This window comes from Pandoraea anapnoica (assembly GCF_902459765.1).
In the GTDB taxonomy this organism is placed as follows: domain Bacteria; phylum Pseudomonadota; class Gammaproteobacteria; order Burkholderiales; family Burkholderiaceae; genus Pandoraea; species Pandoraea anapnoica.
In genome coordinates this window covers 1-115,343 of the sequence record NZ_CABPSP010000005.1, presented here as the reverse complement: position 1 = coordinate 115,343, position 115,343 = coordinate 1, and the positions used below count along the sequence as shown (strand labels likewise).

Genomic DNA, 115,343 nt, shown 5'->3' with positions numbered 1-115,343 from the left:
CACGGCAGGCCGCCCACGCTTCCGGCTCGGTCTTCCACCACTTCATCGTGAGCGGGTGCCCCTTGGCGTCGGGCAGACATTCCAGATTGGCGCTGAACGTGCCGATCAGTTCCTTATCGGCCGTGTACGCAGCCGACGCAAAGCTGAGCATCGAATGTGGACCCGGGATCGGGCCATCGGCCTCGACGTCGGTACTGACGAAAATCTCCTCGTCCACAGGAATGATGCGCGACGGGGTACGGGACATCGCCTCGCTCATGAAGCGCTCCGGGCGAGCACGGCATCGGCGACATACGGATTCGTCTGACGTTCCTGACCGAACGTCGACACCGGGCCGTGACCCGGGATGAACGTGACGTCGTCGCCCAGCGGCCAGAGCTTGTCGCGAATCGAGGCGATCAGATCGGCATGGTTGCCGCGCGGAAAGTCGGTGCGGCCGATAGACCCGGCAAACAGCACGTCGCCCACGCTAGCCAGCCGTTCGTCCTTCGAGAAGAACACCACGTGACCTGGCGTGTGGCCCGGGCAATGGAAGACGTCGAGCGTGACCTCGCCGAAGGTGACGGTGTCGCCGTCGCCCAGCCAGCGGTCGGGCGTGAACGGCTCCGGCTTCGGAAAGCCGAAGCGCGCGCTTTGCGCCTCAAGCTGGTCGATCCAGAAAGCGTCGTCCGGATGCGGACCTTCGATGGGCACGTCGTATTTGGCGGCCAGTGCGCCCGAGCCGCCACAGTGATCGAGGTGGCCGTGCGTCAGGAAAATCTTTTCGAGCGTCACCCCCTGACGCTCGATCTCGCCCACGATCCGGTCGATGTCGCCGCCGGGGTCGACCACGGCAGCGCGCTTCGTGGCGTCGCAGACGAGCAGGGTGCAGTTTTGCTGGAAGGGCGTGACAGGTATCAGGGTGACGTTCATTGGGTTATCGGGGACGCAATTCGGGGGACGCAATTTTTATCTATTGTATTCGGCCACGCGTGTCGTCGCCCGCAGCCCTGTCCCGTTAGCTGTCTCATATGCGCCTCTGTACGCCACGCAATACGCGTGACAGGCCGGTGCGCAGGGCTGCAGCGTCTTGCAGGAAAGGCTTTCGGAATAGGCTCGTTGGACGTGGATGCCTAATTCGAGGTAACGCCTTGTAAACAAGTCTCAACGCGTAAGTGAACGCTCGCTGTTAGGTTGATTTTTGTGGCGTGTTAGACTTGCGGGCTATGCGAACACGCGACATGCTCACACGGTTCGCGGTCTGCTGCGCCCTCGCCCTGACGTTGACAGCCTGCACAACGCCGCTCGAACCCCCCAGCCAGACGGCTGCCGCCACTTCGGCGACAGGCGCGCGCGCCCGTGCGCGCGAAGCCAATTCACCTGTCGGGTCCAGTTTCGATTTGCAATGGCCGGGCCGGTCGTATCGCAACGAGGGTCTCAACCCCGGCGATCCCGATGCCCCCGAGCGCGATGGCGAAGCTCGCCTGCGTGCCGACGCAGGCACCTTCTTTCAGTCGGGCATGGCATCGTGGTACGGCAAGAAGTTTCATGGCCGCCGCACTGCAACCGGCGAAGCGTTCGACATGAACGAACCGACCGCAGCACATCCGACATTGCCGCTGGGCAGCTTCGCGCTGGTGCGCAACATCGCCAATAACAAGACGGTCGTCGTGAAGATCAACGACCGGGGGCCGTACACTCGCAATCGCATCATCGATCTGTCGTACGGCGCGGCAAAGCAACTCGACTTCATTCGCGCCGGACACGCCAAGGTCGAAATTCGCCGCCTCTCGCGCAGCGAAGTCGCAGCCCTCGGCCTCGACGACGCCAGCAGCGCGCAGAACAATACCCAGAGCAACACGCAGTAATTCCACCCGCTATCTCCTTCAATCCCGAACGTCATTCCGAATTCCTCTCGGACGTGTCTTAAAAAGCGGGACGTCTGCTGCGCGTTTCTTGTGCAAACGACGCACATTGCGGGCAAAACGCGCCGCATTCTTTCGATTTTCGGTGAATCCCATTGGCTGAACGCCTCGCATGAACGTGCGTGCATCGAATTGCACACGACCGAATCGGCTAATTTTTTTCCGATTGCCGCATAAAAATGCCAGTGTTTGGGCGCAATCCGATGTTCCACGGGCGTCTCGGGAAGTTGCGTTGGCAACCGTTGTTCGCTGCCGGGGATGTGGGTAGACTGTGCCCCACGCGCAGGTGCACGCTTTGTGTGCATCCGAAAGAGGCCCGCCGAGACCCGGGCACGGCGCACCTATCAAGAAGCATTCCTGGAGGAGTTTTGATGTCGACGATGGGCAAATACGCCAAGCGCACCGTGCTGTGCGCGGTGGCCGCAACGTTGTTGGGGACGACCGGCGCGGCATTCGCGGCGGAGACGAAGTCGGTGGCTGTCGTGGCGATCGTGGAGCACCCGGCACTCGACGCCATCCGTGATGGCGCGCGCGACGAACTCAAGGCCGAAGGTTACGAAGTCGGCAAGAACCTCAAGTGGGAATACCAGAGCGCACAGGGCAACACGGGTACGGCAGCACAGATCGCCCGCAAGTTCGTGGGCGACAAGCCGGACGCGATCATCGGCATTGCAACGCCGACGGCTCAGGCCGTGGCCGCTGCCACCAAGTCGGTGCCGCTCGTCTACTCGGGCGTGACCGATCCGGTCGCCGCGCAACTGGTCAAGAGCTGGGATGCTTCGGGCACCAACGTGACCGGCGTGTCGGACAAGCTGCCGCTGGACAAGCAGGTCGCGCTGATCAAGCGCGTCGTGCCGAACGCGAAGAAGGTTGGCATGGTGTACAACCCGGGCGAAGCCAACTCGGTCGTGGTCGTCAACGAGCTGAAGAAGCTGCTGCCGGCCGCCGGCCTGACACTGGTCGAAGCGGCCGCACCGCGCACCGTCGACATCAGCTCGGCAGCGAACAGCCTGGTCGGCAAGGTCGACGTGATCTATACCAACACGGACAACAACGTCGTGTCGGCATACGAGTCGCTGGTGAAGGTGGCCAACGACCGCAAGATCCCGCTGGTGGCTTCGGACACGGACAGCGTGAAGCGCGGCGCGATTGCCGCACTGGGCATCAACTACTATGACCTCGGCCGTCAGACGGGCAAGGTCGTGGGCCGTATCCTGAAGGGCGAAAAGCCGGGCGCGATTGCCTCGCAGACCAGCTCGAATCTGGAACTGTTCGTCAACACGGCGGCTGCCGAGAAGCAAGGCGTGAAGCTGTCGGACGACCTGGTGAAGGAAGCCAAGACGGTCATCAAGCAGTAAGCGACTCACCCGCGACTCACGCGCACCACGACGGTTATCCCGCTGTGGTGGTGTATGCGTGACACCGGTGCTGCGGGCTAGCGCCTGCAGCATTGGCGAGCGACAGGGCGGCGTCCGGACACGATCTGTCCCCGCCGCTCTTTTCCTATCGAACGGGCGAGATGGCTCCCCCCGAAACGCGGTCGCACAACGACCGGCTATGACCTGAACTGGCCGACTCGGCCGTGCGGGCGCCGATGCCGAGACCCGGCATGGGCCGTCTTGCGCAGTGGAATTACGAACATGTCCTTTTTCTCGATGATGGGCGCTCTGGAGATCGGTCTGATCTTCAGCCTTGTGGCGCTCGGGGTGCTGATCTCCTTCCGCATCCTCAATTTCCCCGACCTGACCGTAGACGGCAGCTTTGCGCTTGGCGGCGCAACGGCCGCCATTCTGATCGCCGGCGGGGCCAATCCGTTTGTCGCAACGCTCGTCGCCATGGTGGCCGGCGCTGTGGCGGGCTTCATCACCGGCTGGCTGAACGTGCGCCTGAAGATCATGGATCTGCTCGCCAGTATTCTGATGATGATCGCGCTGTACTCGGTCAACCTGCGTGTGATGGGCGCGCCGAACGTACCGCTGATCACGTCGCCGACGGTCTTCACGATGCTGCTGCCGGAGAACGCGCCGGACTGGCTGCCGGACTATGTGCTGCGTCCGCTGCTGCTGCTGGTGGTCGTGGTCGTGGTGAAGCTCGGTCTGGATTACTTCTTCTCATCGCAACAAGGCCTCGCGATGCGCTCTACCGGCGCGAACCCGCGCATGGCGCGTGCGCAGGGTGTGAACACCGGTCGCGAGATTCTGGCGGGCATGGCGCTGTCGAACTCCCTCGTGGCGCTCGCAGGCGCGTTGTTCGCGCAGTCGCAGGGCGGCGCTGACATCTCGATGGGGATCGGTACCATCGTGATCGGTCTGGCGGCGGTGATCATCGGCGAGACGATTCTGCCGGCGCGACGCCTCATCCTCACCACGCTGGCCGTGGTCGTCGGGGCCGTGCTGTACCGCTTCTTCATCGCACTTGCACTCAATAGCGATTTCATCGGTCTGAAGGCGCAGGACCTCAACCTGGTGACGGCCTTGCTCGTGGCGGTGGCACTCGTGTTGCCTGCGACGCGTCGCAAGCTGTTCCCGCGCAAGAATGGAGGTGCCTGATCATGCTGAGCGCAAAAGACCTCAAGATCACTTTCAACCCGGGCACGCCCATCGAAAATCGCGCGCTGCGCGGTATGTCGCTCGATATTCCGACGGGCCAGTTCGTCACCGTGATCGGCTCGAACGGTGCAGGCAAGTCGACTTTCCTGAACGCGATCAGCGGTGACCTATCGGTGGATTCGGGCACGATTTCCATCGATGGCAGCGATGTCACGAAGAAGACGGCATATCAGCGCGCGAATCAGGTGGCGCGTGTGTTCCAGGATCCTATGGCGGGCACGTGCGAAGCGTTGACCATCGAGGAAAACATGGCGCTGGCGGTGAAGCGTGGCGAGCGTCGGGGCTTTCGCATCGCCCTGAACAAGGATCTGCGCGAGCGTTTTCGCGAGAAACTCAGCCTGCTGAATCTCGGATTGGAGAATCGCTTGTCGGACCGTATCGGGTTGCTCTCGGGCGGCCAGCGTCAGGCCGTGAGTCTGTTGATGGCGTCGCTGCAACCGTCGCGCATTCTGCTGCTCGACGAGCACACGGCCGCACTCGATCCGAAGACCGCGTCGTTCGTGCTGGAACTGACGGCGCGCATCGTGCAGGAGAGCAAGCTTACGGCGATGATGGTCACGCACAGCATGCGCCAGGCCCTCGACTACGGCGAGCGGACCGTGATGCTGCATCAGGGCAAGGTCGTTCTCGATGTTTCGGGCGAAGAACGTAAGGGACTGGACGTGCCGGATCTGCTGCAGATGTTCGAACGCACGCGCGGCGAACAACTCGACGACGATGCGCTGTTGCTGAGTTGAACGGCGTCTGAGACGAGAGAAAACCCCCGGTCGAACCGGGGGTTTTTTTGCGCCTGCGCAGTTTCATATTTGCGCCAAATCCCCATTCAAATCGGGCAATTTCCGCGCGGGAGACAGATCCTGAAAGACGCGCTAACGCATTCACAAAAAAATCCTGGCTTTCGAATTTGGATTTTTAGTGTCTTATGCTTAACGTCTCAAATGGTGTTCCCAGTACGTCGGCTGCGTTGCATCAGTCACGCCTCGATGCGTCTTCGCCTGTCGTTGCAACACCTTCCGACGACCGGGCGCACTCGCTTTCGATAGCCCGTCACGATCCCTGGCCCACCATGAAGCGTGACGTACTGTCGTGCTTCGCGGTCCTTGGGGCGGCGGCGGGTCTTGCCAGCGGCGGTGCACCGATTCTTGGCGTCGGGTTGGCGCTTGGCGGTGCGTTCTCCGCGTTGCTCAAGTGGGGGCCGACGAACTCGGCTGCGCGGGAAGCGGCCTTTCAGGAACTCGTCGCGGAAATGCGCGCGGCCGGCGTTGCCAGCAACGACATCGACAAGCTCATCGGCGTGTGTCGAGACAACCTGTCGCATGGTGCGATGCTTCACGCCATCTTCCCGGAGTTGTCGGCACGGGCACTCGCTTCGTGGCTCAAAGACGTCGAACGACTCGACGCGCACCGGCTACTCGACTTCGGCAAATTGGTCTTCCAACTGCGACACGCGCTGAATCTCGCACCGCAGCGCAATCCCGACGAAGTCTTGCGGATGCTGCCCGTGGGCTACTGGGTCGGCTCGCAGGAAGTGGAAAACGCCAGACAGTTCGATCCGAGCAAAGTCGGCGTGGAAAAGCCGCTGGCGATGGCAACGCGAGAAGTGCTGTCGCACTTCTACGGCAAATTCCGTCCCACGTCGGTCGATCCACAGCTGGTTCGCGCGGCCGGGGCCGAGCGTGCGGCGGTCGAACACCGGGATGCGCGCGCATGGATCGAGAACAACGACACCCGCGGCATGGACGCCGGCCTCGCCGAACTCGCGCTTGGCAATTGGCAGGCAAACGCCGCGCAAGACGTGCTGCGGGCCAAACGCGACACGATGCTCGCACAGCAGGACATCATCAAGACCGGTACGCAAAGCCGCCAGTTGGGGCGTCAGGCGCGGGCGATCGAGCTACAGCAAGCGCTGCTGAGCGAGCACAACCCGGCGAAGCGCGATGTGCTGCGCCGCGAATTGCACGAACTAAAGCAAGCGATCGGCCTCTGGCAACTGACCAAAGGCGAGCGCACCGCCCAACACAGACAACGTGTCGGACTCGCACCGTTCGCTCCTCCAATCCTGCCGGAACCGCGCCGCTTTGACTTCGTGCAGGATGCTCTGGCGTGCGACGAAATCGGCAACGGCATATTCGTGGGCGACGGACCACTCTCGATGGCCACGTCCGCAGCCCCCCGGCATGGTGGTGCGTTGCAGTCGGTGTCGCGCGCGTTAGGTCACATCGGCCGCCCGATCGGCGCGTTCGTAGCGTCGATATTCGCGCCGGATCCGCCCGACACCCGATCCGCCGATGTGGAGCAAGGCACACCTCTTGCGGAGTTCCGCGATGGCAGGCCGATCCATGCGCCCGCCGACATCGAAGGTGCGGTGCGGGTCGTGGAGGCGCCGCAGAGCAACATCGGGACGTGGGTCGCGGGGGGATTGACGATGACGTTAGGCGGCGCCTCTCTCTACGCTGGCTATGAATGGTTGCGCAGTCGCGGCCTGTCGCGCGAACAACCGTCACCGGCTTCTCAAGCCGGTCGGCCTGCACCTGCGCTTACGTCACTGCAACGAGCGCTGATCGACACGCTGACCGGCAGCGTTCACGCGAACGGGAACGGGACGTGGGGTTCCACGCTCGACGCCATCACAGCCATCCTGCGCGGCGTGCCCGATCCTCACGCGCCGCAAGTGATCGCCAGTGTGACGGAAGTGCTGCGTCTGGATTTCAACAACGTCGCTGCGGTATACGCGAACGACTTCAATAGGCCGAACCTCATCGACGGCTTCGACGGCTTCGACGGCTTCGATAGTCTTGGCGACGCTAACGATTTCGTTGAATTCGACGTGCCGGACGACGTCGAGGTTCTGCCGCGCCGGAGATTGCGCCGCGCCGTCGACGCGAGCGGTACCGCGCAGAAGCTGGAACAGCAGCGCACCGAGCAAGCGGAAGATCGCGCGACAAAGGCGCGCGTCGTCGAGATCATCGACGCCGTCGCTCAGTACCAGCAATCGGCGTCGGCAAACGACGAGAAGCTGCTTTTCGGCGCGCTGCCCGCCCATTGGCGCACCGATCCGGCGCTGGACTGGCTATCAAGGGCGCCCGAGTCGGAGCAGAAACTCTGGGTGCACGCGGTGCAAAAGGCTAACGATCGCTTCGACAGTTTCTCGAAAGCCATCAACGACGCGCAACCGCTCGATGGCATTTACGCCGCGTTTGCGAACCTGGGGCTCGACGGCTTACCCGCCGCATGGTCGGTCACGTATCCCGTCACCATCCCCGGTATTCCGACGCCTGTCACCGCTCGCCAAACCCTCATCGAAGCTTGTCTGGCGGGCGATACGCGACGCGATCCGCAAAAGTTCGAAGGCTTCATCGACGGCGTGCCCGCGTCAGCGGACCAGACCCGACGCATGCGTGAATTGCTCGGTGCCAGTGAGTGCCGCACGTCGTCGCAAGAGCGCCTGACATCGATGACGTCCAACATTCCATCGCTGAAGATCCACCTCGCTGCGTTCCTTGAGAGCGAACTTCATCGCGATATTCTGGAAGCCAAGCTCAAAGGACATCTGACGGGAGGCAGAGACGCGTGGGTTCGCGCGCTTGACCTGATGCACAAGGCGATAAGCGATGCGCCGGACGTCAGCGTCGGGGAATTGCGCCTCGCACCGCCGGGCATGACGGAAATTGCGCTGGCCCCCTGGCTGGTCTTCACCGACAAGCCGCGTCCGGACGCTGATCCGAACAACTGTGTCGTGTTGTACCGGCCCATTGAAAAGACTTGGTCGGTATTCAACAGTCGACAAGAGCTGTTTCAGTACCTCGACGTGGCGCGCATGCGCAACGCGCTGGCCGGTGAGATGAACCCGGCGACGATCACGACCGGTGGTGACGATGCGCTGCGCTTGCTGCCGCAGGTCGCGCTCGAATCGGCTGCGCCGCGCGATCGCACCGCGTTGCGCAAGTTTTTCCAGACGCAAGCCGAAAACCCGGCGAACTGGAAGCCCGAGTACCTCCGGTTCGAGGCGTACGAGGGCGAGCGCCTCACCGTGCGCATGCAGGCGTGGGCGCAGCGGCAACTGGAGCTGCATACGCAACAGCTCGAACCGCTGGCGAAAGTGCCGGGTCTGACGTCGCAACTGGTCGATGCCGCTGCGCTTGAGCGTCACTTCAAAGCCTACGAGGACGAACATCTGCCGCCGCTGCGCGAATTTACGCGTCGCATGGAGAGTGCCAAGCTCACGCGCGGACTGCGCGGTGAGGGACTGTCCGATCTCGGTGAAATCGACGCGGACCAGGTTTTCATCGACTTCAACGGGCGCAACATGACGGTGACGGATTGGGTGCTCGAAGGCTATCGCGGGCACGGCGACAACGTGCTTGCGCACACGAACAACTTCCAGCTTGATGCGCAGATTTCGGCCGAGAACGCGGAGGTCGCGGCTCGTCTGAGCTCACCCGCGTACAAGCAAAGTCTTGAGAGCAACCTGCGCGCGACCTATGCAGGCGATGCATTCATCAGGCATCTGCGTGACTGGCTGGCATCGACCGACGCCGAGTCGCAGACATTTCGTCTCCTGACGCAAGCCGCGATTCGTACGCAATTGCGGGTGACACTCTCGCAGGAGATCGCGAACGGCCGTATCGGGCAGCAGGATGCCTCGTGGATGACGGCGCTCGTCGATGGCTTGCCGCAGCAAGTCGCGAGCGGGGATACCTTCATCAGCGAAATGTCGATCGGCGATCGCCGCATCCCAGGGCTGCTGGTGTTCACGCAGCGTAAGCGTTCGTCGAGCGATACGGCAGGTGAGGTGCTGCGCCGCGATTTCGTGTGGTTGCCGGAGGGGCCATACGGCACCGAATGGCTGCCGCTGGATGAATATCGCAAGGTCATGCATCAGTCGCCGTACGACGACGACTTGCGTGAGCGGGTGCTCCGCAGGGATCGCGTCGTGATCGACGACGCGTTGAACCACGGCCAGGGCGTCGATGCTTCCCGCGTGAAGACGCAGGCGCTGACGGATTTCGCAAGCTTGAGTGACCGGCGTCTGCTCGACCGCATCTCTAACGCGCAGGAAAGCACCACGAGCCGTGCGGAAGTGATCTGGGGCGAGGTGGTGAAGGGGCTTCGATATGCGGCGATGCCGCTTTGCGTCGCGACGACAGGCGGCGCCGGTTTTCTGCTGTGCGGGCTCGATACGGCGGTGCTCGCCGGTATCGATATCGAGAGCGCGGTATCGAACGCCCGCCGGGGCGACATGAGTGGTGCGCTGCTCGACGTGGCGTTCCTGTGGGCGGATACGCTCGATATCGGGCAGGCGCTGCGTGTGGTAAATCCGGTGCGTCTGCTCAAGTGGGCGGGGAAGGCACACTTCGCCAACGCGAGGGAAGTGAGCGATGTGCTGAATCAGGTCAAGGGCCAGCGTGCGGCGTTCGACGATGCCGGGCATTTGCGCGATACATTGGCGCGTCACGGGATCGATATCGGGGCCGCCCGCCCGACACCGATCCGCACCGGCACAGTGAGCGGCGGCGTGCGTTACGAACACGACGGGCGCGATTACATCAAGGACCGCGGCCGCGTGTTCGAAGTGTTCTCCGACAATGCGTGGTCGACAGTGCGCGTGCGTGATCCGCAGCGCTTGAACGGGCCAGGTGTGCCGGTGACGTTCAGCAACGGCCGCTGGCAGTGGGATGACGGTGGACTGCTCGGGGGCGCGCCGACGTCGGCCAAACGTCCCCGGATTGCCGACCCTGTCAATTATCTGCTCGACCTCGGCATGTCCGCCCGCGATGCACGTGTTTTCCTGGATGCCTTCGTTTTCCCTCCGGGAGTAGAGGGTTCGCGACGCCTTGCGCTCGTGCAGGAAATGCACGGCGGGCTGAAAGTCCCGGACTGGGCGCGCCGCTATGTTCGCGCGTCCGAACGCGGGCAAATCTTCGGCATCATGGGTCAGACGCCGGTCGAGGTACTGGGGAAATCGGCGGGTGCCGTTGATTCGTCATTGCGGCTGAATCGGGATCAGTTTGAATTCCCGAACGCCGCCATGTGGGACTGGTTCGATCTGGCCTTGTCCAGGCGGGAACGCCCGATGTGGGCGGCGAAGTATGCGAAGACCGTCGACGGCATGTTTGCCCCCGAGGAGGTGCTGGCCGCCAAGGGAGTCTTCGATAGTCCTGAGGCGGCGGACCGATATCTGTCCTCGTTCGACGCGCTCGATGCGTCTGCGCGCACGCGTTTGGCCAACGACCGTATGGGGCTCGGACGCACACCGGAGTGGGCTTATCCGTACCTGCGACAAACCGAGGCGATGTCGGTGCACAGGAGCGAAGGGATGACGGCGGAGCAGATGCTCGTCGCGTCCGGGGAGTTTGCGAGCGATAGGGAAGTCCGCGATTACCTAAGTCAGTTCGACATTTCGGCGATGCAGATAAACGGTGACGCACGCGAGTGGCTTGCGCAACGACGGTTGCTCTCCGGCTCGACGCCCGTCGAGCTGGGTCAGTTTCTGCGAACGCCTATCGATACCCGCAAACCGGCATCGAAGATGCTGGTCGATGCCGGGATATTCCCGACACAACGAGCGGCGAGCGAATACCTGGCGAAGTTCACGACGTACAGCCCGCTCAGGGGAAAGCTGTCGACCGATCAGGTCAAACAGATCGCATTGGCGCGCATTCTTGAGGGCGTGCCACCCGCATGGTCGTTCGAACGGGTACAAGCGGAAGACGTGCTGGCGCTGTTCGGACCGAATCGGATACCGCGCAATATCGGCAGTCTGACCATCCATGCATCGGAAGTGGGTCGTCTGGAACTGCCGACGGTGATGCCACACCTGAGAACTCTGCGCATTACTGGCCCCATCGATCTCACACTGCCCGTGGAACTGCCGAGGATCAAGTCGTTCGTCCTCAAGGGCGTACGGGTGCCGCGTGAATTCAGCATGCCTGTCGCGGGACGCGCGACCGACGTCGTCATCGATGCGACGAATGCGCACACCATCCGCATTCCCTATGGCTGCCACGGGATTCGCAATCTGGGGATGGACGGCAATTCCGCGCTGCGCTCCGTCATCGTAGAGTCTGCGCCGCCGGGCGCCGTCAATGCGCTGAATGCGCTGCCCAACGTCCTGGTGGTCGAAATTTTGAATAACCGACGGCTTCAGGAGATTGAGCTGCCGCTTGAATTGCCTGCGCTGACGACCCTGAATCTCGCGGGCAACGATCTGACGCGATTTCCGGTGACCTCCGAACATCGCATGAATACGATGCGAACCCTCAATGTGCGCAACAACCGTATCGCCACGCTCGGCGGGTTACCGCACGCGCCGAACTTGCTGACGCTTAATCTGGACCGAAACCAGTTCACCAACATTCCCGCGTCGGTGGCGGGCTGGCGTGGCGAAAACCCGACGGCGAACCTCTTCGCGCGGCGGCTCAACGTTTACCTGGAAGAGAATCCGATTCCCGAGGAACGCATCACGCAATGGGCCGCGCGTCCGCAAGTCAATAACGACGCGCGAATCTATTTCTCGATGGCGAATCCGTTTGCCGATCTGGCGGCGCGCCCGCTCGCCGATGCCGTGTTCGACTGGTTCCCGGCGCTGACACAGGACGCACATCGACAGGTATGGGAGGCCTTCGCGAAGGAGATGAATGCGAAGGACTTTTCCGCGTTCCTCGATCGGTTGCGTCGCACGGTGAATTTCAACGAGCCGACATTCCGTGCGCGGGTGCGGAAATGGCTGGAACGGTTGGAGACCGACAAGGCGCTGCGCGACGATACGTTCCCTGTCAGCTTGTGCGCGACCGCGTCGTGCGAAGACCGCGTAACGTACGCCCATGGTCAGATGAAGCAGGTGTTGCTAGCCTCCGATGCTGCAAACGGCGTGTACAACGACGATCCGAAGCTGCTGCGAGAGACCATGCGCGGCTTGTTCGACCTTGAGGTTCTCGAACGGATCGCGCGCGAGAAGTTCAGGGCGATGGGCGGTGGCGACGAAATCGACGTATATCTGGCTTATCAGGTGAAGTTGCGCGGTCCGCTGTCGTTGCCGACCGATGCGACCGACATGCGTTATTTCGCGATCTCGGGCGTGACGGAGGCGGATCTGGTGGCCGCAAAGGCGCGAGTATTGGCCGAGGAGAAGACGCATTTCGACGCTTACCTGTCGAACTCCGCCCCCATGCAGAAAGCCATCAAAAACAAATATCCGGAGGCATTTGCGAAGGCGGAGGATGCTTTGACCGACATCACAGCGGATGCCGAGGCGTTTGAGCAGCGGGTGAAGGCCCACCTGAAGGACACCGGCATGGAAGACGACGCCGATGCGATTCGCGAAGCTGGCCCGGTCGTCTTGCGGGCGTTGACGCACGAGTTCTACGGCCCGCTGGTCAGGGATCTGCTTGAGGGCTAACCGCTCATGCAAATGCCCCCGGTTCAGCCGGGGGCATTTGCGCACCGATGTCAATCGCTCGTTGGCGTTGCGGTAGACCTTATGCAGGTCATAAGTCGTCAAGCTTCGAACTCATCGGCGTTTCGCCGGCGCGTGAACGGATCATCCGCTTGCGCGCATTGGCCGAGACCCTGAGAACGAGTCAATCATAGGTCGTTTGTCGATGCCCGGCTTTGGGAGATGGCCGAGAATCCCACCAGAGATTTCCGATTTTTTCGTGCTTGAATGCGGCGGCCGGACGTGTCGCGATCAGCCGTTTTTAAGCGCCAGCGCCCGCTCGTACAGCGCGTTCTTCGGTGCGCCCGTAATCGCGGCCGCGAGCTTGGCGGCGCTCTTCGTCGGCAGTTCCGCGACCAGCAACGCGAGGACGCGCTGCGCCTCGGTATCCACGCCGTCGTCGCTCTCGCTGGCTGCTGCACCCGACACCGCCAGCACGAATTCTCCGCGCTGACGGTTCGGGTCCGCCTTCAACCACGTGACACCCTCGCTCAGCGCGCACTCGTGAATGTCTTCGAAGCGCTTGGTCAATTCGCGTCCGATCAGCAGGCGACGCTCGCCGCCCAGCCCCTCGGCCAGTGCCGCCACCGTCTCTACGATCCGGTGCGGTGCTTCGTAAAACACCTGCGCCGCCGTTGCCCCGGAGAGGGCAGTAATCGCCTGAGCGCGTTGCTGCGACTTCGACGGCAGAAAGCCCACGAACGTGAACGTTTCCACCCACGCGCCCGCCGCCGACAGCAACGTGATCACCGCGCTTGCGCCCGGCACAGGCACCACGCCGAGGCCCGCCGCGCGCACCGCATCGACCAGTCGTGCTCCCGGATCCGAGATGCCCGGTGTACCGGCGTCCGAAATGTAGGCGATGCGCTCGCCACCGCGCAAGCGCTCCACGAGCCGCGTCGCTGCTTCGTTTTCGTTGTGCTGATGGGCCGCAATCAGCGGCTTATCGATGCCGTAACGCTGCAACAACAACGCGCTGTTGCGCGTATCTTCACAGGCGATGGCGTCGACCATGCCGAGGATGTGCAGGGCCCGCACGGTGATGTCGGCAGTGTTGCCCAACGGTGTGGCCACCACATACAGGGTGCCCGGGGGATAGTGCTGACCCTCGGCCAGCGACATCAGTCGCTCATCCATTGCATCGGCCTTCCATATGTGTGGGCACCGGCATGCGGCGCATGTCGTGCATCGGAATTCGGACAGTGCCGGCCTTGCCGGTCACGGAAAACATCGGAACAACCATGTCGAATCAGCTAGGAGTTTCGTTCGAGGGGCACGCGCAGGCGCTATTGGAGCGGCGCGGCTGGCGGCTCGTCGCCCGCAATTATCAGTGCCGGGGCGGCGAAATCGACCTCATTATGCGGGATCAAACCGGTGTGCTGGTATTCGTCGAGGTGCGCGCCCGTGCGCGCAGCAACTTCGGTGACGCGGCGCAAAGCATCACGCTCGCGAAACAGCGACGCCTCACACTCGCCGCCCGGCACTACCTGCTGCGGCGTCCGGCGGCGCGATGCCGCTTCGATGTGGTGACGTTCGACGGGCGTCCGCCCGTGGTGCACTGGCTGCCCGACGCCTTTCGGACGGACGATCTCTGAGCGAGCGCGTGCCCGAACCCTTGCCCGCTGGCCCTGTTACACTTGCGAAATCGCCGCTTTTCAACCCTGACGGCATCTGAACGCCAGCCCACGCAAGGCTGGCAGCTTTTGCGACACCCTGGCAAACGACCATGTCGATCGAACGAATTCAGCAACACTTCACGGATAGCGTCGAGACCAAGCTGGCCGCGCGCGACGAACTGGCTCACCATATCGCCGCCGCGGCGGACGTCATGGTCGAGGCCCTCGCCAACGGCAACAAGATTCTCGCGTGCGGTAACGGTGGCTCGGCCGCCGACTGCCAGCACTTCGCTGCCGAACTCGTCGGCCGCTTCGAGCGCGAACGCCCCGAACTGCCGGCTATCGCCCTGACCACGGACTCGTCGATCCTGACGGCCGTCGGCAACGACTACAACTTCGACGTCATCTTCTCCAAGCAGGTCCGCGCGCTCGGCCAGGAAGGCGACGTGCTGCTGGCCATCACCACGTCGGGCAACTCCGGCAATGTGCTCAAGGCGATCGAGGCCGCGCACGAGCGCGGCATGCATGTGATCGCGCTCACGGGCAAGGGTGGCGGCAAGACTAACGACGTGCTGGGCGAACTGGATGTGCACATCTGCGTGCCGGCCCAGCGCACGGCCCGTATTCAGGAAGTGCACCTGCTCACGATTCACTGCCTGTGCGACCTGATTGACTCGATGCTGCTTGGCGACGAGTGAACCTATTGTCATCTTAAGGCGTCAAGATCATGTGACGGGCACCGGGTCGCGGGGGCGAGCGGTGCCGACCGGGCGCGGCGGGGGCCGTCCCGTCCGAACATCCTGGAAGGAGAAAGCCCGATGAGTTTCCGACGCGCCCAAAGCGTTCAAAGTCTGCAAAGTCTGATTAAGCCGCTGATCGCGGCAGCCCTGATTACCGCAACCCTCGCCGGTTGCGCCCCCATCATCCTCGGCGGCGCCGCGACAGGCGCACTCGTCGCCACCGACCGTCGCTCGGTCGGCGCGCAGACGGAAGACCGCGAGATTCAGGTCAAGGCCGAAGCCAACATCGCCAATACGCTGACCGACGATGCCGTGCATGTGAACGTGACCGTCTTCAACCGTCGCGTGCTGCTCACCGGCGAAGTGCCGAACGACGCGACCAAGCAGGCGGCCGTGAACATCGTCAAGCAGATCAGCAACGTGCGCGGCATCGTCGACGAACTGGCCATCGGGCCGAAGAGTTCGTTCGGCTCGCGCTCGAACGACGCGTGGATCACCAGCAAGGTCAAGGCGAACCTGATCAACACAAAGGAAATCTCGGCCAATGTCTTCAAGGTCGTGACGGAGCGTGGCGACGTCTATCTGATGGGGCTGGTGTCGCAGGAAGAGGGCACCATCGGCGCGAATGTGGCGAGCCGCATCGACGGCGTGCAGAAGGTCGTCAAGCTGTATGAATACGTGAAGCCGGAAGAGGCGCAACGCCTGTCGACCGAAGCCGAGAAGAACCCGGCGCCGGTGCAGGAGGACGCTAATGCGGCCACGGTCACGACCACCCCCATCGGCAACGACACCGTGACGGCCAAGCCGCTCTCGTCGCCCGCGCCGATCAGCGAAGGACCGGTCAAGCCGGGTCCGTCGAACAAGACCGGCAACTGATCGACGTAGCGCTGCGGAGCTTCTCCTTGCGCATGCTTGCCGGGCATTGCCCGGACACACGCCGCCGCAATCGTCCCCTTCGCCGCAAGGCGACCCGGACGATTGCGGCGGCGTTCGTTTTGACGGCAAGCCTTGGGTTTGCCGTATCGGGTGTTGCATCGGCGGACGAGGTGTTGCCCGCTTCGGGCGTACGTGCGGCATCTCCGGTGTACGTCGCACCTTCGGTGGCGCAGTCTTCGCGCGCCGAACCGGACTGGCAGGCGCGCGATTGGGCGATGGCTTGTATGAGTTGCCACAATGCATCGGCCCCGGTGAGCGCGGGTAAGGCGACGCTATCCGCACTGGATGGGCGCCCGTCGGCGGAACTGATGGGCTCGCTCCGGGCCATGCGTGACGGAAAGCGTCCCGCGACGCTGATGCCGCAACTGCTCAGGGGCTATCGCGAGGACGAATTGCAGCGCATCGCCGCGTACTTCGCTGCGCAGCCCAAACCCTCTCCATCGTCTCGATAGTCCGCCCGCGTATGCACCGCCGCCAATTCCTTCTCGGCCTGAGTTCGACAGCCGCGTTCGCCGGGACGGTCGGCATGTCCAGCCCTTGCACCGCATTCGCTGCGCCACTATGGCCGACGCCTGTCAAAGGCCGCGCCCGCGTGGTCGTCGTTGGCGGTGGGTTCGGCGGTGCCACGGCGGCCAAGGCGCTGCGCGTGCTCTCCGGCACCACGATCGACGTCACGCTCGTGGAACCGAATCACGCCTTCGTTTCGTCTCCGTTATCGAATCTCGTCGTCGGCGGCAACTTGCGTGTAAGCGACCTCACGGTGCCGTACGACCGGCTCGTGTCGCGGCACGGCGTGGCCTGGCGACGCACGCGTGCCACCGCCATCGACGCGGCGCGCAAGCAGGTCAAACTGGCAGACGGCGCGAGCCTCGCCTACGACAAGTTGATCGTCGCGCCCGGTGTCTCGCTTCGTCGCGACGCCATCGCCGGGCTGAACGACGCCGCGATGCGCGAGGCGCTGCCCGTCGGCTGGACGGACGCCCGCGAGAGCGCCACGCTGCACGCGCGGCTGAAGGCGATGCCCGACGGTGGCGTGTTCGCCATCACGATTCCCGAAGCGCCGTTCCGCTGCCCGCCCGCGCCGTACGAACGCGCGTGTCAGGCGGCGGCATGGCTGCGGCAGCACAATCCGCGCGCCAAAGTCATGATCTTCGACGCCAACGACGAGGTCCTAGCCGAGGCGGAGCAGTTTCATGACGTCTGGCGAACGCAATTCGCAGGCATGGTCGAGTACCACCCGCAGTTCAACTGCACGGAGGTCGTGGCCGACGGCAAGACGCCGCTGGCGCGCTTCGAATTGGGCGAGGAAATCCGCGCCGACGTGCTGAACGTCATTCCGCCGATGCGCGCGGGTGACATCGCCGTGCAAAGCGGACTGGCGACGGCCAACGGCCGCTGGTGCGACGTCGACTTCCTGACCTTTGCGTCCGCTGCGCAGCCCGACATCCATATCCTCGGCGACGCCATCCAGATCGCGCCGCAAATGCCGAAATCGGGTCACATGGCCAATCAGCACGGCAAGGTCTGCGCGGCGGCCATCGTCGCGACGCTTTCCGGTCGTCCGGTGAATCCCGAGCCGCTATACAGCAACACTTGTTATACGTTCGTTTCGTCCGCCGAAGCGATGCACGTCGCCAGCGTGCATCGCTATGACGCAGCGCAGCACACCATGATGCCGGTGCAAGGCACGGGTGGCGCATCGTCACGGGCCACGCGAGAGGAATTCGCGCTGGGACTCGCATGGGCGCAGGGCATCTGGGCAGACATGCTGGCCTGACGCCACGTTCCGGCGGGTTTTGGCGACATCCAACACGGTCGAATCGCGTTTGGAGGGGAGTCTCTAAGCGGCGCAACCTACGTCCTTACGACTTGCCCGACGCACGTGTTGTCGGCGCGCTGCAATCCCCCGGTTTCCCCCGTTGACGGGGCCTCACCCCTCGCGGTTACACTGGCTCCACGAAAAAATAAGCGTTTGGGGGGCATAGGGATGGCGTATCGCCAGGGAGAGTCCCGTCTTGCGTCACGCGTCACGCGTGAGGACTCGGTCAAGTCTGTTCGCAATCGTCATGTCGTACATCGCAATTCTGTACGCCGAAGTGCCGTACGCATTGCCGAGATTGTCGCCATATCGCTTTGCTCCCTGAGTCTGCTCGGCACGCAATACGCCTGGGCCGATGCCAGTCCGGTGCGCGGCGATCCAATGCAGAGTCTGCCGAAGATCGAAGCACCCAAGGCCGCACCGGCCACCATCCACATTCAGCCGCCGACGCAGGAAGACGCGCTCAAGTCGTTGCTCGCGCGCAAGATCACCCCTCAGCGTTTCGGTATCGAAGGCGTGAAGTCGCTGCCGTTCGATCAGATCGCGGCGCTGTTCTCGCCGATGGCCGGGAAGGAAGTCACCATCGGCGATCTGGTCGAGAAGGCCAATCAGGTCACGAAGATGTATCAGGACGCGGGCTACCTGCTGTCGTTCGCCTTCGTGCCCGCGCAGGATTTCAACGACGGTTTCGTGCGCGTGACCATCGTCGAAGGGTATATCTCCGGCACGAAGATCAGCGGCAAGCCCGGGCCGTCGGAGCCGCGGCTGCGCGACATCGCCGCGCACATCGAGGCGGAACGCCCGCTCAAGCGCGCGACGTTCGAGCGCTATCTGAATCTGCTCACGCTCGTGCCCGGCATGAAGATCAAGGCCGACGTGCAGCCGCCCACGCAGACCGATGGCGCGACCGAGCTGTCGCTCGACGTTCAGCGTCAGCCCGTCGCGCTGGGCACATCGCTCTCGTATAACAACCCGGGCATTCGCGGTGTTTTCACCGTCACGAGCAACGCGCTCACGCCGCTGGGCGAACAGATCCAACTGACGGCCATCGCTCCGAAGGGACACAACGACGAAGAGTTCTACGCGGCGTCGTACTTGCAGCCGCTGGGCTCGAACGGGCTTCAGGCGCGGGTCGATGCCTCGCACTATCGCGGTCAGCCGGACGATCAGGCGCTCGCGGGCCTCACGCGTCACCTCGACACCAAGCGCGTCGCGGTGAGTCTGTCGTACCCGATTCTGCTCAACAACCAGCGCAGCCTGACGGTCAGCGGCGGCATGTATGGCGTGAACTCACGCGACCGTTACGAAGTGCCGAACTCGCCGAACAACATCAACTCGCAGACGAACGTTCGCGCCGGGCAGGTGCAACTGGCGTACAACGAAGTGACGGAAAAGCAAACGCGCAGCGCCACGCTGGGCGTGTTCAAGGGCTTTAACGGGATGGGGGCGAGCCAGTCGTACACGACGCAGCCCGCGGGCATACAGCAGATTCTCGGGCCGTACGATCTCGCCTTTTGGCGCTTTAACCTCGACGCCAAGCAAGGGGTGGTGTTGCCGTGGGACTTCGGCGTCGTCGTCTCGGCGGGCGCGCAGTACAGCAGCAACACGTTGCCGACGTCCGAACAGGCCACGTTCGGCGGTCAGCGCTACGGTCTGGGCTATCCGGCTGGCGAAATCGCGGCGGACAAGGGCTGGGGGGCGTCCATCGAGCTGAACCGCATGTTCCGCACCGACTTCCGGTATCTGAAGACGGTTCAGCCGTATCTGTTGCTCGACACCGCCCGCGTCTATCTGAACGCCGGTCAGCTGTTCCACAACCAACTGGCGTCCGTGGGCCTCGGTGTGCGTATCTCCGACAGCAAGTACTACACGCTTGACCTGTCGGTCGCCAAGCCGATGGCAGACGCGCCGACCAACTCACCGAACCGCCCGCTGCGCTTTAACGCGAACTGGTCGTATCAGTTCGAGTAAGCGGGGGACGGCCGGGTCCGGTAGCATGCTGCGGGGCGACGCTCGTGCAATAGCTGCATGAGCGTCGCCCCGACTGTTTGTGTCGTCCCTCATCAATTTTCTTATCAGGTTTTTCCCTGATGCCGACGCTCCCTCTGTCTTCGTGTGTTCCGACGCGTCTTCCGACGCCGCTGGCGACGTGCGTCTCGCAGTCGGTTGCAGCGTCGCGCGCTATATCCCGCGGTATACACGGAAACTTCGCATTTTCGGACGCTCTCGATCATCGCGTAGCCGATAGATCGGTGTCCGATATGTTGCAGTGCAGCTTGCTTCCTTCGCCTGTTATTTTGATTATCCGTATATGCGTATGTAGGCATATACGAAATTCTATGTGCCTTCGCACGAACTTGAAGACTGACCGTCATGGAAGAACTCGATCGCGTATTCGAAAAGGTGTCGCACTACTTCAGCCTGCTGTCCGAGCCGACGCGGCTGAAGATCCTGCACGCGCTGTGCGGAGGCGAGCGCTCGGTGAACGAGGTGGTGACGGAAGTGGGTTCGTCGCAGACCAACGTGTCCCGGCATCTCGGCGCGATGTATCAGGCGGGGGTGCTCTCGCGGCGTCGCGACGGGAACCAGGTGTACTACACGATTGCGGATACCGGGGTGGTCGAGATCTGTCGCGCCGTGTGCGTGCAGGTGGCCGGCCGCATCGAGGAGGAGGCGCTGCCAGAGCGTGCCGTCGATGGCTTCATGCCACGCGGAAATTAATACATAAGCTGTAACCCGCCAGTGTCCTCGCGATGCTGGCGGATGCCACAAAACGCGAGGAGACAGGGGTGAGCAAGACAAGCGATGGTGCATCGCGAGCCGGCCGTTTGCGCCGTGCTCCGGAGAATTTCATCGACGGCACGTTCGCTGCCGACGTCACGCGCGACGGATTGAATCCCTCGCGACGTGGCTTTCTGCAACGCAGTTTCCTCGCCGCAGGCGCGGCACTCGCGGGCGGTGCGGCGTTTGCTGCCGACGCGCCCAAAGGCGTGCCGCGAGCCGGCGATCCCATGATTCTCGAGCCGCGCCCGTGGGCTACGTCGCTCGGCCAGCCGGTGGCGGCGCGTCCCTATGGCATGCCGTCGAAGTTCGAGGCGAACCTGCAACGGCGTCAGTCGCCGGGGCTTACGCAGACGGCGCAGGCCTCCGTCGCCTTCACCCCCCTTCAGGGCCTGTTCGGCATCATCACGCCCAGCGGCCTGCATTTCGAGCGTCATCATCAGGGCTGGCAGGAGATCGATCCGACGCAGCACCGGCTGATGGTGCACGGCCTCGTGCGCGAAGCGAAGGTGTACACGATGGACGACATCATGCGACTGCCGTCCGTCTCGCGCATGCACTTCATCGAATGCGGCGCGAACACCGGCATGGAGTGGGGCAACGCCGCCGTGCCGACCGTCCAGTACACGCACGGCATGCTGTCGTGCTGCGAGTTCACCGGCGTGCCGCTGTCCGTGTTGCTCGACGATGTGGGCGCCGACACGAAGAAAGGCCAGTTCGTGCTGGCCGAAGGGGGCGACGGCTCCGGTATGACCCGTACGATCTCCATGGAGGCGGCGCTCTCGGACGTGCTCGTCGCCTGGGGCATGAACGGCGAAATGCTGCGCCCGGAGAATGGCTACCCGCTGCGTCTGGTGGTGCCGGGTGTGCAGGGCGTGTCATGGGTGAAATGGCTGCGTCGCATCAAAGTCGGCGATGCGCCGTGGAATACCAAGGATGAAACCAGTCACTACGTCGATCTGATGCCGGACGGCCAGCACCGTCAGTACACGTCGATTCAGGAGTGCAAATCCGTCATCACCTCGCCCTCGGGCGGACAGGCCCTGCTCGACCGGGGCTACTTCAATGTGACGGGCCTTGCATGGTCGGGCAGAGGACGGATCAAACGCGTGGACGTCTCCACCGATGGCGGCAAGTCCTGGCGCACCGCGCGGCTCGAATCGCCGGTGCTCCCGAAATGCCTCACGCGCTTTAACTTCGACTGGCAGTGGGACGGCTCACCCGCCTTGCTGCAAAGCCGTGCCGTCGACGAGACCGGCTTTGTGCAGCCGCGCTACCGGCAGCTGCGCGAAGTGCGCGGCACCAAGTCGATCTATCACAACAATGCGATCCAGACGTGGCAAGTGGCAGCGAACGGGGAGGTGACCAATGTTCACGTCGACTGAGCGTATGCCCATGCGCGTGTCCATGAGAGCGCTGCGCCGTCGCGCGCAATCCATTGCGATTGCCGCGCTCTGGGCCGGTGCGCTGACCGTGGCGGGATTGACCGTCGCCACGTGGTTTGCAACGCCTGCACACGCCGCGAAGGCAACGCAGGCGTCGCAGGCCGCATCCGTATCGTCGGCGACGCCAGCATCCCCTACCAAGGCCCCGGGCGGTATCGGACGTGACGCCACACCCGCCGAACTCGGTGCGTGGGACATCGACGTGCGTCCCGATTTCAAGGGGCTCCCCAAGGGGCAAGGTTCGGTCGCCGACGGGCAAAAGCTGTTCGATGCGCGCTGCGCGTCGTGCCACGGCACGTTCGGTGAGAGCAACGAGGTCTTCAATCCACTGGTGGGCGGCACGACGGCCGACGATATCAAGACGGGTCACGTCGCCTCGCTGCGCGCGAACAATCAGCCGGTGCGCACCACGCTCATGAAGGTCGATACGGTCTCCACCATGTGGGACTACATCCGTCGCGCCATGCCGTGGAATGCGCCGCGCTCGCTCACGCCCGACGAGGTGTACGCGGTGACGGCCTACATCCTGAACCTCGGCGAGATCGTACCGGCGGACTTCGTGCTGTCGGATAAGAACATCGGCGACGTGCAAAAACTGATGCCCAATCGCAACGGTATGACGCGTGCGCACGGCATGTGGCGCGTGGGCGACAAACCGGATACCCATAACAAGGCGTGTATGCAGGATTGCCCTGAGGCTGGTATCGTGACGTCCGCACTCCCTGCGTACGCCCGCGACGCACATGGAGATCTGGCCGCGCAAAACCGGGTCATCGGCCCGGTGCGTGGTGTCGATACGAAGCTGCCGCCGCTGTCGGGTACCGCCGCGCAAAATGCGTCGGTGCGCAGGACTGCGGCTCTCGCCACGCTCGGTATGGCGAGTCCGGACGCGCCGGCCCAAACCGCCGCTGCGACGTCACCGGCAGCAACGCTTGCGGATAAGAACGGTTGTCTGGCCTGTCACGGCGTTACCGACAAGAAGATCGGGCCCGCCTTCTCGGAGGTCGCCGCCAAGTACCATGGGCAGTCGAATGCGACTGATGTACTGGTGGCGAAGATACGTGCCGGAGGTGCCGGTAATTGGGGCAGCATGCCTATGCCGCCGCAATCACAGGTTGCAGAGACCGATATCCGTACGATGGTCGACTGGATTCTTCGTGGTGCACATTGAGCGGGCAGGGTGTCCGACGGATGCGCCGATTCTCCAGGCCGCCGCAGGACCCCGTCCCCAACACAAACCGAAGGAGTAAGAATGAAGAAGATGCTCATCGCTGCGGCCATGCTCGCCGGTACCACGCTGGCTCATGCAGGTGTCGATGTCGCCGCTGCGACCAAGCTCGCGCAAGCCAACGCCTGTATGGGTTGCCACGCGGTCGACAAGAAGCTCGTGGGCCCGTCGTATCAGGAAGTCGCCGCCAAGTACAAGGGTGACAAGGATGCGGTGGCCAAGCTGGTCAAGAAGGTGAAGAGTGGTGGTTCGGGTGTCTGGGGTCCGATCCCGATGCCGGCACACCCGAACATGTCGGATGCTGACGCCAAGATCCTGGTGGATTGGGTTCTGGCCGGCGCCCCGGCGAAGTAAGTCAGGGGCAGGGGGCTCGCCGGAACATCGGACGAGCGAACGGCGGCCGGCGTCACGCATGAAGTGTTCAGACGTGCGCCGGCGGCCTTCAAAGAGGAAACACACAGAGATGAACCAACAGCGACGCGACATGCTGCGGTTTTCCGCGGTAATGGGACTGGCGGTGGCCGCCGGGCTGATCAAGCCCGAAGAGGCCCGCGCGGCACAGGTGGAATGGAACAAGGCGGCGTTTGCCACCAAGAGCGTGGCCGATACGGTCAAGGCGCTCGGCGGCACGAGCGCGAGCCCCAGCGACCTGGTCGTGCTGACGGCTCCCGACATCGCCGAAAACGGCGCGGTCGTGCCGGTGGCCGTCACGAGCAAGGCCCCCAATACGCAATCGATCGCCATCCTGATCGAGAAGAATCCGAACACGCTCGCCGCGTCGTTCGATATTCCCGATGGCACCGAGCCGTCGGTCACCACGCGCGTGAAGATGGGCCAGACGTCGAAGGTCTACGCGCTGGTCAAGGCAGACAACAAGTACCTCGTGGCCGAGAAGGAAATCAAGGTCACGCTGGGTGGCTGCGGCGGTTGAGCGACGCATCGTATAAGGCTAGAGGAGCACAACATGGGTAATCCGATGCGCATTCGCGCAACCGAGGCCGGCGGTGTCGTCGAAGTGAAGGCGCTGATGAGCCACATCATGGAAACCGGCCAGCGCAAGGACGCTTCCGGTAACATCGTCCCCGCACACTTCATCCAGACGGTCACGGTCACCTGCAACGGCAAGACGGTGCTGACGGCCGAATGGGGTCCCGCCGTGTCGAAGGATCCGTTCATGTCGTTCAAGTTCAAGGGCGGCAAGAAGGGCGACAAGGTCGCGGTGACGTGGACCGACAACAAGGGCGACTCGCGTACCGACGAGGCGACCGTCGCCTGAACGGCGATGCCGGGAAGCTGTGCGGTGGCGCTCACGGGAAGGCGGAACGTGTCTGCCCGTGGTGCGCCGAACAACCCACAAAAAGAGGAGAGTCAGATGCTAGAGGCGCAACATAGCGCACGGGTGAGCACCCCACGCGACGTCACATCGGCGGCACGGCTGCGCCGTACGGTGCTGGGTGGCCTGCTCGCTATCGCGGGCGTTGGCGCGCCCATCGCCGCGGTGCACGCTGCCGACAACTCGACGGCCGACGCCATCGCGCAATATCGCGAAATGCTCGCCGACGGCAACCCGGCGGAACTCATCGAAATGCGCGGCGAAGAACTCTGGAAGACGCCGCGTGGCCCGAACAACGTGTCGCTCGCGCAGTGCGACCTCGGACTCGGCGCCGGTGTAGTGAAGGACGCCTACGCGCAACTGCCGCGCTACTTCCCGGATACGAAACGCGTACTCGACGGCGAGTCGCGCATCGTCGAATGCATGGTGAATCTGCAAGGCTTCAAGCGCGCGGACGTCATCAAGCAACCGTTCTCCAAGGAAGGCCAGGATCCGACCGATCTCGAAGCGCTCACCGCTTACGTGGCGGGTCAGTCGCGTGGTGCACTCATTCGCGTGCCGCAGTCGCACAAGGAAGAGAAGGAAGCCTACGCGCGCGGCCAGAAGATTTTCTATTACCGTGCAGGTCCTTACGACTTCTCGTGCGCGTCGTGCCACGGGGCGGACGACAAGCGCATCCGCTTGCAGGATCTGCCGAACCTGACCAAACCGGCGGCCGCACGTCAGGCCTTCGCGACGTGGCCGGGCTACCGTGTCTCGCAAGGCGCGCTGCGCACGATTCAGTGGCGCATGTACGACTGCTTCCGACAGCAGCGCATGCCCGAGCTGAACTACGGTTCGCAGGCGTCGATCGATCTGATTACTTTCCTCGGTGTGATGGCCAACGGCGGCAAGATGGACGCCCCTGGCCTGAAGCGCTGACCGATTGCGAGGCACACCCATGAAATCATTCGCATTGCGCGCGACATGTGTCGCGCTGGCAGCGGCCGGGGCTCTCGTCGTCGGCGCGGCCTTCGCACAAGGTGACGGCGACAAACGCGTCACGGGCACCACCGACGCGGCCGTCGTGCAGGAACTGCGCGACTCGTTCCGTGGCTCGGGCATCGCGCAGCTCGATCGCATCGATCAGAGCGAATTGCAGAAGCTGTGCACGCAGTACGCGATCAAGCCGATGCCGGCGAAGATCGCCGAGCGTCTGCAAAAGGCCGAACTGGCGAACGTCAAGGCACCGGCGGATGGCAAGTACCTCGGCGACTGGAAGGAAGGCGAGAAGGTCGCCCAGAACGGACGCGGCATGCAATTCACCGACAAGGCCGACACCGTCAACGGCGGCAACTGCTATGCCTGCCATCAACTGACCAAGAGCGAAATCTCGTTCGGCAACATCGGTCCGTCGCTTTATAACTACGGCAAGCTGCGCGGCGATTCGCCCGAAGTGGTCAAGTACACGTGGGCGAAGGTCTACGACTCGCACAGCTACATGGCCTGCTCCAATATGCCGCGCTTCGGGGCGGCAGGCATCCTGACGGAAAAGCAGTTGAAGGATGTCATGGCACTGTTGCTCGACCCGGCTTCGCCGGTCAATCAATAAGGCGTTTGTCCTTTGCTGTTCGGGCGGAGGGGCAACCTCCGCCGACGGCTTTCGGAGTGCCGCATGACTTCCCAATCTGACGCTTTCGCCCGGTCCGAACGGCCTGGCCGTGCGCGCGCACGCATGGCACGCGCCGCTAATGGACTGGCCATCGTGTTGAGTGTGGTGGCAATGCTCACGAGCGCGCCGTCAAGGGCGGTCGAAGTCGGCGACATCGTGACACTGCCGTCGCTCACGTTGCTCGACGGCAAGACGCTGCCCGCCAGCGCATTCAAGGACCGCACGGTCATCGTCGAATACTGGGCGTCGTGGTGTCCGTTCTGTGCGCAGCAGAATCCGCACGTGCAGAAGCTGTACGAGGCGACGCGCGGCAAGCCGATCCAGATCATCACGCTATCCATCGACAAGAAGCCGACGGATGCCATCGACTACATCAAAGCGCACGGTTACACGTTCCCCGCCGGGATGGAGACGGACGCCTGGCAGGCGGCGCTGGGCAAGCGTCGCGGGTTGCCGGAGTTGTACGTGATCGGGCGCAACGGCCGCGTCTTGCGCAAGGAAGTCGGCGAGATGTTCGGCGAGGACGTGGCGGCGCTTGCGGATTACGCTGGCAAGTGAACTGGCCTCACGAACGAATCGACGCAAAAACCAACGCGTAGAAATAACAGCGGCGACGCATTGTGAGATGCGTTCGCCCCGCAGATGCAACGGAGACGAGATGAATCGACGCGAGTTCATGCAAGTACTGGCAGTGGCGGCCGCAGGTGGGATGGCGCTGTCGCATCACGAGACGGCCGCGGCCAAGGCAGCTGCGGCGTTCTACGATCTGCCGAAGTTCGGCAACGTGCATCTGCTGCACTTCACCGACTGCCACGCGCAGTTACTGCCGATCTACTTCCGTGAGCCGAGCGTCAATCTGGGCATTGGCGAGCAGGCCAACAAGGCACCGCACCTCGTGGGCGACGCTTTCCTGAAGGCCTGCGGATTGCGTCCCGGCACGCAGGATGCCTATGCCTTCACCTATCTCGATTTCGCAGCCGCTGCGCGCACCTACGGCAAGGTCGGTGGCTTTGCGCATCTGGCGACGCTGGTCAAGCGCATGAAGGCATCGCGACCCGGCGCGCTGCTGCTCGACGGTGGCGACACGTGGCAAGGCTCCGGCACCGCCATGTGGACGAAGGGTCAGGACATGGTCGACGCCACGCTGGCGCTCGGCGTCGACGTCATGACGGCGCACTGGGAATTCACCTACGGCGCGGAGCGCGTGAAGTCCGTCGTCGAAGAACAACTCAAGGGCAAGATCGACTTCGTCGCTCAGAACGTCCAGACGAACGACTTCGGCGATCCCGTCTTTGCGCCGTACACCATCAAGACGATGAACGGCGTGCCGGTGGCGATCATCGGTCAGGCGTTCCCGTACACCCCGATCGCGAATCCGCGCTACTTCGTACCCGACTGGACGTTTGGCATTCAGGAGGAGCGTTTGCAGTCGATGGTCGACGAAGTGCGCGGCAAGGGCGCGCAGGTGGTCGTGGTGCTCTCGCACAACGGCATGGACGTCGATCTGAAGCTGGCGTCGCGCGTGCGCGGCATCGACGCGATTCTCGGCGGCCACACGCATGACGGCGTGCCCAAGCCGGTCGTCGTGGAAAACGCAGGCGGCAAGACGCTCGTCACCAATGCTGGCTCGAACGGCAAGTTCCTCGCGGTGCTGGACTTCGACGTGAGGGGCGGCAAGCCTGTGGATTTCCGCTACAAGCTCTTGCCGGTGTTCGCGAACCTGCTGCCGGCGGACGCGGAAATGCAGGCGCTCATCGAGCGCGTGCGAGCACCGTTCGCGGCGAAGCTGGCCGAGCCGCTGGCGGTCACCGAAGGCACGCTGTACCGCCGGGGCAACTTCAACGGCACCTTCGACCAGTTGCTGCTCGACGCCGTGATGGCCGAGAAGGACGCCGAGATCGGCTTCTCGCCGGGCTTTCGCTGGGGGACGTCGCTGCTGCCGGGCCAGGCGATCACGATGGAGCAACTGCTCGACCAGACGGCGATTACGTATCCGTATACAACCCTTACCCCCATGACTGGCGAGACGATCAAGACGGTGCTCGAAGATGTGGCGGACAACCTGTTCAACCCGGACCCGTATTACCAGCAGGGCGGCGATATGGTGCGCGTGGGTGGCATGGACTACACCATCGATCCGATGGCGCCGATGGGGCAGAGGATTTCCGAAATGCGACTGAACGGCAAGCTCATCGAGGCGGGCAAGACCTACAAGGTGGCCGGTTGGGCGCCGGTGGCCGAAGGCGCGCAGGGTGAGCCGGTCTGGGACGTCGTGGCCCGCCATCTCAAGGCGCAAAAGACGATTGTCGCGAAAGCGCCGAAAGTCCCTGTTATCAAAGGGATGAAGGGCAATCTGGGGGCCGCTTGAAGTGTTCGCGAAAGCGCGGGGATTGCTCGCCTGACGGGCAATCCCGAGCAATTTTCTCGGCGGCTCGCCGCGTCGGGAAAAATCGCTATAATCAGAACTTCGTGTGGGGCGGTAGCTCAGCTGGGAGAGCGTCGCGTTCGCAATGCGAAGGTCGGGAGTTCGATCCTCCTCCGCTCCACCATGAATGCAAAAAAAGCACCATCTCGTCGGAGATGGTGCTTTTTTTTTCACACGATTCGGCCCGTGATCGGCCGTTCCTCAAGCGATGATCAGCGGGACTTCAGCGTCAAATCGGCAAGCATGTCTTCCAGACGCTGGATGACGGTGTCACGTTGGAAGTTGGCACGGTAATACGCGCGCCCCCGTTCACCCATGGCATCGCGTTGCGCTGCGCCATCGTCTGCGAGACGGCAAGCTAGCGTAGCGAGCGCTTCACCGTTGCCGGCACTGCAGGCATAGCCTGCCTTCGCGTCTTCGATGACCAGTGCCCCTTCACCGTCGAGCATGCCCAGGATCGGCTTTCCTGCGGCCAGATAGGATTGAACCTTCCCCGGAATCGTCATGGCGAAAATCTCGTCCGAACGAAGCGTGACAAGGAGTGCGTCGGCACCCGCGTAGAACGATGGCATCCGGTCGAGCGGGAAGCGTCCGAGCATGCTCACTGTGCTGCTCAGGCCGCGTGTTTCGATTTCACTTGCAACCCATGCGGCGTTACGCCCGTCGCCGACGATGACCCATTGAATGTCGGTACGCTCGCGAAGTGCATAAGCCGCATCCAGAATGGCGGGAAAATCCTGCGCTTCACCGATATTTCCGGCGAAGACGATCTTGAACTTGCCATCGAACGGTACGAGTTCAGGTGCGACACTCACGTTTTCGGCGTCGTCGAACAGACTTTCCGCCCAGCTCGGAAGCAGTTCCACACGGGCGCTTTCGCCGGCATGTCGACGAATTGCAGGAATGAACGAACGCGATTGCGCGAGTATCACGTCGCACCGGTTGTAGATGAATGTCACCAGTTTGCCGACCCACCCGAGCACACGCTCGGATTTGATCACGCCGACGGCACGCAACGTCTCAGGCCAGAGATCGAGCACCCAGAATGCCACCGGCGCGCGTTTGACCCAACGCAGCACAGATGAGGGCAGGCCGACCGTAATAGGTGAGGTTTCGTAGACGAAAATCCGATCGAACTTTCGTCCCCTCAGCTTGAACGGTGCGATGAACATGCCGGTGACGACGAACGATGCGTAGTTGAGCATCAATCGCAAAGCGCCATTGCCCCGCGGCAGGAGCGGCACACGAATAACCTCTGCACCTTCGTACTGGGAGAAACCGCCTGGATTGGCGCGAAACTCGTCGAAGATCTTGCCATCCGGATAGTTGGGGTAGCCTGTGAGAACCGTGACCTGATGGCCGCGCTCCACGAGCGCGGCCGTCAGATCATTGATGCGAAAGTTCTCGGGCCAGAAGTACTGACTGACGATGAGGATCTTCACGCCTACCTCAGCACTCTTTTCGCCAGACAGTTCGATTGACGTAGTCGGTGTAGCTGAGGAGGATCCGCAAGACCTTGTCCGACACGTTCGGCATAGAGTAGTCGGCGACCGGTCGGAGCAGGCGCTTCTCCCCGACAGGCTGATCGCGAAGCACGTCCAGCGCTTGCATGACACGTTCGGGATTGAGGCCAGTCATCATCACCGAGGCCTCTTCCATCGCTTCGGGGCGCTCGTGCGCCTCACGAATGTTCAGCGCACGGAAGTTGAGAATCGACGACTCTTCACTGATCGTCCCGCTATCGGACAACACCGCCCGGGAGTACTTCTGCAGCTTGTTGTAGGCGTGAAAGCCCATAGGTTTGAGCAGACGGACGTTTTCGTGAAAGCGAATGCCCATCGCGTCAATACGCTTCTGAGTGCGCGGGTGCGTCGAAACGATCACCGGCTCATTGTAAGTCTGCGCGACCGAATTCAACGTGAGCGCCAGATTGTTGAGCAAGCGGTCGGAATCGACATTCTCCTCGCGATGCGCGCTGACAACGAAATACTTGCCCGGTGTGAGGCCGAGAGAGTCCAGCGAATCGGCTTTCTCGATGTCGTCCAGATAGTGGGTCAGGACTTCGAACATCGGGCTGCCGGTCTTGATGACGCGGTCAGGCGGTAGCCCTTCGCGCAGCAGATATTCGCGCGCGATGTCACTGTAGGTCAGATTGATATCGGCCGTGTGGTCGACGATGCGGCGATTCGTTTCTTCGGGGACACGCTGATCGAAGCAGCGATTCCCGGCTTCCATATGGAAAATCGGGATCTTGCGGCGTTTCGCGGGAATTGCCGCGAGACAGCTGTTTGTGTCGCCAAGGATCAGCAACGCATCCGGTTGCGTCTGTGCAAGCACCTGGTCCACGGCAATGATCACGTTACCGATGGTCTCGGCTGCGTTACTTCCCGCTGCATTTAGAAAATGATCGGGTTTGCGAACCGCGAGATCTCGGAAAAAAATCTCGTTGAGTTCGAAATCGTAATTTTGCCCGGTATGAATCAGTACGTGCTCGCAGTACTGGTCCAGTTTGGCCATCACGCGCGAAAGACGGATGATTTCCGGTCGTGTGCCGACAACGGTGGCAACCTTGAACTTCTTCATTCAAACCTCGTGGGCAATCGTGTCGGGCACAGCGCGATCGAATATTTCGTTGGCCCAAAGCATGACGATCAATTCGTCGGCACCGATGTTGGTGATGTTGTGCGACCAGCCGGGAATGGTCTCGACGACCTGCGGCTTTTCGTCCGACGTGATCAACTCGGTCGTCTCGCCGGTCACGATGTGGCGAAAACCGAAATGGGCACGCCCTTTCAGCACCAGAAACTTCTCATTTTTCGTGTGGTGATAATGCCCGCCTCTCGTCACACCCGGGTGCGCCGTAAAAAACGAGAATTGTCCCGAGTCCTTCGTGCGCAACATTTCGACGAAGACACCGCGAGCATCGCCGTGCGGCGTGAGGTCGTAGCTAAACTGGCCGGGACGTAGCACGCTCAGATAGGTTGCGTACAGTGCCCGAACGAGCCCGGTGCCGACAGCCGGCGTGGTAATCGACAGTCGGCTAGCCTCGAATTCACGAATGTGTGCGGCCAACTCGCCGACAGTGCATTGATAAGACGGCGTTACCTCGGGCCACTGTACGCCCTGGGCCGGAGCATCGAGCAAGCCGACCAGCGCCTTGCAAACATCGTCGACGTACACGAGATGGACGACAGCCTCGGGGTCGTGAATCTGAATGGGCAGGCCGTTCGCAATGTTGTGGCAGAACGTAGCCACTGCCGAGTTGTAATTCGGCTTCGCCCATTTACCGAAGACATTGGGCAGTCGATAGATATACGCGGGCGCACCACATTGGGTTGCAAGTTTCGCGATGCTGTCTTCTGCGGCGCGCTTGCTTTGACCGTAGGGGTTGTCTCGCTCGGCTTGAATGGACGACGTATAGGCGATCGGGATCGCGCGGCCGCTGGCGAGAACCGCTTGCGTCAGCGATTCGGTCAGGCCCGCGTTGCCGGTGTCAAATTCGGCAGGATCCTGGGGGCGGTTGACGCCCGCCAGATGGAAGATGAAGTCAACGCCATCGAGCAAGGCAGGCAACTGCTCAGTGGCCGTGTCACGCGTGAAGGGGACGACTTCGATCTTGCGTTCGCGCAGGTGGACTGCCAGATTCTTGCCAATGAATCCGTTGGCACCGGTGATGAGCACGCGCATGCTTTACGCCTCCGGAATGACGTACTCGCCGCGCGCGATGGCCTGGATGAAAGGCAGCTTCATCAAGAGCGCCGTCATTCCAGCTTCGTCCAGTCGCTCGGTGTTGTGCGAGTTGTAGTCGGTCGCTTCCGAAATTCTTGTTTCACCCTGTTCGACGAACTTGCCGTAATTCAGATCGCGCAGATCGGGCGGCACGCGGTAGTAGTTGCCAAGATCCTCGGCAGCGGCCATCTCCTCACGGCTGAGCAGTGCTTCGTACAGCTTTTCGCCATGGCGCGTTCCGATGACACGAATCTCGTGGTCGGGCTTTTTCATCAGCGACACGAGCGAGCGGGCCAGATTCTCGATCGTCGAGGCCGGTGCTTTTTGAACGAAAATATCGCCGGGCGAACCGTGTTGAAATGCGTACAGCACGAGATCAACGGCGTCGTCCAGCGTCATCATGAAGCGCGTCATCGACGGGTCTGTAATCGTGATGGGTTTGCCCTCACGAACCTGTTCGACAAACAACGGAATGACGGAGCCGCGCGACGCCATCACGTTGCCGTATCGGGTCGCACATATGACGGTGCTGTCGCTGCCGCGCGATTTTGCGACGATGACTTTTTCCATCATCGCTTTCGAGATACCCATCGCGTTAATAGGATAGACGGCCTTGTCCGTACTCAGGCAGACGACTCGCTTTACATTGCAATTGATCGCTGCTTCCAGAACGTTTTCCGTCCCGAGCACATTGGTCTTGACGGCTTCCATCGGATGGAACTCGCAAGACGGCACTTGTTTGAGCGCTGCGGCGTGATAGATGAAATCTGCGCCGCGTACGGCGTTGAGCACAGATTGGTAGTCGCGCACGTCCCCGATGAAGAACTTCAGCTTCGGGTCGTTGTACTTCTTGCGCATGTCGTCCTGCTTCTTCTCGTCGCGACTCAGAATTCGGATCTCTTTGAGATCCGAATTGAGGAAGCGACGCAGGATCGCGTTGCCAAATGAACCGGTGCCGCCGGTGATCAGGAGAACTTTGCCTGCAAACATGGGGAGTCTCGTCTAATAGTGGTGATCGCGACGCGCAGCGCGCTCACGCTCGGGGCAACGCCGCGAGAATCATTTCGTCGCGCTGCGCCAGGGTCGGATAATTGATCAAGACGGCGCGATAAGCACCCTTGAAAACAAACAGACTGCCAGCGGCTGCGCCAATGACGCCACAGCGTCCGATGAGCTGTCCAAGGTCATCCAGCGATCCGGCACCACCCAGAATCGTGATGGGGATGCTCACTGTCTTGCGAAGCTTCTCGGCCAGTGCAAGATCGTAGCCCTTCATCTGGCCATCGTTATCGATCGAGTTGACGACAATCTCGCCGGCGCCATTCTTTGCCGCTTCCAGTGCAACGTCAAAGACGCTGCGCTTTGTGTTTTTTGTGCCGTTGTGCGTGTAGACGTCATAGTCGCGGCTCAGCATGCGCTTTTTCACGTCGAGCACGACGACAAGGCTTTGTCGGCCGATTTCGTCGGAGATGCGCGTGACGAGCGTCGGATCAGCCAGTGCAGCGGCGCTGATGGCAACCTTTTCGACCCCCAGACCGATAATGCGCTTGGCTTGCTCAGCCGTGCGCACACCACCGCCATAACACAACGGCATACGGCATTCGGCGGCCATGTGTGCGATGAGCTCGTAATCGGGCTCGGCACCGTTGGCAGTGGCGTCGATATCGACGACGATCAGTTCGTCCGTTTCCTTCTCATTGAAGATCTTGACGGCATTGATCGGGTCGCCGACGTACTTGGGCGATTTGAAATTGACGGTCTTGACGAGGCCGCCTTCATGAATCAGCAAGCAAGGAATGATGCGCGGGCGCAGCATTGTCAGATCTCCGCAAAATTCTTCAACAGCGCAGCACCCCAGTGGTGGCTCTTTTCGGGGTGGAACTGCACGCCGTAGACATTCTCATGACGTACGGCGCATCCGAAACGGAATCCGTAATCAGCCGTGGCGGAAACGTCTTCTGCTTGCTCGCACTCGAAATAAAAGCTGTGCAGAAAATAGAAGCGCGCGTCGCGTTCCAACCCTTTGAACAGCGGTGAGCTGGAATTGGGAGTGACATCGTTCCATCCCATATGCGGCATCGGCAAGGAGGCCGACTCGGGATTATTCGCGAAGCCTCGCACGCGGCTCTTGATCCAGCCGAGTCCTTCCCTCACGCCTTCGTCGCTTCCTTGCGCCAGAATCTGCATACCGACGCAGATACCGACAACTGGCGTTTTGTCGACCAGAACCTTGCGCTCGAGCGATTCACGCATGCCGGACGCATTGAGCAGATCCATGGCGTGATCGAACGCGCCAACGCCGGGCAGAATGATGTGCGTTGCGTCATCGAGCTCCTCGGCACGCGTCGCGCGTCGCGACTCGATACCCATGCGCTTGTACATGTTGGAGAACGCGCCGATATTGCCCAACCCGTAATCGACGATGGTAATCATCGGATGATCGCCCGTTGAATGCCCAATGCGCGAAGCACACGTGTACCAAGGTCGATGAAGCCCATGTCGTTCTTGTAGTCCTTATAGGTCTTCTTCGGTCCTTCGAGCAGATTGCGCAAATCCTGCACAGTAATGCCGAGCTTGGTCGCGATGTACTCGAAGTCCTGAGCGAGCGTCTGGTCGTCGTAAGCCGGTTTCGCGATCTTTTCGAGGGCTTCTTCGCGGGTGAGCTGACCCGTGAGAATCAGGCTGGAGAAGTGAGCGCGGCGCTTGTCATACCCGAATTTCGTAGGAAGCCAGAAGCCTTCGTAGAAGCGGGTAAAGCGCGATTCGTAATGCTTGTGGGCGTATTTTTGCCAACCATACTTGGCGACGAGTTCATCCATCGCCTCTTCCTTGATGTACGGAACACAATTCAGGGGCTTGACGACGCGAACGCCTTTCACAAATCGATAATACAGCTTGAACTTGAAAATCCCGGCGAGCGGGAACGACTTGAGCGGGCGGGTTCCAAACTTGCGGTGAATGTCCTTCAACTGGCGCAAGTCGGACGCGTGGTAGTGCCACTCCAGCGGTTCGCGGACGCACTCGGTCGAGTAATTCGCGCCGGTCAGGATGTACTTTACGTCATGCTTGGCAGCGAAGTTATAGAGGCCGGCGAAGAATGCGTGGTCCTGGGGCGTGTCCAGGTGAGGCACCTGAGCCTTGAAGAATGCCAGTTGCAGATCTCGCATTTCCGGCCAGTCAACGACTTCGGTGTACAGGTCCAGATTCAGTCCGTCGACCAGCTTCTCGATGTTGTTGACGGCCTGCTGCGAGTTCCAGCCAGCATCGACGTGGTACAGCAGCGGACGCAGGCCAAACTTTTCCTTGGCAAGGTACGTGACATAAGAACTGTCCACGCCGCCGCTAAGACCGATCAGGCAGTCGTGATCCTTCCCTTTGCCATCACGTTTGATCTGCTCGACGGTCGCCATGATTTCACGCTCGCCGCGCTCGTCGGGATGCCAGTTCGGCAGAATATTGCTGTGATAGTTATTGCAGTAATCACACCAACCGCGCTCGTCGAACGTGATGTTCGAATCCGAGGTGTCCATGATGCAGTTGGAGCAAATTTGATAGTGCTGGCTAGCCATAAATGCGGTTCCTGACTGATTCTGCAAACTTGCGTCGGCGTCGTGGTGAGGTATTCAGACCGGCGCGATCGTGCGTGCCGATGGATGGGGAAGGCGGATCTTTTTCGGGTGCAGTGGTTGCGGGCTGCGACCGAATGGCGCGTTCGACGACAAAACTGAGCGCATCGTGAATGAGCTTGACTGGCGTAAATTGCCCCTCCCGCTGTTCTCGAGGTCGAAAGGCGCGGTGCGGATCTGATCACCACGACTCAGACAACGTTTTACACAAGGGGGCAAATTGAAATTGTAAGTAATCGTCAGCCGGCTGGGCCTCTGGGCGCTTAATTAGACCAGGCGGCCCTGACGGCCTGCGTCGCCCGGCCGCTTTGCCGGGGTCACGCGATGCTCGAGGGCTTGGTCACCGTCCACTGGGCTTCAACGGCAGATTGCAAGACGCGAATTATACCAGCCGGATTATAGGCAAAGCGTGTTTGAGGGCGGCTTGCAGGGAAGGGATGTTGTGAGCGCGTGACACTTGTCTGCGGTGGTGCAAAAGTCGCGCTGGCGTCAGACGGTCGGGGAGGCACCGCTATGCGGGGGCCGCGAGTCGGATAAAGTGGTCGATATGCTACCATACCGCCCGACCGATGCGGCCACTGCAAAGCCCGGGGCCGCACGTCCGATAAGCGCCTCCGGCGATCAGTCGAGCCAAAATCAGACGCAAATCCACATACTTAAATCTCACAATCGGTGCAGCGTAATTGCGTCTCCAGATTTTTAATTTGATTTTGCGTGGCCTCACGCTGGCGAGCAAATTCCTTCTGGTGTTTGCGCTGGCCAAATTCCTTCGCCCGGTCGATGTCGGCGTCTATGGCCTCATGGTCGTCACAATTGGTTACTGTGCTTTCATTCTGGGTGGTGAGTTTTACACTTTTTCAATGCGCGAACTGGTGGTTGCGGACCAGTCGGCCAGGCGCGGGATGTTACGATCCCAAATCGGGTTTCATCTTGTCTGCTATGCGATATTCATGCCGCTGTTTATCGGCTTGTTTGTGTGGAAGAAGCTCCCGTGGGCTTATGTCGGCTGGTTTTACGCGATTCTTCTGGTCGAGCATTTCTCCCAGGAGGTAAATCGCATTCTCGTCTCACTGTCGATGCAGTTGCATGCCAGTGCCGTGCTGTTCGTTCGCAGCGGTGCCTGGTGCCTGACCGTGATCGGCGCAATGGTGGCCGCCGATTCGGCGCGTGATCTCAATTTCGTCCTTGGGGCCTGGCTATGTGGCAGCTTCCTGGCTTGCATACTCGGTGCGTACTGGGTGGGAAGTCGGCATGGGTGGCCCGGTATCGGCCAGGTGGACTGGCGCTGGGTGCGCAAGGGCGCGAAGACGGCTGCCATCCTTTTCGTCGCCGCGCTGGCACTGCAAGGCCTCACGACATTTGATCGCTACGCAGTCCAGGATTTCGGAAGTGTTAGCGATGTGGGTGCTTACTCGCTTTTCGCGGGCATTGCGACGGCGATGATCTCTTTCCTGGAAGCCGGGGTTATTGTTTTTTTCTATCCCAGCTTGATCGATGCCGCAAAGCGCAACGATCTGGCGGCTTTTGCGCAACGAATGCGCAAGCTCACCCTGAATGTCGTGGTGTGCATGCTGGTGCTGGCGATCGGCGCGTGGTGCGTTGGATTGCTGGTGGTTCAGTGGCTCGACAAGCCGGCGTACAGTGACAATTTCTATCTATTCAAGTACATACTTCTAGCTATGTTCGTGTTTGGCGTAAGTCACATTCCCCATTTGGGGCTATACGCAAGAGGGCTGGATCGTGTGCTGTTATGGAGCCAGATTGCCGCGATGCTGGCTTTTGCCGCCGTGGCGGTGCCGGCGGGGCACGTCTGGGGAGTGGTCGCTGTACCCGTCGCATTGTGCTTCGCATATACGACGCTTCTGCTGTGGAAAACAGTGTGCTATCGCCTGATGCTTCGCGAGTTTAAAAACAATCCCCATTGTTAGGTTACCTATTGTGAAAAAAGTCCTTGTTACCGGCGCAGACGGCTTTATCGGTTCCCACCTCACGGAGTTGTTGGTGCGTGAGGGATATGAAGTGAAAGCGCTCTCGCAATACAACTCGTTTAACTATTGGGGATGGCTTGAGGACGTCGCATGCCTGAAGGAAATCGAAGTTCTCAACGGCGATATCCGCGACGCTCACTATTGCAAGCACATCACTAAAGACGTCGACACGATCTTTCACCTGGCTGCGCTGATTGCGATCCCCTATTCGTATGTCGCACCGGAAAGCTATGTCGACACCAACGTGCGCGGCACGTTGAACATTTGCCAGGCGGCGCTGGAGAACAATGTCGGGCGTGTCATCCACACGTCGACGAGCGAAGTATATGGAACGGCTCAATACGTGCCGATCGACGAGAAGCATCCGCTGCAGCCGCAGTCGCCGTATAGCGCATCGAAGATCGGGGCCGACGCGATGGCAATGAGCTTTTACAACGCTTTCGATTTGCCGGTGACGACGGCTCGCCCGTTCAATACTTACGGCCCGCGTCAGTCTGCTCGCGCGGTCATTCCGACGATCATCACGCAGATTGCTGCGGGTGCGAAAGAGATCAAGCTGGGCGATGTATCGCCGACGCGCGACTTCAATTATGTCGCCGACACGTGCGAGGGATTCCTCGCGCTCGCTCGCTGCGACGCTGCGGCAGGTGAAGTCGTCAACATCGGATCGAATTACGAAATTTCGGTGGGTGACACGCTGAATCTGATTCGCGAACTGATGGGCAGTTCGGTCGAATTCCTTCACGACGAGCAGCGCGTGCGTCCGGGCAAGTCCGAAGTCTTCCGCCTCTGGTGCGATAACGCCCGAATTCGCGAGATGACCGGATTTACCCCGAAGTACGACATTCGCGCTGGCCTTCAGGCGACCATCGACTGGTTTGTTCAGCCCGGCAATCTCGCTAAGTACAAGGCAGGTATTTACAATGTCTGACGTCAAAGCCCGCTATTTGCCGCTGATCCAGGCGGTTCGCGAACGTTTCCCTGGCGACGGCTTCGTTCCGCTTCACGCGCCCGTCTTCGGAGGGAACGAGAAGGCCTATTTGAGCGAATGCATCGATAGTACTTTTGTATCGTCAGTGGGCCCCTTCGTCGACCGCTTCGAGCGGATGATGGAGGAAATCACCGGCAGCAAGTTTGCGATCGCGACGATGAACGGTACCGCGGCGCTGCATATGACGTTGATTCTCGCGGGTGTTCGCGACGGCGACGAAGTGATCACACAGCCGCTTACGTTCGTGGCCACCTGTAATGCGATTGCTTACCAACGCGCCCATCCGATTTTTCTCGACGTCGATAAAGACACGCTCGGCCTGTCGCCGGACGCCGTTGCCGACTTCCTCGAGTCGCACGCCGAAATGCGGGACGGACAATGTTTCAATCGCGGCACCGGACGGCGTATTCGCGCGATGGTGCCGATGCACACGTTCGGCCTCGCCTCGCGTATCGAAAAGCTGATCGAAATCGGCGAGCGGTGGAATATCGTCGTCATTGAAGATGCCGCTGAAGCGATCGGCTCGACCTGGAAGGGCAAGGCGCTCGGGACGTTCGCACCGCTGAGCGCTTTCAGCTTCAATGGCAACAAGATTGTGACCAGTGGGGGCGGTGGATGCGTCGTTACGGATTCTCCGGAAATCGCTCGCCTTGCCAAGCACCTCACGACGACGGCCAAGAGCCCGCACGCGTGGGAGTTTTCGCACGACCAGGTGGGCTACAACTATCGTTTGCCGAATATCAACGCTGCGCTGGCATGTGCACAGCTTGAGCAATTGCCCGGCTTTCTGGCGAAGAAGCGTGAGCTGTCGCGATTCTATGCGGATGTCTGTCAAAAAGCCGGGCTGAATTTCCTGAGTGAGCCGGTCGGCGGGGAATCGAATTTCTGGTTGAACGCGGTGCTGACCGAGGGGCGGGACGAACGAGACGCGTTGCTGGCTTATGCGGCGGATGAAAAGATCATGATGCGCCCGGTGTGGCAGCTGATGACGACCCTGCCAGCATTCCGCGACGCACAGGCGATGGCCATTCCGAATGCGCAATGGCTGCAGGACCGAATCGTCAACATTCCGAGCAGCGTGCCGGCGCAATGAGGCTCGTTTTTGTCGGTGGCGGAGGGCATTGCCGCTCGTGCATCGATGCCGCCGAGCGGGCGCAGATCGAGATCGCGGGTGTCGTCGATCCCGACGCCTGTGCCGACGTTCTGGGCTATCCGGTGCTCGGTGACGACAACTGGATCGAAGCGCATGTATCCGACGCGGAACTCGCATTCCTCGTGAGCGTAGGTACGACCGGGTCAGCGGCCATCCGACGACGCATCTTTGAGAACTTGCGTCGCTCGAACGCAACGATTGCCACGCTGGTGTCGACGACAGCCGTCGTTTCCCGGCACGCCACGGTTGAGGAAGGGACAGTCGTACTAGAGCGTGCCGTCGTCAATGCGAACGCACGGGTCGGGACGAACTGCATCATTAACACGGCCGCATTGATCGAGCACGATGCCCGCATCGGCGATCACACGCATGTATCTACCGGGGCGCTGATCAATGGGAACGTGGTTATCGGCCAGGGCTGTATGATCGGCTCTGGCGCGGTGATTCGGCATGGCGTGCGTGTTGCAGACGGTGTCATTGTGGGCGCCGGCGCAACCGTACTCGCCGATATCGACGCAGCGGGCACTTGGGTTGGTACGCCCGCGAGGAGAATGAAATGAGTCTTTGGAACGAACGTGTTTTTATCATTGCGGAAGCTGGCGTCAACCATAACGGCGACATCGGGCTGGCTCGCCAGTTAATCGATGCGGCAGCCGAGGCAGGCGCCGATGCAGTGAAGTTCCAGACATTCCGCGCCGCAGCGCTTGTATCGCGCGAAGCCCGAATGGCGGACTATCAGAAGCGCAATCTGGGTGAAGAGACGTCGCAGTACGAGATGCTCAGGCGGCTCGAACTGTCAGACGAGACGCAGCGGGAATTACGTGCATACGCGGCCTCCCGAGGCATCTTGTGGTTTTCCACGGCTTTCGACCCGGAGAGCCTGGCATTCCTGATTTCGCAGGAACTGCCGGTCTGGAAGATTCCGTCCGGCGAAATCACCAACTATCCGTATCTGCGCCGAATTGGCGCTCTCGGGCGTCCCGTGATTCTGTCGACGGGCATGAGTACGCTAAGCGACGTGGAAGCGGCGCTCGATGTCCTGCAGACGGCAGGTGCCAAGCGAGAGGACATTTGCGTGCTGCATTGCACGACGGAATATCCCGCACCCTGGCAAGACGTGAACCTGCGCGCGATGATCGCGTTGGGTAATGCCTTCGGACTGGCGTGCGGTTACTCCGACCACACCACGGGGATCGAGATTCCGATCGCCGCCGTGGCCATGGGTGCGCGCGTCATCGAGAAGCACTTTACATTGGACAGGACCCTGCCCGGCCCCGATCACGCGGCGTCATTGGAACCTGCCGAGCTGAGCGCGATGGTGACGTCGATCCGTCACGTTGAACTGGCGCTCGGCGACGGCGTCAAGCGGTTGACGCCGTCGGAGCGCAGTAACCGTCTCGTAGCCAGAAAGCAAATCGTTGCGGCACGGGCGATTCCCGCGGGTCATGTCCTGTCTGAAGAAGACCTCGCGGTGCGTCGTCCGGGCGAAGGAATATCGCCGATGGAATGGCCGCGCGTCGTAGGGCGCACGGCGGGACGCGACTACGAAGTAGGTGATGCAATCGAGTGGTAATTAGTCAGATCGACTTTCGAGTACGACGGATTTTCGAGCGATGAAGAATTGGAATGCTGTGCTTGTTGGCCCGGACGACAGTCTGGAGAAGGCGATTTCGGTGCTGGACACTGGCGCGCTGCGAATTGTGCTCGTCGTGGATGCCCAACGCCGGTTGCTCGGGACGATCACCGACGGCGACGTGCGCCGGGCCTTGTTGCGCTATCTCCCGATGAGCACGCCGGTTCGCGAAGTCATGTGCTCGACGCCGCAAACCGCCGGACCGGCCTGGCCGCGCGAGCGTGTGCTTGCGATCATGCAATCCCGCCAGTTGCTGCACATGCCGGTCGTTGACGACAGCAATGTGCTTGTCGGGCTGGAGACGATGCAGGAACTGGTGAATGGCCGACGTCTCGACAACCCTGTTTTTCTGATGGCGGGAGGGTTTGGCACCCGGCTGCATCCGCTGACCAATGACTGTCCGAAACCACTGCTGAAAGTTGGCGACAAACCGATCCTTGAACTGATCCTCGAAAGCTACATCAGCGCGGGTTTCCACAAGTTCTATATTTCGACGCACTATCTCCCCGAGATGATCCGGGCGCACTTCGGTGACGGCAGCAAGTGGGGTGTGACAATCAGTTACGTTCACGAAGAAACGCCGCTGGGCACGGGCGGGGCGTTGGGGCTGCTCCCTCGAGATGAAATCAGCCTACCGATGTTCCTCATGAACGGTGATCTACTGACCCGCCTCGATTATCGCGGCTTGCTCGATTATCACAACGAGCATGGCGGTACGGCGACGATGTGCGTGCGGGAGTATGAATTCCAGGTGCCCTACGGTGTCATTCAGAGCGATGGTCATCGTATCCAGTCCATGGTGGAGAAGCCAGTCCAGAAGTGGTTTATCAACGCGGGCATTTACGTGCTGTCTCCTGAGTTGATCCGCAGCGTACCGGCCAATCAACGCGTGGATATGCCGACGCTCCTGGAACAATCGATCGAGAAGGGCTCCGACGTCATGATGTTCCCTGTGCATGAGTATTGGCTGGACATCGGTCGCATGGAAGATTTCAAGCGAGCCCAGCAACAGTTCGGCAATCTATGACGGCGAAGGCTCTCTATTTGGTGATCGGCTCGGGCAGTATTGCTCGCCGACACATGCGTAACTTGCACGCCTTGTATCCCGACGCCGCTGTCGGGTGCGTGTCTGCGTCGGGGCGAGCTCTGTCTGCCGACGATGTCGAGCCGGATGTCGTCAGATTTCTCACGCTCGACGAAGCCCTTTCGGCGTCCCCCGTTTTTGCGGTCATCGCTTCCCCCGCACCTGCGCACGTGGCGCACGCGTGTCGGCTGCTGGAAGCGCAAATCCCCGTAATGATTGAGAAGCCGCTGTCCGACAGCATGCAGACGCTGGCGCCATCACTCGATGAATTGATGCGTCATCGGGAAAGAATCGAGGTGGCGTACAACTTGCGATTCATGCCATCCGCCATTTGCCTGAGGCAAGCTGTTACCGAAGGAAGCGTTGGCCGTGTGCTTTCGGTGAGCGCCGAGGTGGGGCAGTATTTGCCCGACTGGCGTCCTGGGTCGGACTATCGAAAGCAGGTGTCCGCACAGCGTGCGCTTGGCGGTGGGGTGCTTCGCGAGCTGAGCCACGAAATTGATTATCTGATGTGGATTTTCGGTCGTCCGGACAGTGTGTTTTGCATCGCAAACAAGGTGAGCGATCTAGAGATCGATGTGGAAGATGTGGTGGACGCTTTCCTTATCCACGACAATGGCCCTGTCATTAATTTGCACATGGACTTTCTTCAACGTTCGGTCACGCGTCGCTGCAAAGTGATCGGCGAGACGGGAACGTTGGTGTGGGACATGCTCAGGAATACGGTGACAGTGCAGCGGTCCGGCGGCGAGGAGGCAACGCTGTATAGCGATGCGGCTTATGACCGGAACGCCATGTATATCGATGAGCTTGTACATTTTGCCAATGTGGCTAGCGGTGCGAGCGCACCGTTCGTAGATATTTGTCAGGCGGCCGACGTTCTCAGGTTGATCGACGCTATGCGACAGTCGGCGGCGACGCATCAGCCGGTGGCGATTTGAAGGGGAAAGCAGTGAGCGTTTGCGCATTCATATTTGCCCGTGGCGGGTCCAAGGGACTGCCAGGCAAAAATATCCGTGAGTTGGGCGGCTTGCCGCTGATGGCTCACTCGATCCGTACTGCACAACAGGTCGCGCGGGTCGACAAGATCTACGTGTCGACCGAAGATGAAGCGATTGCACGCGTCGCACGCGAATTTGGCGCTGAAGTGATTGATCGTCCCGCAGAACTGGCGACCGACACCGCTCCGGAATGGCTCGCGTGGCGTCATGCCATTGATACCGTATTTGCGCGCGCCGGTGCGTTCGACATCTTTCTCAGTCTGCCGGCGACGAGTCCGTTGCGTTCGGTAGACGACGTGAACGCATGCCTTGATGCCCTCAATGATTCGACCGACGTGGTTGTCACGGTAACACCTGCTGCACGCAGTCCGTACTTCAATATGGTGACTCGCACGCTGGAGGGGCAGACGAATCTCGTGATTGGCGGACATGGTGCGGCGCGTCGTCAGGATGCACCGGCCGTGTACGACCTTACGACCGTCGCCTACGTTACACGCCCCGAGTTTGTTCGCACTCACGATCGTCTGTTCGACGGGCGCGTTGGATCGGTGGTCGTCCCCAAAATTCGCGCGGTGGACATCGATGACATTCACGATTTCCAATTCGCCGAAGTCCTTATTCGGGCAGAACAACAATGAACCTAAACAATAAAACGATCATTATCGTCGGTGGTGCCGGCCGTATCGGTCGGGCCATTGTCGGCGCACTGGTCCAGGCGGATGCAAACGTTGTCGTTGCGGACGTGGACGAAAGCGGTCTGAATGACGTGGCGGCGGAGTATGGGGCGCGCGTCATGTGCCAGACGCTAGACGTGAGCGACGCGACGGCGATTCGCCAGTTGTTGTCCGACGCCGAACAACGGTTCGGTGGCGTGGACGGTGCGGTAAACACCGCCTATCCGCGCAATGCCCGGTACGGTGCGAAATTCTATGAGGTGACGTACGACGATTTCTGTGAGAACGTGAGTCGGCACGTGGGTGCGTATTTCCTGTTCATGCAGCAGTGCGCTCAGTACGCGTTGCATTCGAAGCAGCCGTTCTCGCTGGTGAATTTTTCATCGATTTACGGCGTGATGGCACCGCGTTTCGATGTCTACGAAGGGCTGCCGATGACCATGCCCGTCGAGTATGCGGCGGTTAAAGCGGGATTGCAGCACCTCACGAGTTACGCGACGGCATACACGAAGGGGACCCGGTTCCGTGTCAATTGTGTGAGCCCCGGCGGGATCCTTGCCGGTCAGAATCCGGACTTCCTGGCCCGATACAACGCGCATTGCCGCGAGAAGGGAATGCTGGACGCGGAGGATATTGTCGGCTCGGTGTTGTACTTGTTGTCGTCGGACTCCGCCTATGTGTGTGGCCAAAACATCGTGATCGACGACGGTTTCTCGGTCGGCTAATTCCGCTCCACTGCCTGAATATTCCGTAGAACACTCTCAATGTCGTCGCTAATTGTCTATATCGTTGGGCTGCTGGTCATTTGGGGACGATACCTGGATCACGCGGGCAACTTCACTGCGTTCGTGTGCTTCTTCGCGGTGATGCTCGTCACAAACCTCCCGAAGCGAGCCTTTTCTCCTCTGGCCTTGTTTTACGCCTATTACGGCGCATGGTTTATCGTTGCGCCGATGTTCGCTCAGCGCTTTGACGGCATGTTGGACCGACCGGAATACCAGTTGGCTATTGCTTTGGCGTTTACGGTGTTCGGGCTCGGGGTTGTGGCAATTAAATTCGGGGAGAGGATGGGACGGGCCGGTCATCGCACCGACTATCGAGGGGGCGTCCCCGGGATTTTTGCTCTCCGCGGCACGCTGATCATTCTGTATGTCATCGCCACGGCGATGGTCGTGATGATCGTGCAATCCAGTGGAGGCTTTTCGGTTTGGGAGGCAAATCCCGGCGACGCATTCCTGAACCGAAGCGGGTCCGGCGTCTATGTCGTGCTGAGTCACTTCTCCTCGGTGGCGCTGGCGGCATTGACGGGCTATTACTGTGTGCGCAAGCACAGCAAGGTTGCGCTCTGCGTTTTTCTTGCCTGGTTGCTAGTGACCTCCCCGGTGCACGGCAGCAAGCTCCAAATTTCCTTGCTGGCCGTTGTGTCGATGTTGCCCTGGGTGCGCAACATGAAGCTTCTGACGGTCAAGACGATCCTGCTTTACGTCTCGTTCGTCATGATTTTTCTGTTGGGCCTGTATTTTCGGAACATCACGTGGGTTAGCGCGGACACGATGATTCCGTATGCGCTGAATTACTTCAATACGCTCGAGAACCTGGCCATTTCGGTGCGCGATTTCGATCCGAGCATCCTGATGACGTTCTTCCTTCCGTTTGTGAAATTTCAGACGCCTTTCGGTCTGGCGAGTCCGGACATGTATTTCGACATGAATCACCTGCTGACGGACATCTATTTCCCGAAGTCGTGGGCGATTCGTGCGACCGAGCAATGGCCGGTAGAGACCGATCTGTATCTTAATTTCATGTTCGTCGGAGGATTGCCGTTGGTTGCCCTGTATCTTGGGATCATCGGATTCATTCACGGACGGGCGATTCGAAATGATTCGCTGGGGTACTGGGCTGCGTCGATTCTCATGACGATTCTCATGATCTCGCATTTGCGCGGCAGCCTGATCAATTGGACCGATTTCTATCTGTATCCCTACATTGCAGTGATTGCGTACCTGTTCAGAAGAATGTCGTTGCGGCCGATACCCCATTACGTCGCATCGACCGCACCTGATGGTGGTGGCGACGCAGCACCTGCGATGGAACGTAATGTCTGAGTCTTCCTGGATCGAAGAGTATCTGCTCGCCACCGAGAACGAGATTGCCGTCGATGCGCATCTCTATTCGATCGGTGGGAGCAATGCAGGCGCGTTTGGACACTTACCGCGTCCGTCGCGCTGGCGCGGCATGTCGGCGAAGTTGCAGCCGGCGTTGCGTATTGTGGGTACTGTGTCTCGTGCCCTCTGGAACGTCGGCGCGGCACGCGCTTATCTGAACTACGATGCGAGCCGTCTGGATCGCTATCGCCAATCCTGCGCTCCCGCGCCGCAAGGACTGACATCGGAGTGCCGCGAACTCGCGGTCGCCTTTTCTTCCCGGGCGGCGGACGTGCTTCACATCCCAGCGCTGCCTGAAGAACCGAAGCAATGGCTCACTTTCCCGTGGGCACCGATTCACCCGCTGCCGCCTGGCCAGGCCCAGGTCGATGCGTTCTCGCTGCTAACGGCGGAGGACATCGAACTGGCGCGAAAGCTCGCGATACGGGCGTCTGCCGAATTACGCCGCAGGCCGTCAACGCGACTTTGGGCTTTGCAAAGTTACACCGCCGTGCGCTGGTTCGCCGCGCGTATCGCATTGGCCAAATTCACAGAATGCCGTTTGCTCATCGCCGAGCACTATGATCGCTGGGCCATGTTGGCTGATGCCATCGCGCGCAGCGGACGAGGCAATGCGCTAACACTGGTGCAGCATGGGGCGCTGGCGGGACTGTCGGCGAATGGGGAGGCACCGTCGGGTCGACTCCATTTCCCGCTGCCTCATCGGCTGACGTCGGTTTCACGGCTCTCGGTCTACGATGCGATTTCGCAGTCCGTCTTCCTTAGCGATGTGTTGACGCCCGAGTGCGTGGCCCGCGGGGTTGAGATGCGAACTTTCAAGCCGACCATTGAACTGACCCGAATGAATACGACGGGGCGAGCGAGTCTGCTGATCGTTGGGCACACGCTATGCGAACCGCTTCATATCGCGCTGATGAATCAGCTGTCGCGGGGTGACGTCGATGTCGAAGTCTTCTATAAGCCGCATCCGACGGCGGCACCGGGTAATCAAGTCGCACGACAACCCTGGCAAGTTATTCACGAGCGAAGTGTCTTCCCTGCCGTCGATCTTGTGGTTGCCTATCCTTCAACCCTGGTGACCGAGTACGCGAACGTTGGCATACCGGCTGTCGTTCACGCGCTCGACGCGACGCCCGACTCGGCAATTGCACTGGCCAGCGAAATTCAAGCCCGGCTGACGGGGAAGGTCGCTACCATTTCTGTCGACTGACAGCGCTTAGCGCTCGATCGGCCCGCCTGACACGTCGAGGTCGTAGAACGATTTCTTCAATATGTTGGAGAGATCGACGGACTTCAGAACCTCGACGATCTTCGCACTTGCACCACCATTGCCATACGGGTTGATCGTGCGCGCCAATGCTGCCTGAAACGCCGGAGAATAGAGCGTCGTCAGTGCCTGCTCAATGTCGGCACGTTCTGGCGCGCACTGAATGACGCTATCTGCCATCAGCCGACCGCGTTGGCGATCTCCGATGTTGATCGTGCCCTTGCCGAAGCTCGGCACCTCGGCAATGCCGCTCGACGAATTTCCCACCACGCCATCGACCTGAGCAATACACGACAGGTACCGAAGTTGTCCCAGAGAGGGGTACGCGCGGCAATGCGCACGCGTGGCAACGTAGTCGTTCACCTGACGAATGAGGGCGCGGCCGTCAGTGTCCGCGTTCGGCAGCGTGAAGATGACGTGCGTGTCGGATAGCGTGTCGAGGGCTGCGAACAGCTCGTCCATTTGACGACCTGCTGAATCTGACTCCAGCGTCACCGGGTGGAATGTCACCAGCAGATTGCGTTTGCCGAATCGGAAGTCCATCGATGCTTCCAGTTGAGCGCGGTCGAGCAACTTGACACGTTTGATCGCGTCCACGCCGAGTCCGCCAACCAGATGCACAGTCTCTGGTGACTCTCCGAGTTGAATGACGCGGTCCCGATACGGCGCTGCCGCAACGAAGTGGAGGTGTGACATTTTCGTTAGTGAGTGCCGGATACTCTCGTCAAACGCACCTTCGGTAGTTTCGCCGCCGTGAAGATGGGCAATCGGAATGCGAGCGACCATGGCCGCTGAGACGGCCGCCAGAATCTCGTAGCGATCGCCCAGCACCACAATCAGATCGGGCGAGAGATCGGCGAGCGCATCGGCGAAACCCAGGAGCGCAATACCCATCGACTTGGCGACACCAACGGGCGTGTCTGAAGCCATAAGCATGTCGACCTTACGGTCGATGGGAAAACCGTCGCGCTCAATTTCCCTGTACGTATCGCCGAACTCACGGACAAGATGACTGCCGGTGGCGATGATTTGCAGCTCAAGTTCAGGGGCGTCCTTGATGCCTTGCATGACCCAACGGAGCAAACCGTACTCGGCGCGAGTTCCGGTAATGACACAGATTTTTCGAGGGGTCGTCATGGCAGAGGAGGAAAGAGGGAGATCAGCGGAAATTCTACCAGTCACTACAAGACTCCCATACCTGGATACTTCACGACCTTATTCATCAGGGCAACGCAGCCGGGGCGGATGACGCTGCCGATATCCCTCTGGCCCAGGAAATTGCAAAGCCGGACCTTGACATGTTTCCCTTAGCGTCTAGTTTTGAAAGGCGAGCCGCGATTCGGCGTCTTTGCATGGGACTATATGGCTCTCCCGATCCTACTGATCGTCGTTGTCGTTGCGGCGCTCGCGTTTCATTTCTGGAGCCCGTGGTGGCAGACCCCGCTGGCGTCGAACTGGCGCCAGATGGACGACACCCTCACCCTTACGCTGGTGATCACCGGCGTAGCCTTCGTCGTCATCAATCTTTTCGTCGCATGGGCGATTTTTCGCTACCGTCATCGCGACGGGCACCGTGCCGCGTATCAACCTCATAACCGACGTCTCGAATTCTGGCTGATCGGCATTACGACGGTCGGGATCGTCGCCATGCTCGCGCCGGGACTGTTCGTCTACGCGAAGCTGATCGACGCACCTAAGGACGCCCATGTCGTCGAAGTCGTCGGCCAGCAGTGGCAGTGGCGCTTCCGTCTGCCGGGGCCGGACGGACGGCTCGGCACATCGGACCCGAGCTACGTCACCGCCGACAATCCGCTGGGCCTGAATCCCAAGGATCCGGCGAATCAGGACAACCGCATCGTCGACGCCCCCGAGCTGCACCTGCTCGTTGGTCAGCCGGTGAAATTGCTGCTACGCGCAAAAGACGTGCTTCACGATTTTTACGTCCCGCCGTTTCGCACGCGCATGAACATGGTCCCCGGTATGGTCACGCAGATGTGGCTCACACCGACCCGCACGGGACGCTTCGACATCCTCTGCGCGCAGCTATGCGGGGTGGGCCACGCCAACATGCGCGGCGTGGTCGTCGTGGACGACAAGCCCGCCTACGACGCCTGGGTCGCCAAACTCCCCACCTTTGCTGCACTGCAATCGCAGCACGCGGGGGCGGGCGCGCTGGACCCGCTCGCCGCGAAGGGCAAGTTGCTGGCGCAGGCCAAAGGATGCGCCGGTTGCCATTCGGTGGATGGTTCAGCAGGCGTCGGGCCGACCTGGCATGGGCTTTACGGAAAGACGGAGACGTTTCAGGATGGGAGTTCCGCGCACGTCGACGACGCCTATCTCACCGAATTCATCCGCAACCCGACGGCACGCGTGCCCAAGGGCTTCGCCCCGATCATGCCTAAACTGGAACTCAGCGACGACGATCTGAAGGCGCTCATCGCTTACATCCGGACGCTGGGCGCCCCCGCACAGTCTTCGCCCCGAACCGAAGTACCCGCGATGCAGCTCGCGCAGAACACGCTCCAGTCGCCGCGCCCGCCGGTGCAATACGGACCGCTGACGCCATCCGCACCGGTCAATCAGACGAATCAGGGAACACAGCCGCCGTCCCAACCTGCGCGTCGCCAGGGGGGCACGCCGGGGCTGCCGTTGCAGAACGATCCGAACACGTACGCCCCGCCGCTGGCGATCCCGCCGCGACAGTCCACCGGTCCGCAATCGCCGGGACCGGCGCAACCGAGTGTGCCGATGATCAGGCCGGCGCCGTAGCCAGACGCGCGTCGCACACAGACGCGCGCGGGCCGCACCGGCAACACAGGGAGACAACGTCATGACTGGCAATGCCGAGAATGCCGACGGTTCCACCCATGCCGGTGCAAACGGTACGCATCGTGGATACGGTGGGCACGACGGCCCGCAGAGTTTCTGGACGAAGTACATCTGGAGTCAGGATCACAAGGTGATCGCTGTGCAGTACGCCTGCACGGCCATTGCCGTCGGACTGGTCGGGCTCGTGCTGTCCAACCTCATGCGTCTGCAACTGGGCTTCCCCGGCAAGTTCTCGTTCATCGACGCCAGCCACTACTACCAGTACGTCACCATGCACGGCATGATCATGGTGATCTATCTGCTCACTGCGCTTTTCCTCGGTGGCTTCGGCAACTACCTGATTCCGCTGATGGTCGGCGCGCGCGACATGGTCTTCCCGTTCCTGAACATGCTCAGTTACTGGGTGTATCTGCTGGCCGTGATCGTGTTGATGGTGAGCTTCTTCGTGCCCGGCGGCCCGACCGGCGCAGGCTGGACGCTCTATCCTCCACAAGCGATCCTGCCCGGCACACCGGGCACAGAGTGGGGCATCGTGCTCATGCTCGTCTCGCTGCTGATCTTCATCGTGGCCGCGACGATGGGCGGCCTGAACTACGTCACCACCGTATTACAGGCGCGCACCGAAGGCATGACGTTGCTGCGCATGCCGCTCACCGTGTGGGGCATTGTGATGGCGACGGTGCTGGCGCTGCTCGCGTTTCCGGCGCTGTTCGTCTCCGGCGTGATGATGCTGCTCGACAAGACGCTGCACACGAGCTTCTTCATGCCTGCGGTGGTGTCGATGGGACAGCCGCTCGACTACCGCGGCGGTAGCCCGCTGCTGTTTCAGCATCTTTTCTGGTTCTTCGGGCACCCCGAGGTCTACATCGTCGCATTGCCAGCGTTCGGCATCGTGTCCGATCTCATCAGCGTTCACGCGCGCAAGAACATCTTCGGCTACCGGATGATGGTCTGGGCGATTCTCGCCATCGGCGTGCTGTCGTTCGTCGTGTGGGCGCACCATATGTTCATCAGCGGCATGAATCCGTACTTCGGATTTCTGTTTGCGACGACCACGCTCATCATCGCGATTCCGACTGCGATCAAGGTCTACAACTGGGTGCTCACGCTCTGGCGCGGTGACATCCATCTGACGGTGCCGATGCTGTTCGCCATCGGCTTCATCAGCACGTTCGTGATCGGCGGACTGACGGGGCTGTTCCTCGGCAATGTGAGTGTGGACATGCCGCTGTCGAACACCTATTTCGTCGTCGCGCACTTTCACATGGTGATGGGCGTGGCGCCCTTGCTGGTGGTCTTCGGCGGCATCTACCACTGGTATCCGCTGGTCACCGGCAGGCGGCTGAACGACAGCCTCGGTCAGTGGCACTTCTGGATCACGTTTCTCGGCACTTACGCGATCTTCTTTCCAATGCACTATCTCGGCATTCTCGGTATGCCGCGACGCTACTACGAGTTCCAGAACTACAGCTTCATTCCCGAGTCCGCACACACGATGAACACCTACATCTCGGTCGCCGCGTTCGTCGTGGCGCTGGGGCAGTTGCTGTTCCTGTTCAACCTCGCGTGGAGCGTGCGACACGGCAAACCGGCCGGTCTGAATCCGTGGCGCGCAGCGTCGCTCGAATGGCAGACACCGCACGCGCCGCCCGGCCACGGCAACTGGGGCGCGGTGTTGCCGACGACATATCGCTGGCCCTATGAGTACAGCGTACCGGGTGACATCGACGATTTCGTGCCGCAGAATCTCGCCCCCGATCCACGACGTCCCGCCACGCTGGTGGAGGGGGACTCGGCGGCGCTGCATGGCGGTGGTAGCAAAGCACCGCCTTCGCCCGATTCCCCGAAAGGAGCGACACCATGAGGCCCGTTCCGTCGTGGCCGCCGATGCCACCCGATGGCATTCCCGGCGGCGTTCCCGTGATGCAACCGCGTCGACGTGCGGCGTCGCAGGTGGCGCTCTGGTGGCTCATGGGCGTGATCGGCATGTTGTTCGCGCTGATGCTCGTGGCGTACGTCATGCGCATGAGTCTTGGCGACTGGCGTCCGTTGCCACCCGTCAATGCGCTGTGGGTCAACACGGGCGTGCTGGCAGCGGCGTGCATCGTGATGCAGTCGGCAGCATCGCAGGCAAAGCGAGGTGAACTACGACGCTCGCGGCGCGACTGGACACTCGCCGGTGCGCTAGCACTCGCTTTTGTTTCCGGACAACTCTGGGTATGGCGCGATCTCGCGCTGCGTCGCTACGGCGTGTCGGGCAACCCAGCCAACAGCTTCTTCTTCCTGCTCACCGGGCTGCACGCGCTGCATCTGCTTGGCGGCGTGGTGGCGTGGGCGTTGCTGATCCCGCGTCGCGTGACGCATGCCGCACGGGCCAGACGTCTCTCGCTCACCGCACAGTACTGGCACTTCCTGTTCGTGTTGTGGGTGGTGCTGTTCGCGGCCATCGTCAATCTCACGCCGGAAATCGCGCAGCGTCTGTGCGGCACCGGCATTGCGCCGTAAGTCCATGCATTGGCCCGGCCAGGAGGCGCCTCGTGAATACGTCATCGTCCACCCCATCCTCCGCTGTGTCCGCCGCGTCCGCCGCGTCCGCCATCACGCCGCCTGACGGCTGGCGCGGTGTCGTCACCGACTGGTCCGGCGATCGCGCCACGTTCCGCGTGCCATGGGGCAAGGCGATGATGTGGATCTTCCTGCTCTCGGACACCTTCGTGTTCAGCAGCTTCCTGATCGGCTATATGACGGTGCGCATGTCGACCACGGCGACGTGGCCGAATCCAGCGGAGATCTTCGCGCTTAATGTGGGCGGACATCCGGTGCCGCTATTGCTCATCGCGATCATGACGTTCGTGCTCATCACGAGCAGCGGCACGATGGCGATGGCGGTGAATTACGCGTACCGGCGCGACCGCGACAAGACCGCAGCGTGCATTCTCGCGACAGCGTATTTCGGCATCGCGTTCGTCGGCATGCAAGCCTTCGAATGGACGAACCTGATCGTGCACGAAGGCATTCGGCCGTGGGGCAATTCGATGGGGGCAGCGCAGTTCGGCGCGTGCTTCTTCATGATCACCGGGTTTCACGGGCTGCATGTCAGCGCGGGCGTGATCTATTTGCTGACCGTCATGCGCAAGGTACTCAACGGCACGCTGGAGCGACGCGGCAACTACGAACTGGTGGAGATCGCGGGCCTGTACTGGCACTTCGTCGATCTCGTGTGGGTGTTCATCTTTGCGCTGTTTTATCTCTGGTAGGAGGCGCGATGGAATCCTCTGCGGCAGCGACGCAAAGTGCCGGTCACACCGGACAACAACACGCGGTCGGTCTCTATCTGAAAGTGTGGGGGCTGCTGTTCGTGCTTTCGACGTTCTCGTATCTCGTCGACTACGCGAATCTGCAAGGCTATTTGCGATGGGGATTGATTCTCGCGCTGATGATCGCCAAGGCGGGCCTTATCGTTGCGGTGTTCATGCACATGCGGTGGGAGCGGCTCGCGCTTGTCTACGCCATTCTGATTCCGCCGTTGGCGCTACTCGTGCTGATGTCGCTGATGGCGTCGGAAGCGGACTTCACGTTCGTCACGCGGCTTGCGCACTTTCACTGAGTTGCCGTCGATTCGTCAGCGACGTCGGCAACGTCAGTGGCTCACAGCAATTCCACCAGCCGACGGTCGCTCTTCTGACAGTACTCGGCACACGCGGCGCGTGCGGCGGTGCCCGCACCATGCACGAACAGCGGTGCATCGGCACGGCGCGACATCGACACGACGATGGACGGCGGCGCTGGCTGCAAGGGCAACTCGACGACTTCGCCGCTGGCGATCAGCGCGTCGACGAACAGACGCGGAATCGCGGCGACGCCGAACCCGTCGCGCACCAGCTGCACGATCACGGCAATCGACGGCGAGCCGGTAATGCGCGTCTCGGAGAGCGGCACGCCGTGCACACCGGCCAGCTTGGCCACGATGTCTTCAAGCGCGCGATGCGGCGCAGTTCCGCGTCCGTAGGTCAGGATCGGATGCTGTAACACCTGCTTCGCAAGCCCGCTGCGCGTGTTCGGAAACATGCCCTTGCGTGCAATCCAGTGCACCGGATAGTTGGCCAGTGCGTTGCAAACCACGCTGCTGTCATCGCTGCCTTCCACACGAATGATGAGGTCGAGCTCGTCGGCCATGAGACGCCGCTGCAACTGCACGGAGACGTCGACCGTCAGCTCGACTTCGAGCGTTGGATAGTCGGCGGCGAGGCGTCGCAGATAGTTCGGCAGCCAGCTGTGTACGACTGTCTCGATCACACCCAGACGCAGCCGTGCGCCCAACGTGCTTTCCCCGGACGCTGCCGCCTGCAAACGACGCGCAGCCTCCACCACTGCCTTCGCATAGCCCAGCAGGTATTCCCCGTTCGGCGTGAGTCGAAACTCGCGGCTGTCACGGTCGACAAGCTCGGTCTTCAACTCCTCTTCCAGCACTTTGAGACGCTGCGAGATGGCTGCGGGCGTCGCATGCAACGCCGTGGCCGTCGCGCGGAAGTTGCGCAGCTTGGCGAGCGTGACGAAGGTTTCGAGAAAGCGCGTGTTCATGGGGCTCCGTGAGCGTCGATGGACCGGGAGAGGGGCGGGAAGCTGCCCAAAGTCTGCGACGCAAGGTGTGCAGCGTGCTGAACGGTGCAGTGAAAATAAATGCAACGAACTTCGGGAAAACCCCCGAGGTTGTTAAGAAATTCTATACACAGAGGCGAACAAAAACTCGTTAGCGGCAACTTTTTTTTCTTCCTATGCTTCTCCCATCCGATGCCGCATTGGCGTCTCCCACTCAAGCCGGATCTGCCATGAACCACCGAGCCACCCCACACGATTTCACTTCGCAACGCGACAGCATCACGCCTTACGAGTTTCGTCAGGCCGTGCGCTCGGCGCAGTTCCGTGGGCCAACCGCCGGATATTGCGGCGACTTCGCGCAGGCGAATCTCGCTATCGTGCCGGTAGCGCATGCACACGACTTCCTGCGTTTCTGTCAGAGCAACCCGAAGGCATGCCCGCTGCTGGGCGTTGGCGAGCCGGGACAGTGGCACGTGCCCGCGCTGGGACGCGAAGTCGATATCCGCACCGACGTGCCGGGCTACAACGTCTATCGCGACGGCAAGCTCGACGCGCAGGTCGATAACCTCGCGGAGTTCTGGCAGAGCGACTTCGTGGTGTTCGCCATCGGCTGCTCGTTCTCGTTCGAGGACATGCTGGCCAAAGCAGGGATTGCGCTGCGTCACGTGGAAGAGGGCCGCAATGTGCCGATGTACCGCACCAACATCGCGAATCAGCGTGCCGGTAAGTTCGGCGGCGAGCTGGTCGTGTCGATGCGCCCGATGAAAGGCGCAGACGCCATTCGCGCCGTGCAGATCACGAGCCGCTTTCCTGGCGTGCACGGCGCGCCGATCCATATCGGCGATCCGTCGGCGCTGGGCATTGCCGACTTGTCGAAGCCGGATTTCGGCGATGCAGTGACCATTCGCGACGGTGAGCTGCCCGTGTACTGGGCCTGTGGCGTCACGCCGCAAACGGCGCTTATGGGCGCGAAGCTGCCGCTCGCGATCGGGCACCGTCCCGGCTACATGCTGATGACGGACATCACGAACGCGTCGCTGGCCGTCTTCTGACGTCATTCAGAGACTGCAATACCCGCAGTACCCGCATCACTCGCACCACCCAGCATTAACGAATCAGCAAAAGAACCGCGCCATAAAGGGCTGCGGCGGGAGAGGTATTGCCCGCCGGTGACGACCTACGCCTGTCGGATGAGCGCGGCCCGAGTGCATCACACGGCAAGTCAGGACATCACCGGAGCCTTTTTCTCATGGAAAGCAAAACCCCTCTCGCGCCCCCCGTCGGGACAGATTCCTCGGCGCCCACCGAAGCGGGCGGCAGCCTGTTCGGCTGGTACGGCGACGCCACACCGCGCGAAAAGCGCGCGTTCTGGAGCTGCAAGGTCGGCTACATGCTCGACGGCATGGACACTCAGATGCTGAGCTTCGTCATCCCGACGCTGATCGCTACGTGGGGCATCAGCCTCGCCGACGCGGGCTTCATCGGCACACTCACGCTGCTTGCCTCGGCCCTCGGCGGCTGGGTCGCGGGCATCCTCTCGGATCGCATCGGCCGCGTGCGTACACTACAACTCACGGTGTTGTGGTTCGCCGTGTTCACCGGACTATGCGGTCTCGCGCAGAACTACCATCAACTGCTCGCCGCGCGTGCGCTCATGGGCTTCGGCTTCGGCGGCGAATGGACGGCGGGCGCTGTGCTCATCGGCGAAGTGATCCGCGCCCGCGATCGCGGCAAAGCCGTGGGCCTCGTGCAATCGGGCTGGGCCATCGGCTGGGGGCTGACCGCCATCCTCTACTCGGTGCTGTTCTCGCTGATGCCGGGCGAACTGGCATGGCGTGCGCTGTTCCTGATCGGGCTGCTGCCTGCGTTGCTCGTGCTGTTCATCCGCCGCTACGTGCAGGAGCCGGAGGTGTACCAGAAGGAGAAGGCCAAGCAGGCGAAGTCGGAAGATGCGCCCGGTATGGCGGCCATCTTCAGCCCGGCGCTGCTCTCCACGACAATTCGCGCCGCGTTGCTGACGACCGGCGCGCAGGGCGGCTACTACGCCATCACCACCTGGCTGCCGACGTTCCTGAAGACGGAGCGCCACCTCACCGTGATGGGAACCGGCGGCTATCTCGCGATGATCATCTTCGGCTCGTGGGTCGGCTATCTCGCGAGTTCGTATCTGACGGACCGTCTGGGCCGTAAGCCGAACTTCATTCTGTTCGCTGTGGGTTCGATGGTGATCGCGTTCTCGTACACCTCGCTGCCGCTGACCGATAGCGCGATGTTCTGGCTCGGCTTCCCGCTCGGCTTCTTCGCATCGGGCATCTTCAGCGGCATGGGCGCGTTCCTGACCGAGTTGTTCCCCACGCGGGTTCGCGGCTCCGGACAAGGGTTCTGCTACAACGTCGGCCGTGCCATCGGCGCACTGTTCCCGTTCCTGATCGGCATGCTCTCGAAGGAATACGGTCTGGGCACGACCATCGGCATCTTCGCCGGTGTGGCCTACGGTGTGCTGATCATCGCCGCACTCACGCTGCCAGAGACGCGCGGTCGCGAACTCGAATCGCTTGAACCCACCACGCACTAATTGAATGACGCAAGGCGGTGCGCCGCGCACCGCCTGTCATCGCCGCGCTATCGCTTCTCGCCTGATCCCCCGACTGATCCCCCCCTTGTTTTGCGAATGACATCATGACGAACGCTCTCACGCCCCCTGCCCAAAACCGCGCGCCCGCGCATCAGACCGCGTCGCGCTGGCAGTTCTGGATCGACCGTGGCGGCACCTTCACCGACATCGTGGCGCGCCGCCCGGACGGCACGCTCGTCACGCACAAGTTGCTCTCGGAGAACCCCGAGCAGTACCGCGACGCCGCCGTCGCAGGTATCCGTCACCTGCTCGGGCTGAGCGTCGACGAGCCGATCACGCCCGATCTCGTCGATATGGTGAAGATGGGCACGACAGTGGCCACCAACGCCTTGCTCGAACGCAAGGGCGAACCGCTGGCGCTCGTCACCACGCACGGCTTTCGCGACGCGTTGCGCATCGCGTATCAGAATCGTCCGCGACTGTTCGATCTCGACATTGCACTGCCCGAAGCGCTGTACGCCGACGTTGTGGAAATCGACGAGCGTGTCGGTGCGCACGGCGATGTCGTTCGCGAGCTGGATGTCGTTTCAGCCCGTAGCGCACTCGAAGCGCTTTACGCGAAGGGCATTCGCGCCATCGCCATCGTGCTGATGCACGGCTACCGCTATCAGGCCCACGAGAAGACGCTCGCCGCGATGGCGCGCGACATCGGCTTCGCGCAAGTCTCCGTTTCGCACGAAGTCTCGCCGCTGATGAAGCTGGTCTCGCGCGGCGACACCACCGTGGTGGACGCGTATCTGTCGCCGATCCTGCGCCGGTACGTCGAACAGGTGGCAAAGGAAATGCCGGGCGTGAACCTGCAATTCATGCAGAGCAGTGGCGGGCTGACGAGCGCCGATAACTTCCAGGGCAAGGACGCGATTCTCTCCGGCCCCGCAGGCGGCATCGTCGGCATGGTGCGCGCGTCGAGCGCCGCGGGCTTCGAGCGGGTGATCGGTTTCGACATGGGCGGTACGTCGACGGATGTCTCTCACTACAACGGCGAGTTCGAGCGTGTGTTCGAGACGCAGGTGGCCGGGGTGCGCATGCGTGCGCCGATGATGAGTATTCACACGGTGGCGGCGGGCGGTGGCTCGGTGCTGTCGTTCGACGGCACGCGCCTGCGCGTTGGCCCGGAGTCGGCGGGCGCGAACCCCGGTCCGGCGGCGTATCGTCGTGGCGGCCCGCTCGCGGTCACGGACTGCAACGTCATGCTCGGCAAGATTCAACCCGCGCACTTCCCGAAGGTCTTCGGCCCGCACGCCAACGAACCGCTCGATCGCGACGTCGTGGTCGCGAAGTTCACGGCACTGGCCGCCGAGATCGAGAAGGCGACGGGTCGCCGTCAGACCCCCGAAGCGCTCGCCGAGGGCTTCCTCGACATTGCCATCGGTGCGATGGCCAATGCCATCAAGAAAATCTCCGTGCAGCGCGGCCATGATGTGAGCCGCTATGTGTTGACGACGTTCGGTGGCGCGGGCGGCCAGCACGCGTGCGGCGTGGCCGATGCACTCGGTATGACCAAGGTCTTCGCGCATCCGCTGGCGGGCGTACTGTCGGCCTACGGTATGGGCCTGGCCGACCAGACGGCGATGCGCGAACGCATGATCGAAGCGCCGTTGGCCGACGATGGTCTTGCGGCACTCGAAGACGCCCTCGGCGCGCTGGCCGACGATGCGGTGAACGCACTCCTGTCGCAGGGCGTACCGCCGTCGCGCATTGAGACGGTGCGTCGCGTGCATGTGCGTTATGCGGGCACGGACTCGGCCATCGCTGTGCCGTTCGGCAGCGTGGCGCAGATGCGCGACGCATTCGAAACCGCGTACCGTCAGCGCTATTCGTTCCTGATGGACGGGGCGGCGCTGATCGTGGAGGTTGCGTCGGTCGAGGCCATCGGACTGTCGGACGCGCCGGTCGACATCACGCCGCTCGAGGCACGCACGTCCGGCGCGCCGCAAGCCATCGACCGGGTGAAGCTCTACGCCGCGGGTACGTGGCACGATGCGGCGCTGTTCGAGCGCGACACCTTGCTCGCGGGCGACACCCTCGACGGTCCCGCCATCGTCGCGGAGAAGAGCGGTACGACGGTCGTCGAGCCGGGCTGGCAGGCGCAGATGACCGGACAGGGCAACCTTGTCCTCACGCGCGTGGTCCCACGGGAAACACAGCGCGGGCTGGGCACGCAGGCCGATCCGGTGCGCCTCGAAATCTTCAACAATCTCTTCATGTCGATTGCCGAGCAGATGGGGCTGCGTCTGCAAAACACGGCGTACTCGGTGAACATCAAGGAGCGTTTGGACTTCTCGTGCGCGCTGTTCGACCGCGACGGCAACCTCATCGCCAACGCGCCGCACATGCCGGTGCACCTGGGATCGATGGGCGAGAGCATCAAGACGGTGATCGAGCGCAATCGCGGGCGCATGCTCGAGGGCGACGTCTTCATGCTCAACGATCCATATCACGGCGGCACGCATTTGCCGGACGTCACGGTGATCACACCGGTGTTCGTCAAAGATGAAGACGGCGCAGCCGGTACGCGCGCGGCGGAGCCGCTGTTCTATGTCGGCTCGCGCGGCCATCACGCAGATATCGGCGGGATCACGCCGGGCTCGATGCCGCCGGATTCCACCCACGTCGAAGAAGAGGGCGTGCTGATCGATAACTGGCAACTCGTGGCCGCAGGCGAACTGCGCGATCGTGAGACACGCGAGCTGCTCGCTGGCGCTCGCTATCCGGCGCGCAACATCGACCAGAACATGGCCGATCTGCGCGCGCAGGTGGCGGCGAACCAGAAGGGCGTGGACGAACTGCGCCGCATGGTGAACGACTTCGGGCGCGACGTTGTGCTCGCGTACATGGGACACGTGCAGGACAACGCCGAAGCGGCGGTACGTCGCGTGATCGGGGCGCTGGGAGATGGGCACTACCGCTATCCGCTCGACAACGGCGCGGTCATCGACGTGACGATTCGTGTCGATCGGGCATCGAGAAGCGCCACCATCGATTTCACCGGCACGTCGGCGCAACTGCCGAACAACTTCAACGCCCCGCGCGCGGTGTGCATGGCGGCGGTGCTGTACGTCTTCCGCACACTTGTGGATGACGACATTCCGCTCAACGCGGGCTGTCTGAAACCACTCACGGTGATCGTGCCGGAGGGGTCGATGCTTAACCCCGTGTATCCAGCGGCGGTGGTGTCGGGCAACGTGGAGACGTCGTCGGCGATCACCAACGCGCTTTACGGTGCGCTCGGCAGCGTGGCTTCAAGTCAGGGCACGATGAACAACTTCACCTTCGGCAACGAGACGTACCAGTATTACGAGACGATCTCGGGCGGCAGCGGGGCAGGCGATGGCTTCAATGGTGCCCATGCCGTGCAGACGCACATGACGAACTCGCGTCTGACCGATCCGGAAGTGCTGGAGTGGCGCTATCCGGTGCGTCTCGAGAGCCATCGCATTCGTATGGGGTCGGGCGGCAGCGGACGCTGGCAAGGCGGTAACGGTGCCGTGCGGCGCATTCGCTTCCTCACACCAATGACCGCGTCGATTCTTTCCAACAATCGTGTGCACGCACCGTTTGGTGCGCAGGGCGGCGGGACGGGCGCGCTGGGTGCCAACTACGTTGAGCGCGTAGATGGTTCGCGCGAGGAGTTGGCACACATCGGACGCACGCAGATGCAGCCCGGTGACATCTTTGTCGTGGAGACGCCGGGAGGCGGCGGCTTCGGGCATGCGTGAAGCCGAAGGCTCGATCGAAAGTTGCATGACCGGAACGCCCCGCCGGATAAGGGGCCGCGCATCGTGCAACGCGATGCGCGTAACCACTTCGTCACTGGGAAATGACTGAAGTGAGGCCGGTTCCCGGAAGGGATGGCGGGCTTTGCAAAGGCGCACCATGAGGACCTCCGTACGATGCCGTTGTCGTGATGACAACCGCTACGAAACGTACGGAGGTGCTCTGAAATGTCCCAGATGTGCGCAACACCCCAAGAGCCGAACGCTCTGAACACCAATGAGGCGACGTCCTCTTCCCCACTCTCCGAAAGGCACGACCCCGATGCCCTGCTTGCGCAGTACGAGCGCGCTTGCGGCGAGATCCAGATGGCCGGTCGCAAGCTGGCGCGTCAGACGCTCGACTATCAGACGGTCCTCGACGAGATCGAGCGGATGGAAAAGGCGGGTACACCGCAGGCGGCGGACAAGCTCGCCCGTCTCGACGCCCTGCTCGACAGTGAAGCGTTTCAGCGCGAAGCGCGCGAGATCGAGCGCATGGCCGTCGCTCTGGCCGGTGTGATCGAACGTCTGAACGCTGAGGTGCCCGCGACGGATGATGAAGCAGCGCGAGCCCCGGCGCGTAGCCGCGCGATGCATCGGACTTGCGCGTGACGGAGGCGACATGATCTACCGCATGATCGACACGCACAACGCGCCGCGACTGGGTGGCGCGTTTGCACAGGGTGCGAGTTCCGCATCGCAGAGCCGCGCAGGCGACAACCCGCTGTTGAGCACGATGCAGCGCGCAAGCGAGCAGATGGACGGCTTGCAGGTGCGCGTCGACGAGTGGCTGGGCAAGGCGCGCGCTCGTTCGGCTAACGCTCGCGATGCGCGTGACTGGCTGACGTCGATTGATGAGATGCAGCGGCGTTTGCGCGCAGGCGAGGCCACAGTGTCGCTGCCGGACGGACTGCGCGACTTCGCAGTGCGCCACTCGCTGATGTCGACGTCGCAGGCGTCGGGCGCGCTCGGCACCGCTACCTTGGACAGCCTCAGGGCCAGTGTGCAGTCGATGGCGTCGGGCACGAGCGAGTCGGCCACCGTCGAACAGATCGAACTCAAGCAATTTCTGTCGCGTTACGAGAATGCGTTGACGTTGAGCAACGCAGTCATCGCCAAGTTGCGCGACATCATGAGCAAGATCACCAGCAGCCTCTGACGGCTGTCTTTCAATTCACGTCTCATCTCTCCCTCCTTCATATCGAATTCAGGAACGACCCCATGACTTCAATCCAATTGAACAACGCGTATCGCTACGGCGCGTCGGCGTCGCAGCAGGCTCCGCAGGGCGTCACCCTGACGTCCGCGCGCACCGTTGACATCCACTCACTGTTGCTGGCGCACGCCGCCACGCTCATGCAAGCCAGCGGCGGCGACGCCAAGCTGAAGATCGACTCGATGCGCGCGCGTCAGGCGCACGGCCGTGAGGCGCGCGACGTGGCGAATCAGATCGAAACGCTCATCAACAAACTCGGTACCAGTACGACGGCGACGACCAAAGTCGGCGACGGCATCCGTGAATTCTTCGACAAGCACGACCTCATGATCACCATTGACGACAGCGGGACGAAGAGGACGTTGAAGGACTGGGAATCGCGCAGCAAGAAAATCGGCGAGGAGGGTTATGCCGGACCGTCGGGGGCGTCGGGCGATTACCGTGCGGATCACCTGCGCGCGCTCAAAGCGGCGGCCGACAGCCGGGGCGAAGAGGCGACCGACAGCCGCACCATCGAGAACATCGAAATCAACAAGTTCCTTCAGGAATACAACGGCGTCTCGACGCTCGCCAACACGATCATCAGTTCGCGTGGGCAGCAGCTCAATCAGATCAACGGTTCGATGCGCTCGTGAATTCACCTTCATCGACGTCGTCATCGCTGCCGCCTGAGACGCACGACGCGTCAGCCGCCGACACAGCGGCGATCTTCTCGCGTTTCTTCGAGCGAGGCGGCGCGCTGCGCATGCTTGCAGATCTCGACGAAAGCGATCTGGCATGCGTCCGTGCGTACGCGCTTGCGCGTTTCAAGGAAGGCGAGATCGCGGCCGCGCAACGTATCTACTTCATGCTCGCCACGCTCGACCAATGGTCGTTCGACGACTGGTTCGGTCTTGGCCTGTGTTACCAGCGCCTCGGCCAGCATGACGACGCGCTGCCGTGCTTCGCCAAGGCCGGTGTGATCCGCGCGGCGGACCCGCGCCCGTCGTATCTGGCGGGCATGAGTTACGAGAGCGTGGGCAATGCGTCTTACGCGACGAAGGCCTACCTTGCGACGCTGCGACTCTGCGGCGAGAACGCGCAGCATCGCAAGCTCGCACATTCGGCGCGCGCCCGGTGCGACGCCCTGTCAACTTCTCAATCGAAAGGAAACTCATGACTGTGATTGGCGCAGTAGGCGCGGCATACCGTCCGTCATCCCCAGGTGATGTTCGGGAGCCGACGAGGCAGCGCACGGACACGCCCGCGCCGCATGCCTTGCGAAACGACAAGATGTCCGACGACTGGCTCGCGTCGGAAGACTTCCTTCCTGACACGACCGACGCCGGGGCATGGCAAGACGCGGAAGGTGCGTTCGCCCGCATGCTGCAGCGCTTGTATTCGCTGGGCAGTGCGATGGCGGCAGACGGCATGCGTCCCCCGTCGCAGTTCGGGGTGACGGATCTCGCGAGTCTCGAAAAACTCGATCCGTCAACGCTCGTGATGGTCGCGTCGATGATCTCGATGCAGGCGATGGGCGACACGGCGAAGTCGACGCAAAAGGCGCTTGAGTTGCTGGCGGAGCGTCAGGACAAGCTGCGGCAGGAAGATATCCAGAAATTCCGCGAGCAGATGGACGCTGCCACGAAAGACGCCGACAAGGCGCGAAAGGGCGGCATCTTCGGTGTGATCTTCGACTGGGTCGTCGCGGCGATCGACGTCGTCGTCGGCGCCGTCAAGATCGTGACCGGCGTGTTGACGATGAACCCGCTGATGATTGCGGGCGGTATTGCGGATGTTGGCGCAGGCGTCGCGGGCATCGGTGCGGCGGTCTACAAGACGATGGCGCTCGTCGACCCGGAGAACGCCGAGAAGTACGAGGCGGAAGCCACGAAGTGGGGCTACGCGCAGATGGCGTTTCAGGCGCTCGGCATGGTCGTCGGCTTCGGTACGTCGGTGCGTGGATTCATGGCATCTCGCTCGGTGACGAAGGCCGCTACGCGCGTGATGAAGGGCGGGGCGGGCGAAGCGCTCACGAAGGCGGTGAAGGCCGGTGACGACGCAGCCATCGGCGCGATCAAACAGCGTGTCGTCTCCGAGGTCTCGTATCAGGTCGGTACGGAAGTCGGCAAACGCGTCGGAAAGTCGCTCGCGCAGAACGGCACGCGCACCGCACGCAATCTCGTCAAACGCGGCTTCAACCGCATGGCCGAGCAATTCACGCAGGAGATGGTCGAGCGGATGGTATCGCGGTCGTTCGACAGCGTCGTCAAGTCGACGGGCAAGCAAGTAGCCAAGGGCGCACGTGTAACGGCGACCGATGTGACGAAGTCGTTTAGTAAGCAGATCGGCGCGCAGGGACGTCGCGCCATCGTGCGCGGCACGTGGTCGCTCTCGGGTGTGATTCGCGGTGGCGTGGTCGGTGCGCGCGAGATCACGGCGGGCGCGATCGGCATCCAGCGCGCGAAGCTGCAACGACAGGCGCGCGACATCGGTACGGAAATGATGTGGTTGCAGTTCCTGATGGAGCTGAACGGCGACGACAAGAAGCGTGTCGCCAAACGCATGGAGACGTTGTCGGCGCAGCAGGGCGAGATCGCAGAATCGGCTAGCGACGCCGTGACCAAGACGGGCGCTGTGCGCATTCGCATCGCTGCCTCGATGGCATGAGAGGTGTGTGTTATCGATCATCGACGCGGCTTTTGCCGCGTCTTCCAAAAAGGGGTACATGAATGGCAGGCATAGCAACGACGACGTCGTGGCAGACCACGGCGCAGAGTGAGCGCGGCGCGTGGGTGTCGGATGGGCAGATGCCGGATCGTGGTGCGCGTGCCGTCGACGGACTGGTGACGCTCATGCAACTGGTGAAGCTGATGATGGAAATTCGTGTCGGCGAGCGCAACACCGATCAGTCGTATCGCACACGTCACGACGTGATGCTGTTCGCAAGAGGCGTGGCGGCGCGCGACGAGAAATACCGGGCCAACAAGAAGCACTACGAGGCCGCGATGACGTCCGCTGGCGGGTCGCTCTTCACGGGGGGCATGTCGCTTGGCGGCAGTATGATCGGCGCGCGCTACGGCATGCGCGACAAGATGGAAATCGGGCAGATGTTCGGTGGTGTGGTGAGCGGCGTCGGACAGTTCGGAAAACCGGCGTTCGAGTTCGCGGCCGCCGATCTGTCGAACCGGGGACGCGACAACGAGGTGGTCGGAGAGTTCGCCACCGGACTGACCGACGAGACGCGCAAGAGCAACGACCGTTTGCGTCAGCGTATCGATGCCGCGAGCGGCGAGTTGCGCGAGGTCACGCGTCAGTTGTACGGCCTTGCGGGGCAACATCTCACCAAGCTTTACGAAGCTATCCGCTAATTCAGCCAGTGACCCATCCATGACAGTCTGCGAGCGCGCCGTTGCGGCATTTTTCAGGACTCACCGTTTCACGGCGCGCGCGGAGGTCTGCGAGCGCATGCGCATCACCTTGGGACAACGCGTCGAGAATGGCGAGTTGTCCCTTTGTCATCGTCTCGACAAAGTCGCTGCGGGCTACGTGCTGACGATCACCGATTTCCGGCTCGACGCCGAGGCACGTTCGAGCGATCAGGCGGTGAGGCGATTCTGTCAGCTGATCCGTACATTGCTGCGAATGGTGCCGCATCTGAGCTACGTGCGCGGGATGATTCTGCCGGGCGTGAGCGACGCGCATCTGCGCGAAGTGCGGCTTCGGCTGAGAGCGATCCTGGAGCGCGAAGGCGCATTCTGGCGCGACGAGGACGGCGATCGCTGGCTGGTGTTCTGCCGCGATCACCAGGGGATTCCGACGCGTCGCATGGCGGCTTACGGCAACATGCCGAGCACACGCCACCACAAGTAATCCAACGGGAGGAGCAGCACCAGCGAGATAACCGTCATCACAACGGTCAGCCGTGTGCCGTCTCGCATGCCGACGCCGCCGAGGTGCATCGCGATCATCATCGGCGGGCTTTGATATGGCAACAGCACGGTCGAGAACACCGGCACCTGAAGCATCAGGACGGTATAGAGCGGCAGGCCGCTCGCCGTGGAGAGCTGGCCCGCGAGCGGAGTGAGTACGGCGGGCAGGCCGGGCAGCGTCGCCACAAGCCCGATGGCCGCGCCGATGGCGATGAGCCACGCCGCATTGATGACCGGCGTGCCGGGCACCATGCCCACGGCGTCCAGACATAGCCGCGCTACCTTCTCTCCCAGTCCGCTATCCGCGACGACGGCACCCACGCCGAGGAACCCCGCCACGTAGATGAGCGGTGTGATTTGCATCTGGTCGGTGAAGGTCTTCGGCGTCACGATATGAATCGCGGGCAGCAGACAAAGGATGGCAGCGGCCACCGAGATCCACGCGGGGGAAATGCCATGCCACGCGTCCGTCGCAAAGCCTGCCAGCGCGAGCGCCAGCAGAATGGACAGATGGCGGGCGTCGGTCGTCAGCGCAGGCGTGGTTGTGGTGGATGTGTTCGTGAGCGGGCCGTCGTCCGGGAACAGACGGCAGATGACCCACACGAGAATGACTGCCTTGAGCGCGCCGAGCACGGGGAAGTGCAGCAGCAGATACGGCGCGTAATGCAGCTTTACGCCGTAGAAGGAGTCGGCCGCGCCCATCAGCACGCTGTTCGGAATGTTCGCGGGGAGGATCGTCGTTGGCGGCATGTAGCTCGCGGCGGCGACCATCATCACGAGACCGGTGCGTCCGCGTCGTCCTTCGGTGAGACCGATGCGATCTGCGAGCGCGAGCACGATCGGGATGAGCAGCAGAATGCGGCCGGTGGTCGAGGGCATCACGAAGGCGAGGCCAACAGCGGCCACCATCACGGACGCGACATAGCGGGGGTACGTCGGACGCTTGAGCGCGAACACGGTGGACGCGAGTCGCGAGCCGAGTCCGGTGGTGCGCACGGCAAGCCCGGTGACGGCACCACCGAAGACGAGCCACCACGCGGCGGAATGGAACCCGGCAAAGATGACTTCCGGCTTCGCGACATGTAGCAGCGTGGCGAGCAGGAAGAAGGTCAGCGTGGTGACGGGTTCGGGGAACAGACCGAACGCCCACGCGCCGATGGTGAAGAGCACGAGGACAGCCGCTTGCGCCGCCGTGGGCGATAGCCCGAGCGTGGTGCTTCCATGACTCGCTGCCCATAGCGCTAGCGCGAGAAGCGCGAAGGCGGCGTACCCGCCGAGCGCCCGTAACCGGGCGCGCAATCGTTCGCGGCGCAAAAGATTCGAGGCGTGCAATGTCTCCGACGAAACCGTTTCGTTCATGGCGCTTGTCGTTTTGATGATGGGCCAGAACAGCGATCTTACATGGTTCGGTCTTTGGGAGGGTGCGACTACAATACGCGCATCCCTTCAGAAGTAAATCCAGACGTTGGAACCGAACGAAGTCATGACCGTCGCAGCACCGAAGCCCTGGTATCTCTATTTGCTGGAGTGCGCCGGTGGACGCATTTACACGGGGATCACGGTCGACGTGGAGGCGCGTTATGCCGCGCATGTGGCGGGGAAGGGGGCGCGCTTCACGCGGGCGTATCCGCCGTCGCGTGTGCTGCTGTCGCTGTCGTTTGCCGACCGGTCGGCGGCCTCGCGTGCCGAGTACCGCATCAAGCAACTGACCGCGTCGCAGAAACGCGGCCTGATTGCGGGGACGTACGTCTGCGACTTCTCCGATTTCACCAATCTCGCAGATCTCAGCCACGCCCCCGTCGCCGAACCCTCTCTCAAGGCACCAGACGCGCCTGTCGAATGATGCGTCGCACGTCGCGTTGCAGCGCGCCGAACTGGCCGCGCGACGGAATCGGCGAGACCACCAGCGCCCAACTGTCGCCCGGCACGGTCTTCTCCACCACGGTGTAATAGGTCGACTGCGTGCGGAAGAAGTCGGCGATGCCGTCGTGACTGATGCGATAGCTTCGATCCCCAGCCCCCGGCAGCAGGAACACGCCGAGCGTGTAATACACATCGCGATCCGAATTCACCGGCCCCGACTGCTTATCGAGCAACAACGTGCGCAGCGTCTTTTCCGTGAGCAGACTCGGGTGCCGAACATCGAACACGCGCCACACCTTGAGCAACGCGCCCGTCGACATCTGCCAGCCCGCGAACGGCGCAAGCAGACGCCAGCTTTCGGGCAGCTCCGCATCCGTCACGCCAAGCGGCGCGAAGATGTTCTTCTCGCAGAAGTCCTTGTAATCCTCGCCGGACACCGCCTCGATCACCATCCCGAGCAACAGATACGAGACGTTCGAATAAACGAAGTCGGAGCGACCCGTCGAATGGCTGGCCTCGCCCGCATCGAGATAGTTGAAGAAGTCGGCGCTGCCGCCCACGCGACGAATGGCCAGCCCGCTGAACAGACCGTTGACCGGATCGTTGAAACCGTTCGTCGCCAGCCCCGCGCGATGGGCGAGCAGGCGTCGTACCGTCAGCTCGCGCAATGACGGGTCGAGCGGCTTGCCGTGTTCCTTCGCGTAGTCGGTGAGCAGGTCGCCGAGTTTGGCGTCGAGCGACAGCTTGCCTTGCTGAACAAGCAGCGCGATCCCGATAGCCGTGACCGACTTCGACAGGCTCGCAACGGGCAGCAACTGCTGCACCTCATCGCCCGGCGTGGCGGCTTCGAGTGCGACGCCGCCGTCTGACTCGGTACGCAGCCAGACGTGCGAGAGGTTGTAGCGCTCTTTGATCTGCGCGACACCCTGCGCGATGGTCGACTGACCGATCGGCACGGCAGGCTTGATCGGCGTGACCGCACCCGATGATGGCAGGGCGACGACCGCACCGGTGGTGTTGGTCGCATCGGTGGCGGATGCGGCGGATGACGCGCTCGACGGCGTCTGGGCGAGCGCGTGGCTCGCCGTCATCAGTGTGGCAGTGCCCAGCAGGATCGTCAGGACAACACGGCGTGCAGACGCGCCGGTACGCCCCATAGCTCGTGCCATGGCATGCCAATCGCCTGGCATCGCCCATAGCTTTGTAAAACGTGCCCCTGCCGGACGGCTTTGCCGTTCGACGTTCATTACTTAACTCCCCCCGCGCACAAAACTTCGAACCGCGAATCGACTCTCTTCGGAGTCGGAATGGTTCGGAGTGCGCACGTGCCGCTTTACGGCGATGTTCGAAATCGAAGTGTAGGAAAAACTTCGGGTAAATACCCAGTAAAACCTGCGCATTTTACATTAAGTTGCATATATCGCGCATTTCTGGCGATAGGGGGATGCAATCGCCCGAGCGCAGCCCCGTGAGACGGGCACGGCGCGGCGAATGTCACCGATATTGCGCTGCCAAAACTCCCTCATAACGTGAAGCATCGACCGCAGACGCCCGTGCGGCGGCGCTTTGCGGGCATTTCGGCGCCCCAGGTGCAAGCTTTGTCAGTGGCGCACCGACAAGACCTGTTACGCATCGCGGTGTAAGCTATCTCCCAAGACTGACAGGCTCCGACTCGCCCACAGGCCTTGAGGGCGGCGTCCCGATGACGTCGTGCCGGCCGAAGGAACGACCGAAACATGACTGAACCGCCCCGTGCGCGCCCGAGCCGGCCCGCCGAACCCGCTTCTCCTGTGGCGCTTTCTCCGGCCACTGCCGGACACAGCGCTGCGGCCTCTGCCGCTGGCGGGGGTGACGGCAACCCGCCCGAATTACCCAGTTCTTCCTCCCCTTCGCCCGTTGAGGCCGCTTGGCTGGCCTTGCCCGCGCCCATCCGCCTGATCAGACGCTTTCCGTGGAGTGCCGCCCGCCCGTGGCTGATCGTCGCTGGTGTGCTGCTGCTCGGCCTGTTCGTTTTCGACGCGCTGCATCACATGTTGCGACACGTGCATTACGACAACGTGATCGCCGCCATTCACGCGACGCCGGTAACGCGCCTGGTGCTTGCCATGCTGGCAACGTTAGCGAGTTATGCCGCGCTCACCGGATACGACATCTCGGGGCTGGCGTTCGCCGGGGCGAAGGTGAAGCGCTCGACTGTCGTGCTGACGTCGTTCATCGCCTATGCGCTGGGCAACTCCGTCGGTCTCGGCGTGCTGACCGGCGGCACGGTGCGCATGCGGATGTACGCGGCGGCGGGTGTCGATGCCTCAAAGGTCGCGCAGGCGGTCGCCTTCAACGCCGGGGCGTTCGGTCTCGGGATGACGGTGTTCGGCTCGCTGGGGATGTTGTGGGGCGCGTCGCGCGTCTCGGCGCTGGTGCCGATTCCCGCGTGGGTGTTGCAGGCCTTCGCCGTGCTGCTGCTGGCGGGCGCGGCCGCGTTCTTCGTCCTGTGTGCACGCAAACAGTCGGTCGCGATCTTCGGGCGCTGGTCGATGCCGTTGCCGCCGCTGCGCCTCGCGTTGCGTCAGTTGGTGATCTCCGCCGCCGACCTGGGCATGGCCGCCGCCGCGCTCTGGTGCCTGCTGCCCGCCGGTGTGGTGGATCTGCCGACGTTCGTCGTCTTCTACGCCATCGCCATGGCGCTCGGCGTGCTCAGTCATGTACCGGGCGGCGTCGGCGTGTTCGAAGCGGTGATCCTGCTGGCGACGAACGGCCACGCACCGATCAGTCAGGTCGCGGGTGCGCTGGTGCTGTATCGCGGCATCTACTATCTGCTGCCGCTGATCTTCGCTGCGTGCCTGCTCGCGGCGTTCGAATTGCGGCAAGGACCGGCCGCCCCGATCGGCCGCGCCGCCGTACGTCTCTTCCCCGGTTTGCTCGCCGCACTCACGCTCGTGGCCGGTGTGATGCTGCTGATCTCGGGGGTGACGCCTGCAACGCGCGATGCCGAGGACTTCCTGCGACGCCACGTGCCGCTGTTCCTCGTGGAGGTGTCGCACCTGCTGGGCAGCGTGGCGGGGCTGTCGATGCTGTTCCTTGCGCGCGGTCTGCTGCACCGGCTCGACGCGGCGTGGTGGGGCTCGCTGGGCCTCACCGTCATCGCGGCGGTGCTGGCGATTCCGAAGGGCATTGCGTTGTCGGAATTCTTCGTGCTGGCCGTACTCGCGACCTTGCTGCTCGTCTCGCGCAAGCAGTTCGACCGGCGTTCATCGCTATTCACGCAGTCGTTCGAACCGGGCTGGATCATCGCCGTGCTGTCGGTGCTGGGCGCGTGTACGTGGCTGATGTTCATGTCGTACCGGCGCGTCGGCTACGCCAATCAGCTCTGGTGGCAATTCACGTTCGACGGCGATGCGCCACGATCGATGCGTGCGCTGATGGTCGTCGCTGTGATCGGGCTGGGCCTGTCGTTATGGCAACTGCTGCGGCAATCGCCCGGCGCGATGGTGCCCGCGACGGAAGACGAACTGGCGCGCGCGAAGGCCGTCATCCGCAAGCAACCTGCCGCCGACGCGTGTCTCGCGCTTATGGGCGACAAGAGCTTCCTGTTCTCGCCATCGGGTAACGCGTTCATCATGTACGCGAAGCATCGCCGCTCGTGGGTATCGCTCTCGGATCCGGTCGGCGATCAGAAGGAATGGCCAGAGCTGATCTGGCGGTTCATCGAACTGGCCGACGCGCACGGCGGTCGCGCGGCGTTCTACAAGACGCGTCCACAAGCGTTGCCGCTATACATCGACGCAGGATTGCGCGCGTACAAACTGGGTGAAGAGGCGTTCGTCTCGCTGCCGGAGTTCGGTCTGCAAGGGGCGCGTCGTGCGAATCTGCGTCATGGTGTGACGCGCGGCGAGCGCGAAGGACTGACGCTGGAGATTGTCCCGCCGGAGAACGTTGCGCCCCACCTGGCGGAGATGCGGCTTGTGTCGAATGCATGGCTTGCCCGTCAGCACACGCGCGAGAAGGGCTTCTCGCTGGGGGCGTTCGACGATGCGTACGTCGTGCGTCAGCCGGTGGCGCTCGTTCGGCGCGAAGAACGGCTCGTCGCGTTTGCCACGCTGATGTGTCCCGACGTGCAGCGCATCGAAGCGAGCATCGATCTGATGCGTCAGGTACCCGATTCGCCGCCGGGCACGATGGACTTCCTCTTCGCGAAGCTGATGCTGCATTTCAAGGAACAGGGCTATCAACGCTTCGGCCTCGGCATGGCGCCGATGTCGGGCATGGAGACGCACCAGCTTGCGCCGCGCTGGCACCGCTTCGGGCGGATGATGTTCGCGCACGGCGCGCGCTTCTATAACTTCCGGGGACTGCGCAGCTTCAAGGACAAGTTCGATCCGCAATGGGAGGCGCGCTATCTGATGACGCCGGGCGGCATTGCACCCATGCTGACACTGGCTGACGTCGCTTCGCTCGTGGGCGGCGGCTGGAAAGGGATGATTACGAAATGACAGGGAGCACGATGGCGATGGATGGCAAGCGCGACGGCAGGCGTGCGGAATCTGTGAACGACGGCGTGAAGCGAGGACAGCCCGTGCGTGCGGCGTGCTATGCAGCGGCGCTCGCATTGACGTTGACCGTGTCCGCTTTTTCCGCGATGGCGCAGACGTCGAGGACCGCTGAGCAACGCGGCAATCCATTGAACGTGCTCAAGCCCGCGCCGAAAGCCGGACCGGTAGCGCAATCGCCCGCCGCGGCGTCGAGCGTGCCCGCACCCGTGATGCCGCAGGCGGCGGCTGCGGCGGCTGGCGCGGTGGCCTTTCGTAGCGCGGGCACGGGCGGGGCTGCCCCCGAGATCATGACGCACGGCCGCTTCGAGAGCGTTCCCATCTTCCGGCCGGAAGGCGAACCCAACGCGACAGTGCTGTTCTTCTCCGACGACGACGGCTGGACGCCACGCGCCGAGCGCATGGCCCGTGCATTGGCCGACACCGGCGCGCTGGTCGCGGGCATCGACACCGCGCGGCTGATGGCGAACTACACGAAGGACGATATCGCGTGCGTCTACGCGGCGGGCGATCTCGATAACTTCGGCCGATGGGTCGAGGCCGCCGTCAAACTGCCGGGCTATACCCCGCCGATTCTCGTGGGCGATGGCGTCGGCGGCACGTTCGCGTACGCCATGCTGGCGCAGGCCGGTAGCGACACGTTCTCCGGCGCGTTGTCCGTCGACTTCTGTCCGGTGCTGCCGATGTCGCGTCCGCTGTGTCAGGGTGAAGGCGTGCATTTTGGCCGCGGCATCACCCACACGCCGGGCGGCGCACCGATGCGCTTGCTGCCTGCGCCGGTGATGAGTGCCCCGTGGCTGGCGATGGGTGGCCCGATGGGCGGTCCTGCCAGTCCGGCGCGCGCACCGCGTTGCTCGGACCATGTCGCGCAGGAGTTCGCCGCGCGCACACCGAATTCCAACTGGCTCGTGGGCGGGCTGGCGGGCAGTCTGGGGGCGATGGATACGAGCGGTACGACGTCGGCCTCGGCAGCCAGTGCTTCGTCCACGCCGGTGCTGGCCGATTGGGTGACGCAGTACAAGAATGCGTTCCGGCGTCTGAATGCGCACCACGTGGCAGGCACGGCGCGACCGCCTGCTGCCGTCGCCGATTTGCCCGTGATCGAGGTGCCTGCGACGGGCAAGCCCGCCGCAAATCTGGGCGATACCTTCGCCATCCTGATGTCGGGCGACGGCGGCTGGGCCGGGCTCGATCGCGACGTCGCCGGGGCACTTGCCGCCCATGGCATTCCCGTCGTGGGGGTCGATTCGCTGCGGTACTTCTGGTCGGCGCGCACACCAGCGTCCGGCGCACTCGACATCGACCGTCTCATGCGCTTCTATCAGACTCGCTGGAACAAGAAGCGCGCGATTCTGATCGGCTACTCGCAAGGGGCCGACGTGCTGCCGTTCATGGTCAACCGGATGCCGCCGCTGGCGCGTGAGCGTGTAGGCCTGCTGGTACTGATGGGGCTGGGTCAGAAGGCCGATTTCGAGTTCCGCATGACCAACTGGGTGATGTCGAGCCAGAACGGGCTGCCGATCCGGCCCGAGGTGGAGCGTTTGCCCGACGGCATGGCAATGTGCATCTACGGCGCGGACGAGGACGACAGCAACTGTCCGGGACTCGACCCCAAACGGGTGCAGGTCGTGAAGATGCCCGGCGGCCACCATTTCGACGGCAACTACACCGCGCTGGCAGACGTGATCTTGCAAGGACTTGCCAAGCGCTGACGGCGTCGGCTCTTGTCACGCGCCTGATGGCCCCGACCCGGGTCGCCGATCCCAGCTCGCCCGTTTGACGAGTGCCCGGACCGGCGCGTGGACGCGCCGTCTGTCGTGCCATCCCAACGTATCAGGTATCCGCGCTTTCTTGCCTTGCCTTCCGTGCGGGCGCTCCGTACACTGCGGCCAGTTTTTCCCTATCGCCTCACGCACTTAGCGTGTGATGCGCACGGTAGGGACCACACGATACGGCACGACACACAGGAGAAGATCGATATGGCCGAGGGTTACTTTCCGAAGTGGCAACCGCAGGACACCGCCTCCGGGCGCGTGATCGCCCCCGATGAGCGTCTGCCGTGGCCGCAGACCATCGCGATGGGCGTGCAGCACGTGGTCGCCATGTTCGGTTCGACCGTGCTGGCCCCGTTGCTCATGGGCTTCGATCCGAATCTCGCTATCTTCATGTCGGGCATCGGCACGTTGCTGTTCTTCGTGCTCGTTGGCGGACGCGTGCCGAGCTATCTCGGCTCCAGCTTCGCGTTCATCGGTCTGGTCATTTCGGTGACGGGCTATGCGGGCAGCGGTCCGAACCTGAACATTCCCGTCGCGCTCGGCGGGATCATTGCGTGCGGGGTGCTCTACGCCATCATCGGCCTGATCGTGATGGTCGTCGGCACGCGCTGGATCGAAGCGCTCATGCCGCCCGTCGTGACGGGCGCGGTCGTCGCGGTGATCGGCCTGAACCTGGCCCCGGTCGCTGTCAAGGGCGTCTCGGCCACCAGCTTCGACACCTGGATGGCGCTGGCGACGGTGCTATGCGTGGGTCTCGTGGCTGTGTTCGCGCGCGGCATGGTCCAGCGTTTGCTGATTCTGGTCGGCCTGCTGCTCGCCTATGTGCTCTACGCGGTACTGACGAACGGTATGGGGCTGGGCAAGCCGATCGACTTCGCCGTCGTGGCCAACGCCGCGTGGTTCGGTCTGCCGCACTTTGCCGCACCGGTGTTCAAACCTGAAGCGATGGTGCTGCTCGCACCCATCGCCATCATTCTGGTGGCTGAAAATCTGGGGCACATCAAGGCCGTGAGCGCCATGACGGGACAGAACCTCGACCGTTACATGGGACGCGCGTTCCTTGGCGACGGGCTGGCGACCATCGTGTCGGGCAGCGTCGGCGGCACGGGCGTGACGACGTATGCCGAGAACATCGGCGTGATGGCCGTGACGAAGATCTACTCGACGCTGGTGTTCGCGGTTGCGGCCGTGCTGGCGCTGGTGCTGGGCTTCTCGCCGAAGTTCGGCGCAGTGATCCAGACGATTCCGGGGCCGGTGCTGGGCGGCGTGTCGATTGTGGTGTTCGGTCTGATTACGGTGGCCGGCGCGCGCATCTGGGTGCAGAACAAGGTCGACTTCTCGGACAACCGCAACCTGATCGTCGCGGCCGTGACGCTGGTGCTGGGTGCAGGCGACTTCACGCTGAAGTTCGGCAGCTTCTCTCTGGGCGGCATCGGTTGCGCGACGTTCGGCGCGATCATTCTGTACGCCCTGCTGCGCGGACGCGGCGCGTCGCGCCCGGCGGCGATGTAACGCTGCCGCAGACGCTCTGAAGCAAGGGGGCGTCAGGCCAACACGAGCGGCACGACAATTACGTCGTGCCGTTTTTGTTTGTGTGGGTTGTCTCGACGGGCGGCGCTTGCAGGTGATCGAGCAGTTGGCGGGCATACACCGGCAGGGCGTCGCGTTCGCGCACGCACAGCACCAGCGTGCGCAACGCCCACGGGTCGACCAGCGGCACGATGCCGATGTCGAGCGTAGCGGCCGAGCGGTGGGCGGCACTCAGGGGGACGATGCCCAGCGCAGCACCCGTCGCCACCGCGCGGCACAGGCTGTCGAAGTCGCGCAACCGTAGCCGATAGTGCAGGGCGCGTCCCGCGCGTCTGGCATGACCGTCGATGTGCTCGGCCAGCGCGCTCTGCGCGGGCAGGCCGATGAACTCCGCGTCGAGCACGTCGGCAAACGCAACGCCCTCGCGTGCCGCCAGCGTGTGTCCCGGTGGCGTGACGATCACCAGACGGTCCTGCCGGAACGGCACCGTCTCTAGTCCCGTCAACTCGATCCAGTCGGATACCACGCCGATGTCCGCTGCGCCTTCGAGTACGGCTTGCACGACGGCGGGACTCGTCTGCTCGCGCAACGCGATTTCCACGTTGGGATGCTCGGTGAGGAACGCGCCAAGCAGATCGGGCAGGAGTTCGGACATGGCGACCGTGTTCGACGCGATGCGCACGTTACCCTTGAGGCCAGCGGCGTACTCGCCGAGTTCCCCGCGCATCTGCTCGATCTGAAGCAGCACGCGACGCGCGTGCGCGAGCAGGGCGCGTCCGGCGGGGGTGGGCACGACGCCCTGAGGATGGCGCATGAAGAGTGCTACGCCCAGCGTCTCTTCAAGGCCGCGAATGCGGGCGCTGGCGGAGGCCAGTGTGAGATGCGCGCGCTCGGCGCCGCCGGTGATGCTGCCGGCTTCGGCCACCAGCAGGCAAAGACGCAGATCGGTCAGGTCAAATCGCACAGGATGGGCAGGCGCTGGGCACGGATGAGGGACGGGGTGTCGTCAGTGTAGCGGTTCGTCCGGGCGCGATGTCGACTGACTTGGGCATGGGCGCATGGTAAACTACGTGCTTTCAAGACACGGCCGTACCCGCGACGGTCTCGCCCGCCAAGCCGCAGAGTTTCATTCGCCGGCGGGTCGTCTTGCTGGCGTCTTCAGACGCGTCGCCCGGATGAGCGCGATGCGTGTCGCACGCCCACGCGGGCATTCCATCAAGAACAAACAACATCGATACGCGCGGGGACACACATCGTGGAGTCCGCGCATTGGTCTTTATATGTCTTTTGAAACGCTCGGCCTGTCGGCCGACATCTTGCGCGCGGTAGCCGATCTCGGTTACACGCAGCCGACCCCGATTCAACTGCAAGCGATTCCGGCCGTTCTGCAAGGCGGCGATCTTCTCGCCGGTGCGCAGACCGGAACCGGTAAGACGGCAGGCTTCACGCTGCCTATCCTGCAAATGCTCTCTTCGCGTTCGCACCCGGCTGCCGCCAACGGCAAGCGTAAGGTGCGCGCGCTCGTGCTGACCCCCACGCGCGAGCTGGCCGCTCAGGTCGAAGAAAGTGTCACGCAATACGGTAAGTATCTGCGTCTGACCTCGATGACCGTGTTCGGCGGCGTGTCGATGGTGCCGCAGGTCAAGCAACTCGCACGCGGCGTCGATATCCTCGTTGCCACGCCGGGCCGTCTGCTCGACCACATGCAACAGAAGACGGTCGATCTGTCCGGCGTCGAAATTCTCGTGCTCGACGAAGCGGATCGCATGCTCGACATGGGCTTCATTCGCGATATCCGTCGTGTGCTGGCAGTGCTGCCCGCACAACGTCAGAACCTGCTCTTCTCGGCAACGTTCTCCGACGAAATCAAACAACTGGCCGACGGCTTGCTCAAGTCGCCTGCGCTGATCGAAGTCGCGCGTCGCAACACCACGGCCGAGACCGTCGACCAGAAGATTTATCCGGTCGACCGCGATCGCAAGCGCGAACTGCTCGAACACCTCGTTCGCGAGCACAACTGGTTTCAGGTGCTGGTCTTCACGCGCACCAAGCACGGTGCGAACCGTCTGGCGGAACAGCTGACGAAGGGTGGCATTCCGGCGCTGGCGATCCACGGCAACAAGAGTCAGGGCGCACGCACGCGTGCGCTCGCCGAGTTCAAGAGCGGCACGCTGCAGGTGCTGGTCGCGACCGATATCGCCGCGCGCGGTATCGACATCGACCAACTGCCGCACGTCGTGAACTTCGATCTGCCGGAAGTGGCGGAAGACTACGTGCACCGCATCGGCCGTACGGGCCGTGCAGGCGCGAACGGCGAAGCCGTCTCCCTCGTGTGCGTGGACGAGCATCAACTGCTCCAGCAAATCGAGCGTCTCATCAAGCGCACCATCGACCGCGAGGTCATTCCGGGCTTCGAGCCGGATCCGCACGCCGTGGCACAGCCGATTCGCAAGAATCAGCAGGGTAACGGCCGTGGCGCAGGTGGTGGTGGCGGTGGACGAGGCGGCCGCAATAGCGGTGGCGACGACGCGCGTCAAAGCGTACGTGCGCCTCGCGAATCTCGTGAGCCGCGAGAGCCGCGTGACGGTGGCCGCGGCGCGCGCCAGGGCGGCGAAGCAAAGCCGCGTCGCGAAGGCGAACGCAGCGGCCGTCAGGGCGGGAACGGTGGTAATGCTGGCAACGGCATCACCGTCGCGCAGTCCGCCGGACGCCGCGAGCAGGCACCGAAGCGTCCGGGCAATCCGGGTGACGCTCAGCGCACACCCGCGCGCGCCGTACAGGGTGCAGGCAATGCGCGTCAGGGGCAGAACGCACCGCGCCCGCAGAACGGCGGCGGTGGCGGCGAACGCGGCGACTTCGGACAGCGCGGTCCGCGTCCGGCGCGTCGCGACGGTGCCGGTGGCGCACTGCTGATGGGCAAACCGAAGCGCGATTAAGCGCTTCGCCGGAGGCATCGACGATGTGCACGCAGCTCAACATTCCGGTGAATTTGAGCTGCGGCATGGGGCTGAGAGAGGCCGCCCGGCAGCTTCGGAATACATGCTCCGGTACGCACGCGAACGAGCGCAAAGACGCGCCTTCGCCAGTGCTGTCAGGCCCCTCGGGGGCGGCCCCGACGGGTGCTCTGCGCAAAATAAGTAAAATATTAACTTTTTGCGCCCGAGACTCTCATGATCGCCCGTGTCACCCGGCTGTTCCCCTTGTGGGCCTTGCTGCTGTCTGTCTTCGCTTTCTTCTCGCCGGGCAGTTTCACCGGCATTACGCCGCATGTCACGGCACTGCTCACCGTGGTGATGTTTGCGATGGGCGTCACGCTGACGTTCGACGACTTCAAACGTGTGTTCACCCGTCCCGCCCCCATCGTTGCGGGTGTGGTGCTGCACTATCTGGTGATGCCGCTGGCCGCCTGGATCATTGCGCGCGTGCTTCACATGCCCCCCGATCTGACGGCGGGCATGGTGCTTGTTGGCAGCGTAGCGAGCGGCACGGCATCGAATGTCATGATCTATCTCGCCCGCGGCGATGTTGCGCTGTCGGTCACCATCAGTGCCATGTCGACCCTCGTCGGCGTGTTCGCGACGCCGCTGCTCACGCGCTTGTACGTCGATGCCTCGATTGCTGTGGACGTCGAGGGTATGTTGTTGTCGATTCTTCAGATCGTGGCGCTGCCGATTGGCGCGGGTCTGCTCATCAATCACTTCTTCGGCCGCGCGGTGCGTGCCATCGAAGGTGTTCTACCGCTTGTCTCGATGGTGGCGATCGTGCTCATCATCGGCGCCGTCGTCGGGGCGAATCAGGGCAACATTGCCACGGTGGGCCCGCTGGTCATGGTGGGCGTGATTCTGCACAACGGACTGGGGCTGCTCGGCGGTTACTGGGGCGGTCGTCTGCTGGGCTTCGACGAATCGATCTGCCGCACGCTGGCCATCGAGGTCGGTATGCAGAACTCGGGTCTGGCCGCCACGCTTGGCAAGGTCTACTTCACGCCGCTGGCGGCATTGCCGGGGGCACTGTTCTCGGTCTGGCACAACCTCTCGGGCTCGCTGCTCGCGGGTTACTGGCGCGGTCGTCCGACCGGCACAGCCAACGACAGCCAGGCGACGGCAACGCGTCCGACGCACTGAGTTTTCTCCGTGCCGCACACAGGTGTGTGCGGCGCGCAACGGGAGTCCGCACCGTCATCGCGGACATTTGCCTTTCCGTCTCTCATCGCCTACAACTTCGATATACCGTTCGCGGCGGTGAGAGAGTCTGTATCACGGCGCCCGTCCGTGTTTCCCTTCCCCCGCTCGCCCACAGGGCGTATTCCGGCGTGACCAGCGTCGACAGTCCGCATTGCGCGTATGGCTTTGTTGCGCGATGTGCTGTCGTGGTCCGGCGTACGAGCGAGCGGTCTGGAGTGACTCAAGCATGTTGCGAAAGAATCCGCGCGGGGATTACCCCGTGGTGCACGAAACGTCGTTCGTCGATCCCACGGCCATTTTGTGCGGTCAGATCATCGTGGGCGAGAACGTCTTCATCGGACCTTATGCGGTGCTTCGCGCCGACGAGGTCGACGAAGACGGCAAGATGGAGCCGGTCGTGATCGGCGCCAATTCCAATATTCAGGACGGGGTCGTGATCCATTCGAAAGACGGCGCACGCGTGACTATCGGCGAGAACACCTCCATCGCCCATCGCTCCATCGTGCATGGACCTTGTGTGATCGGTAATAACGTCTTCATCGGCTTCAACTCGGTGCTGTTCAACTGCGTCGTGCACGACGGCGTGGTGGTGCGGCACAACAGCGTGATCGACGGACGCGATATTCCTGAGAACTTCTACATTCCCTCGACCACACATATCAGCCGCGAGACCGATCTCGCGATCATCCCGAAGGTCACTATCGACGCGCGCGAGTTCTCCGAATCGGTGAGCCGCACGAACGTGCAGCTCGCGCGCGCCTATCGCCGGATTCAGAACGAATTCTGACGATAGGTAGCGACTCGCTGGCATGCTGCTGGCGAGTGTGCGGTGGCCATGAACGTTTTGTTGGAGTCTGTCATGTCTTTGAGTGTCAACGGTATTGTCATCGACGCACGCCGCGTCGCCGATGAGATCGATCAGCATCTGGACGCGGCCGATCCGGAAGCGGCGGCCCAGCGTGCGCTCGTCAGCCGGGAGTTGTTACGTCAGCGCGCGCGGGACTTGCAGCTGCTGGCCGATACCGATGACGGGAGCGCGAGCGACGACGCCATCGTCGACGCGCTCTTCACGCGCGACGTACACGTGCGCCGTCCGACCGAAGCCGAATGTCGGGCATATTTCCACGAGCATGCCGGACAGTTCCGCGTTGGCGACAAGGTGCAGGCGAGTCATATTCTGTTCGCGCTGTCGGCCGGTGTGCCCTTGTCCAGCACGTTGTCGCGCGCACAGTCCGCCCTGGACGCGGTGCTCGCCGAGCCAGCCTCGTTCGAGGCAGTGGCGCAATCGATGTCGGATTGTCCATCGGGACGCACAGGAGGAAGTCTGGGTATGCTCGCCCGCGGCAGCGGCGCGCCGGAGTTCGAGCTGGTGCTGTTCTGTGGGGATCGGCTGGGGGTGTTGCCAAGGCTCGTGAACACACGCTATGGCTTTCACGTCGTGCGTATCGAACGTCGGATGAAAGGGCGCATGCCACCTTTCGAGCGCGTGGCCGATCGCATTGCTGCGCAGTTGTATGAGCAGGCGCGAGCGCGCGCGTTACGTCACTATGTGGCGTTGCTCGCTGGCGCAGCCGAGATCGGCGGTGCCAACGATAGCGATGGACCGACGCGTGTGCAGTAACCGCGTCGGTCGCGTGTGAAGCGAGGGGAGGTACTGAAGACGTAAAGTTCGTGCGCAACGTCGCTGTGCCGAGGGCCGGGTTCTGCATATGGCAGAACCCGGCCCTTTTTTTGCGACGATGCGCGTGCGTGACGACATCGTAAAGTTGGTCATCCTAAGCAATGACAACCGCGCCGCCAACAAAAAGAGTCGCCTCCGATGCTCGCGATTGAACACTATGCGTTACCCCTCTAAGAGATGCAGGCGGATGATTTCGTTTGACTATGCTTAGGATGTCGTGACATTTAAGTGTCATTGTCTCGACACTTGAAGCATGTCCGATGAACATGCGGGGGGCTCTACGATGACATCCACTACGGCATGCGCCGTCATTGGTGGCGGCATCTCCGGAATCGCGACCGCGCACTATCTGCGCAAGGCCGGAATTCCCGCTGAGCTGATCGAACGTCGAGCGACGCTTGGCGGCCGAATATGCGGCGCCACGCTCGACGGGGAACGGATCGATCTTGGTGGCAAGAATATCGGTCGGCACTACGAGCGATTTCGTGCGCTCGCTCGCGATCTCGGTCCATTTGGGTTCGAACCCTTCGGCATCAACACGTCGCGCGTGCGAGACGGGCGGATCGTCACGCTGGACAGCACGCGTCGGCTAGGCAGTACCTTTGCCTACCTGCGCGGCTGTCCCACGGCAGACGCCTTGCGTCTGGGCGGACTTTGCCTGCGGGTATGGTTCGACGCACGAAATCGGTTTCTCGACGGCCCATCGTTTGCAAGGCTGGCCCGACGCACCGACGATTCGCCGCTCGACGCCCATTTCAGTCCGGCATTCTGTCGTGCCGTTGTGCGGGCAATGTCGGTGCGAATGAACGGCGCGGAGCCCGACGAAATTCACCTTGGCAACTTCGGCACCCATTTGGGCATGTGGCTCGATACCTATGACCAGTTTCGGGACGGCATGGGGGCCTTTGTGGAAGCGGCGACGGCTTCGATGCAGGTCCGTTGCGATGTTCGCGTCGAGCGCATCGTGGTCCGCGACGGTCGGGTTCGGGGCTTGGCGGTGCGCCATGCGGACGGTGGCACGCGTGATCTGGAATACGACCACGTGGTGCTCGCGACGCCTGCAAGCGTGAGTGCCGATTTGCTGCGCGAACACGATGCCGGACTCGCGGCGGCACTCGACGGGATTCGCTACTACCCGGTGTTGGTGGTTGTCGCCGCGTATCGTCGGCCGATATTCTCGGCGCAGGTCCGTGGCCTGTCTTTTGGTCCGGACCAGGCGCTGAGCAATGCCGGTGCCTATGGCGTCGATAGGTTGGACACGGTGCGCTATACGTTCAGTGGCCGCAAGGCCCGCGAACTGATCGAACGTGTCGGGCTCGCCGGCGATGTCGACGGCGCGCAAGCCCAGACGCTGCTCGATCTCGCCGAGGCGGCCCTGCGTCAATATATTCCGGTGGCACGCGCAGATCGGCGCGACGTTGTTGCCCACCTGTTCAATCCCGGCCTTTGTGCATACGTACCGCATCATTATCGGTTGAGGGCGTTGCTCGATGACCCCCGGCACACCATCGAGGGTCTGTCGTTCGCCGGCGATTATTTGCGCGGCGCATCGATCGAGGCTTGTGTGCTTTCGGCGCAGGAAGCCGTGGCTCGCATTGTCCATGGCGCTCGCGAACGTGACAGACGCCGCTCGCGCGACGTCGGGTACAGCGACTACGCGTCGACATAACTTCAGGTGACTCACTTTTCAGCGCGTCGCCGCGAGCCGCGACGACGGGTCTTCGTCCCCCGTAATTCTCTGATGGAGTCGCCATGAACCTTCAGCCCCCCTTGACGAGCTACGTGACCGTACTGCCCGACGGCACCGACGCCGAAGCCCTCACGATGAACGGTAAGCTTGATCACACGCTGGTCCACAAGACGGACCCGGCGAATGTCTTCGTGGCGTCGATCACGCGCGCCGACGCCACGCCAGACGGCCACGACTGCTTCATCGCGACGCTTCACATTGACCCGAATCATGCCTTCTTCTTCGAGCATCCGCTGGACCATGTGCCAGGTCTGATGCTCATCGAAGCGACCCGACAAGTCGGGACCGCCATTTCCCATCGTTTCTACGAGGTTTCACACGATCTGGCCTTTGTGCTCAATTCGTTGGACGTTGTGTTCGAGCGCTTTGCCGAATTGCGCGCTCCGCTGTCGGTGCGATTCGTGATCGTCGCCAAGACTTATCGGCACGAGCACCTGTCTGCGCTGGCTTGCGAGAGTCAGTGGCTGCAGTTCGACCGTCCGCTTGGCACGATGAATGCACGCTGGAGCTTTTCTTCGCCTGCGCTGCTTGCCCGGCTGCGCCGCAACATGCCGACTGGCGAGGTGCATTGAGGCGCGCCTGCCGGTCGGGACCGTGCTTTGCAAGGAGGCATCATGAGACATCTCGCCCGTTGGTTAGGGCTGCATTACCAGGAGGATCTGGCCCCGCTTGCCCTGGTGGCGGGGACGGCGCTCGCGCAGTTCGCCGGCTACCTTTTCGCGCGTGCGCCAGGAACGGCCGTCGCATGGGCAGCACTGCTCTTATTGCCCCAGATCGCGGTATCCACCGCGGTGCATAACCAATCGCATGTGGGTATGTTCTCCGGCGCCTGGGGCAACCGGTTCATCGAGTTGGTCATGTGGCTGCAAACCGGCATGTACGCCGCGAAATTCCGTCTGCATCATAGCCGCGGCCATCATCTGCATTACACAGAGCCGGAACGTGACCCGTCGCGCTGGATAGGCGCCGGCGGCTGCCGGATGTCGAGGCTTGCGTACATCGCGCATTATTTTTTTACGTACAACTATCACGTGCTGCGTATCGGGCGTACTTCCAGGCGTTTGCGTCGGCGCTGTCTCTGGCAGGTGGCAACCAGCTATGCGGTGCTTATCGGCCTGCTCCTTCACGATCCCCGTAACGCGCTCATCTTCTTTGTCGTACCGATTGTGCTGGTCTGGGTGAACTTCATCCACATGACGTACGACGACCATATCGATCTGTACTCGAGCGATCCCTTCAAGGCATCGCACACGAAGGCCAACCCCTGGCTCAATCTCGTGTTTTTCAACAATGGGTATCACCTTGCGCACCATGTGCGTCCGGGGCTGCATTGGAGTCGGCTCCCGGCGTTTCATCGGCAGATTGCCCATCAGATCGACGTGCCGACGTCGCTGAGCGGATTGAACCGCTGGTTTCGATAATGAGGCAAGCCATGACTTCAACGACGTCTGCGTTTGTCATGCCGGAGGCAGCAGCGCCCGCCGCGTCGCGGGCGATTGTGATCGGGGCAGGCATGGCAGGGTTGCTTGCGGCCCACATGCTGACCGGGCATTTCGAAGAGGTATTTCTTCTCGAGCGAGATGAGCTCACGGATACGTCGGCTTCACGGGCCGGCGTACCGCAAGGTCAATTTGTACATCAGTTGCTCATGCGTGGACGTCGCACGCTCGAGGCACTCTTTCCCGAGCTGGGTCAGGCATTGCTGGACGCCGGCGCCGTGCAGCTCGACTGGTACCGGTCGGTGCGCTGGTTTTCGGCAGCGGGCTGGATGCCCCCCGCAGGCGAGGGTTTCGTCACTTGGTCGACGAGCCGCGACCTGCTTGAATTTGCGGTGCGACAACGTGTGCTCGGCGAGCGGCGTGTCACTGTCATGTCAGGGTGCGAGGTCACGGGGCTGAGCGTCGACGCAACGCAAACGCAAGTTTGCGGGGTGACGATTCAGCGACGTTGCGGTGGATTGACGAGAGAGGCAGGTAGTGTTTCGATGTTGCCGGCCACGTTCGTCGTCGACGCCAGCGGCCGCAATTCCCGCGCGCCATCGTGGCTGAAAGCCACCGGCTTCGATATGCCGCGAGAGACGGTTGTCGACGCCCGCGTCGGATATTCGAGTCGCCTCTTCGCGGTGCCGAAGCGCTCGCCATGGCGAGATTGGCAGGCATTGGTGGTGCATGGCCGTGCACCGGACTGTCCGCGCAGCGGCACGATTTTCCCCATTGAGGGCAATCGCTGGATCGTGACCTTGACGGGCGTGGGCGGCGACTATCCCCCCGGCGACGAAGACGGCTTCGCCGCGTTTGCCCGCAGTCTGCGAGTGTCGACACTTCACGACGCGATTGCCGGCGCCGAGCCGGTATCGCCGATTCGTCGATTTCGTCAGACCGAGAACCGGGTGAGGCACTTCAGTGAGATGAAGCGCTGGCCCGAAGGGTTCGTGGTGCTGGGCGATGCCGCTTGCTGTTTCAACCCGGTCTATGGGCAGGGCATGACCGTGGCCGCGCTCAGTGCGGTGGCCCTCGACGCCCATCTGTATGTACTTCGCAACGCTGATGCTGCGCCCAGGAGTCTGACGTTGCAACGTGGACTGGCGCAGGTTGCACAGCATGCATGGACGTTCTCGACTGGCGTCGATTTGCGTCTGACGAGGCAGAAGGGGGCAGCGCACTGGCGAGCGCGGCTCATGCAACGTTACGTGGAGTTACTGCTTGGGCTGGCGGTGGACGACGCGGCAATTTACCGCCGGTTCTTGCGCGTCATGCACATGGTCGAGCCGCCCGGCGCGCTTTTCGCACCATCGGTGGCGGCTCGGGTTGCAATGAAATACGTCTCAGAGCAGATCGCGCCCGTGTTTGCGCCGGGGACGCTGTCTTCCCGGGGCCCATCCAATCGGATCGGTGTCAACAAAGCAGAACGAAAGTGACGCGAGACGATCAGGGTGCCCGGCGTGGGTGTGATGCCCCCGCCGGGGGAGGGGGCGGCGGCATTCGGGGAGGCAACGCGCTCAGCCGACAACGAGTTCCAGCGTGAGCGTGTCGAGTGTGAACGAACCGTCGTCCTGAATCTTGAAGTGCTGGCGTACGCCGTCCGCCATTGCCGTTTGCAGTGCGCGGATGGCGACCTGCATCGACTCCGGGGTGCGCATGCGTGTCGTCCATGTCTTGAAGTCGAGGTCAAGCGTGCGCGGGGTGAGCGATGCCACCGAGAAGCCTGCGCCTGCCGCCATCGTCATCCATTCACCCAACGTGTAGTCGCGCACGTGTGAGGTGTCGCGCAGCACTTCTACCGCTTGCAGGTAGGTGTCGAACAACGGCTGTCCGCTGGAGGCGACGTCGCAGATCACGACGCGACCGCCCGGCTTGAGCACGCGGCGCATCTCTCGCAGCGCTGCGCCGACGTCCGCCCAATGGTGTGCGCTGTAGCGGCTGAAAACGAGATCGAACGACGCATCGACGAACGGCAGCGATTCCGCTGCGCCGAGTTGCGTGTCGACGTTCGTCAGCCCGCGCTTGGCCGCTTCGCCCGCGACCACACCGAGCATGTCGGCCGAAAGGTCGTACGCGACCACACGGGCGACGTGCGGTGCGGTGAAGAAGCTCACGTGACCTGCGCCGCAACCCAGATCGAGGACTTGCGCGTTCGGGTGTGCGCGAGCAATCGCGGCGAGTTGCTCCAGATCGGCACCCTGCGCATGGTTGGCGCTCGTCAGATAGGCCGAGGCCTGCGGGCCGAACTGGCCGGTGACGACGGCGTTGTGCGCCTCATGGGAGGCAGTGGCTTGGGGCCGATGGGTGTCGCTCATGTCGCTCACGGGGAGTCTCCTTCGTTTTTGGGGGCGGGACGCAATCTGTCGCGTCTTACACGGTGTATTCCGTGTGTACGGGGGGCTTGCGCGACATCGATGGGTCTCACGATAATGGCTCATCGATACCGGTACAAGTTGCCTTTTTATCCTGGTATGAAAACTACCCCCATGCCCGCACATTCCTCGCCTTCGGCCGAGCATACGCCGACTTCGCCCCACAACGATGATGCCCGTCAGCGTCGGGCGCTCGGTGACTTTCTGCGTGCCCATCGCGAACGACTGACGCCCGCCGCCGTCGGTCTTCCGCCGATGGGCCGCCGTCGCACGCCGGGGCTGCGTCGCGAGGAGGTTGCGCAGTTATGCGGCTTGTCGTCGACCTGGTACACGTGGATCGAGCAAGCGAGGGAGGTGTCGATCTCGGCGGGGGCGCTGGCGGCCGTGGCGAGCGCGCTGCGGCTCTCGCGCGCCGAGCGGGCATATCTGTTCGACCTCGCGGGCAAGCGCGATCCGGAGCGCGGCGCAGCGCCGCTGCCGCATCATGCGACGGCTCAAGTGCAAGCGGCGGTGGCGGCGGTCGCCGCGCCTGCCTACGCGCTGGATCGCTGCTGGGACGTACTCGCCTGGAACGCGGCCGCGGCCGACATTTTTCGTGGATGGCTCGATGTGCCGGGCGTGTCAGGCGGTGCGGGGAGTGCAGGGGGTGCAGGCACGAAGAACCTGCTGCGCTACATCTTCCTCGACCCGGGGGCGCGGACATTGATTCAGGATTGGGAAAGCCGCGCGCGGCGCGTCGTTGCCGAGTTTCGCGCCGAATGCAGCGCGTATCTGGACGACACGCCTGTGCGCGCCCTGACCGATGCGCTGCAACGGGAGAGCCCCGTGTTTGCGGCGCTGTGGTCGCAGCAGGACGTGGTAGAGCGCGAAGGTGGACGGCGCGGTTTTCATCACCCGTCACGCGGCGATATCGATTTCGCGCAGGTGACGTTCCGGCTGTCGGGGCACGACGACGTCAAGTTGGTGATGTTGCTGGCGTGAGCTGTGACGTCGACGGACTGAGTCGAAACGTTGCTTAACCCGTTGGACGCAGCCACTGAACGAGCAGCGTGGCGCTGCTCATGCCGAGCAGCGTCATGATGAGTGAGCCGCCGACGTGCACGACGACGATGAGCGCCGCTGGGCCGATCTGACCTTCGCGCAGCAGCGTGGTGACTTCGGCCGAAAACGTGGAGAAAGTGGTGAGACCGCCGAGAAACCCGGTGACGACGAACAGCCGCGACTCGACAGGGATCGACGGGATGTAGCTGAACACGGCAACGGCGATGCCGATGAGATAGCCGCCGCCGAGATTGGCGGCGAGGGTGCCGAGGGGAAGCGTCGGCAGGATGGCGTTGAGTTGTACGCTCAGCACCCAGCGCAGTAGCGCGCCGAGCGAGGCACCGAGGCTGATGGCGACGACCGAAGCCAACATGAGTGATTCCTCCCGACCATCCCACAGAATAAAAAAACGGCCAGCTGTTTCGAGCTGACCGTCCTCGCCTCTCAAGCGAATACTGCGTGCGTTGCCACTGACATGGCCAAAGGACTTAGTCCTTCGGGAACGACGTGGCGCCGCCGTGCGCGCCCGACCACTCGGCCGGTGCGTGCAGGAATTTCTCGACTTCATCGAGCGTCTTCGTGTCGAAGTGATTCTGCTGCTTCGCGACACGCAGCACGTCCCACCACGTGGCGAGCGAGTGCAGCTCCACGTCGATGTCCTTCAGCACCTGACGGCTTTCCGGGAAGATGTCGTAGTGGAACACCACGAACACGTGGTTCACCTTCGCACCGGCTTCGCGCAGCGCCTTGCAGAAATTGATCTTGCTGCGGCCGTCGGTCGTCAGATCTTCGACGAGCAGCACGCGCGAGCCTTCCGGCAGATCGCCTTCGATCTGAGCATTACGGCCAAAACCCTTCGGCTTTTTGCGGACGTACTGCATCGGCAGCATCAGCTTGTCGGCGATCCAGGCAGCGAACGGAATGCCTGCGGTCTCACCGCCGGCCACCGTGTCGAACTGCTCGCAGCCCACGTCCTGAATGATGACGGCCTCTGCGAAGTCCATCAGCGTACGGCGCACGCGCGGGTACGAGATCAACTTGCGGCAGTCGGTGTAGACCGGGCTGGCCCAGCCCGAGGTGAAGATGTACGGCTTCTCGGCGTTGAAATGCACCGCGCCCACTTCGAGCAGGATCTTGGCGGTGATGTCGGAAATCGCCTGGCGGTCGATGCCAATCATGATGCGGTTCCTTAGCGTAGCTGCCCGCCGTGCGGCGTGCAGCCAGGAGTCGTTGATGAGTCAGCGGTGTGCCGCGCCAGATACCGCGCAAAACACGCTACGCAGATGAACAGCTTACTGCGGCGAGACACCGTCTGAGGCAGCGGGCGGCGCGTCTTGCGACGAACGGCCTGCGCTTAAACGCGAATTATGCCACAAGTTTCAGCAAATGCGACGTCAATTATGCACTGAGCGTACATTCATCGACGCACTAGTACGCACAGTGTGCGCGCACGGCGCATATGAAAAAGCGTCTCCGACAGATGTGTCCAAAAAAAGAGACAGTTGCCGAGCCTTTATGACAGGCATACACTCTCGCCGAAATTCAGACCGGTCCAGACCATTCCCATGCCCAACGAATCCTCGCCTTCCCTTGCCGCACCGGCGTCCGCCGTCGCGAAGCAAGACACCGCTTACGCGAACCGCGCCCTGTGGGCTTCGGCCATCGGCTACGCCATGGACGGCTTCGATCTGCTGATCCTCGGCTTCATCCTGCCCGCTATCGCGGCCGACCTGGCGCTCTCCAGCGCGCAGTCCGGCGCGCTCGTAACGTGGACGCTCATCGGTGCGGTCGTCGGTGGCATCGTCTTTGGCATGCTCTCGGACCGCTACGGCCGCGTGCGCGTGCTCTCGTGGACGATTCTGCTGTTCGCGGTGTTCACCGGGTTGTGCTCGCTGGCGCAGGGGTACTGGGACCTGCTGGCGTATCGCACGATTGCCGGTATCGGTCTGGGCGGCGAGTTCGGCATCGGCATGGCGCTGGCGGCGGAAGCCTGCGCGCCGGAACGCCGTGCGCGCGCTTCGTCGTTCGTAGGTCTTGGCTGGCAGGCCGGAGTGCTGGCGGCGGCACTCCTCACGCCGCTGCTGCTGCCGGTCATCGGCTGGCGCGGCATGTTCGCCGTCGGCCTGCTGCCAGCGGTGGTGTCCTTCGTCATGCGTCGCACGCTGGGCGAGCCGGAGATGTTCCTCGCCCAACAGCAACAGCCGCGCGAACACGCACCGCTCAAGCTGCTGGTGAAAGATTGCGCGACCACGCGTGCGAGCCTTGGCGTGGCCATCCTGTGTTCGGTACAGAACTTCGGCTACTACGGCCTGATGATCTGGATGCCCTCGTATCTGTCGAAGACCTTCGGCTATTCGCTCACCAAGTCGGCCATGTGGACCGCCGTGACCGTGCTGGGCATGGCGTTCGGCATCTGGCTGTTCGGCCGTCTGGCTGATCGGTTCGGGCGTCGTCCCACGTTCATCGGCTATCAGATCGGTGCAGTCGTGATGGTGTTCGTCTACGCACAGCTTCAGTCGCAGTTCGCGCTGCTGATTGGCGGCGCGGTGATGGGCATGTTCGTGAACGGCATGATCGGCGGTTACGGCGCGCTGATTTCGGAGCTGTATCCGACGGCGGCGCGCGCCACGGCGCAAAACGTGCTGTTCAACATCGGCCGTGCGGTCGGCGGCTTCGGCCCGCTGACAGTCGGTGCGCTGGCGGCCGCGTACTCTTTCAAGATGGCGCTCGTGTTCCTCGCTGGCATCTACGTGCTAGACATTCTCGCGACGCTGTTCCTGATTCCGGAACGTCGCGGCGAAGCGCTGCTTTAAGGTGCTGCGGCAGGCGTTATTTCATGCCCGGCCGCACGCCAGCCCTGCTGCGCGTGCGGCATCACGCTTCTGGCGCAAGGTGTACACTTTGCGTCCTGCGGTGAGCACCGGCCACCGCAAGTCCCACGGTCCGACGCGCGCGAGCGCGGTATTCAGGATCGGGGAAGCGATGGTCATCACGCCATTGCGCTGAGAAGAACCCCGTCGACGACACAATCGCCGAATCCCTCCGGTTGGCTCTTCCCCCCGCCGTGATCCGTCAAAAGACGGCTGAGTCCAGACGCTGCCCGCATGCGGCACAGGCCCGGCCGTCGCCCAGTTCTTAGGTATCGAGATATGGATGAACAACTGAAACAAAGCGCCCTGGCGTACCACGAGAATCCGCGTCCGGGCAAAATCTCGGTGACGCCGACCAAGCCGCTGTCGAACCAGATCGATCTGTCGCTGGCGTACTCCCCCGGCGTGGCCTACGCCTGTGAAGCCATTGCGCAAGACCCCCTCGCCGCCAATCGCTACACGTCGCGCAGCAACCTCGTGGGCGTGATTACCAACGGTACGGCCGTGCTGGGTCTGGGCAACATCGGCCCGCTCGCCGCCAAGCCGGTCATGGAAGGCAAGGGCTGCCTGTTCAAGAAGTTCGCCGGTATCGACGTGTTCGACATCGAACTCGCCGAGCACGATCCGGACAAGCTGGTCGAAGCCATCGCCATGCTGGAGCCGACGCTGGGCGGGATCAACCTCGAAGACATCAAGGCGCCGGAGTGCTTCTACATCGAGAAGAAGCTGCGTGAGCGCATGAAGATTCCGGTCTTCCACGACGATCAGCACGGCACCGCCATCATTGCCTCGGCCGCTATCCTCAACGGCCTGAAGGTCGTCGGCAAGGACATTGCCAAGGTCAAGCTGGTCTGCTCGGGCGCAGGCGCTGCCGCCATCGCCTGTCTGGATCTGCTCGTGAACCTCGGCCTCAAGAAAGAGAACATTCTCGTTCTCGACTCGAAGGGCGTGATTCACACCGGCCGCGACAAGCTCGACGAGAGCAAGGCGCGTTACGCTGTGGCGACCGAAGCCCGTACGCTGGCCGACGCCAGCAACGGCGCAGACGTGTTCCTCGGCTGTTCGACCGCAGGCGTGCTGAGCGCCGACATGGTCAAGACGATGGGCACGAAGCCGCTGATTCTTGCGCTCGCCAACCCGGAGCCGGAAATCCGCCCGGAAATCGCGAAGGCTGCGCGTCCGGACTGCATCATCGCCACGGGCCGTTCGGACTACCCGAACCAGGTCAACAACGTGCTGTGCTTCCCGTTCATCTTCCGTGGCGCGCTCGACGTGGGTGCCACCACCATTACGGAAGAGATGAAGCTCGCCACTGTGCGTGCCATCGCCGAACTGGCGCAGGAAGAAGAGCAAAGCGAAGAAGTCGCGCGCGCCTATGAAGGCCAGTCGCTCGAATTCGGTCCGGAATACATCATTCCGAAGCCGTTCGATCCGCGTCTGATCATCAAGATCGCACCGGCCGTGGCGCAAGCCGCGATGGATTCGGGGGTGGCCACGCGTCCGATCAAGGACATGGACGCCTACCGCGAACAACTCGGTACGACCGTGTATCGCACCGGCTTCATCATGCGTCCGGTGTTCGCCGCTGCACGTGCCCGCTTCGGTAACGACGCTGCCCGCATCGTGTTCGCCGAAGGCGAAGACGAGCGCGTGCTGCGCGCCGCGCAGTTCGTGCTGGCCGAGCGTATCGCCAAGCCGATCATCATCGGTCGTCCGGCCGTGGTGGAAATGCGTTTGCGGAAGATTGGCTCGAAGCTCAAGCCCGGCGTCGACTTCGAGATCGTGAATCCGGAAGACGACGCGCGCTATCAGCGCTGCTGGCAGGCGTATCACAACCTTGGCGCGCGCCACGGTGTGACGCCGGAAGTCGCCAAGGCCGCCATGCGCAAGGACAACACCCTGATCGGTGCGATCCTCGTGCATCTGGGCGAAGCCGACGGCATGGTGTGCGGCATGATCGATACGTACCACCGCCATCTGGATGTGGTCGATCAGGTGCTGGGCCGTGCGGCGGGCGTCGAGAACTACGCGGCGATGAACCTGCTGATGCTGGAGAATCGCAACCTGTTCATCAGCGACACGTACGTGAACGAAGTGCCGACGTCGGAACAGCTTGCCGAAATGACCGTGCTGGCCGCGAAGGAAATCGAGCGCTTCGGCATCGCCCCGAAGGTGGCGCTGCTCTCGAACTCGAACTTCGGCAGCGTGAAGTCGGCATCGGCTCAGCGCATGGCTCGTGCTGCCGAACTGCTGGCTGCGCGTGCCCCGTCGCTGGAAGTGGACGGTGAAATGCACGGCGACGCCGCGCTGTCGGAAGCGATCCGCCGCGCTGCTTACCCGGCATCGCGTCTGTCGGGCGAAGCGAACCTGCTCGTCATGCCGAACGTGGAAGCGGCCAACATCACGTACAACCTGCTCAAGATGACGGGCGGCGAAGGCGTGACGGTGGGTCCGTTCCTGCTGGGCTGCGCCAAGCCGGTTCACATCCTGACGCCGGCCGCGACGGTGCGCCGCATCATCAACATGACGGCCGTCGCTGCGGCGAACGTCACGCGTTGATGCTGTACTGACGAAGGCATCCGCCGGTGCATTGCCGGTGCGTGCCGCCGTCGAAAGCGCATAAAGAAATCCCGCCAGTCGCTCACGCGCTGGCGGGATTTTTCATGGAACAGCCGTCGTCAGTGTCGGCGGATCAAGCGGCGACGCGATGCGAATCGCCGTCACGGAACTGCGCGAGCAACTTCGTCCACTTGATGCGCGTGGCTGCAAGGTTCTGCTCCTTCACGTGCCCGTAGCCGCGAATCTCTTGCGGCAGCTCCGCGAGTTGCACGGCCAGCGAGACGTTGTGCTCGTTCAGACGCGACAGCAGTTCGTTCACCAGCGTCTCATACTCGCCGATCAGCGCACGCTCCGTGCGACGTTCTTGCGTCCGACCGAAAATATCGAACGCACCGCCGCGCAGGCCCTTGAACTTCGCCAGCACGCCGAACGCCTTCATCATCCACGGACCGTAGGCCTTCTTCACGAGATGCCCCTTGTCGTCGTGCTTGGCGAGCGACGGCGGGGCGAGATGGAAGCGCAGCGAGAAGTTGCCTTCGAACTGCTCGTTAAGCTTCCTCATGAACGCCGGGTCGGTGTACAGACGTGCGACTTCGTACTCGTCCTTGTAGGCCATGAGCTTGTGCAGTGCACGGGCGACGGCTTCCGTCAGCGGCATTTGCGCGTTCTCGTTCGGCAGGGCCGATTCGGCCGCACGCACACGATCCACCGTCTGCTTGAAGCGCTCTGCGTAAGCACGATCCTGATACGCAACGAGCTGGTCGTAGCGACGCTGAATCAGCAAGTCGAGCGCACGCGGCGAATGCAGCGTGATCAGCTTGCCGCCGGTGGCCGACGACTCGGGCGCTTCACCTTGCTGCGCGAGCTTGCGCACGGTGGCGAGGTCGTGTGCGGCGCGACGTCCCCACTCGAACGCCTGCTTGTTCTTCTCGATGGCCACGCCGTTCAGTTCGATGGCGCGCATGAGCGCTGCGTACGAGAGCGGCACCCAGCCCTTTTGCCACGCGTAGCCCAGCACGAACGGGTTCGTGTAGATCGTGTCGCCGAGCAGTCGCAGCGAGAGATGGTTCGCGTCGACGAAATCGACGTTCTCGCCAGCCGCCGCACGAATGTCGTTCTCCGTGCTTGCGCCGGGGAAACGCCAGTTCGGGTTGCGGATGAACTCGGCCGTGGGCGTGTGCGCGCTGTTCACGACGACGTTCGTCACGCCGTGCTGGATGCGTGAGAGCGTGTCGTCGCTGGCGGTTGTGATGGCGTCGCAACCGATCACCACGCGTGCGTCGCCCATGGCGATACGCGTGGCGTGAATGTCTTCCGGCTGTTGCGCAATCTGCACGTGGCTCGTCACCGCGCCGCCCTTCTGGGCGAGACCGGTCACGTCGAGCGTCGTAACGCCCTTGTTCTCCAGGTGCGCCGCCATGCCGAGCAGGCCGCCGATCGTCACCACGCCCGTGCCGCCCACGCCCGTCACGAGAATGCCGTACGGACGCGCAATCGCAGGCAGTGCCGGTTCCGGCAACGGCGGCAGACCGCTGCTGTCGACCTGTGCCGTCTTGGGCTTACGGAGCTGGCCGCCTTCCACCGTCACGAAGCTCGGGCAAAAGCCGTTCAGGCACGAGAAGTCCTTGTTGCACGTCGACTGGTTGATCTGACGCTTCGTGCCGAATTCCGTCTCCAGCGGCTCCACCGACAGACAGTTCGACTTCACCGAGCAGTCGCCGCAGCCTTCGCAAACCGACTCGTTGATGACCACACGCTTGGCCGGATCGGGATACGCACCACGTTTGCGGCGGCGGCGCTTCTCGGTGGCGCACGTCTGGTCGTAAATCAGGATCGACGTGCCCTTCACCAGACGCAGTTCGCGCTGCACGCGGTCGAGTTCGCTGCGGTGATAAACGGGAATGTCGCCGACGAGTTTCACGCCGTCGTACTTCTCGGGTTCGTCCGTCACGATGACGATCTTCGCGGCGCCTTCGGCATCGACCTGCGCCACGATCTGCGGCACGGTGAGCGTGCCGTCGACCGGCTGGCCCCCGGTCATCGCGACCGCATCGTTGTACAGAATCTTGTAGGTGATGTTGACCTTAGACGAGATCGCCGCGCGAATCGCCAGAAGACCCGAGTGGAAGTAGGTGCCGTCGCCGAGGTTCGCGAAGATGTGTTCGTCGCACGAGAACGGCGCCTGACCGATCCAGGGCACGCCTTCGCCGCCCATTTGCGAGAAGGTGTCCGTCTTGCGGTCCATCCACACGGTCATGTAGTGGCAGCCGATGCCCGCGATGGCGCGCGAACCTTCGGGCACGTTCGTCGACGTGTTGTGCGGGCAGCCGGAGCAGAACCACGGCTTGCGCTCCACGGCGATGCGCGGCTTGGACAGTGCTTGTTCCTTCGCTTCGATCACGCGCAGACGCGTAGCGATGCGCTCGCGCACGTCGCTGGGCAACTCGAACTTTTCCAGACGCGTGGCAATGGCCTTCGCGATGAGCGCTGGCGAAAGTTCGTAATGCGCGGGCAGCAGCCAGTTGGCCATCGGTACCGACCATTCGCCACCGGCACCGTCCTTTTCGTCGAACTTGCCGTACACGCGCGGACGCACGTCGTCGCGCCAGTTGTACAGCTCTTCCTTGATCTGGTATTCGAGGATCTGGCGCTTTTCCTCGACCACCAGAATTTCCTGAAGCCCTTGTGCGAACGCGCGCGCTCCCTGCGCTTCGAGCGGCCACACACAGCCCACTTTGTACAGACGGATGCCGATGCGCTGGCACGTGGCGTCGTCGAGGCCGAGGTCGGCGAGCGCCTGACACACGTCGAGATACGCCTTGCCGCCAGTCATGATGCCGAAGCGCGCATTGGGCGAGTCGACCGTCACGCGATCGAGCTTGTTGGCGCGGATGTAGGCGAGGGCGGCGTACCACTTGTAGTCGATCATCCGCGCTTCCTGCACCAGCGGCGGATCGGGCCAGCGGATGTTCAGCCCGTCGGGCGGCATGATGAAATCGTTCGGCAGACGGATGTCGACGTTGTGCGGATCGATCATCACGGAGGCCGACGATTCGACCACGTCCGTCACGCACTTCATCGCGACCCACAGGCCGGAGTAACGGCTCATCGCCCAGCCATGCAAGCCGTAGTCGAGATACTCCTGCACGTTCGACGGGAACAGCACCGGAATACCGGCCGCCTTGAAGACGTGTTCGGACTGGTGCGCGAGCGTAGAGGATTTGGCGGCGTGGTCGTCGCCTGCGAGCACCAGCACACCACCGTGCTTCGACGAGCCAGCTGAGTTGCCATGCTTGAGCACGTCCATCGAACGGTCGACGCCCGGGCCCTTGCCGTACCACATGGAGAACACGCCATCGAACTTGGCGGGATACAGATTGACCTGCTGCGAACCCCACACGGCCGTGGCCGCGAGGTCTTCGTTCAGACCCGGCTGGAAGACGATGTTATGACCGGCGAGGTGCTGCTTCGCTTTCCATAGCGAGAGGTCGAGACCGCCCAGCGGCGAGCCGCGATAGCCCGAGATAAAACCTGCGGTGTTGAGCCCGGCAGCGGCGTCGCGCGCCTGCTGCAACATTGGTAGTCGAACCAGGGCCTGGATGCCGCTCATGTAAGCGCGACCGCGCTCGAGCGTGTATTTGTCGTCGAGCGTGACCGATTCTAGTGCGGCCAGCAAGCTCGGATTGACGGGGGCGTTCATGGGGTGTGCTCCTCACTCTCACTGATTTTGGGATCGCCAAAACTTCCTGCCCCTCCCGCTCTCGTGAAGCAGGACGGCAGCGTGAATGCCGGCCTTTTGATTTTGCGCTTCCGAGGGCTCACATTCGTGATGTCACTCGTCGGGCGGGGCCTTTTTTCGTGATGCTGATGCCAGTCGGACTCATGGTAGCACCGGTGTCATGCCATTGCCTGACGACGGATGACGGTGGCGGTGACGTTCCATGGGTTGCCGATCGACGGCAGTATAACGAGGATTATGACGTTTACGTAAACGTAAGACGTCTGGCGTAAACCCTGTCTGGTCTTCCGGCCGGACACCCCCCATATAACCGACAGGTGCGGCATTGAGCCGCTTCCTTGCTTTAGGAATCGTCCCCAAAATGGCGGCATTGTGTCGCGATTATGTCGGCAACCGTACGCTTGTCGGTGCCTTCTGACACGGGGGTAACAACGTGTAACGGTGCGGGGCGAACGGGAACGTAGCGGGCAGAATGCTCACTAATGCGTTACCCGGTGCGTGACAAAACCGTTATCGTCACCTCGGGCACATTCATAGCGTGCTGTGAAAGCACGCAGCAACAATAAAGCGACACGTAAGAAGGAGTCACTGTGAATCAACGAAACATCGCCAAATTCCTGCTGGTTTCCGCTTCGTTCCTGACCCTGGAAGTGAGCGTCGCCCGCGCCGACGAATTGGCGCGCGACAAGACGGCCGAACCTACCCCCATTACGCAGCAGCGCACCACCCAAACGCCGCAGCGTTACGAAGGCCCGCTCGACCAGCGCACGATCGACCCGCGAGAATTTCAGCGCCGATAATCCCTTCGGCCCGATCCACCCGAATCGACCGCCGAGCGGCTACGTCGGCGATCCATTCAAAACTCTCAGTCATTGACGGACACAGGGCGCAGCCGGAAGCGGCGGGCGCCTTTTTCTTGCACTCTTTCTTGATTCTCATCCGCTGTAATCTCCCGTAATCGGCTATTTTTGATACCAACTTCCTGATAAGTGGGTTTATGCGCAATAATATTGCGCATAAATAGCAAAAACAGGGAGGGGGTATGTCAAAGCTGGAGCTGGACAAGATCGACCGGCGGATTCTCGCATTGCTGCAAAGCAACGGGCGTCTTTCCAATCTCGAAATCGCCGAACAGGTGCGGCTCTCGCCGAGTCCGTGCCTGCGTCGCATTCGTCGCCTTGAAGAGGCTGGTGTGATTCGCGGCTATGTCGCCTTGTTGGAGCCTACACGGCTTGGACTCGGACTGCTGGCCTATGTGAATGTGCGACTCGACAAGCGTCACCCGGGCGACGGGGAGGGCGGTTCGGTGATCGAACATTTCCGTAGCGTTGTCGATTCGTGGTCCGAAGTCGTCGGCTGCTACGCGATGGCGGGCGACATGGATTATCTACTGCGCGTGCATGTGCGCGATATGACGCATTTCTCGCGCTTCATGCAGACGCAACTGCTCGTCCACCCGAGCGTGGTGGACGTCAAAACCAGCTTCGTGCTCGATCAGTTGAAGGAAACGACGGCGCTGCCGTTGCCCTGAGTCGCGCTCGACGAGCGAAAGCAAAAAACCCGGCCGAGGCCGGGTTTTTTCATGGGCGACGCCGAAGTGTTAGACCGGGGTTCAGGCCGCGCGCTGATTCGGCAGCAGCGCACCGACCAGACGACGCGCGTTGCGCAACTGACGCTTGAGCGCGTAATCGAACGCGGCGATCTGGTCCTGCATCATTTCCGAGAGCATCGACTGCGTGTCGGCCGGGGGCAGGCTCAGGTAGCCGTCTGCCTCGCCGTAGGCAAAGTTGATCTCCATGCCAGCCTTCTTCGCAATGCGCATCATGCGGGCGTTGCGCGAGAGGCAGTGCATATACAGTGTGTCGACGCGCTTGTTGCGGCAATGGATCGCAGCACGCTCGAACAGGCGCGAGCCGATGCCCAGGCCACGGGCCGATTCGAGCACCGAGACACCGAACTCCGCGACACGGCCGTTCTTGCCTTCCGGCAGTTGAGCGACGTGAGCCACGGCGACGAGCGCGAGATTGTCGTCATAGACGCCAAAGACGCTGTCACGGGAGAAATCGAGACTGGCGACGTAGCGCGTGATGATGTCGTCGGAGACGGCCTGACCGAAGCGCAGCAGGCGGTCTTCTTCGCCGAGCGCCAGGAAGTGGCGCTGGAGTCGATGGATGTCGCCGGACGTCAGCTCGCGAATCAACACGCTCGACCGCTCGTTGGCGGCAACCGTCGCGCGTGCGACGTCGGGCGTGTGGTTCGGGGCAGTCATGGCGTAATCCTTGGGTAATCTTTAGTGCGTCCACCTGATTGTGCGACGCAAAAGAATTATACCCGAAGGGCTAGGTAAAAACCCTAGGAAATTAAGTCGCGACCGTGGAGGGAAGTGTCTAAGTCTCTGAAGAATGGCGTCTTTTCTGGATTTCTCATCCGATGACTCTTCTATAAGAGTTGCTGCGCGGCAACAAAAAAGGGCGATAATTCGCCCTTTTAATAAGTGAGCACTAACTCCGATTATGGCTTCGAGGGCATCGCCGGGGCCGGAATGGCGGCTTCGATGCCGTCGGGCAACGGGGCTGCGAGGCCATGTTCGAGCACCGCAATGACTTCGTTGGCGAAGTCGCGATAACGCATGCGGCCGCCCGGTTTGAGCCACGTGAAGGTCCAGTTGATCATGCCGAACAGCATCATCGTCAGCGCCGTCTGATTGTGCTTTGCGACCCGGTCGGGGAAGGCGCGCGTGAGTTGGCGTGCAAATGCGGCGACCACGTCGCGCTGGCGGTTGAGCACGATCTCGCGTTGCTCGTCGTTCAGGAACTTGACGTCGTTGAGCAGGGCGATGTGACGCGTCTGCGACGTCTCGTATTCGTCGAGGAACGCACGGATCAGTTCGTGGAAGGTGTCGCGCTCCGACAGGCCGCGACGCTGGCCGAGCGCCTCGACCTCGGTGACGATCAGCATCAGGCGCTTGGTGTAGCGCTCAAGCAGATCGAAGAGGATGGCGTCCTTGCTGGCGTAGTAGTGATACAGCCGGGCCTTGGAGGTGCCGCAGGCGGCGGCCAGTTCGGACATCGACGTGCTCGGATAGCTCGCGCGGGCAAAGGCGTCGGCGGCGACGTCGAGAATCTGTTCGCGCTGCGATTCGTGATCGGGCGCTTTGGTACGTGCCATAAACGGGGGTTACTCCAGTCGTAAATCGCACGCGGCGGCGGCCGTAGTGTCACCGCGTAACGCGAGTCGGCCTGCCGCACCGAGCTCGCGGCAGCGCCACAAAAGAAAACTGTCGGTGGCGAAAAAACCTTCGACGCGCGGCATCATTTCGCCGAGAAATGCCGCCATCGGTGTCCAGGCAACCGGGGCGCGGGTCAGAATCTGATCGTCGATCTCGGCGAACGTCGCGCCTTCGAACGTGTTGTGCACCCAGCGACGGACCTGCGTATTCACTTGCTTGAGCGCCCGCCATTCCAGCGACAGACGGCCAATGCGCAGCAGCGAAATCGGGGCGATGCGAACGAAGCGTTCGGCCAGCACCTCCGGGGCGTACATGCCGACGCTGGTGCGGCGGTGCGCGTCGCTCCCGTTCGCCGCGCCTGTCAGGTCGCTGCCTCGCAGCACGATCTCGTTCAGGCGGGCGGGCGTGCCGCGCAGCATGAAGGCCACGCGACGCAGCGTCAACTGATCGGACGCGCTGTCGCCGTGCCAGCACACCACCGCGTTGTCACCTTCGACGAGGCGTTGCAGCGACGCCAGTTCCTCGCGCAGCTCGCCGGCGTAGTCGCGGCCGGCCGACGGCATGACGCGCTGCCAGAAAGCGGCACGCTGGCGTTCGTTCTCGTCGATCTCACGCAACGGGCCGATGGCCAGATCGTCGCGCAGAACCAGGACAGGGTCGGCGCGTTGCGCTTGCGCCATCGCCGCACGCAATTGCTGCGCGGCGATATCGCCACAGACGACATGGATGGTATTCATGCCCGGTAGTTTACGGTATTCCCGCTACCTCGGGTTGACGCTCCCGTAATGCCCGGAATAATCGACGCATTGGCGGGATTTCACGCGAGTTTCGCTCGCGTTGCCGTCGCGTTCGCACGCGACGGCAAACAGGCGTTCGATCAACGCTCGTCGTAGCTGACCACGACGCGCTCCGTGAGCGGACGCGCCTGGCACGTCAGCACGAAGCCCTGTTCGACTTCGTAGTCTTCGAGCGTGTAGTTCTTTTCCATGGCGACCTCGCCTTCGAGCACCTTGGCGCGGCAGGTGCAGCACACGCCGCCCTTGCAGGCGTACGGCAGCGACAGGCCAGCGGCGAGGCCCGTATCCAGAATGCTCTGACCTTCATACGGCTGACGCAGGCGACGCTCCTTGCCGTCCATGACGACGACCAGCTCGGCCATCGGCGTGTCGTCGGTGATGACGACCGGCTTTACACCCGCTTGCGGCGACGGCACACCGAAGCGCTCGACGTGAATCTTTTCCTTGGCAACACCGGCGGCGGCGAGGGCGGCTTCGGCGGCGTCCATCATCGGACCGGGGCCGCAGATGAAAGCTTCGTCGATGCTCGCTGCCGGAATCAGCGTCTCCAGGAACGCGCTGCACTTGTCCTGGTTGAGCAGACCGTTGAACAGCTCGACTTCCTGCGCTTCGTCCGACAGCACGTGATACAGACGCAGACGGCCCAGATACGTGTTCTTCAGGTCTTCGAGCGACTCGGCGAACATGATCGCGGGCACCGAGCGGTTGCCGTAGACGAGCGTGAACTGGCTGTCCGGCTCCGTGGCGAGCGTGGTCTTGATGAGCGCGAGCATCGGCGTGATGCCCGAGCCACCGGCGAAGCCGACGTAATGCTTGGCGTTGGTGGCCGACAGACGCGTGAAGAAGCGGCCGTCAGGCGTCATCACGTCGAGTTGCTGTCCCGGCTTGAGCTGATCGTTCGCGAAGTTCGAGAACTTGCCGCCCGGCACGCGCTTGATGCCCACGCGCAGTTCGCCCGTGGCTTCGTATTCGGGAACGCCTACGCAAATCGAGTAGGAGCGACGGGCTTCTTCACCGTCGATCTCTGTCTTGAGCGTGAGGAACTGGCCTTGCGTGAAGCGATAGGCGTCGCGCAGCGTGTCCGGCACCGTGAAGGCGATGGAGATAGCGTCGGCGGTCTCGGGCCGGATTTCGCGAATCGTCAGCGAATGGAATTGCGGGGTCGTCATTGTCAGCTTCCCAATTGGGTCAAACGCGGGGTCAAACGCGAGGTCAATCTGGCCAATCAATATGGCTTGAAGTAGTCGAACGGCTCTTGGCACGTGCGGCAAACGTAATGCGCCTTGCAGGCGGTCGATCCGAAGGCGGAGACGACTTCGGTATGCGTCGAGCCGCAGTGCGGGCACGGCACGCCGTCTTTCGGACGGCCGTAGAACGTGATCTTGCGCGGCGCGTCGGCCGACACAGCTTGCGCCCCTGTGGGCGGCGCAATGCCGTAGCCGCGCAGTTTTTCGCGGGCTTCCGGGCTGATCCAGTCCGTCGTCCACGCGGGGGCGAGCACCGTTTTGACGTGCCACGGGCCGAGGCCTGCGCGCGTCATGGCCGCTGCGATGTCCTCGGCGATCTGCTGCATCGCCGGGCAGCCCGAGTACGTGGGTGTAATCACGATCTCGAACGCCGCGCGGCCTTCGTCGTTCGTCACGACGCGCACATCGCGCAGAATGCCGAGCTCCCGAATCGACACGACCGGAATTTCCGGATCGGGCACGGCTTCGAGCGTTTGCCAGGCGAGCGGCAGCGACGCCTCCGAGGCCGGCGTGAGCACGTCGGGCGCAACGGGAGGCGTGAGCGGCAGATTCGTCATCGCGTCGGCAAACAGGTTCGTCGTAGGCATGATGTGCGCGTGTGGTTTACCAGGTGGCGCCGGGATGCTGACGGGCCAGACCCTGCATCTCGCCGAGCAGATAGCTCATGTGCTCGGAGTGATGACCGAACTTGCCCGTGCTCTCGAATGCACCGCCGACCGGCGCGGCGAGCGTCGCTTCCGCGAGCGCGTCGTTGACGGTGGCTTGCCATGCGTCCTTCAGATCGGCCATCGTCACGCCGGTACCGGCAGCGGCGACCGTGTCTTCGAGCGTGTCGCGCTTGAAGATCTCGTTCATGTACGGCACGAGATAGTCGAGCGCGGCCTGCGCGCGGCGATGCGATTCTTCCGTACCGTCGCCGAAGCGAACGAGCCAGTCGCGTGCGTGGTGCAGGTGATAGTGCGCTTCCTTGACCGACTTGGCGGCGATGGCGGCGAGCGTTTCGTCGGCCGACTGCGCGAGCGCTTGCCACACTTCGACCATCAGCGCCGAGTAGAGGAAGTTGCGCACGATGGTGACGGCGTAATCGCGCTCGGCGGCCGTGGTACCGGCGGTCGGGCCGTAGTGGGGCAGCTCGACGAGTGTCCAGTTACGGAAGGCGAATTCGTCGCGCCAGAAGGCGTAGTCGTCCTCCTGCTTCGCGAAGCCGGTAAGTTCGGTTTCGAGCTGGGCGGCGTGCTGATACAGCATGCGTGCCTGGCCGATGAGATCGAGGCTCAGGTTAGTGAGCGCGATGTCTTCTTCCAGCACGGGGCCGTGACCACACCATTCCGCGTTGCGCTGACCGAGGATCAGCGCGTTGTCGGCGAGGCGCAGCAGATAGGACAGATGTTCCTGCGTCGGTTTCATGTTCTGGGGTCTCGCTTGGGGCGCGCCATTGACGTGCGTTTCGTCACGTCGGCGCGCGGCCGCTTACATGTGGTTCACTTCTTCCGGCAACTGGTAGAAGGTCGGGTGACGGTAGATCTTGTCGGCGGCCGGATCGAACAGCTCGGCCTTGTCTTCCGGTGCCGAGGCCGTGATGGCGACCGACGGCACGACCCAGATGCTCACGCCTTCCTGACGGCGCGTGTAGACGTCGCGCGCCATGCGCAGCGCCATCTCGGCGTCGGCGGCGTGCAGGCTGCCGCTGTGCTTGTGTTCGAGGCCCATCTTGCTGCGCACGAACACTTCCCAGAGGGGCCATTCCTTGTTGCTTGCTTGCGTCATGATCGTTCCTGATGTCTTGTGAGGGCGGCGCGCTCTTGCAACCGCTTATGCCGCTTGCTTTTCGGCGCGCTGGCGCTGTTTCGCGGCGTGGGCAAGGGCGGCATCGCGCACCCAGGCGCCTTTTTCGTGGGCGGCCACGCGGGTGCCGACACGTTCCTTGTTGCACGGACCGTCACCGCCGACCACGCGCCAGAATTCGCTCCAGTCGATCTCGCCGTAGTCGTGGGCCTTGCGGGCTTCGTTCCACTTCAGATCCGGGTCGGGGAAGGTCACGCCGAGCACCTTGGCCTGTTCGATGGCGGCATCGACGAACTTCTGGCGCAGGTCGTCGTTCGAGATGCGCTTGATGCCCCACTTCATGGTCTGGGTGCTATGGATGGATTCCTTGTCGCTCGGGCCGAACATCATCAGCACCGGCCACCACCAGCGGTTCACCGCTTCCTGCACCATGTCGCGCTGGGATTGCGTGCCGCTCATCATGGCGAGCAGGGCGTCGAAGCCCTGACGCTGATGGAACGACTCTTCCTTGCAAACACGAATCATGGCGCGCGCGTACGGACCGTACGAGCAGCGGCACAGCGGCACCTGGTTCATGATGGCGGCGCCGTCGACGAGCCAGCCGATCACACCGACGTCGGCCCACGTGAGGGTTGGGTAATTGAAGATGCTGGAGTACTTGGCCTTGCCGGAGTGCAGGGCGTCGATCATCTGGTCGCGCGAGGTGCCGAGCGTTTCGGCGGCGGAATAGAGATAGAGACCGTGACCGGCTTCGTCCTGCACTTTGGCGAGCAGGATGGCTTTGCGCTTGAGGCTGGGTGCGCGCGAGATCCAGTTGCCTTCCGGCAGCATGCCGACGACTTCCGAGTGCGCGTGCTGCGAGATCTGGCGAACGAGCGTCTTGCGATACTCGGCAGGCATGTAATCCTGCGGCTCGATCTTCTGGTCGGCGGCGACGCGTGCGTCGAAGCGAGCTTGCTGCGCCTGCTCGGCCTCGCTCAGGGCTTGCACGCCCTTGGGGCTGTTGCCGGCCAGATCGATGGCTTGCGTATACATAGAGGAAGGCCTCCGCGGCATGTGGGGATATGGAACGCATTATAAACCGACCGGCCGGTCGGTCAATAAATGTTTTCCATTAGGCCGGGGAGGTGATTGGAAACACAGGAAGCTCGGGCGCACAGCCCTGTCGGAAGGGGCTGTGCGCTCAATGGGTGAAGTGCGTTGTTGGCGGAACTGCGCGGAATTACCCCTGCGACTGCCCGAAATTCTCCCGATATTGCTGCGGCGACACGCCGAAGCGGCGCTGGAAGACCTTGCGCATGTTGTGCGGGTCGCCGAACCCGCATTCCCAGGCCACCGTCTTCAGCGGGGCGTTGCCGTTCTCCAGCATCACACGCGCGGCGTCGACGCGGGCCGCGCTCACGAAGTCGGCTGGCGTCACACCCGCATCGCGTGCGAATACCCGCGAGAAGTTGCGCACGCTCATCTTCGCCACCGCCGCCAGATCGCCGACCGATAACGGCTCCGCCAGATGCTCCAGCACGTAATGCTGAACCTGTGCGACGGGCGAATTCGGTTCGGCGTAGGGCGTCAAGTACGGACTGAACTGCGACTGACCACCCGCGCGCTGCGTGAAGACGACCAGCCGCTTCGCCACGTTCAGCGCCACCTCTTGCCCGTGATCCTGCGCCAGCAGATGCAACGACAGATCGATCCCGGCCGTCACGCCTGCCGACGTGTACAAACTCCCGTCTTGAATGAACAACCGGTCGACTTCGATATTCGCACCGGGAGCGCGCTCGGCCAGCACGTCGACATCGTTCCAGTGCGTGGTCACGCGCTTGCCGTCGAGCAGGCCCGCCGCCGCCAGGATCAGCGCGCCGTTGCAGATCGAGCCGTAGCGTCGCGCGCGCGGGACCATGTCGTTCAGCCAGCGGTAGACGTTCGGCCCGAGATCATCCGTCAGCAGCGACGGACCGCCCGCCACCAGCAGCAGATCGACGTGTCCGCCAACGTCCTGATAGTGACGTCGCGGCAGCAACGCCATGCCGTTCGAGCAGGCAATGGCCCCGTGCTGCGTGCCGATGACCTCCGTCTGGTACTGATCGCCGGGCAGCAGGAAGCGATTGGCTTCGGCGAAGACGTCCAGCGGACCGCTCACATCGAGCGATTGCACGCCGGGAAACACCAGCAGGGCGACGTTACGGATCATGGCGATTCGGTGGAAGACGGTTCAGGTTGTCGACAAAGCGACGGGGAGGCACTGGCGTTGATGCGAGCCATTTTGGCAGAAAGCGGCCCATCGGCAAGCTATCGGCCGGGCGCTGGCACGGAGATGCCGCTGGTTGGCCCGATCGACCCGCTCGCGTTGCCCTGCGTGGCGCGGCGGCGATTCGAGAATGCTCTCAGCGACGGCAGCCCCGTCGCATGCCCCCCCCAAGAACAACCGTATCCACTGAGAGGTATTCGATGTCGAATCAAGCGACTTCTGCCGCCGTCCGCTATCCCGACGAAGCCTCGTTGGCCGAGCGCGTCGGCCCCGCGTTCTCCGTCGACGGCATGCTCGCCGCCCGTAACAAGACCCGTGCTGCGATTCGCGACATCGCTGCGAACGTGCGTCCCGGCATGGTCGAGGAAGATGCCGTCGCGATGGCCAAGGGCGTGTTGACGTCCGCAGGTCTGGAACTGAGCTGGCACCCGACGCGCGTTCGCTTCGGAAAAAACACGCTCAAGCCGATGCGCCAGCCGTCCGAGCCGGGCGTCGTGCTCGGTGAGAGCGATCTCTTCTTCATCGACATCGCGCCGCGTTTCGAAGCGTGGGAAGGCGACGGCGGCGCGAGCTTCGTCGTCGGCCAGCATGACGAATTCGAGCGCTGCGCCCGCGACGCCGAAGCGCTGTTTCACGACGTCCGTCAGAAGTGGCAGCGCGAAGGGTCGACCGGACAAGCGCTCTATGCCTACGCCGACGACGTCGCACGCCGTATGGGGTGGACGCTGAACTTCGACCTGCCCGGCCACCGCGTCTCGGACTTCCCGCACGCCGCGATTCACACCGGCTCGCTGGCGGAGTTCGAAACGACGCCGTCTGCCATGCGATGGATTCTGGAGATTCACCTGCGCGACCCGCAGCAGCGTTTCGGTGCGTTCTTCGAAGACATGCTGCTTGAGGACGCCTATTACTGAGCGCACGGACGGATGCCGCTGTCGCATACGCGCCACGCGTAGCGTCGGCGGCGCATGGTCCGTCCTATGCGAGTGAAACTTGTTTGCTATACTGCGAACGATTCTCATTTGCAAAACGGTGCCTGAGCCTTGCGGCCACACCTGGCCCGGGGACAGGAGGGGCGTATGCCCGCCGACGACACGCTGCAGCGCGACACTTCGCTGAACACGCTGCAGGGACTCTACAACGATCATCACGGCTGGCTTCATGGCTGGCTGCATCGCAAGATCGGCTGCTCGCATCGCGCGGCCGATCTCGCGCATGACACTTTCGTCCGTCTGCTGGAGCGCGATCCGCCACGCCTGCTGGCGTCGCCGCGCGCGTTCCTGACGACCGTCGCGCAGCGCGTCCTCTATAACTACTGGCGACGCGAGCAGATCGAACGCGCCTATCTCGACGCGCTGGCGCAACAACCCGAAGCCCTTGCCCCGTCTCCCGAAGAGCGCGCCATCGTGCTGGAGACGCTGCTCGAAATCGACCGCTGTCTCGAAGGTCTGCCACCGCTCGTCAAACGCGCCTTCCTGCTGGCGCAACTGGATGGCCTCACGCATCCCGAAATCGCCACCGCACTCGGCATTTCACTGGCGACGGTGAAACGTCACCTCGTGCGCGCAGGCACGCAGTGTTTCTTCGCGATGGGGGCGGCGTGACAAGATTCGCGACTTTCGACGCGACGATTGCGCAGCAAGCCGTCGAGTGGTGGGTGACGATGCAAAGCGGTGACGCCACCGAGACGCTGCGTACTGCATGCGCGCGCTGGCGGGCGGCGAATCCGGAGCACGAGCGTGCATGGCTTCACATCGAGAACGCCGACCGGCGAATGCGTCATGTGTCGGGCACGTTGGGAGCGGCCGTTGCGCAGGCGGCGCTGCGCGCACCCCGCTCGCGCGGACGCCGTATGGCCGTGAAGGCCATCGTCGGCGCGCTCTTTGTCGGCACCGGCGCGTGGGTCGCCAGTGATCCGATGGCGGTGCAATGGCTGCGCGCCGATGCGCGCACCGGGGCGGGCGAGCGACACACACTGCGTTTGGCCGACGGCACGACGCTCGTCCTCAATACCCGAAGCGCCGTGCGCTTGTCGATGGATGGCGACGTGCGACGCATCGGCCTCGTCGAAGGTGAAATCATGGTGACGACCGGCAAGGACGTGGCGCACGTGCCGCCCCGGCCGTTGATCGTCGCTACGGCGCACGGCACGCTCCAACCGCTGGGAACGCGTTTCGTCGCGCGTCAGGTCGATGGTGACAGCGACGCCTCCGTGCAAGTTTTTGAAGGTGCTGTGCGCGTGACGCCGCAAGGCGCACTCTCAGCTGACGCGGCGAGCGTGCGGATCGTCCGCGCAGGTGAGCAGGCGACGTTCAGCGCACGCGGCGTCGAGGCGGCGCTGCCATTGGCGGATGGCGACGGCGCGTGGGCCGACGGCATGCTCGTCGCCGTCGACATGCCGCTCGACACGTTCCTCGCCGAGTTGGCGCGCTATCGACGCGGCTATTTGCGGTGCGATCCGGCGGTGGCTTCGCTGCGTGTCTCCGGCACGTATCCGTTGGCCGACATCGACGCCATTCTCGGCGTGCTGCCGCACGCATTGCCAGTATCGGTGTCCTCCGTCACGCGGTACTGGGTGACGGTCGGACCTCGCGGATGAGGGGCCGGACGCACCCCACCTGAGTACTCGTCGGCAAACGTCCCGCCATTTTTCAAATTTCTTTACGGTCAGTGAGCTGATTCGCCGGTCTCGCGTGACAAGGGAAGTGAACCCTTCTCTCCATTGTCTGAACGAGACTTCACATCATGGCCGTCGCTTCACCTGCTCTCTCCGAACTACCGCGCGCTTTGCCGTGCACCGCTACGGGGTTGCGTCGACGCCGCGTCTGCGCCGGCGTCGCGCTGACGTTTGCGTCGTTCGCTTCGACGTTTGGCGCGGGCGTCGCCCATGCGCAGACGTCCGATCGGGCACCCGCAACGGCCAAAGTCGCCGCTGTTGGAAGGGCTTATGACATCCCGGCAGGCTCGCTCGACGCCGTGCTCACGCGCTTCGGACGCGAAGCGGGCATCTTGCTGACGTACACGCCTGCGCTGACGGCCGGGCGTCAGAGCCCCGGCGTACAAGGTCGCTTCGATGTGCCGGGGGCGTTCGGTCAGATGCTCGCAGGCACCGGGCTGACGGCGTCGCCGCAAGGGGCCGGTTACACGCTCGTGCCGCAGGCGGCCCCGGCGGCCGCGACACTGGCCGCCAGTGGCGGTTCGGGAGACGTCGCACTGCCGACGACGCACGTGCAAGGTCAGGCGTGGTCCGATGCCTACCGTCTGCCGGTGGACGCGAACGTCACGCGCTCGGACATCCCGATCCTCGACATCCCCCAGGCCATCAATGTGGTGCCGCATCAGGTGCTCGCCGACCAGCGCGCCCGCACGCTTGACGACGCGCTGCTCAACGTCAGCGGGATCGTGCAGGGCAATACGCTGGCGAGTACGCAGGACACACTGCTCAAGCGCGGTTTCGGCGGCAATCGCGACGGCTCGATCATGCACAACGGTATGCCGCTCGTGCAGGGCCGGGGGCTGAACGCGAACGCGGATTCGGTCGAAGTGCTCAAGGGGCCGACGTCGCTGCTCTACGGGATCATGGACCCCGGCGGCGTGATCAATGTGGTGAGCAAGCGTCCCCTGGTCAAGCCGTACACCGCAGTGAGCGTGGCGGGCACGACGTATGGGCACGGCAAGAACGGCGCCGAGGAGACGCTCGATACGACCGGTCCGATCGGCGATTCGGGACTGGCTTACCGGCTGGTCGTCGATCAGAACAATCAGCAGTACTGGCGCGTCTTCGGTTCGCAGCGCGAGACGCTCGTCGCCCCGACGCTTGCCTATTACGGACGCGATACGCAGGTCGTCGCTTCCTACGAGTACCGCAACTTTCTGACGCCGTTCGACCGTGGCACCGCGCTCGACCCGAAGACGAACCGGCCGCTGGCGATTTCGGCGCGCGAGCGTCTGGATGACGTCCACAACGAGATGGCGGGGCAGTCGCATCTGGCGCAGATCACCGTCGACCATCAGTTCAATCCGGACTGGAAGGCGCACTTCGGCTACAGCTACAACACCGAGACGTACGACGCGGGGCAGTTGCGCATTACCGGCGTCAATTCCACGACCGGGATCGTCTCGCGCAGTAACGACGGCACGCTCGGCTCGGACAGCACCGACAGCTTCGGTACGGCGTATCTCGACGGCAAGGTGATGCTCGCCGGCATGCGCCATGACCTGCAATTCGGCGGCGACTGGGAGTATCGACGCATTTATCGACGCGATCTGCTGCGTCAGGCCGCGAAGTGCACGTTCTCGTATCTGAATCCGGTGTACGGCTGCGAGGTGATCCCGAGTACGGTGTCCGCCGCCGATAGCGATCAGACCGATACGCTGCACGACGCGTCGCTGTTCTTCCAGGACGCCATCCATTTGACCGATCGCTGGATTGTCGTCGGCGGTGTGCGGTTGCTGACGTATAGCCAGATCGCGGGCAAGGGGCGGCCGTTCAAGGAGAATACGAACATCAGCGACTCGAAGTGGCTGCCGCGTGCGGGTGTCGTCTATAAGGCACGGGAGTATCTGTCGTTCTACGGCAGCTATTCCGAGTCGCTCAAGCCGACGTCGACCATCGCGCCGTTGTCGACGGGCGTGGTCATCGACTCGAACGTCGCGCCCGAACATGCGAAGTCGTATGAGGTCGGGGCGAAGCTCGACATGCCGAACGGGCTGAGTGGCAACCTCGCGGTGTTCAACATCGACAAGCGCAATGTGCTGGTGTCTCAGGCGGTGCCCGGGAGCAGTACGCTGGACTGGCGTACGTCCGGGGCGGCGCGTTCGCGGGGTGTCGAGCTGGATGTGTCGGGGCGCATCGGGCAGCGCTGGAATGTGATCGCGAGCTACGCATTCATCGATGCGAAGATCACCGACGATCCGATGTACACCGGCAACACGCTGGTCAACGCGGCACGGCATACGGCGTCGCTGGCAGGGGTGTATGACTGGGGGCCGGTGCTGGGCGACGGGAGCGGCAACCTGCGTCTCGGGGCGGTGGGGCGGTACATCGGGACGCGTCCGGGCGACTCGGCGAACAGCTTTACGCTGCCGGCGTACTTCGTCGCCGATGTGTTCGCGACGTACGACACGAAGATCGGACGACATCCTGTCCACTATCAGCTCAACGTGAAGAACGTGTTCAACAAGACGTACTACCCGTCGAGCGTCAGCCAGACGGTTGTGGCCATCGGCGACGCGCGCTCCGCAACGTTGTCGGCGACGTTCGAGTTCTGATCGACGGCGCAAGCTCGCTTTCTGTCGTCTCTATATAGAGATACCGCCGCACCTGGGAGACCGGGGCGGCGGTTTTACTTTGGGGGGATGGTCAGGTGGATGGGGCTAGCAGATCAGAGCAAGTCGTCGCTCGGAAGCAGCGTGAACGCGCCCGCGACGGCGTTGCGGCTGAAGGTCGCGTAGGGTTCTACGTCGAAGATGCGCGGCTTGCCGTTCTCCTCGCCGACCCAGCGAAGTGCGGGCATTGTCGGTGGCGTCGGCGTGGGCGGCGCTGTACCCGGCGGTGCCAGCTCGACCCGGAAACTGCTGCGGGGTGACGTCGCCCGGTCGAAGATGCCCGCCATACGTTCGGCGAATTCGGGGCTGTGGATGACGATCGCCAGCTCGGTGTTCAGACGTACCGAGCGAGGGTCGAGGTTGAACGAGCCGAGGACGACGTCGCGCCGGTCGATGACGTACACCTTGCCGTGCAGGCTCGCCTTCGATGACCCGCCGAACGTGACGCGGCGCGTGGGGCGCTCGCCGTCATCGGAACGGATCGGCTTGAATTCGTACAGTTCGATACCGGCTTGCAGCAGGGCCGGGCGATAGCGCGCGTATCCCGCGTGGACAGGGACGACATCGGTCGCTGCCAGCGAATTCGTCAGCACGCGGACTCTGACGCCGCGTTGCGCTAGTGTCGACAGGAACCGGACGCCGCCATCCAGTGGCACGAAGTAGGGCGAAATGATGACCACCTCGCTTTGCGCCTTCGCGGCGAGTTGACGGAGTTTGTCGGCCGGGGCGCTCTGGGTTTCGGTGGCGGGGGCGTCGAGTTTGTCCGGCGTGTCGGCGGCGAGTTCGGCGGGGGCCCAGAAGAGCGGGACTGTGCCGTCCCGCAGTCCGGCGGCGAGGGGCGGCTGGTGCAGGGCTTCGTGCCCGGCGGGGACGTTGTCGGCGTCGCGCCAGTGTTGGGCGAGGGCGTCGCGCGTGGCGTCCAGCGTCTCCTTATCGATCTTCGACTGGACTTGCTTGAGGGGATATGACTGAGGGCTCGTCCAGAAGTGGTCGAAGCTGCGGGAGATGGCCTCGACCACCGGTCCGGCGCACAAGAGGTCGAAGTCGCGGAAGGAGAGGTCGGGGTTGGCGTCGAAATATTCGTCCCCCAGATTGCGGCCGCCGACGATCGCCAGCTGGTTGTCCGCGATCAGCGCCTTGTTATGCATGCGGCGGTTGAGCTGGTCGAACTGAGTGAGGAGGTTGCCCGCCCGTTCGAGTAGCGTGGTGTCGCGGGTGCCGAAGGGATTGAAGACCCGAATCTCGATGTTCCGATGCTGGTCCAGCGCGGCGAAGGCCGGGTCGGTATGGCGACGGTTGATGTCGTCGACCAGCATGCGCACGCGCACGCCCCGGTCGGCAGCGTAGAGCAGCGACTGGAGCAGCAAACGGCCGGTGATGTCCTCGCCCGCGCTGTAGTACTGCACGTCGAGACTGTGCTGGGCAGACTGAACGAGCGCGAGACGCGTGGTGAATGCGTCCGAGCCCGTCGCGAGCAACTGGAAGCCGGATTGGCCCGGATGCGTGCGAATGGCGGGGGCGAGGGCGGTGGCCAGGTCACCCGGCGTACCGGCTGGTGTGTGGGACGTCCACGGCGACGGCTCCGGCGGTGGACGTACCGACGTGCATGCCCCGGCCAGGATGGCGAGCGGGATGAGCATCGCGACGCGCCAACGGCGGAACGGCTGGACGACGCGAAACAGAAGGGCGCGCGTTAGGAACATCTCAAACGCTCTTATTTAGAAGTAGGAGGAACGCACGTAGCCTGCGACGCAGGCCTCGCCTTTCCATATAGGGAAGCTTTCAGGAAGCATATGCGATTTCATTCGTTGCGTCGCCGGGGGCGGACCCGCTACAGTGAATCCGTCTCCTCCATGTGTCCTGTCCCATGGATCTTGGCCCGCTCACGACGCGGGCCTTTTTTTGCCCTTTTCAAATTATTTTCACAAAGTGCTTGCCAGGGTTCCGGGTTTTCACTAATATTCCGTCTCTCGCAACGACAGCGACGCAGCGAAAGCAGCGACGAAGTTGAAGCGACGGGCTGGAAAGCCCGGTGGTTAGTGGTTTTTAAGCAGGTGAGTCGCTAAGGCGGCGAACGAAGAAAGCGAAAAAAACTGTTGACGACGACGAGAAGCTGCGACATAATCTCACTTCTCTGCTGCTG

The 115,343-nt window shown here is 62.6% G+C and carries 97 protein-coding genes, 1 tRNA gene and 1 pseudogene (1 of these 99 running past the window's edge); 69 read left to right on the top strand and 30 right to left on the bottom strand.

What is annotated here, in order from left to right; genetic code table 11:
* Together PAN31117_RS10515 and PAN31117_RS10510 are read right to left on the bottom strand one after the other, a co-directional pair.
* Positions 1-247: the 5' portion of a 3'-5' exonuclease family protein gene (locus PAN31117_RS10515; RefSeq protein WP_150738285.1), read on the bottom strand. It extends 527 nt beyond the left edge of the window; only the first 247 of its 774 coding nucleotides appear in the window; its start codon is at positions 245-247; its stop codon lies off the left edge, out of view.
* Positions 248-255: 8 nt separating this feature from the next.
* Positions 256-912, bottom strand: a complete 657-nt coding sequence (locus PAN31117_RS10510) for an MBL fold metallo-hydrolase (RefSeq protein WP_150738149.1) — start codon at positions 910-912, stop codon at positions 256-258.
* A gap of 308 nt (positions 913-1,220) precedes the next feature.
* Between PAN31117_RS10510 and PAN31117_RS10505 the strand changes: the two genes are divergently transcribed.
* From PAN31117_RS10505 to PAN31117_RS10485, 5 genes are all read left to right on the top strand, one after another.
* Positions 1,221-1,847 (top strand): septal ring lytic transglycosylase RlpA family protein, encoded by a 627-nt coding sequence (locus PAN31117_RS10505; RefSeq protein WP_150738148.1) that lies wholly within the window; start codon positions 1,221-1,223, stop codon positions 1,845-1,847.
* Between the two features lie 428 nt (positions 1,848-2,275).
* Positions 2,276-3,262, top strand: coding sequence for an ABC transporter substrate-binding protein (locus PAN31117_RS10500; RefSeq protein ID WP_039393914.1), 987 nt, complete (start codon positions 2,276-2,278; stop codon positions 3,260-3,262).
* A 282-nt stretch (positions 3,263-3,544) separates the two neighbouring features.
* Positions 3,545-4,453, top strand: a complete 909-nt coding sequence (locus PAN31117_RS10495; protein WP_150662043.1) for an ABC transporter permease — start codon at positions 3,545-3,547, stop codon at positions 4,451-4,453.
* A gap of 2 nt (positions 4,454-4,455) precedes the next feature.
* Positions 4,456-5,250, top strand: a complete 795-nt coding sequence (locus PAN31117_RS10490) for an ABC transporter ATP-binding protein (protein WP_150663615.1) — start codon at positions 4,456-4,458, stop codon at positions 5,248-5,250.
* A gap of 329 nt (positions 5,251-5,579) precedes the next feature.
* Positions 5,580-12,911 (top strand): NEL-type E3 ubiquitin ligase domain-containing protein, encoded by a 7,332-nt coding sequence (locus PAN31117_RS10485; RefSeq protein ID WP_174990910.1) that lies wholly within the window; start codon positions 5,580-5,582, stop codon positions 12,909-12,911.
* 288 nt (positions 12,912-13,199) lie between these two features.
* Here PAN31117_RS10485 and rsmI read toward each other — a convergent pair whose 3' ends face one another.
* Positions 13,200-14,084, bottom strand: coding sequence for a 16S rRNA (cytidine(1402)-2'-O)-methyltransferase (gene rsmI, locus PAN31117_RS10480; RefSeq protein WP_150738146.1), 885 nt, complete (start codon positions 14,082-14,084; stop codon positions 13,200-13,202).
* 65 nt (positions 14,085-14,149) lie between these two features.
* Between rsmI and PAN31117_RS10475 the strand changes: the two genes are divergently transcribed.
* From PAN31117_RS10475 to PAN31117_RS10395, 17 genes are all read left to right on the top strand, one after another.
* Entirely contained in the window at positions 14,150-14,542 is a 393-nt protein-coding gene (locus PAN31117_RS10475; RefSeq protein WP_370855747.1) for a YraN family protein, read from the top strand.
* Positions 14,543-14,673: 131 nt separating this feature from the next.
* Complete coding sequence (locus PAN31117_RS10470; protein WP_039393910.1) at positions 14,674-15,261, top strand: phosphoheptose isomerase; 588 nt, start codon at positions 14,674-14,676, stop codon at positions 15,259-15,261.
* Positions 15,262-15,381: 120 nt separating this feature from the next.
* A complete protein-coding gene (locus tag PAN31117_RS10465; RefSeq protein WP_150738145.1) occupies positions 15,382-16,179 on the top strand; it encodes a BON domain-containing protein in 798 nt (265 codons plus the stop codon).
* A 26-nt stretch (positions 16,180-16,205) separates the two neighbouring features.
* On the top strand, positions 16,206-16,691 hold the full coding sequence (locus tag PAN31117_RS10460) for a c-type cytochrome (RefSeq protein ID WP_246189020.1): 486 nt from the start codon (positions 16,206-16,208) through the stop codon (positions 16,689-16,691).
* A gap of 11 nt (positions 16,692-16,702) precedes the next feature.
* On the top strand, positions 16,703-18,016 hold the full coding sequence (locus PAN31117_RS10455) for an NAD(P)/FAD-dependent oxidoreductase (protein ID WP_150738144.1): 1,314 nt from the start codon (positions 16,703-16,705) through the stop codon (positions 18,014-18,016).
* A gap of 423 nt (positions 18,017-18,439) precedes the next feature.
* Entirely contained in the window at positions 18,440-20,029 is a 1,590-nt protein-coding gene (locus PAN31117_RS10450) for a ShlB/FhaC/HecB family hemolysin secretion/activation protein (protein WP_246189018.1), read from the top strand.
* Positions 20,030-20,431: 402 nt separating this feature from the next.
* Positions 20,432-20,779, top strand: a complete 348-nt coding sequence (locus PAN31117_RS10445; RefSeq protein ID WP_150577994.1) for an ArsR/SmtB family transcription factor — start codon at positions 20,432-20,434, stop codon at positions 20,777-20,779.
* A 32-nt stretch (positions 20,780-20,811) separates the two neighbouring features.
* Positions 20,812-22,224, top strand: coding sequence for a sulfite dehydrogenase (soxC, locus tag PAN31117_RS10440; protein ID WP_150738142.1), 1,413 nt, complete (start codon positions 20,812-20,814; stop codon positions 22,222-22,224).
* A complete protein-coding gene (locus tag PAN31117_RS10435; protein ID WP_246189016.1) occupies positions 22,208-23,455 on the top strand; it encodes a c-type cytochrome in 1,248 nt (415 codons plus the stop codon). The genes soxC and PAN31117_RS10435 overlap by 17 nt, the downstream gene beginning before the upstream one ends.
* 81 nt (positions 23,456-23,536) lie before the next feature.
* Positions 23,537-23,866 (top strand): c-type cytochrome, encoded by a 330-nt coding sequence (locus tag PAN31117_RS10430; protein ID WP_046290128.1) that lies wholly within the window; start codon positions 23,537-23,539, stop codon positions 23,864-23,866.
* A gap of 109 nt (positions 23,867-23,975) precedes the next feature.
* Entirely contained in the window at positions 23,976-24,443 is a 468-nt protein-coding gene (gene soxY / locus PAN31117_RS10425; RefSeq protein ID WP_039393898.1) for a thiosulfate oxidation carrier protein SoxY, read from the top strand.
* A gap of 33 nt (positions 24,444-24,476) precedes the next feature.
* Entirely contained in the window at positions 24,477-24,788 is a 312-nt protein-coding gene (gene soxZ / locus PAN31117_RS10420) for a thiosulfate oxidation carrier complex protein SoxZ (protein WP_044457410.1), read from the top strand.
* Positions 24,789-24,884: 96 nt separating this feature from the next.
* On the top strand, positions 24,885-25,766 hold the full coding sequence (gene soxA, locus PAN31117_RS10415) for a sulfur oxidation c-type cytochrome SoxA (protein WP_370855744.1): 882 nt from the start codon (positions 24,885-24,887) through the stop codon (positions 25,764-25,766).
* A 19-nt stretch (positions 25,767-25,785) separates the two neighbouring features.
* On the top strand, positions 25,786-26,436 hold the full coding sequence (soxX, locus tag PAN31117_RS10410; protein ID WP_150738141.1) for a sulfur oxidation c-type cytochrome SoxX: 651 nt from the start codon (positions 25,786-25,788) through the stop codon (positions 26,434-26,436).
* 123 nt (positions 26,437-26,559) lie between these two features.
* Entirely contained in the window at positions 26,560-27,054 is a 495-nt protein-coding gene (locus tag PAN31117_RS10405) for a TlpA family protein disulfide reductase (RefSeq protein ID WP_150738280.1), read from the top strand.
* Positions 27,055-27,154: 100 nt separating this feature from the next.
* The gene (gene soxB, locus PAN31117_RS10400) at positions 27,155-28,864 is read left to right on the top strand and encodes a thiosulfohydrolase SoxB (RefSeq protein ID WP_150738140.1); all 1,710 of its coding nucleotides are present in this window, start codon (positions 27,155-27,157) and stop codon (positions 28,862-28,864) included.
* Between the two features lie 105 nt (positions 28,865-28,969).
* Positions 28,970-29,045: transfer RNA gene (locus tag PAN31117_RS10395), tRNA-Ala, on the top strand.
* An 88-nt stretch (positions 29,046-29,133) separates the two neighbouring features.
* Here the strand turns inward: PAN31117_RS10395 and PAN31117_RS10390 are convergent.
* From PAN31117_RS10390 to PAN31117_RS10360, 7 genes are read right to left on the bottom strand one after another with little or no spacing between them, the layout of a single operon-like run.
* Positions 29,134-30,363, bottom strand: coding sequence for a glycosyltransferase family 4 protein (locus PAN31117_RS10390; RefSeq protein ID WP_150738139.1), 1,230 nt, complete (start codon positions 30,361-30,363; stop codon positions 29,134-29,136).
* Positions 30,364-30,370: 7 nt separating this feature from the next.
* The gene (gene wecB, locus PAN31117_RS10385; RefSeq protein ID WP_150738138.1) at positions 30,371-31,504 is read right to left on the bottom strand and encodes a non-hydrolyzing UDP-N-acetylglucosamine 2-epimerase; all 1,134 of its coding nucleotides are present in this window, start codon (positions 31,502-31,504) and stop codon (positions 30,371-30,373) included.
* Entirely contained in the window at positions 31,505-32,608 is a 1,104-nt protein-coding gene (wbjC, locus tag PAN31117_RS10380) for a UDP-2-acetamido-2,6-beta-L-arabino-hexul-4-ose reductase (protein WP_150738137.1), read from the bottom strand.
* A 3-nt stretch (positions 32,609-32,611) separates the two neighbouring features.
* Positions 32,612-33,640: a polysaccharide biosynthesis protein gene (locus tag PAN31117_RS10375; protein ID WP_150738136.1), complete on the bottom strand. Its 1,029-nt coding sequence runs from the start codon at positions 33,638-33,640 to the stop codon at positions 32,612-32,614.
* A 43-nt stretch (positions 33,641-33,683) separates the two neighbouring features.
* The gene (locus tag PAN31117_RS10370; RefSeq protein WP_150738135.1) at positions 33,684-34,466 is read right to left on the bottom strand and encodes an AglZ/HisF2 family acetamidino modification protein; all 783 of its coding nucleotides are present in this window, start codon (positions 34,464-34,466) and stop codon (positions 33,684-33,686) included.
* 2 nt (positions 34,467-34,468) lie between these two features.
* The gene (hisH, locus tag PAN31117_RS10365) at positions 34,469-35,083 is read right to left on the bottom strand and encodes an imidazole glycerol phosphate synthase subunit HisH (RefSeq protein WP_150738134.1); all 615 of its coding nucleotides are present in this window, start codon (positions 35,081-35,083) and stop codon (positions 34,469-34,471) included.
* Entirely contained in the window at positions 35,080-36,219 is a 1,140-nt protein-coding gene (locus tag PAN31117_RS10360) for an N-acetyl sugar amidotransferase (RefSeq protein WP_150577983.1), read from the bottom strand. The genes hisH and PAN31117_RS10360 overlap by 4 nt, the downstream gene beginning before the upstream one ends.
* 740 nt (positions 36,220-36,959) lie before the next feature.
* Between PAN31117_RS10360 and PAN31117_RS10355 the strand changes: the two genes are divergently transcribed.
* The 11 genes from PAN31117_RS10355 to PAN31117_RS10305 are packed head-to-tail and all read left to right on the top strand — an operon-like array spanning position 36,960 to position 48,175.
* On the top strand, positions 36,960-38,204 hold the full coding sequence (locus tag PAN31117_RS10355) for a lipopolysaccharide biosynthesis protein (RefSeq protein ID WP_150738133.1): 1,245 nt from the start codon (positions 36,960-36,962) through the stop codon (positions 38,202-38,204).
* A 10-nt stretch (positions 38,205-38,214) separates the two neighbouring features.
* Positions 38,215-39,195 carry an NAD-dependent 4,6-dehydratase LegB gene (locus PAN31117_RS10350; RefSeq protein WP_150577981.1) on the top strand — a complete coding sequence of 327 codons (981 nt, stop codon included), beginning with the start codon at positions 38,215-38,217 and terminating at the stop codon, positions 39,193-39,195.
* On the top strand, positions 39,143-40,348 hold the full coding sequence (locus PAN31117_RS10345) for a LegC family aminotransferase (protein ID WP_217429649.1): 1,206 nt from the start codon (positions 39,143-39,145) through the stop codon (positions 40,346-40,348). Before PAN31117_RS10350 ends, PAN31117_RS10345 begins: the two co-directional genes overlap by 53 nt.
* Positions 40,345-40,968 (top strand): acetyltransferase, encoded by a 624-nt coding sequence (locus PAN31117_RS10340; protein WP_150738132.1) that lies wholly within the window; start codon positions 40,345-40,347, stop codon positions 40,966-40,968. The genes PAN31117_RS10345 and PAN31117_RS10340 overlap by 4 nt, the downstream gene beginning before the upstream one ends.
* The gene (neuB, locus tag PAN31117_RS10335) at positions 40,965-41,981 is read left to right on the top strand and encodes an N-acetylneuraminate synthase (protein WP_150738131.1); all 1,017 of its coding nucleotides are present in this window, start codon (positions 40,965-40,967) and stop codon (positions 41,979-41,981) included. The genes PAN31117_RS10340 and neuB overlap by 4 nt, the downstream gene beginning before the upstream one ends.
* Before the next feature lie 58 nt (positions 41,982-42,039).
* A complete protein-coding gene (locus PAN31117_RS10330; protein WP_246189015.1) occupies positions 42,040-43,068 on the top strand; it encodes a nucleotidyltransferase family protein in 1,029 nt (342 codons plus the stop codon).
* Entirely contained in the window at positions 43,065-44,066 is a 1,002-nt protein-coding gene (locus tag PAN31117_RS10325; protein ID WP_150738129.1) for a Gfo/Idh/MocA family protein, read from the top strand. Before PAN31117_RS10330 ends, PAN31117_RS10325 begins: the two co-directional genes overlap by 4 nt.
* A gap of 11 nt (positions 44,067-44,077) precedes the next feature.
* Entirely contained in the window at positions 44,078-44,764 is a 687-nt protein-coding gene (locus PAN31117_RS10320) for an acylneuraminate cytidylyltransferase family protein (RefSeq protein WP_150738128.1), read from the top strand.
* Positions 44,761-45,525, top strand: a complete 765-nt coding sequence (locus PAN31117_RS10315) for an oxidoreductase (RefSeq protein ID WP_150738127.1) — start codon at positions 44,761-44,763, stop codon at positions 45,523-45,525. The genes PAN31117_RS10320 and PAN31117_RS10315 overlap by 4 nt, the downstream gene beginning before the upstream one ends.
* A gap of 39 nt (positions 45,526-45,564) precedes the next feature.
* On the top strand, positions 45,565-46,905 hold the full coding sequence (locus PAN31117_RS10310) for a polymerase (protein WP_150738126.1): 1,341 nt from the start codon (positions 45,565-45,567) through the stop codon (positions 46,903-46,905).
* Complete coding sequence (locus PAN31117_RS10305) at positions 46,898-48,175, top strand: hypothetical protein (RefSeq protein WP_150738125.1); 1,278 nt, start codon at positions 46,898-46,900, stop codon at positions 48,173-48,175. Before PAN31117_RS10310 ends, PAN31117_RS10305 begins: the two co-directional genes overlap by 8 nt.
* 6 nt (positions 48,176-48,181) lie before the next feature.
* On the opposite strand, the gene neuC is transcribed toward PAN31117_RS10305, so the two are convergent.
* Complete coding sequence (gene neuC / locus PAN31117_RS10300; protein ID WP_150738124.1) at positions 48,182-49,369, bottom strand: UDP-N-acetylglucosamine 2-epimerase; 1,188 nt, start codon at positions 49,367-49,369, stop codon at positions 48,182-48,184.
* 225 nt (positions 49,370-49,594) lie between these two features.
* Between neuC and PAN31117_RS10295 the strand changes: the two are divergent.
* From PAN31117_RS10295 to PAN31117_RS10275, 5 genes and pseudogenes are all read left to right on the top strand, one after another.
* Positions 49,595-50,716: pseudogene (locus tag PAN31117_RS10295) on the top strand (cytochrome c oxidase subunit II); the annotation flags it as partial.
* A 346-nt stretch (positions 50,717-51,062) separates the two neighbouring features.
* Complete coding sequence (gene ctaD, locus PAN31117_RS10290) at positions 51,063-52,925, top strand: cytochrome c oxidase subunit I (protein ID WP_246189013.1); 1,863 nt, start codon at positions 51,063-51,065, stop codon at positions 52,923-52,925.
* Positions 52,922-53,566, top strand: a complete 645-nt coding sequence (locus PAN31117_RS10285; protein ID WP_150738122.1) for a cytochrome c oxidase subunit 3 — start codon at positions 52,922-52,924, stop codon at positions 53,564-53,566. The genes ctaD and PAN31117_RS10285 overlap by 4 nt, the downstream gene beginning before the upstream one ends.
* A 65-nt stretch (positions 53,567-53,631) precedes the next feature.
* A complete protein-coding gene (locus PAN31117_RS10280; protein ID WP_150738277.1) occupies positions 53,632-54,318 on the top strand; it encodes a heme-copper oxidase subunit III family protein in 687 nt (228 codons plus the stop codon).
* A gap of 8 nt (positions 54,319-54,326) precedes the next feature.
* A complete protein-coding gene (locus tag PAN31117_RS10275; RefSeq protein ID WP_039393862.1) occupies positions 54,327-54,668 on the top strand; it encodes a cytochrome C oxidase subunit IV family protein in 342 nt (113 codons plus the stop codon).
* Positions 54,669-54,709: 41 nt separating this feature from the next.
* Here the strand turns inward: PAN31117_RS10275 and PAN31117_RS10270 are convergent, their stop codons facing one another.
* Positions 54,710-55,642: a LysR family transcriptional regulator gene (locus tag PAN31117_RS10270; protein WP_150738121.1), complete on the bottom strand. Its 933-nt coding sequence runs from the start codon at positions 55,640-55,642 to the stop codon at positions 54,710-54,712.
* A gap of 248 nt (positions 55,643-55,890) precedes the next feature.
* On the opposite strand from PAN31117_RS10270, the gene PAN31117_RS10265 reads away from it, so the two are divergent.
* From PAN31117_RS10265 to PAN31117_RS10220, 10 genes are all read left to right on the top strand, one after another.
* Positions 55,891-56,712 carry a putative hydro-lyase gene (locus PAN31117_RS10265; protein WP_281349164.1) on the top strand — a complete coding sequence of 274 codons (822 nt, stop codon included), beginning with the start codon at positions 55,891-55,893 and terminating at the stop codon, positions 56,710-56,712.
* 197 nt (positions 56,713-56,909) lie between these two features.
* Positions 56,910-58,235, top strand: coding sequence for an MFS transporter (locus PAN31117_RS10260; RefSeq protein ID WP_150738120.1), 1,326 nt, complete (start codon positions 56,910-56,912; stop codon positions 58,233-58,235).
* A 104-nt stretch (positions 58,236-58,339) separates the two neighbouring features.
* Positions 58,340-62,014: a hydantoinase B/oxoprolinase family protein gene (locus PAN31117_RS10255; protein ID WP_150738119.1), complete on the top strand. Its 3,675-nt coding sequence runs from the start codon at positions 58,340-58,342 to the stop codon at positions 62,012-62,014.
* A gap of 225 nt (positions 62,015-62,239) precedes the next feature.
* The gene (locus PAN31117_RS10250; RefSeq protein WP_150738118.1) at positions 62,240-62,662 is read left to right on the top strand and encodes a hypothetical protein; all 423 of its coding nucleotides are present in this window, start codon (positions 62,240-62,242) and stop codon (positions 62,660-62,662) included.
* Positions 62,663-62,672: 10 nt separating this feature from the next.
* Positions 62,673-63,209, top strand: a complete 537-nt coding sequence (locus PAN31117_RS10245; protein ID WP_150738117.1) for a hypothetical protein — start codon at positions 62,673-62,675, stop codon at positions 63,207-63,209.
* Between the two features lie 62 nt (positions 63,210-63,271).
* On the top strand, positions 63,272-63,901 hold the full coding sequence (locus PAN31117_RS10240; RefSeq protein ID WP_150738116.1) for a hypothetical protein: 630 nt from the start codon (positions 63,272-63,274) through the stop codon (positions 63,899-63,901).
* On the top strand, positions 63,898-64,425 hold the full coding sequence (locus PAN31117_RS10235; protein ID WP_246189012.1) for a CesD/SycD/LcrH family type III secretion system chaperone: 528 nt from the start codon (positions 63,898-63,900) through the stop codon (positions 64,423-64,425). The genes PAN31117_RS10240 and PAN31117_RS10235 overlap by 4 nt, the downstream gene beginning before the upstream one ends.
* Before the next feature lie 113 nt (positions 64,426-64,538).
* On the top strand, positions 64,539-65,915 hold the full coding sequence (sctE, locus tag PAN31117_RS10230; protein WP_174990909.1) for a type III secretion system translocon subunit SseC family protein: 1,377 nt from the start codon (positions 64,539-64,541) through the stop codon (positions 65,913-65,915).
* A gap of 62 nt (positions 65,916-65,977) precedes the next feature.
* Complete coding sequence (locus PAN31117_RS10225; RefSeq protein WP_150738114.1) at positions 65,978-66,616, top strand: hypothetical protein; 639 nt, start codon at positions 65,978-65,980, stop codon at positions 66,614-66,616.
* Positions 66,617-66,713: 97 nt separating this feature from the next.
* The gene (locus PAN31117_RS10220) at positions 66,714-67,118 is read left to right on the top strand and encodes a hypothetical protein (RefSeq protein WP_150738113.1); all 405 of its coding nucleotides are present in this window, start codon (positions 66,714-66,716) and stop codon (positions 67,116-67,118) included.
* On the opposite strand, the gene PAN31117_RS10215 is transcribed toward PAN31117_RS10220, so the two are convergent.
* Positions 67,082-68,536 (bottom strand): SLC13 family permease, encoded by a 1,455-nt coding sequence (locus PAN31117_RS10215; protein WP_150738112.1) that lies wholly within the window; start codon positions 68,534-68,536, stop codon positions 67,082-67,084. The genes PAN31117_RS10220 and PAN31117_RS10215 overlap by 37 nt on opposite strands.
* Positions 68,537-68,660: 124 nt before the next feature.
* On the opposite strand from PAN31117_RS10215, the gene PAN31117_RS10210 reads away from it, so the two are divergent.
* Positions 68,661-69,020, top strand: coding sequence for a GIY-YIG nuclease family protein (locus PAN31117_RS10210; RefSeq protein WP_150738111.1), 360 nt, complete (start codon positions 68,661-68,663; stop codon positions 69,018-69,020).
* Here PAN31117_RS10210 and PAN31117_RS10205 read toward each other — a convergent pair.
* Positions 68,992-70,209, bottom strand: coding sequence for a serine hydrolase domain-containing protein (locus PAN31117_RS10205; protein ID WP_174990908.1), 1,218 nt, complete (start codon positions 70,207-70,209; stop codon positions 68,992-68,994). The two genes, PAN31117_RS10210 and PAN31117_RS10205, sit on opposite strands and share 29 nt — an antisense overlap.
* Before the next feature lie 567 nt (positions 70,210-70,776).
* Here PAN31117_RS10205 and mprF point away from each other — a divergent pair.
* From mprF to PAN31117_RS10190, 3 genes are all read left to right on the top strand, one after another.
* Positions 70,777-73,527, top strand: a complete 2,751-nt coding sequence (mprF, locus tag PAN31117_RS10200) for a bifunctional lysylphosphatidylglycerol flippase/synthetase MprF (RefSeq protein WP_150738109.1) — start codon at positions 70,777-70,779, stop codon at positions 73,525-73,527.
* On the top strand, positions 73,524-75,296 hold the full coding sequence (locus tag PAN31117_RS10195; RefSeq protein WP_246189011.1) for a virulence factor family protein: 1,773 nt from the start codon (positions 73,524-73,526) through the stop codon (positions 75,294-75,296). Before mprF ends, PAN31117_RS10195 begins: the two co-directional genes overlap by 4 nt.
* 267 nt (positions 75,297-75,563) lie before the next feature.
* Positions 75,564-76,871 (top strand): solute carrier family 23 protein, encoded by a 1,308-nt coding sequence (locus tag PAN31117_RS10190; protein ID WP_150738108.1) that lies wholly within the window; start codon positions 75,564-75,566, stop codon positions 76,869-76,871.
* Between the two features lie 58 nt (positions 76,872-76,929).
* On the opposite strand, the gene PAN31117_RS10185 is transcribed toward PAN31117_RS10190, so the two are convergent.
* Positions 76,930-77,853, bottom strand: a complete 924-nt coding sequence (locus PAN31117_RS10185; protein WP_150738107.1) for a LysR substrate-binding domain-containing protein — start codon at positions 77,851-77,853, stop codon at positions 76,930-76,932.
* Positions 77,854-78,169: 316 nt separating this feature from the next.
* Between PAN31117_RS10185 and PAN31117_RS10180 the strand changes: the two genes are divergently transcribed.
* The 8 genes from PAN31117_RS10180 (at position 78,170) to PAN31117_RS10145 (ending at position 87,421) form a co-directional block, all read left to right on the top strand.
* Entirely contained in the window at positions 78,170-79,825 is a 1,656-nt protein-coding gene (locus PAN31117_RS10180) for a DEAD/DEAH box helicase (protein ID WP_150738106.1), read from the top strand.
* Positions 79,826-80,059: 234 nt separating this feature from the next.
* Entirely contained in the window at positions 80,060-81,013 is a 954-nt protein-coding gene (gene panS / locus PAN31117_RS10175; RefSeq protein ID WP_150738105.1) for a ketopantoate/pantoate/pantothenate transporter PanS, read from the top strand.
* A gap of 286 nt (positions 81,014-81,299) precedes the next feature.
* On the top strand, positions 81,300-81,860 hold the full coding sequence (locus PAN31117_RS10170) for a DapH/DapD/GlmU-related protein (RefSeq protein WP_150738104.1): 561 nt from the start codon (positions 81,300-81,302) through the stop codon (positions 81,858-81,860).
* A gap of 72 nt (positions 81,861-81,932) precedes the next feature.
* Positions 81,933-82,694 (top strand): peptidylprolyl isomerase, encoded by a 762-nt coding sequence (locus PAN31117_RS10165; protein ID WP_306440189.1) that lies wholly within the window; start codon positions 81,933-81,935, stop codon positions 82,692-82,694.
* Between the two features lie 313 nt (positions 82,695-83,007).
* On the top strand, positions 83,008-84,423 hold the full coding sequence (locus tag PAN31117_RS10160; protein ID WP_246189010.1) for a protoporphyrinogen/coproporphyrinogen oxidase: 1,416 nt from the start codon (positions 83,008-83,010) through the stop codon (positions 84,421-84,423).
* Between the two features lie 83 nt (positions 84,424-84,506).
* Complete coding sequence (locus tag PAN31117_RS10155) at positions 84,507-85,076, top strand: AfsA-related hotdog domain-containing protein (RefSeq protein WP_150738102.1); 570 nt, start codon at positions 84,507-84,509, stop codon at positions 85,074-85,076.
* A gap of 42 nt (positions 85,077-85,118) precedes the next feature.
* Positions 85,119-85,925 carry a fatty acid desaturase gene (locus PAN31117_RS10150; protein ID WP_150738101.1) on the top strand — a complete coding sequence of 269 codons (807 nt, stop codon included), beginning with the start codon at positions 85,119-85,121 and terminating at the stop codon, positions 85,923-85,925.
* An 11-nt stretch (positions 85,926-85,936) separates the two neighbouring features.
* Positions 85,937-87,421 (top strand): NAD(P)/FAD-dependent oxidoreductase, encoded by a 1,485-nt coding sequence (locus tag PAN31117_RS10145; protein ID WP_150738100.1) that lies wholly within the window; start codon positions 85,937-85,939, stop codon positions 87,419-87,421.
* Between the two features lie 81 nt (positions 87,422-87,502).
* Here PAN31117_RS10145 and PAN31117_RS10140 read toward each other — a convergent pair whose 3' ends face one another.
* Positions 87,503-88,300 carry a class I SAM-dependent methyltransferase gene (locus PAN31117_RS10140; protein WP_150738272.1) on the bottom strand — a complete coding sequence of 266 codons (798 nt, stop codon included), beginning with the start codon at positions 88,298-88,300 and terminating at the stop codon, positions 87,503-87,505.
* 171 nt (positions 88,301-88,471) lie between these two features.
* Here PAN31117_RS10140 and PAN31117_RS10135 point away from each other — a divergent pair, with 171 nt between their 5' ends.
* Positions 88,472-89,338, top strand: coding sequence for a helix-turn-helix transcriptional regulator (locus tag PAN31117_RS10135; protein ID WP_150738099.1), 867 nt, complete (start codon positions 88,472-88,474; stop codon positions 89,336-89,338).
* A gap of 34 nt (positions 89,339-89,372) precedes the next feature.
* On the opposite strand, the gene crcB is transcribed toward PAN31117_RS10135, so the two are convergent.
* On the bottom strand, positions 89,373-89,771 hold the full coding sequence (crcB, locus tag PAN31117_RS10130) for a fluoride efflux transporter CrcB (protein WP_150738098.1): 399 nt from the start codon (positions 89,769-89,771) through the stop codon (positions 89,373-89,375).
* A 115-nt stretch (positions 89,772-89,886) separates the two neighbouring features.
* Entirely contained in the window at positions 89,887-90,576 is a 690-nt protein-coding gene (locus PAN31117_RS10125) for an orotate phosphoribosyltransferase (RefSeq protein WP_039393823.1), read from the bottom strand.
* A gap of 387 nt (positions 90,577-90,963) precedes the next feature.
* Here PAN31117_RS10125 and PAN31117_RS10120 point away from each other — a divergent pair, with 387 nt between their 5' ends.
* Entirely contained in the window at positions 90,964-92,211 is a 1,248-nt protein-coding gene (locus tag PAN31117_RS10120; protein WP_150738097.1) for an MFS transporter, read from the top strand.
* A gap of 21 nt (positions 92,212-92,232) precedes the next feature.
* On the opposite strand, the gene PAN31117_RS27105 is transcribed toward PAN31117_RS10120, so the two are convergent.
* Complete coding sequence (locus PAN31117_RS27105) at positions 92,233-92,388, bottom strand: hypothetical protein (protein WP_174990907.1); 156 nt, start codon at positions 92,386-92,388, stop codon at positions 92,233-92,235.
* Between the two features lie 159 nt (positions 92,389-92,547).
* Between PAN31117_RS27105 and PAN31117_RS10115 the strand changes: the two genes are divergently transcribed.
* On the top strand, positions 92,548-94,827 hold the full coding sequence (locus tag PAN31117_RS10115) for an NADP-dependent malic enzyme (protein WP_150738096.1): 2,280 nt from the start codon (positions 92,548-92,550) through the stop codon (positions 94,825-94,827).
* Positions 94,828-94,960: 133 nt separating this feature from the next.
* Here PAN31117_RS10115 and PAN31117_RS10110 read toward each other — a convergent pair whose 3' ends face one another.
* Entirely contained in the window at positions 94,961-98,527 is a 3,567-nt protein-coding gene (locus tag PAN31117_RS10110; protein WP_150738095.1) for an indolepyruvate ferredoxin oxidoreductase family protein, read from the bottom strand.
* 629 nt (positions 98,528-99,156) lie between these two features.
* Here PAN31117_RS10110 and PAN31117_RS10105 point away from each other — a divergent pair.
* Together PAN31117_RS10105 and PAN31117_RS10100 are read left to right on the top strand one after the other, a co-directional pair.
* Positions 99,157-99,366 (top strand): hypothetical protein, encoded by a 210-nt coding sequence (locus PAN31117_RS10105; RefSeq protein ID WP_039393813.1) that lies wholly within the window; start codon positions 99,157-99,159, stop codon positions 99,364-99,366.
* A 242-nt stretch (positions 99,367-99,608) separates the two neighbouring features.
* Positions 99,609-100,097 (top strand): Lrp/AsnC family transcriptional regulator, encoded by a 489-nt coding sequence (locus PAN31117_RS10100; protein WP_150738094.1) that lies wholly within the window; start codon positions 99,609-99,611, stop codon positions 100,095-100,097.
* An 81-nt stretch (positions 100,098-100,178) separates the two neighbouring features.
* Here PAN31117_RS10100 and PAN31117_RS10095 read toward each other — a convergent pair whose 3' ends face one another.
* From PAN31117_RS10095 to PAN31117_RS10055, 9 genes are all read right to left on the bottom strand, one after another.
* Positions 100,179-100,835, bottom strand: a complete 657-nt coding sequence (locus PAN31117_RS10095) for a GNAT family N-acetyltransferase (RefSeq protein ID WP_039393809.1) — start codon at positions 100,833-100,835, stop codon at positions 100,179-100,181.
* Positions 100,836-101,077: 242 nt separating this feature from the next.
* Positions 101,078-101,734 carry a TetR/AcrR family transcriptional regulator gene (locus tag PAN31117_RS10090; RefSeq protein ID WP_150738093.1) on the bottom strand — a complete coding sequence of 219 codons (657 nt, stop codon included), beginning with the start codon at positions 101,732-101,734 and terminating at the stop codon, positions 101,078-101,080.
* A 9-nt stretch (positions 101,735-101,743) separates the two neighbouring features.
* Complete coding sequence (locus tag PAN31117_RS10085; protein WP_150738092.1) at positions 101,744-102,532, bottom strand: DUF1835 domain-containing protein; 789 nt, start codon at positions 102,530-102,532, stop codon at positions 101,744-101,746.
* Between the two features lie 140 nt (positions 102,533-102,672).
* Positions 102,673-103,761 (bottom strand): 1,2-phenylacetyl-CoA epoxidase subunit PaaE, encoded by a 1,089-nt coding sequence (paaE, locus tag PAN31117_RS10080; protein WP_150663557.1) that lies wholly within the window; start codon positions 103,759-103,761, stop codon positions 102,673-102,675.
* Positions 103,762-103,817: 56 nt separating this feature from the next.
* Complete coding sequence (paaD, locus tag PAN31117_RS10075; RefSeq protein ID WP_150663556.1) at positions 103,818-104,426, bottom strand: 1,2-phenylacetyl-CoA epoxidase subunit PaaD; 609 nt, start codon at positions 104,424-104,426, stop codon at positions 103,818-103,820.
* Positions 104,427-104,442: 16 nt separating this feature from the next.
* Positions 104,443-105,246, bottom strand: coding sequence for a 1,2-phenylacetyl-CoA epoxidase subunit PaaC (gene paaC, locus PAN31117_RS10070; protein ID WP_150738091.1), 804 nt, complete (start codon positions 105,244-105,246; stop codon positions 104,443-104,445).
* A 63-nt stretch (positions 105,247-105,309) separates the two neighbouring features.
* Positions 105,310-105,606, bottom strand: a complete 297-nt coding sequence (gene paaB, locus PAN31117_RS10065) for a 1,2-phenylacetyl-CoA epoxidase subunit PaaB (RefSeq protein ID WP_039393802.1) — start codon at positions 105,604-105,606, stop codon at positions 105,310-105,312.
* A gap of 45 nt (positions 105,607-105,651) precedes the next feature.
* Complete coding sequence (gene paaA, locus PAN31117_RS10060; RefSeq protein WP_039393800.1) at positions 105,652-106,659, bottom strand: 1,2-phenylacetyl-CoA epoxidase subunit PaaA; 1,008 nt, start codon at positions 106,657-106,659, stop codon at positions 105,652-105,654.
* Positions 106,660-106,846: 187 nt separating this feature from the next.
* Positions 106,847-107,815 carry a GlxA family transcriptional regulator gene (locus tag PAN31117_RS10055; protein WP_150738090.1) on the bottom strand — a complete coding sequence of 323 codons (969 nt, stop codon included), beginning with the start codon at positions 107,813-107,815 and terminating at the stop codon, positions 106,847-106,849.
* 257 nt (positions 107,816-108,072) lie between these two features.
* Here PAN31117_RS10055 and PAN31117_RS10050 point away from each other — a divergent pair, with 257 nt between their 5' ends.
* From PAN31117_RS10050 to PAN31117_RS10035, 4 genes are all read left to right on the top strand, one after another.
* Positions 108,073-108,786, top strand: coding sequence for a M24 family metallopeptidase (locus PAN31117_RS10050; RefSeq protein WP_150738089.1), 714 nt, complete (start codon positions 108,073-108,075; stop codon positions 108,784-108,786).
* Between the two features lie 165 nt (positions 108,787-108,951).
* Positions 108,952-109,476 carry a sigma-70 family RNA polymerase sigma factor gene (locus PAN31117_RS10045; protein ID WP_150738088.1) on the top strand — a complete coding sequence of 175 codons (525 nt, stop codon included), beginning with the start codon at positions 108,952-108,954 and terminating at the stop codon, positions 109,474-109,476.
* Complete coding sequence (locus PAN31117_RS10040; protein ID WP_246189009.1) at positions 109,473-110,471, top strand: FecR domain-containing protein; 999 nt, start codon at positions 109,473-109,475, stop codon at positions 110,469-110,471. Before PAN31117_RS10045 ends, PAN31117_RS10040 begins: the two co-directional genes overlap by 4 nt.
* A 146-nt stretch (positions 110,472-110,617) precedes the next feature.
* On the top strand, positions 110,618-113,143 hold the full coding sequence (locus tag PAN31117_RS10035; protein ID WP_150738087.1) for a TonB-dependent siderophore receptor: 2,526 nt from the start codon (positions 110,618-110,620) through the stop codon (positions 113,141-113,143).
* A gap of 113 nt (positions 113,144-113,256) precedes the next feature.
* On the opposite strand, the gene PAN31117_RS10030 is transcribed toward PAN31117_RS10035, so the two are convergent.
* A complete protein-coding gene (locus tag PAN31117_RS10030) occupies positions 113,257-114,903 on the bottom strand; it encodes a phospholipase D family protein (RefSeq protein ID WP_150738086.1) in 1,647 nt (548 codons plus the stop codon).
* Between the last annotated feature and the right edge of the window lie 440 nt (positions 114,904-115,343).

Coding starts and splice junctions, on each gene's coding strand:
- soxY (WP_039393898.1), top strand. CDS start 23,976: ATGAACCAACAGCGACGCGACATGCTGCGGTTTTCCGCGGTAATGGGA.
- PAN31117_RS10180 (WP_150738106.1), top strand. CDS start 78,170: ATGTCTTTTGAAACGCTCGGCCTGTCGGCCGACATCTTGCGCGCGGTA.
- PAN31117_RS10115 (WP_150738096.1), top strand. CDS start 92,548: ATGGATGAACAACTGAAACAAAGCGCCCTGGCGTACCACGAGAATCCG.
- PAN31117_RS10340 (WP_150738132.1), top strand. CDS start 40,345: ATGAGGCTCGTTTTTGTCGGTGGCGGAGGGCATTGCCGCTCGTGCATC.
- rsmI (WP_150738146.1), bottom strand. CDS start 14,084: ATGGATGAGCGACTGATGTCGCTGGCCGAGGGTCAGCACTATCCCCCG.
- PAN31117_RS10455 (WP_150738144.1), top strand. CDS start 16,703: ATGCACCGCCGCCAATTCCTTCTCGGCCTGAGTTCGACAGCCGCGTTC.
- PAN31117_RS10495 (WP_150662043.1), top strand. CDS start 3,545: ATGTCCTTTTTCTCGATGATGGGCGCTCTGGAGATCGGTCTGATCTTC.
- PAN31117_RS10485 (WP_174990910.1), top strand. CDS start 5,580: ATGAAGCGTGACGTACTGTCGTGCTTCGCGGTCCTTGGGGCGGCGGCG.
- PAN31117_RS10090 (WP_150738093.1), bottom strand. CDS start 101,734: ATGGCACGTACCAAAGCGCCCGATCACGAATCGCAGCGCGAACAGATT.
- PAN31117_RS27105 (WP_174990907.1), bottom strand. CDS start 92,388: ATGACCATCGCTTCCCCGATCCTGAATACCGCGCTCGCGCGCGTCGGA.
- PAN31117_RS10145 (WP_150738100.1), top strand. CDS start 85,937: ATGACTTCAACGACGTCTGCGTTTGTCATGCCGGAGGCAGCAGCGCCC.
- PAN31117_RS10305 (WP_150738125.1), top strand. CDS start 46,898: ATGTCTGAGTCTTCCTGGATCGAAGAGTATCTGCTCGCCACCGAGAAC.
- soxX (WP_150738141.1), top strand. CDS start 25,786: ATGAAATCATTCGCATTGCGCGCGACATGTGTCGCGCTGGCAGCGGCC.
- PAN31117_RS10245 (WP_150738117.1), top strand. CDS start 62,673: ATGATCTACCGCATGATCGACACGCACAACGCGCCGCGACTGGGTGGC.
- PAN31117_RS10215 (WP_150738112.1), bottom strand. CDS start 68,536: ATGAACGAAACGGTTTCGTCGGAGACATTGCACGCCTCGAATCTTTTG.
- PAN31117_RS10325 (WP_150738129.1), top strand. CDS start 43,065: ATGACGGCGAAGGCTCTCTATTTGGTGATCGGCTCGGGCAGTATTGCT.
- paaA (WP_039393800.1), bottom strand. CDS start 106,659: ATGTATACGCAAGCCATCGATCTGGCCGGCAACAGCCCCAAGGGCGTG.
- PAN31117_RS10315 (WP_150738127.1), top strand. CDS start 44,761: ATGAACCTAAACAATAAAACGATCATTATCGTCGGTGGTGCCGGCCGT.
- PAN31117_RS10360 (WP_150577983.1), bottom strand. CDS start 36,219: ATGGCTAGCCAGCACTATCAAATTTGCTCCAACTGCATCATGGACACC.
- PAN31117_RS10510 (WP_150738149.1), bottom strand. CDS start 912: ATGAACGTCACCCTGATACCTGTCACGCCCTTCCAGCAAAACTGCACC.
- PAN31117_RS10195 (WP_246189011.1), top strand. CDS start 73,524: ATGACAGGGAGCACGATGGCGATGGATGGCAAGCGCGACGGCAGGCGT.
- PAN31117_RS10140 (WP_150738272.1), bottom strand. CDS start 88,300: ATGAGCGACACCCATCGGCCCCAAGCCACTGCCTCCCATGAGGCGCAC.
- mprF (WP_150738109.1), top strand. CDS start 70,777: ATGACTGAACCGCCCCGTGCGCGCCCGAGCCGGCCCGCCGAACCCGCT.
- sctE (WP_174990909.1), top strand. CDS start 64,539: ATGTCCGACGACTGGCTCGCGTCGGAAGACTTCCTTCCTGACACGACC.
- PAN31117_RS10160 (WP_246189010.1), top strand. CDS start 83,008: ATGTCCGATGAACATGCGGGGGGCTCTACGATGACATCCACTACGGCA.
- panS (WP_150738105.1), top strand. CDS start 80,060: ATGATCGCCCGTGTCACCCGGCTGTTCCCCTTGTGGGCCTTGCTGCTG.
- PAN31117_RS10430 (WP_046290128.1), top strand. CDS start 23,537: ATGAAGAAGATGCTCATCGCTGCGGCCATGCTCGCCGGTACCACGCTG.
- PAN31117_RS10275 (WP_039393862.1), top strand. CDS start 54,327: ATGGAATCCTCTGCGGCAGCGACGCAAAGTGCCGGTCACACCGGACAA.
- PAN31117_RS10500 (WP_039393914.1), top strand. CDS start 2,276: ATGTCGACGATGGGCAAATACGCCAAGCGCACCGTGCTGTGCGCGGTG.
- PAN31117_RS10310 (WP_150738126.1), top strand. CDS start 45,565: ATGTCGTCGCTAATTGTCTATATCGTTGGGCTGCTGGTCATTTGGGGA.
- PAN31117_RS10285 (WP_150738122.1), top strand. CDS start 52,922: ATGAGGCCCGTTCCGTCGTGGCCGCCGATGCCACCCGATGGCATTCCC.
- PAN31117_RS10490 (WP_150663615.1), top strand. CDS start 4,456: ATGCTGAGCGCAAAAGACCTCAAGATCACTTTCAACCCGGGCACGCCC.
- PAN31117_RS10370 (WP_150738135.1), bottom strand. CDS start 34,466: ATGCTGCGCCCGCGCATCATTCCTTGCTTGCTGATTCATGAAGGCGGC.
- PAN31117_RS10270 (WP_150738121.1), bottom strand. CDS start 55,642: ATGAACACGCGCTTTCTCGAAACCTTCGTCACGCTCGCCAAGCTGCGC.
- neuC (WP_150738124.1), bottom strand. CDS start 49,369: ATGACGACCCCTCGAAAAATCTGTGTCATTACCGGAACTCGCGCCGAG.
- PAN31117_RS10240 (WP_150738116.1), top strand. CDS start 63,272: ATGACTTCAATCCAATTGAACAACGCGTATCGCTACGGCGCGTCGGCG.
- paaC (WP_150738091.1), bottom strand. CDS start 105,246: ATGAAACCGACGCAGGAACATCTGTCCTATCTGCTGCGCCTCGCCGAC.
- PAN31117_RS10190 (WP_150738108.1), top strand. CDS start 75,564: ATGGCCGAGGGTTACTTTCCGAAGTGGCAACCGCAGGACACCGCCTCC.
- paaE (WP_150663557.1), bottom strand. CDS start 103,761: ATGACGACCCCGCAATTCCATTCGCTGACGATTCGCGAAATCCGGCCC.
- PAN31117_RS10255 (WP_150738119.1), top strand. CDS start 58,340: ATGACGAACGCTCTCACGCCCCCTGCCCAAAACCGCGCGCCCGCGCAT.
- PAN31117_RS10220 (WP_150738113.1), top strand. CDS start 66,714: ATGCGCATCACCTTGGGACAACGCGTCGAGAATGGCGAGTTGTCCCTT.
- PAN31117_RS10250 (WP_150738118.1), top strand. CDS start 62,240: ATGTCCCAGATGTGCGCAACACCCCAAGAGCCGAACGCTCTGAACACC.
- PAN31117_RS10375 (WP_150738136.1), bottom strand. CDS start 33,640: ATGTTTGCAGGCAAAGTTCTCCTGATCACCGGCGGCACCGGTTCATTT.
- soxC (WP_150738142.1), top strand. CDS start 20,812: ATGCTGGCGGATGCCACAAAACGCGAGGAGACAGGGGTGAGCAAGACA.
- paaD (WP_150663556.1), bottom strand. CDS start 104,426: ATGCCTACGACGAACCTGTTTGCCGACGCGATGACGAATCTGCCGCTC.
- PAN31117_RS10165 (WP_306440189.1), top strand. CDS start 81,933: ATGTCTTTGAGTGTCAACGGTATTGTCATCGACGCACGCCGCGTCGCC.
- PAN31117_RS10100 (WP_150738094.1), top strand. CDS start 99,609: ATGTCAAAGCTGGAGCTGGACAAGATCGACCGGCGGATTCTCGCATTG.
- PAN31117_RS10150 (WP_150738101.1), top strand. CDS start 85,119: ATGAGACATCTCGCCCGTTGGTTAGGGCTGCATTACCAGGAGGATCTG.
- PAN31117_RS10210 (WP_150738111.1), top strand. CDS start 68,661: ATGACCGTCGCAGCACCGAAGCCCTGGTATCTCTATTTGCTGGAGTGC.
- PAN31117_RS10205 (WP_174990908.1), bottom strand. CDS start 70,209: ATGGCACGAGCTATGGGGCGTACCGGCGCGTCTGCACGCCGTGTTGTC.
- PAN31117_RS10435 (WP_246189016.1), top strand. CDS start 22,208: ATGTTCACGTCGACTGAGCGTATGCCCATGCGCGTGTCCATGAGAGCG.
- PAN31117_RS10155 (WP_150738102.1), top strand. CDS start 84,507: ATGAACCTTCAGCCCCCCTTGACGAGCTACGTGACCGTACTGCCCGAC.
- PAN31117_RS10465 (WP_150738145.1), top strand. CDS start 15,382: ATGAGTTTCCGACGCGCCCAAAGCGTTCAAAGTCTGCAAAGTCTGATT.
- PAN31117_RS10125 (WP_039393823.1), bottom strand. CDS start 90,576: ATGATTGGCATCGACCGCCAGGCGATTTCCGACATCACCGCCAAGATC.
- PAN31117_RS10030 (WP_150738086.1), bottom strand. CDS start 114,903: ATGTTCCTAACGCGCGCCCTTCTGTTTCGCGTCGTCCAGCCGTTCCGC.
- PAN31117_RS10035 (WP_150738087.1), top strand. CDS start 110,618: ATGGCCGTCGCTTCACCTGCTCTCTCCGAACTACCGCGCGCTTTGCCG.
- PAN31117_RS10405 (WP_150738280.1), top strand. CDS start 26,560: ATGGCACGCGCCGCTAATGGACTGGCCATCGTGTTGAGTGTGGTGGCA.
- hisH (WP_150738134.1), bottom strand. CDS start 35,083: ATGATTACCATCGTCGATTACGGGTTGGGCAATATCGGCGCGTTCTCC.
- PAN31117_RS10135 (WP_150738099.1), top strand. CDS start 88,472: ATGCCCGCACATTCCTCGCCTTCGGCCGAGCATACGCCGACTTCGCCC.
- PAN31117_RS10450 (WP_246189018.1), top strand. CDS start 18,440: ATGCAGAGTCTGCCGAAGATCGAAGCACCCAAGGCCGCACCGGCCACC.
- soxZ (WP_044457410.1), top strand. CDS start 24,477: ATGGGTAATCCGATGCGCATTCGCGCAACCGAGGCCGGCGGTGTCGTC.
- PAN31117_RS10505 (WP_150738148.1), top strand. CDS start 1,221: ATGCTCACACGGTTCGCGGTCTGCTGCGCCCTCGCCCTGACGTTGACA.
- neuB (WP_150738131.1), top strand. CDS start 40,965: ATGAGTCTTTGGAACGAACGTGTTTTTATCATTGCGGAAGCTGGCGTC.
- PAN31117_RS10225 (WP_150738114.1), top strand. CDS start 65,978: ATGGCAGGCATAGCAACGACGACGTCGTGGCAGACCACGGCGCAGAGT.
- PAN31117_RS10445 (WP_150577994.1), top strand. CDS start 20,432: ATGGAAGAACTCGATCGCGTATTCGAAAAGGTGTCGCACTACTTCAGC.
- crcB (WP_150738098.1), bottom strand. CDS start 89,771: ATGTTGGCTTCGGTCGTCGCCATCAGCCTCGGTGCCTCGCTCGGCGCG.
- paaB (WP_039393802.1), bottom strand. CDS start 105,606: ATGACGCAAGCAAGCAACAAGGAATGGCCCCTCTGGGAAGTGTTCGTG.
- PAN31117_RS10110 (WP_150738095.1), bottom strand. CDS start 98,527: ATGAACGCCCCCGTCAATCCGAGCTTGCTGGCCGCACTAGAATCGGTC.
- ctaD (WP_246189013.1), top strand. CDS start 51,063: ATGACTGGCAATGCCGAGAATGCCGACGGTTCCACCCATGCCGGTGCA.
- PAN31117_RS10055 (WP_150738090.1), bottom strand. CDS start 107,815: ATGATCCGTAACGTCGCCCTGCTGGTGTTTCCCGGCGTGCAATCGCTC.
- PAN31117_RS10120 (WP_150738097.1), top strand. CDS start 90,964: ATGCCCAACGAATCCTCGCCTTCCCTTGCCGCACCGGCGTCCGCCGTC.
- PAN31117_RS10045 (WP_150738088.1), top strand. CDS start 108,952: ATGCCCGCCGACGACACGCTGCAGCGCGACACTTCGCTGAACACGCTG.
- wbjC (WP_150738137.1), bottom strand. CDS start 32,608: ATGCGCGTGCTCATCACCGGTGCCAACGGATTCATTGGCAAGAATCTG.
- soxA (WP_370855744.1), top strand. CDS start 24,885: ATGCTAGAGGCGCAACATAGCGCACGGGTGAGCACCCCACGCGACGTC.
- PAN31117_RS10050 (WP_150738089.1), top strand. CDS start 108,073: ATGTCGAATCAAGCGACTTCTGCCGCCGTCCGCTATCCCGACGAAGCC.
- PAN31117_RS10085 (WP_150738092.1), bottom strand. CDS start 102,532: ATGAATACCATCCATGTCGTCTGTGGCGATATCGCCGCGCAGCAATTG.
- PAN31117_RS10470 (WP_039393910.1), top strand. CDS start 14,674: ATGTCGATCGAACGAATTCAGCAACACTTCACGGATAGCGTCGAGACC.
- soxB (WP_150738140.1), top strand. CDS start 27,155: ATGAATCGACGCGAGTTCATGCAAGTACTGGCAGTGGCGGCCGCAGGT.
- PAN31117_RS10170 (WP_150738104.1), top strand. CDS start 81,300: ATGTTGCGAAAGAATCCGCGCGGGGATTACCCCGTGGTGCACGAAACG.
- PAN31117_RS10260 (WP_150738120.1), top strand. CDS start 56,910: ATGGAAAGCAAAACCCCTCTCGCGCCCCCCGTCGGGACAGATTCCTCG.
- PAN31117_RS10265 (WP_281349164.1), top strand. CDS start 55,891: ATGAACCACCGAGCCACCCCACACGATTTCACTTCGCAACGCGACAGC.
- PAN31117_RS10095 (WP_039393809.1), bottom strand. CDS start 100,835: ATGACTGCCCCGAACCACACGCCCGACGTCGCACGCGCGACGGTTGCC.
- wecB (WP_150738138.1), bottom strand. CDS start 31,504: ATGAAGAAGTTCAAGGTTGCCACCGTTGTCGGCACACGACCGGAAATC.